Here is a 115,343-nt window from a genome sequence, read left to right as displayed (position 1 = left end):
AGAAGTGGAGTTTAGTAATAATGGTGAAAAGGTCATCTTATCAAATGTACCTTTCATTCAGCAATTACCAGAGCTAGATAGAGGCTGTGAAGTAACGAGTTTAGCAATGCTATTACAATACGCAGGTGTTAAAGTGGATAAAATGAAATTAGCAAATGAAATAAAGAAAGTTGATTTTATGAACGATGGTGTACGTGGGAATCCGAATGAAGGATTTGTAGGGAATATTTATACCTTTTCTGAATCTGGATATGGTGTATATCATGGACCACTTTTTCAATTAGCGAAAAAGTATTTGCCTAATAAAGCTGTGGATTTAACAGGGAAGAGTATAGAAGAACTTTATAAGAGTGTAAAGGCTGGACAACCGGTAGTTATGATTACAAATGCAACATTTGCACCATTAGATGAAGATGAATTTACTACATGGGAAACAAATAGTGGAGATGTTTCTATTACGTATAATGAACATTGTGTAGTACTTGTTGGATATGATAAAGAATTTGCATATATTCGAGATCCTCTAAGTGATAATTTAGATGTAAAAGTACCGAGAGAAAGTTTTGAACAGGCATGGGTACAAATGGGGAGTCAGGCAATTAGTTATGTGAAAAGCTCTAAATGAATTGGTAAGGAAATAGATGTAAGGAATTGTAAGATTTCTGTTAAAAAATAAGAGAACTTCAGCTTATTATATAGGCTGAAGTTCTCTTATTTTTTATGATCGAATCTTTAGAAGTAGTGAATATGTAAAAATGCATAATTGACAAAAAAATTACATGTTATCATTATATATTGTTTTATATATGTTACTTGTATAAAATTACACAAGTATTCACATTACATAAAGGAGGCTTATTATGCAAAAAATATTTAACTGGGTTAAATGCATGAGTATCAAGAAAAAATTAATCATTTCATTTTTTCTTATTTTAACTATACCAGGACTTATTATCGGTGGTGTTGCATATCAAACTGCCAAAACAAATTTTGAACAACAAATTACAGGTAAAGCAAAGGAAAACATTTCGATTTTAAATACTGTTATTTCTCAAAATATAGAAGAGAAATTTGTTGATGCAGCGTACTTTTCAGACATCTTGACAGAAGATACATATCCAAACGGACAAGAAGAAATAGTAAGAGCGAAGTTAGCTCAATATATAAAACTTCATCCAGAAGTAGAAGGTATTTATATTGGAACACAGACGGGAAAGTTTATAAGAGAACCATTTATCCAAATGGCTGATGGATATAATCCAACAGATAGATCTTGGTATAAAGAGGCGCATGAAAATAAAGGAAAAGTAATTGTTACTGCACCATATCAATCAGCATCTACCAAAAATATGGTAGTGACAATTGCTAAAGAAGTAAAAGATGGTAAAGGTGTTATAGGAATTAACTTAAATTTAGATAACATCTTAAAAATTTCTAAAATGATTAATATTGGTGAAAAAGGTTATGCAGTTATTTTAGATCAAAATAAGCAAATTGTTAGTCATCCATCTAGAAAACCAGGTGCAAAAGTTACTGATCCTTGGATTAAACCAATTTATGAAGATAAACAAGGAAATGTGTCTTATACAGAACAAGGTGATAAAAAGAATTTAATCTTTGCAACAAATGAGAAAACAGGATGGAAAGTAGTTGGAGTTATGTTCGACGAAGAAATTACCCAAGCTGCGAATCCAGTATTCTATAAGACTTTTATTGTCATAGCTATCGCTATAGTATTTGGTAGTGTATTAATTTATTTCATTACAAATTCTATTACAAGACCATTAAGAAAAATAGCTGACTCGGCACATAAAATTAGTAAGGGAGATTTGACAGAGAAAATTACAATCCATTCCAAGGATGACATAGGGAAATTAGGAGATTCCTTCAATGAAATGTCTGCCTCTTTACAAGATGTGATTACTCAAATTAGTTTTTCTGCAGAACATGTCGCTGCATCGGCTGAAGAGTTAACAGCGAGCGTACAGCAAGCAAATGATGCGACAGATCAAATCACAATTGTAATGGAACAAGTATCAGGTGGGGCTGAATCACAAAGTCAAGGTGTTGAAGAAGGTGCGGCTACATTACAACAAGTAAATACAGCAATTCAAGATGTAAATGGAAGCGCTGAATCAATTTCTACCTCTTCATTACGTGCGAAAGAAAGAGCTGAAGAAGGAGAAGAATTGGTTGAACAAACAGCAAAACAAATGCAGTCTATTTCTAGATCGGTATCCGAGTCAGATGCTATTATTAAACTTCTTGATGAGAAATCAAAGCAGGTAGGAGCTATTTCTGAAGCAATTCAAAACATCGCTACTCAAACGAACTTATTAGCTTTAAATGCAGCTATTGAAGCAGCAAGAGCAGGTGAACAGGGCCGAGGGTTTGCTATTGTAGCAGATGAGGTTAGAAAATTAGCGGAGCAGTCAGGAGAATCATCTGGAGAGATTGCAAATTTAATTGCAGAAATTAAGGCTGATATTGAACATACAGTTAAGGCGATGGATAATGTGAATGGGGAAGTTCAACAAGGCCTTGATGTTGTAACAAAAACGAAAGTGAGTTTTACGGAAATTTTAAGTTCTACTACACATATTGTTTCTCAAGTGAATCAAATGGTAGAAACAACGAAGAGAATTGCTGGAGATGCAAATGAAGTGACAAATGCTATTGATGAAATCGCAGCAGCTGCGGAAGAAAATACAGCTAGTATGCAAAGTGTTGCTGCTTCAACAGAAGAACAAATGAATTCAATGGAAGAAATTAGTTCAGCTTCGCAAAATTTAGCTGAGATGGCCGAAGAACTACAAGCGATGACTAGTAAATTTAAAGTATAATAACAGCAGATAAGTAAGGTGAAAATAATATCACCTTACTTATTTTTCTATTCAGTAATTAGGGGAGTCATTAACGGGATGAAAAAAAGAAAAAGACTATGGAATTTATGGAAAACGATTACATTGTTAGTTTGTACAGTTGTAATTTTTTCTTTACTTGTGACAGATATATTAATTAGTCATAATGTAGAACGGACGACGGAGGATAGCCAAGCAGAGAAAGCAAAAACAATTGCACACATTGTGGCGAATGATTCGATTGTAATCGATGGTTTGACTGGGAAAGCAGATACTTCTGCAATCCAAACGTATACAAATAGAATACTAAAAAACACAGGTGTTCAATTTATTGTAGTTATGGACATGAATGGAATAAGAAAATCACATCCAAATCCTCAAAAAATAGGTCATCATTTTATTGGGGGAGATGAAGGGCCTGCATTGAAAGGAAAGGAACATGTATCGCTGGCAGAAGGAACTTTAGGTATTTCAATGCGAGTATTTGTACCTGTATTTTCTGAAACGGGTGAACAACTTGGAGCGGTGGCCGTTGGTATTTCAGCAGATAATGTAAAAGAGAGAGTTAAGGAAAGTAGACATATTATTTATATTGGAGTTGGAGTTGGAGTACTAGTCGGAATTATAGGAGCAATATTACTAGCTAGACATATAAAGAAAAGTTTATTTGGTCTTGAGCCGCACAGGATAGCGAAAATCCTTGAAGAAAGAAATACGATGCTACAATCTGTAAAGGAAGGTATTATTGCTGTAGATAAAGAGGCCAATGTGACTTTAATAAATAATGAGGCAAAACGATTGTTTAAGAAAAGTGGTCTTGAAGAAGATTTTATTGGTAAAGATGTTGAGTTGTATATGCCTAATTCACGTATAAAAGAAGTATTACAAACGGGAGAGGTACAATTAAACGAAGAACAAAATATTTATGGAATTACGATAGTGACGAATCGTGTTCCTTTATATGTAAAAGGAGAAATAGTTGGTGCGATTGCAACATTTCGTGATAAAACAGAGATTAGAAAGTTAGCAGAAGAATTAACTGGTATTAGACTATATGCGGAAGCATTACGGGCACAATCGCATGAGTTTATGAATAAAATGCATGTCGTATTAGGGCTTACACACATGAAGCAGTATGAAGAATTGCAGAAGTATATAAGCGGTATGGTGTCAGAGCATCAATATGAAATTGGTGGGGTTATGGAAAGAATAAAAAGTCCAGTATTTGCTGGTTTTTTACTTGGGAAACTTAGCTATGCTAGAGAGAAAAATATAAAATTAATCATAAGTGAAGACTCTTATATGCCGGAAATAAATGATGAAAGTATTATTCATGAACTAATTACGATTGTCGGAAATTTAATTGATAATGCATTAGAGGCAGTGACGAATTGTGAAAAGAAGCAAGTTGAACTTGAGATACAATATGGGGATACATTAATCATTACAGTACAAGATACGGGGAAAGGTATACCAGAAGAAGAAATAGGGGCATTATTTACGAAAGGTTATTCCACAAAGGGAGATAACCGTGGTTATGGTTTGTATCTTGTAAAAGAAAGTATACAGCGAATAAATGGGGAAATTCATATGCATTCATTAGTAGGAAAGGGAACAACGATAACAATTGAAATACCTAAAGGTAGGGATGAGAGGAAAATATGATTAAAGTTTTAATTGTAGAAGATGACCCGATGGTAGCAATGTTAAATACGCATTATTTAGAGCAAGTAGGAGGATTCGAACTTATTCAAGCAGTTAACTCCGTAAAATCGGCGATAGAAGTATTAGAGAGATCACGAGTAGACTTAGTATTACTTGATATTTTTATGCCTGAAGAGACTGGATTTGAGCTTTTAATGTATATTCGGAACCAAGAAAAAGAAATCGATATTATGATGATTTCAGCTGTACATGATATGGGGAGTATTAAAAAAGCATTACAATATGGCGTAGTAGATTATTTAATTAAACCATTTACATTTGAACGATTTAAAAAGGCGTTAACTATATATCGAGAAAAACTTACTTTCATGAAAGAACAACAAAAAATTAGTCAATCGGAATTAGATTCGTTAATTTTGCAAAAAGAAAAAAGAGAGCCTACTGTCACTAAAGAGCTTCCGAAAGGATTAACGAAGCAAACGATGCAATTAATTTGGCAGAAGATCGAGTCGCTGAATGGACGAGCATTTACAACAGAGGAAATGGCGCAATTAGTTGGTGTTTCAAGGGTTTCTATTCGAAAATATGTAATGTTTTTGACTGAAATTGGAGTATTAGAAAACGAAATGGTGTATCAACATGTAGGGAGACCAGTTAGTAAATTAAGATGTATTGACCAAAATAAAATAGAGTTTTACGTATAAGCGACTTATTATAAGTCGCTTATACTTTTTTTAATTACAAAATCAATTACAAAACTTACAAAAACTATTTTTACTATTGAAAGCGTTTTAATATTGTTATTAAGAAAACAAGGGGGTGCCATATGGGAATTCAAAAGAATGTGGAAGCGGTATCATTTTCTGGAGGAAATGACGTACAAAGAGAATCTTTCGCTTCTAAAATTATGAATGTGAAAATCGGTGTTATACCTTTACCGTTATATGTAGTATTGGCTGCTATTATTTATGGGGCATCTGTATATAATAAATTACCAGCAGATATGATTGGTGGATTTGCGGTGATTATGATCATGGGGATTTTCTTAGGCGACATTGGGATGAGAATTCCAATTTTAAAAAATATCGGTGGTCCAGCAATACTTTCGTTATTTATTCCATCATTACTTGTATTTTTTAACTGGATGAATCCAGCTTCAATGGAAGCTGCGACTATGTTAATGAAAAAATCAAACTTTTTATATTTATATATTTCTTGTTTAGTAGTCGGAAGTATTTTAGGAATGAATCGTAAAGTGTTAGTACAAGGTTTCGTTCGTATGTTTATACCTTTAGTAGTAGGGACGTTAGCTTCGGTAGCAGTAGGGTTATTGGTCGGTTCACTATTTGGATTTGAAATGAAGCAAACATTCTTTTTTATCATTGTACCAATTGTGAGTGGTGGTATAGGGGAAGGGATTTTACCATTGTCGCTAGCTTATAGTGATATTTTAAATGAATCATCAGCAACATTTGTATCACAGCTTATTCCAGCGGCTATTATTGGAAATATGTTCGCAATCGTGAGTGCAGGATATATGAAGCGTTTAGGTGAGAAGAAACCAGAGCTTAGTGGTAACGGTGTATTAGTGAAAACAGACAATCAAGCCGAGTTATTAAAAGAACAAAATACAGAAAAGCCAATTGACTTCTCATTAATGGGAGCAGGTTTATTAATTGCGTGTACGTTCTTCATCTTCGGAGGATTTGCTTCTAAGTTCATCGGTATTCCTGGGGCAATCATTATGATCTTCTCGGCAGCAATTGTAAAATATTTTAAATTAATGCCAGCAAAAATGGAGCAAGGTGCATTCCATTTATATAAATTCATTTCGAAGAATTTAACTTGGCCGTTAATGGTTGGACTGGGATTGTTATATATTCCGCTAAAAGACGTAGCAGCAGTTCTTTCAGTAGGATATGTTGTTGTGTGCGCATCAGTTGTTCTTACAATGGTAGCATCAGGTTTTCTTGTAGGGAAAGTGATGAAAATGTATCCAGTTGAATCAGCAATTGTAACGGGATGTCATAGTGGCTTAGGTGGAACTGGAGATGTTGCTATTTTATCAGCTTCAAATCGTATGGAATTAATGCCATTTGCACAAATTTCAACACGTTTAGGCGGGGCAGCAATGGTTGTAACAGCGACAATTTTATTAAAAATGTTTTCATGATCAAACAAGCTAGCTATATTCATATAGCTAGCTTGTCAAATTAAGGGGAGATTATAAGTATGTTAGAAAATCAAATTAATGAAAGATCATTGTTACTGCATAAAGAATTAGTAGGGAAAATTGAAATTACAAGTAAAGTAGAAGTAAATTCAGCGGATGATTTAAGCCTGACATATACACCAGGTGTAGCAGAGTCTTGCAAAGCAATTGCGGCGGATGAAGAAACAGTGTATGACTATACAGCACGCGGTAATATGGTGGCAGTTGTCTCAGATGGAACAGCGGTACTCGGTTTAGGGAATATTGGACCGAAAGCAGCTATGCCTGTTATGGAAGGGAAGAGTATTTTATTTAAAAAATTTGCGAATGTAGATGCTTTCCCGTTATGTTTAGGTACAACTGATGTGGATGAAATCGTTACCCTTGTAAAAAATTTAGAGCCTACATTTGCAGGGATCAATTTAGAAGATATTGCAGCACCACGTTGTTTTGAAATTGAAAAACGATTAAAAGAAGAAACGAATATTCCTGTATTTCATGATGATCAACATGGAACAGCTATTGTCGTTTTAGCAGCTGTTATTAATGCATTAAAGGTTGTTAGCAAACAAATGGATAATGTAAAAATCGTTATTAACGGTGCGGGTTCGGCAGGAATTGCAATTGGGAAACTATTATTAAAAGCTGGTGCAAAGCACATTACGTTAGTTAGCTTAGAAGGTATTGTTTGTGAAGGTGAAACATGGATGAACGAAGCGCAAATTGAAGTTTCAAAAAAGACAAATCGAGAACATGTGCGTGGAACGTTGAAAGAAGCAATTCACCAAGCTGATATTTTTATTGGCGTATCTGCTCCTAACGTATTAACGAAAGAACTTGTACGGACGATGAATGAGAAAGCAATTGTGTTTGCAATGGCGAATCCAATTCCAGAAATCTTCCCTGAGGATGCATTAGAGGCTGGGGCAGCTGTAGTAGGAACTGGGCGCTCGGATTATGCGAATCAAGTAAATAATGTATTGGCGTTTCCCGGAATATTCCGCGGTGCGTTAGATGTGCGCGCGACTGATATTACAGAAGAGATGAAATTAGCGGCAGCATATGGGATCGCTAACATCATTACGGACGAAGAACGTAATGCGAATTATGTAATCCCGAATCCGTTAGATAAAAGAGTTGTTCCAAGTGTTGCGGAAGCTGTAGCGAAAGCAGCCATTGAGTCAGGTGTGGCACAAATTACAGAAATGCCAAGTTATTAATAGCTAGAAGCAGTGCCTAAAAGGCACTGCTTTTTTGAGATAAGAAATCAAAATAATGAAGGAGTGTAAAATTATTTATTTTTGTTTCTTCACTATTTATTTAATTCCATTGCAACTTGTTTACCATTTACTAAAACCTCAGTTACTGCTACGATCACTTCTATCATTTTTTTCATCTCTCATCTCTCCTTGTGTCATTTCTTACTTTAAGTATAAGAGAAGAGAGGTACTTAAACTATCGAAGTATATGACTTAGAAATTACATTGTTGTAAGAAAGTGTTTTAGTTTTGTCACTTTAATCAGCAGTAATTACAAACTGATCATAATATTTTTCATTCACATATATATTTAATACCCATAATCCAGATGAAGGCAGTGACATAGTGAGAGGGAGTTCGTTTGTAGTGGAATCAATTGTATTTGAAGTAGTCCAAGTTGGTTTGGAAATTTCTTGTTGAAAGAGTACGGGTGTTGGAGTTACTGATCCTTGCTTTAGTGCAATAATAGATAGTTTTCCAGTTGGCATTTCAGGATCTAAAAAGTACCACATCATTTCGTTTTTTTCATTTGCGATAATAGGGCTATCAGCCATTGCAATTTTGTCTTCGATACCTCTTAAAGGTATTTTTTCTTGTATGAAGGAGGGTGTTTCTTCCCAATTTACATCTTTTAAAACGCTAAGGTGAAAGAAGGAAGGTGCATTAACTTGAGTGGATGACGTTGCGATAGTTTCTTTTTTAGGTTTTTCTAAATCAAGTTGCGCTTGTGTGCATCCAGCGATGAGAAAGGAGAAAAGTAGCATAGTTCCGATTTTTTTCATGGTGTCACACTCCTAATTTTTATTGTTAGTGTAATTGTATTTGCCAGAAAGCGGGACAATTCCTTTAAAACGTCAAAAGAGGTCGTAAGTTTTGTACGACCTCTTTTGACATTTTCTATATTTGTTCAGTTGAAAAGGAAGGTTCATTCTCTTTTTGCGGCATCGTTAAGAAAATAACAGAAAGAACGATACATACACCGCCTAATAATTGATAGGCTCCAAAGGATTCATTTAGCCAAGCGATTGAAACGATGGCAGCTACAAGTGGTTCAATACTAGATAAAATGCTCGTTTCTGTTGCTGCTAAATATTTCAGACTACCGATATAAAGGAGGAAAGAAAGAGTGCCACTTATGATGATAAGAATAAGCATAGAAAAAGTTTTTGGTGTAAAAGTTTGTGCAAGCTGATTCCATCCAAACGAGCGATTACAAATAAGCAGAGCGATGCCACCGATTAACATCCCCCAGCCAATTACTACAGTTGTTCCGCATTCTTTAATAAGAGAGGCTGGATGAAGGGTATAAAATGCAAATCCGATTGCTGTTAATAGGCCAAAAATAATGGCTTCTTTCGATAAAACAATATTTTCAATGGACCCATTTGTAATAATAAAGTATGTTCCCGTTAGTGCAGTTATAATTGCGAGTAGTTGCATAGAAGCAGGAAATTTTCTTTGTCCAAATGCGACATAAATGGTAATAAGAACAGGGCCAAGAAATTGAAATAATGTCGCTGTGACTGCGTTACTAATATGAACCGTTTCAATAAAGGCGTATTGCGCACCGAGCATGCCGAGAATAGAGAAAATAATAAGTTGTATAGAATATCTAGGGTGTTTCCAAATTTGAAATATGTTTTGTTTCTTTATAAGTAAGAAAGACAAAATAAATATTCCTGCAAGCAACAATCGAATTGTTAAAAAATCAATTGAGGATACATTAGTATGCTGAAATAGCCACTGAATCATTGGACCAGATAATCCCCATAATGTAGCCCCTGTAATAATCATAATGAGTCCGATACGTCTACCATTGTTCATTATCATGTTTCTCCTCTCCGGTATTTGATTTTTTATGTGTGACATGATAAAAGGAATTATATATAACTTCTGGTACTGTAAAAAGTATCAGATTTCAGTTTTATTAAGGGGTCAGATATGATGTTAGAATTAACACCTAATTTAAATGTGAATAGTAAAAGAGCATTGTACGTGCAATTGTATGAGTATATAAAAAAAGAGATTAAAGATGGAACGATTCCGGCTTTTACAAAATTACCTGCAAAAAGAAAGCTGGCGAGCTATTTACAAGTGAGTAAGAATACAGTAGAAGCGGCTTATGAGCAATTACTTGCAGAAGGTTATATTGAGTCGGCATCGAGAAAAGGTTATTTTGTATGTAAAGTTGAACAAATGATTTATGTAGAAGGAAGTGAAGCGAAAGTAGAAGAGGTTCTGTTTAGGGAGGAAAACTATACATTTGATTTCACCCAAACAGGAGTTGATACGCATACTTTTCCGTTCACTATGTACCGCAAGCTTATAAATGATGTATGGCACCCACATAATAATGAATTGCTTTTTCTTGGACATCCTCAAGGGGAATTGAGCTTGAGGGAGGAAATTGCCAACTATTTGTATGAATCTAGAGGTGTGCGTTGTTCAGCCAGTCAAATTGTATTAGGGGCGGGAACACAAATATTAGTAAAGTTACTTTTTCAATTGTTGAAGGGAAGTAATTATGCAGTTGAAAACCCAGGTTATCATAGGAAAATGGTCGTTTTTGAACAAGGAGAAAAAAAGGTTCAAATGTTGTCTTTAGATAGAGACGGAATTTGTATGGCAGATTTAGAAAATAGCACTGCAAATGTTGTATTTGTTACACCTTCTCATCAGTTTCCATATGGAATGATTATGCCTATTACGAGAAGGACGCAGCTTTTACAATGGGCAAAGAAAGCAGAAGATAGATATATTATTGAAGATGATTACGATAGTGAATTTCGCTATTCAGGAAAGCCAATTCCGGCACTACAAGGATTAGATACAGATGGGAAAGTTATTTATATGGGGACGCTATCAAAAGCTTTGTTACCCTCATTACGGATGAGCTATATAGTATTACCGAAGAATTTAATTGAAAGATATCAAAAGGAATATTTGTTTTATACGCAAAGTGTTTCGAGAATGGACCAAGAAGTGATTAGAAAGTTTTTAAATGAAGGCTATTGGGAAAAACATATTCATAAAATGCGTGTCGTCTACCGAAAAAAGAGGGATCGACTTGTCTTTGAAATAGAAAAGTATTTCTCTAATCGTGTTGAAGTGATAGGAGAAGATTCGGGATTGCACATTTTATTACAAGTGCATAATGGAATGCGAGAAGAGGAACTCATTCAAGAAGCTGCAAAATATAGTATTAAAGTATATCCTGTTTCTACGTACTATAAAGACGGTACTGCACCTGAAAATGTCGTTTTACTTGGATTTGCGATCTTATCAGAAGAAGAAATTGCGAAAGCGATTCAACTATTAAATACAGCGTGGTTTAGAAAAAAGTAAAAAAACATCCTCATACATGAGAGGATGTTTTTTATTATTTATTTTCGTCTAAGAATAAGACCATATGCTCTTCGTCCCAATATTGTCCGTTATATTTTAATGAACGTTCTTGTACACCGAATGTTTTAAATCCTAATGATTCATAAAGTTTTTTTGCTCCATCGTTGCCGACAACAACATCAAGCATAACTTGTTCTACCTCTAAAGATTTAGCAAGTTCAAGACATTCTTTAATAAGTGCTTTTCCTGCTCCAAGTCCGCGTGCTTTTGGAGACACATATACAGAACCAATTTTAGCTTTATGTTCTTGTTTTACATATGGTTTCGTTTCCAGTGTTGCAACCCCGATTAATTGTCCATCTTTAAATGCACCTAGCGTATAGTTTTCATCTTGTGCTAATTTTTGTGCTTTATATTCAATTGCACACTCTTTATTAATAATATCTTCATAAGAAGAGCTGAAAGCTTCAGGGTTTTGCTTTAAACCTTCTACACGAAGTTCTAAGTAAATTTCCGCTTCATCTTTTGTTAATACATGGATATCCAATTATATCACCCTCCAAATCTTTGACAAATGTACCTTTATTTTATATTGAAATAAGAATAATTTCAAAAGCTTAGCTTAAATGAGTAGATTTTATGAACAAAATAACACCAGTAGTGTTCACTACTACTGGTGTTTTCACACGCATCTTATTCAAAAGGTAGTTCAATTATAAAGTTTGTTCCTACTCCTAATTTGCTTGTTACTATAATGGAACCGTTATGCAATTCTACAATTTCTTTTGCGACAGCTAGTCCGATACCTTTTCCTCCAGTAGCTCTCGTTCTGGATTTATCAACACGATAAAAACGATCGAAAATATGTGAGATATCTTCTTCAGGAATACCTTCTCCCTCATCGTCTACACTTATTGTAAAAGAATCTGTTTCCGTGAGTACACGTATCGTAATAGATGTGTTTTCTGGCGAATGTTGATAAGCATTGTGTAATAAATTTAACATAACTTGCTCCATACGTCTTTCGTCTATGCAAACTTCTAAATCGTCTTTGCAATATACATGGAGTTGCATTTGTTTGTTAGTTAATGTTGTTTTTGTTTTTTCAACCATTCGTTCTAAAAATGGTTGAAGGGCCACTTTTTGTTTTTTGATAACAAATTGGTGTTGTTCTAATTGTACAAGCATAAATAAATCTTGAACGAGATCAGTTACACTATCTGTTTCATCCTCAATGATTTGTAAGTATTCTTCTCGCTCTTCTTTCGTTAAAGTGTCTCTCTTTGCTACTTTCGCATAACCTTTCATATAGGTCAATGGAGTTAATAGTTCATGGGCGACACTAGCAAGAAATTCATTGCGTTCTTTTTTCATATAAGTTAGCTCACTGGACAAATCTTCAATCGTTTTTGCTAAGCTTCCAAGTTCATCATTCCGTTTAATACCTAATTGAATTGGCTTATTTAATTTTGACATTTTTTCTGTTGCCCTCTTCATTTTTATAAGCGGTTCTGTAATAACACGAGAAAAAACAAAGACAGAAATAGTTGTTAAAATAATTGTTAAAACACTAATGATAAGGAATTGGTTCATGAGTTTAAGTAACATATTTTCTAAGAAAGATGTTTTTAATAACATATATAACTTTCCTTGAAACTTTGTTGTGTTAAGTGGGCTTACTGTTGTGATGAATTTTGATTTTTTCCAGTTTCTTTCAACGATTAATCCGCTTTCTGGGACAGATTCTGTTTTACAAGTAAGTTGTTTTTGCATTTCTTTTGTTACGGGTTCTGAGGTGGAAATAATTTTGCCGTTATGGTCAGTAATAATGATAGCTATATCGGAGTTAGAAATTGATTCCGATTCAACTAAGTGTGCAGCCGCATTTGCAATCTCGAACTCAGGGTACACGGGGCGTTTAGGATTTTTATTGTGTTCAGCGTGTTGCATTTCTTTATAATATTCATCCCGTCTCTCGCGAATTTTAATTTTTTTACTATAGCGATTACCTTTTTCTAAAAGAGCAAGTGTTTCTTCTTCAATCCGCATTGTTGAAATGCTTTTGTAAAAAGAAACGAAAGCAATTGTTTCGATGCATAAAGCTAATATTAAAAAGTATGTCCCGATTTTAAGGGAAAGTTTGCTCATGTTCTCACCATACCTTATTCATAATAAACGGTCAGTGGTACGATATTTTCCACTGACCGAAGTAATTATTCACTTTTCCATTTATATCCGACTTTATAGACAGTTTCTAAGTAATTTTCAACTGGAAATCCTTTTTTGCGTAGTTTATCACGGATATTGCGAATATGTGAATCGATTGTTCTATATTCAATGTCTGTTTCATAACCCCAAATTTTTTCGATTAAATCATCTCGGCTATAAGCACGATTTGTATTTTGTAAAAATAGTCCAAGTAACGAAAACTCGATAGGAGTTAGTGAAATTTTTTCGTCATATACTGTGACAGTATGTTTCGTTTTATCCCACTCAATACCATTGAAGCTAACGAAGCCATCTTTCTTTGTACGGCGTAATATAGCCTCAATTCTTGCGACTAATACATGCTCATCAAATGGTTTTGTAATATAGTCGTCCGCGCCCATAGTGAGGCCTTTCACCATATCGTAATTTTGGTTACGAGCTGTTAGCATAATAATTGGAACGTTGGAAATTTGACGGATTTGATAGCAAGTATCCCAGCCATCCATATTCGGCATCATAACATCTAACAAAATAATATCGAAGTCTTTTTGTTCTATTAACTTTAGCGCTTCAAGGCCAGAGGTAGCTTTCATACAAAAATAGCCACGAGGACTTAAGAACAGATCTAATAATCGTAACATACGTTCTTCATCGTCTACTAATAAAATTTTCACCATAATCTTGTGCACCCCAAACTGTTCATTCTACTTGTATAGTTTACATGAAAATGATAAAAAACTCTTTTTATGTGATTGAGTGGGAGAGTGATTTTTCGCTCAGAGTAATTGACATAAAAAATGCACTAGTTTTGCACAACTATTTTTTATAATAGAAAACGTAGCGACACAAAATACCCTATGTTGCGACATAACGTCATGTCATTTTATTTATAAAATGACAATTCCATTCTATTGTGTATGTGAGATAGAGAGGGTTTTCGTATTCACCTCGCATCGGATAAGAAAAATTTCCTATCTCACACTTTTTTTAAAGGAGATCATACACATGAATCCAAAAGAAGAAATTTCAAAAAAAGAAAAGCAAGATCGTAATACGGTTGTCATGTGCATTGCCGTATCTATGGTTATTATTATAAGTTGTGTAAATAAATTTTTGGGGATTTTATAATATAAAAAAGCTTATTGCTTCTTAAGAAGCAATAAGCTTTTTTCATTATGAGAGGAATTGTTCTATATGATAAACCAAGGTAAAATTGCTAACCCAGAAGTCACAATCGCTGTAGTACATATTAAAAGCATAGCTCGTTTGTTTTGTTTCATGTCACATTCTCCTTTATGTATCAATTGAATGCTATACGTTCATTTCATGATTGGTGCTTTACTTTACACTTTTAGTATAATGAATGGAAAGGTTTGGTACGATCGATAAAGGTGACATGAAGATTACATTGTTGTAATGAAAAAAGCAACTTCCTTAATCAGAAGATGCTTTTAAAGACTATATTGAAGTATTAATCATTTAAGAACAGAACCATATGTTCCTCGTCCCAATATTGGCCATTATGTTTTAATGAACGCTCTTGTACGCCGTAAGTTTGGAAGCCTAATGACTCATATAATTTTTTTGCGGCATCGTTACCAACTACAACATCGAGCATAAGTTGTTCTACATGTAATTTATCGGCATTTTCGATAATTGCTTTAATGAGAGCTCTTCCTGCTCCAAGGCCACGCGCTTTTGGGGAAACAAAAACGGAACCGATTTTTGCTTTATGTTCTTGTTTAATGAAAGGCTTTGTTTCTAAAGTAGCAATGCCGATTAAATCGTTATCTTTGAAGACCCCTAGAGTATACTTATCCGGATTGCTTAATCGTTTTGCCATAGCAGCTACAGGATTCTCATGTTTCAGAACATCTTCATAAGAAGAGCTAAAAGCTTCCGGGTTCTTCGTTAAACCTTCCATACAAACTTTTAAATATATTTCTGCGTCCTCTGTCGTTAATAAGCGAATTTCCATAGTTGTAACCTCCTTGGTCGATTTCAAATAAAATAGATCCATTACTTTTATAAAATTGTGTATGCGTTTTGTTAGCAGTCTCTTTTAATTTGTAAAAGAATGAAAAGATATATGCTACAATGTTTTGTTTTTTAATATGTAATGAAATTATATATTAACTTTATTAACTATTCAAGTGTTTAATATATTACATTTTCATAACTAAAATAACTCCCCGATTGAGGAGTTATTTTAGTTATTCGATTGATAACCATCAATTCGATGTGGATGTGTGTAAATATTACAAGATCCATTTCTAATAAATCCTACAACTGTAATGCCTAAATCGTGAGCGAGTTGCAATGCTAGTTTTGTTGGAGCAGATTTAGATAGAACAATTTCGCATCCGATTTTTGAAACTTTGAGTAAAATTTCGGATGAAATGCGCCCGCTAAATGCAATGATTTTTCCTTTAACGGATATATCATTGCGCAAACAGTGGCCATATATTTTATCTAATGCGTTATGTCTTCCAATATCCATTCTTGATAGGAGGATATTGTTTCGATCGCATAGTGCGGTATTGTGAACACCGCCAGTTTGGCGAAATGTAGTGGAAGATTGTTGTAAAGTATTCATTAAGTGAAAGCATTCTTCAGGAGTAATTTTCACGTGTATATCATGTAAATCTTTTGCCTTTGCTGCGTCGTTAACGAAAATAAAACCTTGTCTACCTTTTCCGCAGCAAGAAGTAATGTATCGTTTATTATATAAATTTTGATAGAGCGGATTTATTTTTGATGATGTTACATGGACAATTCCGTTATCTTTTTGAACCCATAGTTCTTCAACATCTTTATAGGAAGAAATAATTCCCTCAGAAATTAAAAAACCAATTACCATATCTTCAATATAATTTGGTGTGCATACGACTGTTACATATTCTTCACCATTCAATTTAATCGTAATAGGAGATTCTGTAACAATCTCATCAAGCTGTTTTGAAAATGTACCAGATTGATAGCGTACAATTGTATAAGTCTCTTGCGTAGGCCCCATATTAAATTCCCCTTTTATATGTATTTCTCTCCCATATTTATCATAAAACAATGGGGAAATAAAAACACCTATTAGCAAGAAGATCACAGATTATTTTGGTTATTATTGTATATGTACGATATAATAGAACAGTAGAATAGTGATATTTTCAAGCTTTTGTAGTTATACCTTATAACATCTAGAATCGACTTCATAAGAAAAGTATTTGCGCAGAGCGTTTCAAAAATATGTATAGTAATGCAATTTTGAAAACGGATTCATAATTGTGTTTTGTACAGTTGGTTGTAAGGAGAGGGGAAACTATGGCAGAACAGACAGTCCGTGTAACCGTGGATGGTAAAGAATTTTCCGCATCGGGTGAAAAGACGATACTACAATTATTTAACGAGAGTAATTTGGAACATCCTCAAATTTGTCATGTACCAGAAGTAGATCCAATTCAAACTTGTGATACGTGTATTGTAGAAGTGAATGGGAAGTTAATGCGTGCTTGTTCAACGAAATTAGAGAATGGTATGCATATCGAAAGACAGTCCCAGCGTGCAAAAGAGGCACAGACAGAGGCAATGGATCGAATATTAGAGAATCATTTATTGTATTGTACTGTTTGTGATAACAATAATGGTAACTGTAAAGTCCATAACACGGTACATATGATGGGAATTGAAGAACAGAAATATCCGTATGAGCCGAAAGTAAGTGCTTGTGAAGTGGATATGTCACATCCTTTTTATCGGTATGATCCAAATCAATGTATTGCTTGTGGACAGTGTGTAGAAGTATGTCAAAACTTACAGGTTAACGAAACTATATCAATAGATTGGAGCTTAGATCGGCCACGTGTTATATGGGATCATGGTGTAAGCATCAATGACTCGTCTTGTGTAAGTTGCGGGCAGTGTGTAACAGTATGTCCATGTAATGCGTTAATGGAAAAATCAATGTTAGGTGAAGCTGGATTCATGACTGGATTAAAACCAGATGTGTTAGATCCGATGATTGATTTTGTAAAGGATGTAGAGCCTGGATATAGTAGTATTTTAGCGGTTTCGGAAGTAGAGGCTGCGATGCGTAAGACGAAAGTGAATAAAACAAAAACAGTATGTACATTTTGTGGTGTCGGTTGTTCATTCGAAGTATGGACGAAAGATCGCCATATACTAAAAGTTCAACCTGTTTCAGATGCACCTGTTAATGGTATTTCCACATGTGTAAAAGGAAAATTTGGATGGGACTTTGTAAATAGTGAAGATCGCATTACGAAGCCATTAATTCGCCAAGGAGATATGTTTGTTGAAGCTACTTGGGAAGAGGCTCTTGAAGTTGTTGCTTCTAACATGCAGCATATTAAATCTGAATATGGTAGCGATGCATTTGGATTTATTTCTTCATCGAAAGTAACGAATGAAGAAAACTACCTGATGCAAAAACTAGCTCGGCAAATATATGGAACGAATAATGTGGACAATTGTTCTCGTTATTGTCAATCTCCAGCAACAGATGGTTTATTTAAAACTGTCGGTATGGGCGGGGACGCTGGAACAGTGAAAGATATAGCTGAAGCAGGCCTTGTCATTATTGTTGGTGCGAATCCAACAGAAGGACACCCTGTACTTGCGACGCGTGTAAAACGTGCTCATAAATTACACGAGCAAAAACTGATTGTAGCAGACCTTCGCAAACATGAAATGGCAGAGCGTGCGGATTTATTTATTCATCCGCGCCAGGGTACGGATTACGTATGGCTTGCTGGTATTACGAAATATATTATTGATCAAGATTGGCACGATAAAAAGTTTTTAGCTGAAAATGTGAAGAACTTTGATGAATATAGCAAAATGTTAGAAAAGTATACGCTTGATTATACAGAAGAAATCACGGGGATTTCGAAAGAAAATCTAAAAGAAATGGCTCGTATGGTATATGAAGCAGATGGTACTTGTGTGCTTTGGGGAATGGGTGTAACGCAAAATACAGGAGGAAGTACAACTTCTGCAGCCATTTCAAATTTACTGCTTGTTACAGGCAACTATCGTCGTCCTGGTGCAGGCGCATATCCATTACGAGGTCATAATAACGTACAAGGTGCCTGTGATATGGCAACATTACCAAACTGGCTTCCAGGTTATCAAGCAGTATCAGATGATACGCTTCGTGCTAAGTTTGAAAAAGCATATGGCACAACGATTCCGAAAGCACCAGGATTAAATAATATTGCAATGTTACTCGCGGCAGAAGAAGGAAAATTACGTGGTATGTATGTCATGGGGGAAGAAATGGCTTTAGTCGATTCTAATGCGAACCATGTACAACATATTTTAGCGAATTTAGACTTCCTCGTTGTTCAAGATATGTTCTTATCAAAAACAGCCCGTTTTGCTGATGTTATTTTGCCAGCGGCACCAAGCTTAGAAAAAGAAGGTACGTTTACGAATACAGAGCGCCGTATTCAAAGATTATATGAAGTATTGAAACCGCTTGGTGATTCAAAACCAGACTGGTGGATTTTACAAAAAGTTGCTCGTGCACTCGGCGGTGATTGGAATTACGAAAGTCCAAGTGAAATTATGGACGAAATCGCATCACTTGCACCGTTATACTCTCAAGCAACGTACGACCGTCTAGAAGGATGGAATAGTTTATGTTGGGGTAGTCATGATGGTAGCGATACACCGCTATTATATGTAGACGGATTTAACTTCCCAGATAAACTCGCTCGTTTATCATTAGATGAATGGATACCACCGGTTGTAGCGCCAGATGAGTATGATTTACTTTTAAATAATGGACGTATGCTAGAACATTTCCATGAAGGGAATATGACGAATAAGTCGGCGGGTATTTTATCTAAAGTATCTGAAGTATTTGTTGAAATTTCACCTGAACTCGCTATAGAGCGCAATGTGAAAGATGGTGGTCTTGTAGAATTAGCATCACCATTTGGAAAGATTAAAGTACAAGCGCTTATTACTGATCGTGTAACTGGGAAAGAGCTATATTTACCGATGCATGCAACGATAAATGAAGAAGCGATTAATATTTTAACTGGGACGGCAACAGACCTGTATACGTGTACACCGGCGTATAAGCAAACGATGGTGAAAATGCGTGTATTACGTGAAAAAGGAAACCGTCCGTTACCATCTTCAAACCCGAGAGATAAACAGCGTAATCCGCAAAATGGTGTTGAAATTGAGCAAAAATGGCAAAGAAAACAATACGTATCACTTGTGGACTAGGGGGCGGAGATAGTGGCGAAAGAAATTACGTTAATTAAAAAGAAAGTTATAACAGAGGAAGAACAGAAACAGCAAGTAGCAGAGGAACTTCTAAATGAGCTATCTAATAATCGTGAAGCAGTTGAAGAAACAATGCAGCTTCTCGCACAGTTGCAGAAGGCTGGTATATTAGATGCGGCAATTAGTTTGCTTGCTGCGAAGGAAGATGTTTCAAAAATCGCGGTGGAGCAATTAAATCGTGAACCAGTTAAAAATGCACTCAACAACATGATGGGGGCGGGGGAAGCACTGTCCTCAGTTGACCCAGAAGTAACAAAGCAAATCACATCGAGTTTAGTCACTGGATTGCAATTTGCAACAGATGAATTAAAGAGTGGTAAAAAAACAAAAGTGATGGACTTCTTTAAAGTGTTAAAAGATCCAGATATCAATAGAGCCATCACATTCGGATTTAGCTTCTTGAAAGCATTTGGACAAGGATTAGAGAAAAAATAGAGTCAATGAAAAAGTGATGGGAAGTAGCCATCACTTTTTTCATTGTATGTATAAGAGTGTTCATGTTAAGCGGAATATATTATTATTAAAGGGATGGGTTAGAAATGGAAATGTGGAATCCATCTCAAATATCGTTTTAGAATGTGGAGGAATATATGCAACACCGTAAAAGACTATCTATACCAGGAGTAATGAGACATTCCTTTCAAACTGTTAGATTTGCCTTTTGGAATGTGTTAACATTCCAACTTGCTTATAAATTGTTAGCAGCGATTGTGTTTATCCCACTTTTCGGTATTATTTTCAATAAGTTGTTGTACTTTGGTGGGTATGCAAACGCAACAAATGATGAGTTATTAGCATTTTTGAAAACACCATACGGGATTTTGGCGATTGTAATTTTATCTATATTGGCATTGTTCCTGATCTTTACAGAGTTTGCAGTACTTATTATCATTTCGTACTTCGCTCATAAAAGGCAAAAGGTGAGATTACGTCCAATTTTATATAAAACAGTAACGTATTTACCTTCTCTGTTTACATATTGCTTACCTGGATTTGTTTTGTATGCAGTTGTACTATTACCACTATTAAGTATGGGATATAAATCTGCATTGATTCCTGAAATTCAAATTCCTAATTTTATTACAGGTGAACTATTTAAGACAACAATGGGGCAAGTGGGATATTATACTTTCTTTGCTGTAGTTGCCTATTTGAATCTTCGTTGGATTTTTGTTTTACCTATTATTGTTTTAGAGGATAAGCCGTTCCGTACGGCAGCACGAAAAAGCGCAAACTTAGTAAAAGAAAGCTTCTTTAAAGTGTTGTTCTTTTTAGTAGGTTTTTTCATATCTGTAGGAATTGTTTTTCTTTTATGTATAGGAATTTATTTACTTTGTCTGTGGGGAGTATATGAATTTACAAACCCAGAAGGGACATTTGCACTACTAGCAGAGTCAACTATTTCTGTTTTCCTAACAAGTACATTGTATCTATTTAGCTTTATTATGACGCCGTTCTATATTATGGCGTTAACAAGACTGTATTTACAAAAGGTTCCAATCGAAGATGTTTTATTAGAAGAAGGATTAGATTATTCAAAGACGAAAGCAGATAAATGTTTCTTCCAAAAACATCGTTGGAAATTTATTGGCGTATATATTGTAGGAATTATTACTGCGGGAATGGTTGTTGCCTTCATTGTGACCTTTATTACAAACACATATAAAGAACCGATTATTATGGCTCATCGCGGTTATATTTCAAAAGGTGTAGAGAATACGAAAGAAGCTGTGCAGGGAGCTATTGATGCGAAAGCAGACTACGCTGAAATTGATGTACTACAAACGAAAGACGGTGAACTAGCAGTTATACATGATTTGAAGTTGAAACGTCTTGCCAATGCTAATCTTCATGTTTCAGATTTAACGATGGACGAGTTAAGACAGCTTACTCTTAGTCAAGATGGGTTTTCAGGACAAATCAGTACACTTGATGAAATCATTAAGCTGGCTAAGGGTAAAATCAAACTTAATATTGAAGTGAAGCTTCATGGTGGCGAAAAAGATTTTGTAAATAAAGTATTAAAAACGATTAAAGATAATGAATTTGAGAAGCAATGTGTCATTCAAACGTTACATTACCCGCTTATTAAAGAGTTTAAGCGTGCAAATGCAGATATAAAAGTCGGATATATACTATATGCAAGTAGAGCTAACTTAAAGAATGTGAAAGCTGATTTTTATGTAGCGGAAGAATATATGTTAAATAAGAAGTTAGTAAGAGAAGCAAGGAAGTTAAACAAGCCAATTTACGTATGGACAGTAAATGATATGGAAAGTTTAAAGGGATATTATAAGTTAAACGTAGATGGTATCATTACCGATTACCCTGAAGATGCACGTGAAACAATTAAGATGTTAAAAGAGCAAGAAGCGGAAGAAAGTGATCTGTTTGATAAAATTACGGAAACAACAGATGATTTATTTTCCAAGTTATTTATAAGTTACCCAGCTGCTGGCTAAATGCCTGCAGCTGTTTTTTTTTTACAAAAAGAATATATCTCTAAAGTATTGTGTAAATTAATAACTGAATATGTATACGGCATCATTGAGGTTTCTTACATCGTTACATTATTGTCAAATAATAAATGATTACTACTTATTTTGAAGGAGTATAATAAAAATAGAGTGATAAATAATGAGATGGAACAAAGAGGCTAATAGAATCAATGTTCCATATATTTACACTATTCTAAATATATAAACTTTAAAAATATAGTATGTTAGCGTTTTCATAACTTTTAAGTTATGCTAGAATAAGGACATAAGTTATTAATTATTACAAAAAGAAAAAAGACTTTCTTTTTTCTGTTAATTATAAGGGGGCATTTCATTATGCGTATTGGGGTACCAGCAGAAATTAAAAACAACGAAAACCGTGTGGCAATGACACCAGCAGGTGTTGTACATTTAATTCGTAACAATCACGAAGTATTCATTCAAAAGGGTGCAGGTTTAGGATCTGGTTTCACAGATGCTCAGTATGTTGAAGCAGGAGCAAAAATTGTTGATACAGCTGAAGAAGCTTGGAACATGGAAATGGTTATGAAAGTTAAGGAACCAATTGAAAGCGAATACAAACACTTCAGCGAAGGTTTAATCTTATTCACATACTTACACTTAGCTCCAGAACCAGAATTAACAAAAGCATTAATCGAAAAGAAAGTTGTTTCTATTGCATATGAAACAGTACAATTAGAAAACCGTTCTCTACCATTACTTGCACCTATGAGTGAAGTAGCTGGTCGTATGGCTGCACAAATTGGTGCACAATTCCTTGAGAAGAACAAAGGCGGTAAAGGTATCTTACTTGCAGGTGTTCCAGGGGTTAAACGTGGTAAAGTAACAATCATCGGTGGTGGACAAGCTGGTACAAATGCTGCTAAAATTGCAGTTGGACTAGGTGCGGATGTAACAATCATCGACTTAAGTGCAGAACGTCTTCGTCAATTAGATGACATTTTCGGAAACCAAGTAAAAACTTTAATGTCTAATCCTTACAATATTGCAGAAGCTGTAAAAGAGTCTGATCTTGTAATCGGTGCAGTATTAATCCCAGGTGCAAAAGCGCCAAAACTTGTAACAGAAGAAATGATTAAATCAATGGAACCAGGTTCTGTTGTTGTAGATATCGCGATTGACCAAGGTGGTATTTTCGAAACAACTGACCGTATTACAACTCATGATAACCCAACTTACGAAAAACACGGCGTTGTTCATTATGCAGTTGCAAACATGCCAGGTGCGGTTCCACGTACATCAACTCTTGCATTAACAAACGTAACAGTACCATACGCAGTACAAATTGCTAACAAAGGCTACAAAGAAGCTTGCCTAGGCAACTCTGCGTTACTAAAAGGTATTAACACATTAGACGGCTATGTAACATTTGAAGCAGTTGCAGAAGCTCACGGTGTAGAGTACAAAGGTGCTAAAGAATTATTAGAAGCAGAAACAGTATCTTGCTAATAGAAGCATTATACAAAACAAAATCGAACAATATATAAACCAACATGATAAGAGCTAAGAGTGAATATCTCTTAGCTCTTCTTGGCAAAAGGGGGCATACATCGTGGCCAACCTATTTAAAAAGAAATCCGTTACGCAATTGTTAGGGGAAAGTAAAAGTAAAACTTTAACGAAAACGCTAGGGGCATTTGACCTAACAATGCTAGGGATTGGTGCGATAATTGGTACAGGAGTTCTAGTATTAACAGGATTAGTAGCAGCAAGAGATGCTGGTCCAGCAGTTATTTTTTCATTCATGATTGCAGCGATTGTTTGTGGATTTGCAGCATTATGTTATGCAGAAGTTGCATCTACACTGCCGGTTTCAGGTAGTGTGTACACATATTCATATGCGACAATTGGTGAGTTTATTGCCCACCTAATGGGATGGACATTACTATCTGTATATGTTGTAACAACTGCCGCAGTAGCTGGTGGATGGACAGGTTATTTCAATAACTTAGTGAGTGGGTTTGGATTAGAAATTCCAACAGAGCTGTTAAAGATTCCATCACAAGGTGGAATTGTGAATTTACCAGCAGTAGTTATTACTTTAGTTTTAACTTGGTTATTATCAAGAGGTACGAAAGAAAGTAAACGTGTGAATAACATAATGGTATTAATCAAAATTGGTATTGTTATTTTATTCATTGCAGTTGGTGCGTTTTACGTACAACCAGAAAACTGGACACCATTTGCACCATACGGTATGAGCGGAATCTTTGCCGGAGGAGCAGCAGTATTCTTCGCTTTCTTAGGATTTGATGCATTAGCAACTTCTGCTGAAGAAGTAAAAAATCCACAACGTGATTTACCGATTGGTATTATTGCTTCGTTAATTATTTGTACAATCATTTATGTTGTAGTTTGTCTCGTTATGACAGGTATGGTTTCTTATAAAGAGTTAGATGTACCAGAGGCTATGGCATATGTGTTAGAGGTTGTAGGACAAGATAAAGTAGCAGGTGTAATCGCAGTTGGAGCTGTAATTGGTATTATGGCTGTAATCTTTGCTTACATTTATGCAACAACACGTGTATTCTTCGCGATGAGCCGTGATGGTTTATTACCGAAATCCTTTGCGAAAATTAATAAGAAAACAGAAGCGCCAGTATTCTCAACTTGGTTAACAGGTATTGGTAGTGCTTTAATTGCCGGATTTATCGATTTAAAAGAATTGTCGAATTTAGCGAATATTGGAGCATTGTTAACATTTGCGATGGTAGGTGTGTCAGTTATTATTCTTCGTAAAACACATCCGAACTTAAAACGAGGCTTTGTGGTACCACTTGTACCAACGCTACCGATTATTTCAATCGCATGTTGTCTATTCTTAATGTTTAACCTACCGTTAACAACATGGATTTACTTCGGTATTTGGTTAGCAATTGGAGTAGTTGTATACTTTGTTTATTCGAAAAAACATAGTCATTTAAAAGACGATGGAAGTTCGCAGGATAATTTAGAACAAGCTAATTAAAAGCTGAATTAAAAGGGATATAAGTATAGTAAGCCTTGTGCGTCTAGGGAGCGCGCAAGGCTTTTTTTCTTTGGGGCAAAATGTACATCCTTTTTGTATGAGAATGTAATGGATGCGGAAAATATGTGTAGATCTTTTTTTAAATGTGAACGAAATGTTCAAAAAAATGTATGAGATTTCATTGACACATATGAATGGGCGCTCATATAATAAGAGTATAAGATATATGAATGATTGTTCATATGTTCAAATAAAGAGGTGAGCTATAATGGCTGGAAATAAAGTAGAAACACCACAAGAGACATGTTCTCAAACGATAATTCATGAAGAAGTTGTTGATCAAGTAAAACAAACAATTCCAACTGATGAAAGTTTAAGTAAAGTAGCAGAACTATTTAAAGTATTAGGCGATCGTACACGTACAAGAATATTACATGCGTTATTTGAAGCAGAAATGTGCGTTTGTGATTTAGCGTATTTATTAGGAATGACACAATCATCTATTTCACACCAGCTTCGTGTGTTAAAGCAAGCGAAACTTGTAAAGAATCGTAAAGAAGGAAAGGTCGTTTATTATTCGTTAGCTGACCAGCACGTAATTCATATCTTCGAGCAAGCGTTTGAACACGTAAACGAGGAAGAATAAAAAAGAACGCGAGGAGGGAGAACGATGGCTGAAGCATTAGTGAAAAAGAAACTGATGTTAGAAGGTTTAGATTGTGCGAACTGTGCAATGAAAATCGAAAAAGGTGTTGGAAATATAGAAGGAGTAAATTCTTGCTCTGTAAATTTCGCAACAAAAACAATGGTGTTAGAAACAGCACAAAATAAAGAAAGCGAAGTTGTTACAGAAGCGAAACAACTCGTTACAAAATTAGAACCGCACATTAAAGTGCAAGAAGAAAAAAGTACAAAAGTAGCAAAAGAAGTATTTATATTAGAAGGTTTAGATTGCGCAAACTGTGCGATGAAGATTGAAAATAAAGTAAAAGAAATGCCGACTGTTTCAGCAGCAACTGTTGATTTCGTCTCAAAGAAATTAAGAGTTGAAGTAGCGAATAAAAGAGAATTAGAAGCGACTGTAGCAAATATAACAAATGTTGTTCAAAAGTTAGAACCAGATGTGAAAGTTGTTCGTGAAGAAAAAGGTGGTCATGATCACGGGCATAGTCACGACCATGGTGAAGCAAATGTGAAAAAGATGGTAGGACGATTAGTGGTCGGCGGAATTTTGACAGCAATTGCTGCATTAGCTGGCTTACCACAGGTGATCACAATTCCGTTATTCGTCCTTGCGTATTTATTAATAGGTGGAGATATCGTTTGGAGAGCGGTAAGAAACATAACTCGTGGTCAAGTGTTCGATGAGAACTTCTTAATGGCAATTGCAACACTAGGAGCTTTCGCGATCCAGCAATACCCAGAAGCGGTTGCAGTAATGTTATTCTATCAAGTAGGGGAACTATTCCAAAGTATTGCTGTAAACCGTTCTCGAAAATCAATTACTTCGTTAATGGATATTCGTCCTGATTATGCGAATGTAAAGGTTGGAAATGAAACGAAACAAGTATCGCCAGAAGATGTACAAATCGGTGATTATATTATCGTGAAACCTGGTGAGAAAGTACCGTTAGACGGAAAAGTAATTGAAGGAACATCCATGGTAGATACTTCAGCATTGACTGGTGAATCTGTACCACGTGAAGTGGAAGTTGGAAATGATGTACTAAGTGGTTTTGTGAACCAAAATGGTGTATTAACAATTGAAGTTACAAAAGAGTTTGGCGAATCAACTGTATCAAAAATTTTAGATTTAGTTCAAAATGCAAGCAGTAAAAAAGCGCCGACAGAAAACTTTATTACGAAGTTTGCACGTTACTACACTCCAGTTGTAGTTATTACAGCAGCGATCATGGCGTTTATTCCACCACTTATTTTAGAAGGAGCGACATTTGCAGATTGGATTTATAGAGCGTTAGTGTTCTTAGTAATCTCTTGTCCATGTGCGTTAGTTGTATCTATTCCTCTTGGATTCTTTGGAGGTATCGGCGGCGCATCTAAAAGTGGTGTGTTAGTAAAAGGAAGTAACTACTTAGAAGCTTTAAATGATGTGAAATATATTGTCTTTGATAAAACAGGAACATTAACAAAAGGCGTCTTCAAAGTTACAAAAATGGAACCAAGCGAAGGCATTACAAATGAAGAATTATTAGAGTATGCAGCATTTGCTGAAGTGTATTCTAACCATCCAATTGCACAATCGATTCGAAATGCATATGGAAAATCAATTGATGAAAAAATAATCGATGATTATAACGAAATTTCTGGTCACGGTACAGTCGTAAAAGTACAAGGAAAAGAAATTTTTGCAGGTAATGCTAAATTAATGAGAAAAGAAAACATTACATTTAAGCAACCAGAAACAGTAGGTACATTAGTTCACGTTGCTGTAGATGGGAAATACGCAGGTTATATTGTTATCTCTGATGAGGTAAAAGAAGATTCAAAACAAGCAATTCAAAAGTTAAAAGAATTAGGTATTAAGAAGACAGTCATGTTAACTGGGGATGCAAAAACAGTTGGTGAAGCTGTTGGTAAAGAATTAGGTTTAGATGAAGTTCACGCAGAACTATTACCGCAACAAAAAGTAGAAGAAATTGAAAAAATTGATGCAGCGAAGCACGGAAAAGAAAAAGTTGCTTTCGTTGGTGATGGCATTAATGACACACCAGTATTAGCAAGAGCAGATGTTGGTATTGCGATGGGTGGTTTAGGATCAGATGCAGCAATTGAAGCGGCAGATATCGTTATTATGACTGATGAGCCTTCAAAAATTGCGACAGCTGTAAACATTGCAAAACGTACAAGACGCATTGTATGGCAAAATATCATCTTTGCATTAGGAGTAAAAGGATTAGTTTTATTACTTGGTGCTTTCGGTATTGCAACAATGTGGGAAGCTGTCTTCTCAGATGTCGGTGTGACACTACTTGCAGTGTTAAATGCAATGCGTGTACTACGAGTGAAAGATTTATAAAAAAGAGGACGCAACTTGCGTCCTCTTTTTTTAGTGATGTTGTTGAAATTGGCTCAATAAAATAATAGCAAATATTACTTTAGTAATAAATAACTTAATATTAAAATTTACAAATAAAAAATATTTGTCTTATTATGTTAATATATTTTTCATAAAGATACATATAGCATGAAAAAACAGAGAAGGGAAAGCTTCTCTGTTTTATCCCGCTTTAATGGGCAGTAAGACCCCCACCTCAAAATTTAGCGAAAGCAAAGAATTTAGGTAGGGGATCAACTGCCCATTAAAGTCCGATTGGTTCAACTAATAATCAGTGGGGATGAAGAAAACCCCCACTGATTAAAGTTTCACTTTATTTTTGTATATTTTTTTCAACTTGTTCTCGAACAGTTTGAATGTAATTCATTTTATGATCCCAGCATTCTTGACTTAAATCGACAGGGTACTCTTCAGGATTTAAAGTTCGCATATACTCTTCCCAAAATAGCGCGAGACTCTGTTCATTGTATTTTTGAATATCCAATATGTCAGGTAGTTCATATGTTCTTTCACCGTTAACGAAAATGTCTTTATGCAGTTCGCGAGCTTCAAAGTTTGTTACAAATTTACTTATATACGTGTGAACAGGATGGAACATTTTTAATCGTTCTTCTTTTCCTGGTTCTTCAGAATCTAATGCAATATAATCGCCTTCTGCATGATCATTAACTCGGTTGATAATACGATAAATTCGCTTCAGTCCTGGAGTAGTAATTTTTTCTGGGTTAGATGAAATTTTAATTGTATCATTTAACTTTCCATCAGTATCTTCAATCGCAACTAGTTTATAAACAGCCCCTAACGCTGGTTGCTCAAAGGACGTAATCAATTTTGTTCCAACGCCCCATACGTCAATTTTTGCTCCTTGAGATTTCAAGTGCATAATTGTGTATTCATCTAAATCGCTAGAAGCAATAATTTTTGTATGTGTAAACCCAGCTTCATCTAGTAGTTTTCTTGCTTTTTTAGATAAATAAGCCATATCACCACTATCAAGGCGAATGCCATAAAAATCGATACGATCCCCAAACTCTTTCGCGACGCGAATTGCATTTGGAACACCGGATTTTAATGTGTCATATGTATCAACGAGAAAGACGCATTTTTTATGTGTCTCAGCATATTTCTTAAACGCGACATATTCATCACGATATGCTTGAACGAAAGAGTGAGCGTGTGTGCCGGCTACAGGTATTCCGAAGCGCTTCCCAGCCCGTACGTTACTCGTAGATGAGAAGCCACCAATAAAGGCAGCGCGTGTGCCCCAAAGAGCAGCATCAAACTCGTGGGCACGTCTTGTGCCGAATTCTAAAAGTTCATCGTTATTTGCAGCGTGCTTCATACGAGCAGCTTTCGTTGCAATTAATGTTTGGTAATTCACAATGTTTAACAGGGCAGTTTCAATAATTTGTGCTTCGCCAAGCGGTGCATCAACACGTAATAAAGGCTCGTTATTAAATACAACTTCACCTTCTTGCATACTTCGAATCGTCCCAGTGAATTTCATATTTTGTAAATAGTGAAGGAATTCTTCTTCAAATTGTAATTCTGCTAAATAAGCGATATCGCTTTCGGTAAAGCTGAAGTTTTCTATGTACTCTACAATCTTTTCAAGACCAGCAAAAACAGCATAACCGTTCTCAAATGGAAGTTTTCGAAAGTATAAATCAAACACCGAGCGGCGATTGTGGATACCATCTTTCCAATATGTATAAGCCATATTAATTTGATATAAATCTGTATGTAAGGCATAGCTATCGTCTTTATAATAAGTCATCGCGAAAACACCTCCATAATTTGGTTATAGTATACCAATTTTTCACCATTCGTAGCAAAGAAGAGATATTAGTATGAAGTCAAGAGAGAAAAAAATGAAATAATGCATATTTTTTAGAAAATTAACATTTATCAATTTATATTTCTCTAGATTTTATGTATTATTAGAGTAATGGGGGTAAATGAGAATGGAGGAGGACAATGCAACAAACATTAGAAAAAATAGGCAAACAAGTCTTTTACAAGCGGCTACAGCAAAAAATGACACAAGAAGAATTATGTCAGGGCATTTGTTCTGTCTCATACTTAAGTAAAATCGAAAATGGAAAGATCGAAGCATCAGAAGAAATTCTACAATTGCTCTGCACAAGGTTAGAAATTGCCGTGACGGATTTGAGAGATGTAGAAGAAGATGTGAAGGGGAAGCTGGATGATTGGTTAAACGCACTAATCCGTTTGGAGAAGGTGCAAGTTGAACGTATCTATAATGAATTGCAAGAGGATATGCAACACGTTTTAGATTTTGAAATTATAAATTATTATAAACTACTTAATATACGTTATTTACTGATGAAAAGGGACTTGCCGGTAATTGCAGAAGAATTAGAGCAGCTGAAGAAGGCATATAAGAAATTCTCGCCTTTTCAGAAGTTGTTGTATACGTATAGTAAAGGATTATTATGCTGTTTACAATATAAGTGGAAACAGGGATTAAGTTATTTATTAGAGACAGAAGTTATGGCAAAAGAGTTAGGGTATCATGAGACAGGAATTTATTATAATATTGCTCTTACTTATAGTCATTTGGAAATCCAACATCTTACGTTACACTTTGCAAATATTGCACTAGAGGCATTTAGAAATGAGTATAAATTTCGGAACGTGATAAACTGTCAAATTCTTATTGCATTAAGTTATGCTGAACAAGGGCAATATGAAGAAGCTCTAGAAATGTATGAGAGCATACTGCGGGAATCAGAGGCTTTTGCGGATAAAGATGTTCTAAAAGCTATTACTTTAAGTAATATTGGGAATATATACTATAAAAAGAAAAAATATAATCAAGCAAAAGATTATTATTTAGAGAGTTTACAACTTCAAAAACAAATAGATTTAAATTATATAGACACATTATATGAAATGGCATTAGCTTGTATTAAATTAGATCAGTTTGAAGAAGCAAGAGAATGGATTGATAAAGGTATTGTTGCTGCCAAACGTGAAGAGAGATTTAATACAAAATTATATTTACTGCTCATGCTTCGAAATAAGTATTTTGAAGAGGCGCGAGAGTATAAGCAATTTTTGGAATTAGAAGCTATTCCGTTTTATAAATCAGCAGGTAATAAGATAGAACTAAAGAAAGTATATATGGAGCTTGCGGAATACTTTTCTAAATCACTGAACTTTGAGCAAAGTAATCACTACTATAAGCTAGTTATTGAAATGTTAGAAAGCCATAAGGAGGATGAAAAATGAAAAAAGCATTAGCTGGAATTTTAGCAGTTGCAGTAGTACTTACAATTGTTGGTGGAGTACAGTATACGAGTAAACCAGATACTTATGGATTAGATTCTAGTGTGTCACAAACTGTAAATGTATAATATTGAAAAACCCCTTTCCAATCGGAAAGGGGTTTTTCAATATTTGTTCCCCAAAATTCTACAATACTTGAGAAAATAATTATTTGAATTTTTAGTATATTAATAGTGGAAACATAATGCTAATATGAAACTACTCTTTTTCAAAAAATAATTTATTAGGGGGAAGGTTCATGAAAAAGAAAAGTTTAGCATTAGTGTTAGCAACAGGAATGGCAGTTACAACGTTTGGAGGGACAGGCTCTGCATTTGCGGATTCTAAAAATGTTCTCTCTACCAAGAAGTACAATGAGACGGTGCAGTCACCGGAGTTTATTTCTGGTGATTTAACTGAGGCAACTGGTAAGAAAGCAGAATCTGTTGTGTTTGATTACTTAAATGCAGCAAAAGGTGATTATAAGTTAGGGGAAAAGAGTGCGCAAGATTCTTTCAAAGTGAAACAAGTGAAGAAAGATGCTGTAACTGATTCAACAGTATTACGTTTGCAACAAGTATATGAAGGAGTACCTGTATGGGGGTCTACGCAAGTAGCTCACGTAAGTAAAGATGGTTCTTTAAAAGTACTGTCTGGAACAGTTGCGCCTGATTTAGACAAAAAGGACAAGTTGAAAAATAAAAATAAGATTGAAGGCGCAAAAGCTATTGAAATTGCGCAAAAAGATTTAGGGGTTACACCTAAATATGAGGTAGAACCAAAAGCGGACTTATATGTATATCAAAACGGTGAAGAAACAACATATGCATACGTTGTAAATCTAAACTTCTTAGATCCAAGTCCAGGAAATTACTACTATTTCATTGAGGCGGAAAGCGGTAAAGTGTTAAATAAGTTTAATACAATCGATCATGTGACGAATGATGATAAGTCTCCAGTTAAACAAGAGGCTCCTAAGCAGGATGCAAAAGCAGTTGTAAAGCCTGTAACAGGAACAAATAAAGTAGGAACTGGTAAAGGGGTATTAGGAGATACGAAATCGCTTAATACAACGTTATCTGGCTCATCTTACTACTTACAAGATAATACGCGCGGAGCAACAATTTTCACGTATGATGCGAAAAATCGCTCAACATTACCAGGAACATTATGGGCAGATGCAGATAATGTGTTCAATGCAGCGTATGATGCAGCGGCAGTAGATGCTCATTACTATGCAGGTAAAACATATGATTACTATAAAGCTACATTTAATAGAAACTCTATTAATGATGCAGGAGCGCCATTAAAATCAACAGTTCATTACGGAAGTAATTATAATAATGCATTCTGGAACGGATCACAAATGGTATACGGAGATGGTGATGGTGTAACATTCACTTCATTATCTGGTGGTATTGATGTTATTGGTCACGAATTAACGCATGCAGTGACGGAAAATAGTTCTAATTTAATTTATCAAAATGAATCAGGAGCTTTAAATGAAGCGATTTCTGATATCTTTGGTACTTTAGTAGAATTCTATGATAACCGTAACCCAGATTGGGAGATTGGTGAAGATATTTACACACCTGGTAAAGCAGGAGATGCACTTCGTTCTATGAGTGACCCTACGAAGTATGGTGATCCAGATCATTATTCTAAGCGTTACACGGGTTCAAGTGATAACGGTGGGGTTCATACAAACAGTGGTATTATTAATAAACAAGCTTATTTATTAGCAAATGGCGGTACACATTACGGTGTAACTGTAACTGGTATCGGTAAAGATAAGCTAGGTGCAATTTACTACCGTGCAAACACACAATATTACACGCAATCTACTACATTTAGCCAAGCTCGTGCTGGTGCAGTACAAGCTGCAGCTGACTTATATGGTGCGAATTCTGCGGAAGTAGCAGCAGTTAAGCAATCATTTAGTGCAGTTGGTATAAACTAAGGTTTTAAGGGAAATTATCAATAAAATACTTCAAAAATAAAGAAGGAGCCTATGCTCCTTCTTTATTTTTTTCTCCATTTTTTCCACAAATAAAACAATCCAACACACCCCGCGATTGTGACAATCCACTTCGCTTCATTCGTTCCATTCATGACATGGTATGCAGAATATACCTCGATTAACAAAGCCGGTATTTTACCTATTGTACTGGCAATACTGAAGGAGAGTAATGACATTTTGCCTAGAGCGGCAAATAAAGTCACGATACTTGATGGGATGAAAGGTATTAATCGAAACGATAGAACGAGTAGAAAGGCCTCTCTACCTTCTACATAAAGTAGGCGTTCTACCTTTGGGTACTTATTTACTTTATCGTGAGTGAACTTTTGAAGGCCTATACGATAAATATAAAACGAGATAATAGCCCCTAATGCCTCACCGGCGATCGAAATAATCGTTCCGTTTACTACGCCAAAGAGCTGTATATTAATAGCGGTTAAAAAAATACTAGGGATAACACCTAAAAGACTAATAACGATGTTAATTAAGATACTAAGTGGAATTGCGATTGAATAATAGTCTGTTAAGAAGTTTTGAATTGTTTCAGCCATTGTTTAAAATCCTTTATCTTTTTTTGCATTACACCATATTTCCATTGCATAGGCAAGTGCAAATTTACATAATGTAGAAAACGTCGATAAAACACCCTTTATATACTACATAGGGGTACTATGTATATGAAATATGGGGTATATTTTAATTTTTAAAAAATCACTAAAAAACCTTTAAATAAAGGATTTATTCGGTGCTTTCGGGGTTGGTTTAACTCGGGAAATAATTAGGAAAATATAGGGGTATATTTCTAAAGGGAGGGAAAATAGCGATTTTATGAAAATCAGGTGATAATATGGCAAAATAGGTGAAGAATTTAAAAAATGTGTATGTTTTTTCGGTGTGAAATTGACTTTTAGTGGAGTTACGATAATAATCATGGAAGAGGTGATATGATGAAACGAATAAGTAGTCTTTTCTTTGGTAGTTTATTGGCACTCATGCTGATCTTAAGTGGATGTGCAGGAAAAGAACAAAAAACAGAGAAACAAACAGGGAATCAATCGACATCAGTAGAAAAAATTAGTGATAATATTTTAGATGAAATGGAAGGGCCACCTAAAAATGGTCATACGATTGAAAGACATGTAGGCAAATCAGAAGAAGATTTGAAGAATCGCTTGAAGACAGATAAAGTATCAGCAGCAAGTACATACTATGATAAGGAAACGGCAACGAAAGCTGTAAAAGATAGTTTGAAGCAGCATGATAAGGAAATTCAAGATTGGTTAAAAAATTCTAAAGAGGCTCGTCTCGTATTAAATACGACACATTCATTCCCGGTTGGAAAAACGGTAATAAAGAAAAATATGAATGTAAAAGATAAGTTAGTCAAAACTGTTACTGTTTTAGCGAGAGATAAGTCAGGAGATTTAGGATATAAGATCATTACTTCTTATCCATCTGATAAATAAGAAGGGGGAGTAAATATGTATACGACATTACAATATTTTTTCAAATCGTATTGTACGCTAAGTATCCACGAGGATGAAATAGTAGGCGTGATGGAAGAATTTATAGAGCAAGAAGATGAAGAAATTGTTTTGAAATTACGTGATGAATTATTATATATGAAGAAAAAGGATGGTTGGGAAGAGGCGTGCGTATTAGCTGCAAAGCAAGGAAATCGTATGTGGTCGTTAGAAGAAACAAAAGACCATCTTGCAACCTTTTTATTATTATTGCAAAAGAAAAAGGCGTGAGTAGATCACGCCTTTTTTATTTGTTGAAATTTGTTCGTTTAATAGCGTCTTATTGTTTTGGAGCGCTTTTATATACGCTTTTTGAAATTTGCCCATTAGATATTACTTCACCGTTTTGTGTAACTTTTTTATACGTAACGGCTGTTATTTTATCATTAGTCTTACTAATTACTTGAGAAGAAACTTCAACATTTTTACCAGTATTTGTACCGAAAATACGTGTAGTAATGCTACCTCCATTTGAAAATGCTTGAATATAAATATGATTGCCTGTATTGTTTTTAAATTTTAAATCTGGACCATAATCTGCTACTGCTGCATCTTGCCCAAGTGGTAAATAATTTACGGGCATAGAATGATTGCTTCGAGAAACAATTCCTAAATCTGCTCTTAAAGCTGCGCTATATAAAGTACTACTAACTTGGCAAACCCCTCCGCCTGCACTTTGTATAACTTTACCTTGTGAATATACGGCTGCAGATTTGTAACCATGTGCAGCATCAGTTACGCCAACGCGGCCGTTAAAACTAAATGTTTCATCAGGTGCGACAATAACTCCACTTAAAGTGTTAGCTGACTTATTTACGTTAAAGGATTGATTCCCATTACGACCAGCCATCGGAGTTGAGTATTCAGCAATTACTTCTTTAATCCCCATTTTCTGTATATCCTCTGTAGAACGTTCAGGTTTTAATAGTGTAACTGGTAATGTAACGTCAGGCGTGCCAGAAGTAATGGCCTGTTTCGTTAAATCAGTTAACTTTTTTTTATCGATTTTTTCTCCATTTTGACTTTGGCTAATATTTACTGTAGTGCCTTCAATACTTAATTCAGCATTAACAGGATTTTTTAATGTTTCATTATATTTATCCTTCATAAAGCTTTCATAAGCAGTTGTATTTAATTGAGGTGTTAATTTGTAGTCACGTTTTAATTCCCCATTTTCAGCTTGCTTCCGGATTTTGTAACGAGTTATTGCGTTGCCTTCTTGTTCTTTAAAGATTTTGTCGATAATATCTTTTTCTTTATAATGTATCCCTAAATCTTTCCATGTGTAAGTCTGTTTATCATTTTGGAATATGTAGGTAAGAGATTTTTGATCTAATTCAGTTATTTTTTGATTAATAATAGCTTGAATATCTTTTTTATTTTTTCCATCGAGAGAAATACCTTCAAATGTAGTATTTGGTAATGCAGTAGTATCTAATTGATTATTTAGTTTAGATACATATTGATATCCGCCAACACCGCCTACACAAAGTAATATGCCTCCAGCAATTACAGAACCGATCAGTATTTTACTTAGCTTCATTTATTTCCCCCCAGAAATTTTTGTATAAATATATGTATTACATTTTTTGTATAAAAATGATGAAAATAACATTATGTACGTACTAGTATACTATTATTTTCACTATGCGTGTAATGTTTTTATAAAAAATGTTACACTGTTGTAATAATTGTCTCTTTTTGTCACAATGTGTACAAAAAGATGTTGAAAATTATAATAAAAAGGCTGTCTAGAAAGATCTAGCAGCCTTTTTATTATAATTTTTTATGTTCATTTTTATTCGTAACACCGAGATGTTCTTGTAGTGTTGTCGATATATTCTTGACGCTTTTTTCGTTTGGAACGTAATAATAAATACCACCTATATATTTATCAGTACCTTCTACTTGCATTTTGTCCATTTTTAAATTGGAATCCATTGAATTTTTTGCAATTGTCATCATATCATCAAAAGTTAAATTTGTTTTTAAGTCGTTATCAACAGCGTCTAATAGACCACCGATCTTATTAATGGAATTAAGAGATAGTGCTTTTTGAGCGATAGCTTCTAAAACAAGCTGTTGTCGTTGACCGCGCATATAATCACTATCGATATGACGAGTTCTAGCTAGCGCCAATGCCTCTTCACCATTTAAATGTTGACGACCTTTTTTCAGGTGAATAGCATCTGCTTCGTCTTTACTATTTTGTTCTGTAAACTCAACTGGAACATCGACAGTAATACCACCAAGGGAATCAACAATTTTAATAAATGATTTAAAGTTGAATTTTACATAGTAATCAACTGGAACATCTAAAAAGTTCTCTACCGTATCAATCGTGCTGTCCACACCACCGAATACATGTGCATGTGTAATTTTATCGTATTTCTCACGTGATTTAATGTAGACACGTGAGTCACGTGGAATACTGACAAGCTTAACAGATTTATCGTTTTTATTAATTGTGGCAAGTAATAGCGCATCTGTACGAGTTGCTTTCCCATAATTTTTGTCCCTAATTTCACTTTCATCAACACCCATAATGAGTACAGAAATGTTATCAGTCATAGGTTTAACGGCCTTTTCACGTTTGCTGGATTTATCTCCGCGGCTCAGTTCGGAATAGGCATTACTTAACACAGACTTTGCTTTACTGTATATATGGAAGGAATAGCCCCCTGCTCCAAGTGCTACAACCAGTAATGGAATAAGCAGGAACCAAAGTAGGCGTTTTTTCTTTGAGCGTCCTTTTTTGGCTCGAGTATCTTTGTTCATATCGGATTTCATCATTTTTTCTCCTTTAAAACTATCAAAGTATATACATCTAGAAGAGCATTCAAACACATAAAAAATATTGTACGCTAAATAAAAGCGATTGTACATGTATAAAAAATAGATGTCTTGATTATTTATAAAGACATCTATTCGTTATTGTATACAAAAGATAGGGAGAAGAAAATGATAAAATTTTACCTAATTACAACATAATGCTTACGATAATTGCAGATAAAATGCTAACGAGAGTAGCTCCATATAGTAATTTAAGGCCAAATCTGGCAACGACGTTTCCTTGTTCTTCGTTTAATCCTTTTACCGCACCTGAAATAATGCCGATAGAAGAAAAGTTGGCAAAAGAAACGAGGAAAACAGAAATAATACCAACTGTACGAGGAGAAAGGCTGTTCGAAATTTTACTAAGGTCCATCATGGCTACAAATTCATTCGTTACAAGCTTCGTTGCCATAATGCTACCAGCTGTGACAATTTCAGAACTTGGTACACCAATAAGGAATGCAATGGGCGCAAATACGTAGCCGATTAATTGCTGGAAAGTAATGCCGAATATAATGAGGAATAGGTCATTAATGCAGCTCATTAATGCGACAAATCCGATGAGCATAGCGCCGACAACGATGGCTACGCGAAAGCCATCTAGAATGTATTCTCCAAGCATTTCAAAAAAGCTTTGTTTTTCGCCTTTAATTTCTAAAATATCTTCTTCATCTTTCACGTCGTAAGGGTTAATGATGAGTACGATAATAAAGCCACTAAATAAATTGAGAACGAGTGCAGTTACTACATATTTAGGTTCGATCATTGTCATATAGGCACCTACGATAGACATAGATACGGTTGACATCGCAGAAGCGCAAAGTGTATAAAGACGGTGTTTTGGAATTTGAGCTAATTGTTTTTTTACCGTAATAAAAACTTCTGATTGGCCGACAATGGCAGATGCGATAGCGTTGTAAGACTCTAATTTCCCAAGACCATTTATTTTGCTAAGGAAGTAACCAATCCAACGAATAAAGAAGGGGAGTATTTTAAAATGTTGTAATATACCAATTAAGACGGAAATGAAGACGATTGGTAATAGTACAGTAAGGAAGAATGGCATTTCACCTTTATTGGCAAGCCCCCCAAATACGAAGTTTATACCATCAGCGGCATACTCGAGTAGCTTTGTAAACAGACTGGAAATGACCCGAATAAGTATGAGGCCGATTTCTGTATTTAATAATAAATAGGTTAAAATTAACTGTATAATAAGCATGATGAAAATTGGTTTAAATTTAATGTGTTTCTTATTGTTGCTAGCAATATAAGCAAGGAAGAAAACAACGATAAGTCCCACGAAAAAAGTAATGAATTTCATAGTAAACCCCCTAAAAGAGATATTCTGCTATATATGTTTTTCATTTCAAGGGAGAATATGCATCTTTGGTAAAGAAAGGAATACAGAACATGAATATATGCGGAGTGCACCACGTTGCAATTATTAGTTCAAATTATGAACTATCAAAGGATTTTTATACTCGGATATTAGGTTTTAAAGTGATAAATGAAGTATATAGAAAGGAACGAGATTCTTATAAGTTAGATTTATGTGTAGGGGAAGAGTATCAAATTGAATTATTTTCATTTCCAAGTCCTCCTGAGCGTCCAAGTTTTCCAGAAGCGGCTGGACTTAGACATTTAGCATTTGCTGTTCCAAATATAGAAGCGGCTGTGAAACATTTAAATCAATATGGTGTTGAAACTGAGGCGATACGTATGGATGAAATAACCGGGAGAAAATTCGTCTTTTTCCAAGACCCTGATGGCTTGCCTTTAGAATTGTATGAGGTTTGAAATTGGTGAATTTTATATAGGGTTGCTTTTCTGTAAATGAAGAAACTAAAGTGAAACTTCTTTTTTAAAGGAGGTGTAACTTTAGCTAAGAAAGCTAAAGGGCATATGTGGATATTATAAAATTATTGATGGTCGCTATCCTTATTGCATTAACAGGTTTTTTTGTAGCTGTTGAGTTTGCAATTATTAAGGTACGTAGCAGTCGTATTGATCAACTCGTTAGTGAAAAGCGACGAGGAGCATTGGCAGCCAAAAAAGTAACTTCGAATTTAGATGAGTATTTATCAGCATGTCAGTTAGGTATTACAATTACTGCTTTAGGACTTGGGTGGTTAGGCGAACCGACTATAAAACATTTACTCGAGCCGTTGTTTTTAAAACTACAATTTTCACCTGCAATTGCAAGTACCGTTTCTTTTATTATTGCCTTTGCAGTGATTACGTTTTTACATGTTGTCATTGGTGAACTTGCTCCGAAGACGCTTGCTATACAAAAGGCGGAGCAAGTTAGCTTACTATTATCGAAGCCAATTATTTACTTTTACCGAGTAATGTATCCGTTTATTTGGGCTTTAAATGGTTCCGCAAGGCTTGTGGCAGGGTTATTTGGATTACATCCGGCTTCTGAACATGAAGTTGCTCATTCGGAGGAAGAATTACGATTAATTTTATCTGAGAGTTATGAGAGCGGAGAGATTAATCAAAGGGAATTTAAATATGTAAATAATATTTTTGAATTTGATAATAGAGTTGCAAAGGAAATCATGGTACCTCGTACGGAAGTTGTAGGATTATATGAGGACGAACCATTTGAAACACATATTAAAATAATCGCACAAGAAAAATATACGAGATATCCCGTATTTGGTGAAGATAAAGATGAAATTATTGGGATGGTTAATGTAAAGGATTTATTTATTCGTTATATGGATGGTAATCGAGACGAGGAGTGCTCGATTACGCCATATACAAGGCCAGTTATTGAAGTGTTAGAAAATATCCCTATTCATGATTTGCTATTACAAATGCAAAGAAAACGAATTCCATTAGCTGTATTATATGATGAATATGGCGGAACTGCTGGGATCGTTACACTAGAAGATATTTTAGAAGAAATTGTTGGAGAAATCCGAGATGAATACGATGAAGATGAACACCCGCCTATAGAGCATATAAGTGAAGGCTGTAAGATTGTAGATGGAAAAGTGCTTATTAGTGAAATAAATGATTTATTTGGCATACACTTAATCGCTGATGATGTAGATACAATTGGTGGCTGGATTATGGTACAAAAGCAAATCGTTGCTGAAGGAGATATTATTGAAAAATCCGGCTTTTCTTTTAAAGTTCTTGAAAAGGATATGCATCAAATTAAACGAGTGGAAGTAAAGAAAGTAGAAGAATGATTTTCTGTAAATATTTATCCCACTTTAATGGGCAGTAAGACCCCCACCTCAAAATTCAGTGAAAGCAAAGAATTTAGGTAGGGGTCGGGCTGCCCATTAAAGTCCGATTGGTGAGGGCTGATTAAAGTTTCACTTTATAAAAAGTATATATAGAAAAATAAATGTTTGCGCTTTCAAAATAGGTGCTATATAGTGAAGGTGGATACTGAAAAATTCTTCTGCATGATACTCGTATTTTTAGAGGGCGAATTTTTGGGATAAGGATTTAGAATGAAAAGTATAGGTGATGAAAATGATAGCAACGAAGGATATACGTATAGAAAAAGACTTTTTAGGTGAAAAGGAAGTACCAAATGTAGCTTATTATGGTGTACAAACATTACGTGCTGTAGAAAACTTTCCGATTACAGGATATCGCATTCATCCGTCACTCATTACGGCAATGGCAATTGTGAAAAAAGCGGCGGCACTTGCAAATATTGATACTGGTTACTTAGCGAAAGACATTGGACATGAAATTGCAGAGGCAGCGCAAGAAATTGTTGATGGAAAATTCCATGATCAATTTATCGTAGATCCAATTCAAGGCGGTGCTGGAACTTCTATTAATATGAATACAAATGAAGTAATCGCTAATCGAGCGTTAGAACGTATGGGATATGAAAAAGGCGAGTATGCAAAGATTAGCCCAAACACGCATGTGAATATGGCTCAATCAACGAATGATGCGTTTCCAACGGGAATTCATATTGCAACTCTTATGATGTTAGAAGAACTTCTTATGACAATGGAAGAACTTCATGCTGCGTTCCGTGCAAAAGCAAAAGAGTTCGATCACGTTATTAAAATGGGACGTACACATTTACAAGATGCTGTTCCGATTCGTCTTGGACAAGAATTTGAAGCGTATAGCCGAGTGCTTGAGCGTGATATAAAAAGAATTAAACAGTCTCGTCAACATTTATATGAAGTAAACATGGGGGCGACAGCTGTTGGTACAGGATTAAATGCAAACCCTACGTACATTGAACAAGTGGTTAAACATTTACGCACATTTAGTGGATTCCCACTTATTGGTGCAGAGCATTTAGTTGATGCAACGCAAAACACAGATGCATATACAGAAGTATCTGCGGCATTAAAAGTATGTATGATGAACATGTCTAAAATTGCGAATGACCTTCGTATTATGGCATCTGGTCCACGTGTTGGATTGGCGGAAATTCAATTGCCAGCCCGTCAACCAGGTTCATCTATTATGCCAGGGAAAGTAAATCCTGTTATGGCAGAAGTAATTAATCAAGTTGCTTTCCAGGTAATTGGTAATGATCATACAATTTGCTTAGCATCAGAAGCAGGACAATTAGAGTTAAACGTAATGGAGCCTGTACTCGTGTTTAATCTAATTCAATCTATTAGTATTATGAATAACGGATTCCGTGTATTCCGTGAATATTGTATTAAAGGAATTACAGCAAATGAAGAATTGCTGAAGCAATATGTTGAGAAAAGTGTTGGAATTATTACAGCAGTTAACCCTCATATTGGTTATGAAGCAGCATCGCGTATTGCACGTGAAGCAATTGAAACAGGAAAATCTGTTAGGGAGTTATGTTTAGAACATGGTGTACTGACAGAAGAAGAATTGGATATTATTTTAGATCCATTCGAAATGACGCATCCTGAAATTGCTGGTGCTTCTTTATTAAAGAATAAGAAGATGTAATGTGAAAAAACACCGATCCATTTGGATCGGTGTTTTATTTTTAAAAGATATTAAATACAGCGTTTAATTGAAGTAAGCTAATGATAGCTAAGAAGATTAAACTGTATTTCATTGCTGTTTTAAATAGGGCAGATTCTTTACCAACTAGTCCAACTGCTGCACAAGCAACTGCTACAGATTGTGGTGAAACCATTTTTGCCATTGTACCACCTACTACGTTTAATGCAACAAGTGTAGAAGGAACGATGTTTAGTTGATCTGCAGTTACTGCTTGAAGCGGTGCGAATAATGAACCACTTGATACTACTGAACCTGTAATGAATACGCCAATCCATCCTAAGATTGGAGAAAGGATTGGGAATGCATTACCAGTAGAAGAGAATGCAAGGCCAAGTGTAGATGACATACCAGAGTAGTTCTCTACGTAAGCTAAAGCAATAACGCTACAAATTGTATATACTGGAGCTTTTAGTTCTTTCATTGTTTCAACCATTAATTCTTTTACCATATTACCTTTTACGCGGTATACGATAAGTGAAACGATAATTGCTAATACGATTGCAGTAGTTGTAGATGAGAATACATCAAATTTGAAAACAGCTGCGAAAGGTGTATCAGCTTTTGTAATTGGTGTAGTTTTCATAACAGCATTGTGAAGACCAGGGAACTGAATGTTAAATACTAGGTTTGCTAGTGCACCATCCGGAGCAAATAACGCTTTAATTGGTTTTAAATTAAAGATTGTTACGAATGCAGTTAAGAATACGAATGGAGACCAAGCATATAAAATTTGATTGAATGTATGAGATTCTTTTTCTTCTTGTTTTTCTTCTTTATTAGAAGATTTTGGCTGCCAAACACGTAAGAATAATGCAAGAGAGATCATACTTACAACGGCTGCGAAAATATTAGTAAGTTCTGCACCTAAGAAGTAAGTTACAACGAATTGAGTAATTGCGAAAGAAACACCACTTACAAGAATACCTTGCCAAGTTTCTTTTATACCTTTAATTCCATCAACCATTGATACAAGTAAGAAAGGTAAAACAATACTAATAAATGGTAAAATAAGAACAGTTTGACGACCGATAGTTAATGCATCTAGCTCAGTTAATTGTGCTGGTACTGTAACTGGGATACCCATAGCGCCCATAGCACCACCAGCAATGTTTGCTACTAAACAAATACCTGCTGCTTTTAATGGATTAAAGCCCATACCTACAAGTAGTGCAGCTGTAATAGCAACTGGAACCCCTAGTCCAGCTGCGCCTTCTAAGAAAGCACCGAAAGAATAAGCGATTAATAATACTTGTAAACGTTGGTCATTTGTAATGCTTGAAATACTATCACGAATGACATTGAATTGCTCTGTTTTAACAGTTAATTTATAAAGGAAAATTGCTGCGATAACGATTGTACAGATTGGATAAAATCCAGATAAAATACCGAATCCGGCAGATGCTACAGCTACTGTTGCTGGCATTTTATAAACGAATATAGCAAGAATAATAGCGACGATCACACTGTAAAGACCAGCGATATAACTTTTCATTTTCAGTCCCATTAAACAAATGATGAAGCAGAAAATTGGAAGTGCTGCGATTAGTGCAGATAACCAAATATTGTTTAATGGGTCATAAATTTGTGTCCAAGTACTCATAATAATGACAACTCCTATCTATTTTATGTGAAGAAATTCACATTATTTGTGAAACTATTCACAATCAACTTACAAGCTTAGTATATTCTCCTTCAACACTATTGTCAACGTAAAAAAGTATAATTATTCCATAATAGTGTTAAAAGAAATGCTTTGTTCATAAAGTAGACAAAAAAGCCCGTTCAAAAAGATTTGAGCGGGCTAGATAAATTATTTGCATATTCTTTTAGTTGTTTATACATTATTGATCCTAAAGTTCTATATGAGAGACCGTCATTATATTAAATGGTATAGCTTGTCCTATTTGATCAAGTCAGAAAGGGGACAGTGAATACATCTAATAGGAAGTGTTCCGTCACATTTTAAGTTACTAAATACGAATTAAAAAGCAATGAGTTAATTTTTAATGTTACGGCATCCTTTTTTACTGAAAATTCCTTTTAGTGTAACAAAGAGGTTAAATATACGCCAACTACTTTACGAAAGGTTATCAATTATAGATGGTATTTTACGATATCATTACTGCACATTGCAATGAGGTGAAAATATAACAAAAAGCCTGATAAAACAACGTTTACAAGCAATGTATTTGCAGCCCGCTGTTTTGCTTTTTCGTTATATCATATAGTATAATATTCAAAATCAGCAAGGAATTTTTCCTGAGTTCTTTGTTGATTAAAATGGAAAAAATTTTCGGCTTTATAAGTTGATAAAGTTATGTCGTAACAGGAAATATAAGAACAGATATATAAATAAATAAAAAGAAAATAAAAACGAAAATGAGGGGAACTTTATGAGCCAAAATCAATTCGAATGTCGTATTTCAGAAGAAGATGTACAAATGTTAAGAGCGTTAGCGCATCCGTTGCGTCTACGTCTAGTAATGGAACTAATGCAACGTGGGACATGTAATGTAACACAATTACAGGAAGTGTTAGAAATTCCGCAATCAACTGTTTCGCAACATTTAACGAAATTAAAACAAAATAAAGTAGTACGCTTTGAACGACGAGGGTTAGAAGTGTATTATCAAATTCATAATGATAAAGTAAGTGAAGTAGTAAAAACATTATTTTCTTAAAATTTGAATATTATGGAAAAAGACGTGTGGGATATACGTCTTTTTTTATTTGTCAGAAAGGTGATATGGGAGTAAATGTTAGCATGTAAGGAAGAAAAAGCTATCAATTTACATGTTGCTATATGGAATAGATTCTAAAGGGAAAAGAAAAGATAGAAAGGAGTGTAGTAAGTAAAAGGAGGAATAGTAGAATGGATGTAAAACGTGTGAAACAAATTTTATCTTCTTCAAGTAGAATTGATGTTACATATGAGGGCGTACCAGTATGGATTGAGAGCTGTGACGAGCAGAGTGGAGTTGCTCAAGTGTATGATGTATCTAATCCTGGAGAAAGCGTTCACGTGAACGTGACGGCTTTAGAGGAGAAGTAATAGAAAAGACGCTTCTAAAATCAGAAGCGTCTGTTTTTGTATTATTCCATCATACTCGCAACTTTTTTAGAGCAGAGAAGGAGTACAAGTCCTAAGACGATAACGATAATGCCAATACTTGCAAATACTTCAAGGTATCCTAATGATTGTGTAAAGGAAGCAAGCTTACCAGCTAACCAGTTAGCCATACCTGAACCAGCTAACCATACACCCATTAGTAATGATGCTAATTTAACAGGTGCAATTGCACTTACCATTGATAGACCGATTGGTGATAAGAATAGTTCTCCAATTGTATGGAACATATAAGTGATAACGATGAATAATAAGTTTGCTTTAACAGTTATATCAGCTTCACTACTTCCAGTTTTTAGAACCGCTAATGTTAAAACCAGGTAACCTATACCTAGTAAAATCATACCAAATGCCATTTTTGTTGGTATTTTTAAATCGCCACGCTTTGATTTAGAAAGTTTTAACCATAGCATAGATACGAATGGTGCAAGGAGTACGATGAACGCTGGATTAACGGATTGGAACCAAGATGTTGGAACTTCCCATCCAAAAATTGTACGATCAACAAATTTATCTGTATAAAGTGTTAAAGAACTACCAGCTTGTTCAAAGCCTGCCCAGAAGAATACTACGAAACAAGTTAAAATTACAATTGCCCAAGTGCGATTTTTTTCTTGTTTTGTTAAAGGTTTCTTTTCGATTGCAGGTTGATTTTTTGATTTTTTACCAACAACTGTTGTTCCTGCTGTACCCAGGTAGCGAGGAGCTAATAAGTTGAAAACAATTTGTCCAATAATCATACCGATACAAGCTGCTAAGAATCCGTATTTATATCCCATAACCATAACGCCATCAACGCTTGTTTTAAAGAAATCTTCTGCTAAAAATCCACAAATAAGTGGAGCGAAGAAAGCACCTACGTTAATACCCATATAGAAGATAGTAAATGCACTGTCACGACGTGAATCATTTTCATCATACAATTCACCTAACAGTGTAGAAATATTTGGTTTGAAGAACCCATTACCAATAACTAATAGTATTAATCCTAGAAATAGTCCTGTTTTTGTATTCATTGAGAATAGTACAAAGTTGCCGATTGCCATAATAATTCCGCCGAGAGTAATGGCATGACGTCTTGTAATATAATGATCCGTTAGCCATCCACCTATAATTGGCATGAAATATACTGCTGCTGTAAAAGTACCATATAATTGCACTGCAAACGCCTTATCAAATCCTAACCCGCCACTAACCGCAGCAGTCGTTAAATAAAGAACTAAAAGGCCGCGCATTCCATAATAACTAAATCTTTCCCACATTTCTGTTAAGAACAACAAGTACAATCCTGGTGGATGTTTTTTTGGTGATTGTTGCTCTCCAGCTTTGTCTAATTTTAAAGCTGCATCCATTTTTGTTTCCCCCTAATCCTGTATAACGGATATTTATGTAATCATTTTAATTTACAAAATATTTAGAAGTCAATAGAATTATATGGAAATAGAAAGAAAATTCCTAAAAAAGTTCTATTTCACTTCGACCGTTATTGTATTTTGCCCTTAAAACGAGATGATAAGCGTTTTCAAATGTAATAATTGAATTCTAAAAGAAAATAAAATAGTGATTAATCAGAAAATTTAGATTAAAATATTTATTCTGATATAAAGAAAATATATTCTATTTACTTTTATAATATAACATATTGGGAATAAAAATACAAAACGAAATAATGTGACATTTAAGTGAATTGAAAAATAACCAGCTCCATAGAAGGGGAGCTGGTTAGAAAAATATTATTTAACAAAGCGTTTTTCGATATCATCTAATAGTAGGTTAGCAGCCATTACACCACCAGCTGTATTCCAAATAACGTCATCAACTTTGTATGCTTTACCGTTTTTCACTGCATTTAAATTTTTAAATAGCGGATCGTTGATATATTCTTTTTCTAATTCAGAGCCTTTTTTCTCGTTTCCTTTATCGAATGTGAAGTAGAATAATACATCGCCATCCATTGCAGAAATACGTTCTTTAGATACGTTACGCTCTGCAAAGTCGTCTTTATTTTGATCGCCAGGGCGCTTAAATCCAAGCTCTTTTAAAATAACACCAGAGAATGTATCACCATGATAAATACGAACATCACCAGGCATGAAGCGAACCATAGAGATTTCTTGATTTACTTTATCGCCTAGTTTGGCTTTTAAATCTTTCATGCTTTTATCGTAATCAGCTAAAACCTTTTGACCTTCTTTTTCTTTATTTAATGCTTTTGCATAAAATTTGAAGTTATCTTTCCATTCACCGCGTAGCGTTTCAGAGAACACAGTAGGTGCAATTGCTTTTAGTTGCTCGTACACTTTTTCGTGACGCATTTTGTTACCGATAATTAAGTCTGGTTTTAAAGAAGCGATTGTTTCTACGTTCACTTGTCCTTCATCACCAACAACTTTTACATCTTTCATTTTATCTTTAATATGTGGATACCATGGATCACCAGTCCAAGATTTTACAGCCCCAACTGGTTTCACACCTAGCTCAAGTAAAGCTTCAGTTCCTTCGTTTGTTAAAATAACTACACGTTTTGGATTCGCAGGAACTTCTGTTTTACCCATTGCATGTTCAACCGTAATCATTTCTTTTTTCGTATCTTCTTTTGTTTCTTCTTTCGTATTTGATTTTCCACAAGCACTTAAAAGTAGTGAAAAGGCTAGTAAAAATACAAATACTGTAAACGATTTCTTTCGCATGAATTTCATTATGTACCCCCTACATATTGAGAAGTTTTTTCAATAGCAAGCATGATATTAAGCCTTTATCTTTTGATTGTCAATACATACGGTTGAAAATAATTCTCATTTCCGTTGACAATGCGAATTAAGTTGAAATACACTTACAACGTATCATTATACATTGAAGGGGAAACGCTGCATGTTATTAAAAACAAATCAAGCAAAATGGATCGGATTATTTGTTGGAATCATTGCAGTCATTATTTGTATTTGGGGAAGTATTATTTTCGGATATACAAATACGAGTGGGAAATTAGCGTTAGATGCTTTTTTTCATTTTAATGGTTCCAATGAACATATTATTATTCAAAATGTGCGTCTACCAAGGGCGTTAATTGCAGCTAGTGTTGGTGCTAGTTTAGCCATTGCTGGTTGTCTTATGCAAACGTTAACGAAGAATCCACTTGCTTCTCCAGATTTTATTGGATTAAATTCAGGTGCTGCGTTCTTCATAGTTGTAGCAATTGTTATTTTTTCCGTGACATCATTATCAGCTTTCACGTGGATTGCCTTTTTAGGAGCAGCAATTGCAGCTGTACTTGTATTCGCTTCTAGTTCTTTAGGAAAAGAAGGGACAACGCCACTTAAGCTGACATTAGCAGGGGTCGCAATTAGTGCGTTATTTTCATCATTAACACAAGGATTACTTGTGTTAAATGAAAAAGCACTTGAAGAGGTATTATTTTGGCTTGCCGGATCAGTGCAAGGAAGAAAGTTAGAAATTTTACAATCTGTATTCCCTTATTTATTAGTAGGCTGGGTTGCATCAATTATGATGGCAGGGAAAGTAAATACATTAATGATGGGGGAAGATGTTGCAAAAGGGCTTGGACAACGAACGATTTTAATGAAATCATTTGTACTACTTATTATTGTCTTGCTATCTGGTGGTTCAGTTGCGGTCGCAGGTCCAATTGGATTTATTGGTATTGTTACTCCGCATTTTGCCAGATTTCTTGTTGGAGTAGATCATAGGTGGAGGGTACCGTATAGCGGCCTGTTAGGTGCAATACTATTAATCTTAGCTGATATAGCAGCAAGATATGTCATCATGCCACAAGAAGTACCAGTAGGAGTTATGACAGCATTTATCGGAGCTCCATTCTTTATTTATATTGCACGTAAGAGAGGGCTTAGCAAATGAAGAAGTATATTCCGTTTCGTATAGGAAAAGGCGGGCTCTCGTTTTTAATGTATAAACGAGCTTGTCTCGTCTTGTTCAGTTTATTAGTTGTTTTAATAGGATTATTTTTTGCAAGTGCAGGTATGGGAGACATGAAAATTGCTCCTTATGATGTATGGCAAGCGATCACTGGAAATGGCGATGCGATGTCAAATATGGTTGTAAATAAGTTTCGTATGCCGCGTATTTTAATTGCCATCCTTGTAGGAATTGCACTTGCTGTAGCAGGATGTATTTTACAAGGTCTCGTTCGAAATCCACTTGCTTCTCCTGATATTATCGGGATTACAGGTGGTGCAAGTGTTGCAGTTGTCTTATTTTTAGCTATATTTAGCGATAAAAATAATGCGCTAACCGTAAGCATTCATTATATGCCGTTAGCAGCCTTTGTTGGGGCAACAATTGTAGCGCTTTTTGTATATTTATTCGCATGGAGAAATGATGGATTATCACCAATTAGTCTTGTTTTAATTGGTGTTGGGTTTTGGGCGTTAACGAAAGCGGCAACGACTTTGTTTATGTTGTTAGCACCAATTTATCAAGCGAGTCAAGCGAATGTATGGATTACAGGTACTGTGTACGGGTCTTCATGGCAAAATGTTATGGTACTTGCGCCGTGGGTTCTCATCTTAACGGTAATATCATTTATAGCTGCTAGACATTTAAATGCGCAAGAGCTAGGGGATGATATTGCGGTAGGACTTGGTGTTCCTTTAACGAAGTCACGCGTATTCATGTTATTACTTAGTACAGCTTTAATTGGTGGAGCAGTTGCCTTTGCCGGAGGTATTGGATTTGTCGGTTTAATGGCACCTCATATTTCACGAAGACTAGTTGGTTCTTTATACGGTGCATTACTCCCAGTTGCGGCAATCGTTGGTGCAATTTTAGTACTTGCTGCAGATTTAATTGGGCGTACAGTTTTCACGCCACTTGAAATTCCGGCAGGAGTATTTACATCAGCAATTGGTGCACCTTATTTTATTTATTTACTTTATAAAAGTCGGAATTCATAAAGGAAGATGAATATGCAAAAAGCATTGGAGACGAAACGTTTGACGTTGTCTTATGATGAAACAATTATTATTGATGAAATGAATTTAGAAATTCCAAAAGGCGAAATTACAATCTTTATCGGTTCTAACGGTTGCGGGAAATCAACTTTATTACGTTCACTAGCTAGATTATTAAAACCAACAACTGGTGACATTTTGTTAGATGATCAAGCCATTCAAAGTATGCAAACGAAGCAAATCGCTCGCCAAATGGCAATTTTACCGCAAGGACCGCAAGCACCAGAAGGGCTTACAGTATTGCAACTTGTAAAGCAAGGACGTTATCCATATCAAACATGGCTGAAGCAATGGTCAGAAAAAGATGAGGAAATGGTACAAAAAGCCCTTGCAGCAACAGGTATGACAGAATTTGCTGAGCGTGATGTGCATGCTCTTTCAGGTGGACAACGTCAACGTGCTTGGATTGCAATGACGCTTGCACAAGATACAGATATCATTTTACTGGATGAGCCTACTACATATTTAGATATGACTCACCAAATTGAAGTGCTAGATTTATTATTTGAATTAAATGAAACAGAACAAAGAACAATTGTTATGGTATTACACGATTTAAATTTAGCATGCCGTTATGCAGACAATATTGTAGCCATTCAAGATAAACAAATATATGCACAAGGTAAGCCAGAAGAAGTAGTGGATGAGAAGTTAGTACGTGATGTATTCCGAATGGAGTGTCAAATCAGTACGGATCCGTTATTTGGGACACCACTTTGTATCCCGCACGGAAAAGGAAGACGTGTACGTAAAGAGGTTGCTCAGGCAATGAGATAATGAAAAAAGACGATGAGGGTTCATCGTCTTTTTTATTTTTCGCAAGAGAATAACAGAAAGAGGGGAATACGTAACCGTCGTTCATATTCTTCTTCGCTTTGAAAATAAGTTTGACTTGGTGTAGCTTCTTTTATATTTGTAATCGTAAATCCAGCTTGTTGTAATAATGTGAAATATTCTTCCGTTGTACGATGATATTTAATAACTTCTTGATCAATCCAAGGTTCAACGCGTTTTCCCATTTTAAAATAATCATCCACGAGCCAGCTCGTTCTCTTGCCGCTCGTTTGCAAGCTTTCAAATGAAGAGGTAATAACAGGGTGTTGAACGCTAAAAATAAAGGTTCCATTTGTTTTTAAAGTTTCGTACACATTTTGAAAAATGATAGGAAGATGTTCAATATAATGTAAGGCGAGTCTAGATGTTACTAAATCAAAAGTAGCAGGAGGGTATGTGTAGTCTTTGAGGTTTAAAAAATGGACGATTCCATTTTTATTTTCTAGTTGTTTTTTCGCTTTTTCATACATAAGTTCGGAGCCTTCAATACCAGTGTAAGAGTGGCAGTCTTTTTCTAATAATTCCTTGCCAAATTTAGCGTCCCCACAGCCTAAATCGAGAATTTTCTTTCCTTTCACATCACCAATGAGTTGAAAGAAGGCTGGTTTTTCAAGTGATTCATTTGGGCTATTTTCTCGGTATCTTCGTTTCATATATTGTTCAAAAAACGCTTCGTTATTATATACATCAGATTCAGTAAATGCCATGATTGAAGCCCCCTTAAATATTTTTTTTATTCTACCAAATATGAAAAGTAAATGATAGATTTCTTGTAATGAATCATATATAATCTAGAATTGTAAGCGGTTACTTTAAACTATTTTTCTATAATAAATTCTGAAAACGTGTTAAGCTAGTAGAGGGATTATTAGAACTATTAAGACAATAATTCGCTTACATGAACGATGGGAGGCTTCACGATGTCTAGTAAAACACTTGCAAAATTTTTAGAAGAAAATTTAGAGGATTTAAAATCAAAGGGGCTTTATAACGTAATTGATCCGCTTGAGAGTTCAAATGGACCGATCATTACAATTGGCGGAAAAGAATATATTAACTTATCTTCAAACAACTATCTTGGGTTAGCAACAGATAGCCGTTTGCAAGAAGTAGCAATTGGTGCAATTCATAAGTACGGTGTTGGGGCAGGAGCTGTTCGTACAATTAACGGTACTTTAGATTTGCATATTAAATTAGAAGAGACAATTGCAAAGTTTAAACATACGGAAGCTGCAATTGCTTACCAATCAGGATTTAACTGTAATATGGCAGCGATTTCAGCCGTTATGGATAAAAATGATGCAATTCTTTCAGACGAATTAAACCATGCTTCTATTATTGATGGTAGTCGTCTATCAAAAGCAAAAATTATTGTTTATAAACATTCGGATATGGAAGATTTACGCCAAAAAGCAATCGCGGCGAAAGAATCAGGTCTTTACAATAAATTAATGGTAATTACAGACGGTGTCTTCTCAATGGATGGAGATGTTGCAAAACTACCAGAAATTGTTGAGATTGCAGAAGAATTAGATTTAATGACATATGTAGACGATGCACACGGTTCAGGTGTACTTGGAAAAGGTGCAGGAACTGTAAAGCACTTCGGTCTATCTGATAAAGTTGATTTCCAAATTGGTACATTATCAAAAGCAATTGGGGTAATTGGTGGATATGTAGCAGGGAAACAAAACTTAATTGACTGGTTAAAAGTTCGTTCACGTCCATTCTTATTCTCTACAGCATTAACACCAGCTGATGCAGCAGCTTGCATGAGATCAATTGAAATTTTAATGGAAAGCACAGAGTTACATGATCGTTTATGGGAAAATGGTCGTTATTTAAAACAAGGATTAAAAGAACTTGGTTTTAACATTGGAGAAAGTGAAACGCCAATTACACCTTGTATTATAGGTGACGAAGTGTTAACACAAGAATTTAGTAAACGTCTAAATGAGGAAGGCGTATACGCAAAATCTATCGTGTTCCCAACTGTAGCTAAAGGAACAGGACGCGTTCGTAATATGCCTACAGCAGCTCATACGAAAGAAATGTTAGATGAAGCAATTCGTAAGTATGAAAAAGTAGGAAAAGAAATGGGCATCATTTAAGTAAGGGCATCTTTTGAATAGCTTGCAAATGAGGAGTGGGGAAAATGAAAAAAATTCTAGTAACCGGTTCTTTAGGGCAAATTGGTTCTGAATTAGTAATGAAGCTTCGTGATGTATACGGTGCATCAAATATTATTGCAACAGATATTCGTGAAACAGATAGTGAAGTAGTAACATCTGGTCCATTTGAAACGTTAGATGTAACAGATGGACAAAAACTACATGATATCGCAAAGCGTAATGAAGTAGATACAATTATTCATTTAGCAGCTTTACTTTCAGCAACAGCAGAAAAAAATCCGTTATTTGCTTGGAATTTAAATATGGGCGGACTTGTAAATGCATTAGAAGCAGCTCGTGAATTAAACTGTAAATTCTTCACGCCAAGTTCTATCGGTGCATTCGGTCCATCTACGCCGAAAGATAATACACCACAAGATACAATTCAGCGTCCTACTACGATGTATGGGGTAAACAAAGTAGCAGGAGAATTACTATGTGATTATTATCATCAAAAATTTGGCGTTGATACGCGCGGTGTACGTTTCCCAGGTTTAATTTCTTACGTAGCTCCTCCAGGAGGGGGAACAACTGATTATGCAGTTGAAATTTATTATGAGGCGATTAAAAAAGGCACATACACCTCATACATTGCAGAAGGAACATACATGGATATGATGTACATGCCAGATGCTTTACAAGCGATTATTTCATTAATGGAAGCTGATCCAAGTAAACTTGTGCATAGAAACGCGTTCAATATTACAGCAATGAGCTTTGAGCCGGAGCAAATCGCAGCATCTATTCGTAAACACATTCCGACGTTTACGATGGATTACGCTGTAGATCCTGCTCGTCAAACAATTGCTGATAGCTGGCCAAACTCTATTGATGCAACAGCAGCAATGAACGAGTGGGGCTTTAAAGCAGAATATGATTTAGACAAAATGACAACGGACATGTTGGCTAAGTTAAAAAAAAAGCTCACAGCTGAGTTAGTGACGAATTAATAGGAAGGGTCGATTCTTAGGAATCGACCCTTTTATTTGTATTTTAGTAATATACAAATAATTACAAATGTGATAGAATGAGTTAATTTGTGCATAAAGGGGAGAGATACAATGGAGAAATGGGAGTTAGCAAAGGAAATTTACAATACGTCACGTTTAACGGGAACATTTAAACTTCGATCAGGACAAGTATCAACTCAATACTTTGATAAGTACTTATTTGAATCTAATCCAGTACTGTTATTAGAAATTGCTAAACAGTTGAAAGAGCTCATTCCTTCTGATACAGAAGTACTCGCAGGTTTAGAAATGGGAGGAATTCCAGTAGCAACAGCATTATCTTTACAAACAGGTATACCAGTTGTATTTGTAAGAAAAGAAGCGAAGAAGTACGGTACATGTAAGTTAGCAGAAGGTGTTAATATTGCTGGGAAAAATGTTTGTGTTGTTGAGGATGTTATTACGACAGGCGGTCAAATATTATTAAGCACGAAAGATTTAAGAGAACTAGGTGCGAAAGTATATCATGTTTTAGGCGTGATTGAACGAACGAAAGAGGGAAAAGAAAACTTACTAGAAGATGGCTTACAGCTACATTCCTTATTTACAATGGATGAGTTAATTGAAGGAGAAAAGGAACATGCAAAGGGTTGACGTTGTATATGCGCTTATATATGAAGAGGAAACAGATAAGATATTAATGGTACATAATGTAGAACAAAACGTTTGGTCATTACCAGGAGGGGCTGTTGAAAAGGGTGAAACGTTAGAGAAAGCTCTAGTAAGGGAAGTAAAAGAAGAGACAGGTTTAACGGCTGTGGCAAGTGGACTTGTTGCGATCAATGAAAAATTCTTTGAAGAGTCAGGGAATCATGCGCTACTTTTTACATTCCGAGCAAATGTAGTAACAGGTGAACTTATTGCAGAAGATGAAGGAGAAATTTCTGCAATAGAGTGGGTGGACCGAGCAATTGCGAATGAACAATTCCCATTCTACGATGGTGGATTCGAGGCATTATTAGAAGTAGCCATTCCATACAAGTTTCAACCAGAAACAAAGTGATTGAAAGAAAAAAACAGGAGCGACAACGCTCCTGTTTTTCTATTCAATCGTCTTCAGTAATAACTTTTTCAATAGCGGTTTAATTTTCAGACGTAAATCTTCAGCATGATTTGCAACTAAGAAGTGATGGTTATAAATGTTCTTCATTAATTGATAAGTTGCTTCTTTCGCTTCGCCTTCTTCGATGAAGATTCCGATTACTTCCATACCACTTTTACGAGCAAGTTTGACAGCTTCATGCGTATCTAAAATACCGTCTTGTTGATAGTCTAGCGCAGAAGGCTCACCATCTGTAAAAATAAGTAAGAATTTATGCTTTTCTGGTCTTTTCGCAAGCTTTTCAGAAACGATACGAATAATATATCCGTCGCGGTTATCTTCTTCTTCGCGAAGCTGCATAATTTCAGGCCCAACGTTTGGTAACGTTGAGTTTTTATACGTTACAACTTCATGGATAACGTTCGGCTTATCTTCAGGTTTAGCACTAGAGGCATCTTCCCAAAATCCGCTAATAGCGTGCGGGATTTTTAAAGATTTTAACGCTTCATGGAATAGGACTACACTCTTTTTCGTTTCTTCCATTTTGTTATACATAGACCCAGAGCAGTCCACTAGTAGTTGGAATGCAACATCGAGTTCTTGTGATTCTTGTCCTTTTTTATAAAACATGCGAGGCTGCTTTTCAGTATAAATACGAAGGAATTTTTTACGAAGTCTTCCGTAATATTTATCACTATTTGCATTCGTTTTATTTTCAATCGTTTTTTCGATAATTTTCTTTAATTCTTTTACATCTTTATTAACGACTGATTTGATAACTTGGTAATCTTTTTTCTCATCGCTATTTGCTTTGCGAGCTTCTTTAAATGTATGAGAGGCACCAACGTTATACTTACCGTATGCACCGTCGTTTTGGCTAGAAGCGTGTGAAGCTCTTGCTTCTTCTGTATCAGCACCATCAAAGTTGGATTGTGTGCTCTTTTGAGAAGTACCTTGTACAGAACCAAGTGCTTGGTCGCCATCTTCTGATTCGCGAGCAGTATCGCCCATCATATTTGTTTTTGTTCCGCTTTCTAATTCAAAGCGTAAAAAGTTCTCGTTTTCGTTATTTTTATTTTCACGATGCCATGTAGAGAAACTTTCATCCATTTTGTTTTTATTTTCATCGTCATCTATGAGTTGTGTATCATCATTTGCTAAATCTTCAACGCGACAGTTCTTTTCGTCTGCGATGACAGATAAATAAAGCGGAGCATGTCCGAAATAATTATTAAGCATATCACTTTCAAGAAGGCCTTCTAAACGATAGCGAATTTTCTCAACGATATACATAATATCTTCCGTATTACGAGCTTGGAATGTTTCATGCAAAATTGCTTCAATTTGCTCGAAGTATTCATTATTAAACATTTCATATTTATCGCTCGTTAATGACAGATAGCAGAGACAAAATAGACCATCACCGTGATAGTTACGAACACGATTGATTTCATTTTGTGAGCCGAAGTAATTGCGATACATTTCTTTTCTTCTTTTAAAAATATGCTTTGTGCCAGGGCGTAAGTTTTTTACAATTTCCTCAACACGTAAATCTTCTAATAGAACAAATAATTGTGTTAAAAACTTTTTTAAGGGTGATTCTTGTAATTCAATCGCATAAGAACGAATTAAAGTCATGTCCGAGTAATGTTTATTACCAAGTGCTTTTAAAAACACTTCGCTTTTTAATCCGATTACTGTATCCTCTTCTTTTCGATCATCCCAAAAGTGACTAATGACAACCTTTTTTTCAATTTCGTCGTAGTATGCTTTATAGCCATACTCAAGGTAGGCATCGTCTTCTTTTAGAAGAGCATACATTAAGTTTTCCATTTGTAGAAACAGCGACGCATCAATTTTTTTGTCACTAAAAATTTGTCTCATGAATTATCCCTCAAAGAAATAACTTTCTGCTAATTCACGGACAGTCATTTGTTCTGTTTCATCGTTTAATTTTGCGATAATACTACGTTCAATTGCACGCATAACAGGAATATATACACCTAAATCACATGCGTCGATAATGCCACGAATACTTGCTGCTTCTTCACTTACACGTCCATCACGAGCTAAAGGCATAAGGTCGCTTGCAAATGCAACGAACTTTTCAATTGTTGCAACATCATTTAATTTTGATTCTGCTAATAATAGTTCTTTTAATGTATCACCTTGAATATAAGGAACTTCAATAATAACGAAACGGTTTTTTAATGCTTCGTTTAGTTCACTTGTACCAACGTAACCTTCATTAATTGCTGCGATTACACGATATTCTTCATCACCGTATACAACTTCTTGTGTAAATGGGTTAGTAATCATTTTACGGTAATCTAATGCACCGTGAAGAAGTGGTAACGTTTCAGGTTTTGCCATATTGATTTCATCAATATATAAGAAATGACCACTCTTCATTGCCTTCATAAGAGGACCGTTAACGAATGTAACTTCAGATGCGCCATCTTTTGTTTGTAGTGTGTTGTATCCTAAAATACCTTCTACATCTAGATCAACAGAACAGTTAATGCTATGCATTGGTTTTTGGAATAAAGAAGAAAGAGTTTCAGCTAGTACTGTTTTACCACTACCAGTCGGCCCTTTTAATAGAATGTTTTTGCCAAGAAGAAGTGCTGTAATGGCATCTTCGATAATGCTGTTATCAGATGCTTTATATATTTTGGTACCGATTAAATGTGCATTTTCACCAGCTTCTTGTTTATTCTTTTCGTGAATGTTTGAGAGCTGTTGTTTTAAATCAGCATGTATATGAAATTGTTCTAACATGTATTTCCCACCTAACATTATTTTCATAAAGTAATACATCTTATGATAACTTGTTTTAATATGGTATGCAAAGAAAAGGAAAAGAGAGAAATACAAAAGAAAAAGCAATCAATATTACATTGACTGCTTACAGTAAAGGAGAAATGAGCCTCATAAAAGACTCCAATATTCGTTTTTTGATACTTCTTTTTTGGAAAGCGTTCCATTTAATTTCAGTGGAATGCTTAAAGTCTTCTTCAAAATCACGTTTTATATCATGAACAGTTTCTGATTCATAAAGTACGCTAATAAGTTCGTAATTTAATTCAAAGCTACGTACGTCCATATTTGCTGTTCCAATTGTCGCGATTTTATCATCAACAAGTACAATTTTCGCATGCATAAAACCATCTTTATAACTATAAATGGAAGCACCAGCTTTTAAAAGTGGAGTGAAGTAGGACTGAGATGCTTGATCACTAATAATACTATCACTTTTACCAGGGTATAAAATACGTACATCTATGCCAGATATTGCACTTAAGCGTAATAACGTTAAAGTTTCTTGATCTGGAATAAAGTATGGTGTAGCGATCCAAATCGATTTTTTTGCAGATCCCATAACAGCTAATAATGTATTACGAATGCTTTTATCATCTGAGCTTGGTCCGCTCGCTACAATTTGCACAGCACCTTCTGCACTTGAAATTTCTTTACCTGGGAAGTATTGTCTATTCATAAATTGATCCCAGGAATAAGTATTCAACCCACTAGATGCATAGAGCCAGTCCTCTAGAAAGATTGCTTGTAATTTATATAGTGCTTTTCCTTCTATTTTTAAATGACTATCCCGCCAAACGGGGAATTTTTTTGAACGGCCAAGGTATTCATCACCGACGTTGAGCCCCCCAGTAAAACCGATTTCTCCATCTACGATGACAATTTTACGATGGTTCCGATAATTGACAGTTTCAAGTAACCAAGCTGAAAAAATAGGGTCAAATTCAACAATTTCAATCCCAGCTTCTTTCATAGGTTTTAAAAAGCGTCTTCTTAATGTATTACTTCCTAATCCATCATAAAGGAAGCGCACAATAACACCAGATTTTGCTTTTTTTATTAACGCATCCCGAACTTTTGTACCAATTTCATCAGATTTATAAATATAGTATTGAATATGTATGTGATGTTTTGCTTGCTCGATAGCTCGCAAAATTTCTGAGAATGTTTGATCTCCGTTTGTTAAAAGTTTTGTAGTTGTTCTATCTGCGGCAGGTCCGCCTCCGAATTTTTGTATAACTTTTGTTAAATGTGTAGAACGCTCATGTAAGGGGACTGTGAGTGATAATTCTACTCGTCTTCCTTCTAATATTTCGCGGAATAATTTTCTTTGCTCTTCTGAACGATGTAGATGTTTTTTTCTTCTCCAACGGCTACGACCGAAAATAGAATATAAAAGCACACCTACAACGGGAAGAAGTGCTAATACTAAAAACCATGCTAAAGTACTTTGAGGAGACCTATTTTCGATAAAAATAACGAATGAAATTCCTATGATTGTAATAGACCATAAGGCACCGACAAATGTATATAAAGAAATAAACGATGTATTTAATAGGAAAAGAACGATAGATATAATGACAAATATTAATAATAATTGAACGATAGGCTTCTTCATTGCTATAAAATTCCTCTAATCTTTCTTAAATATAAACTTCTTATAAAAAGGTACAATCCGACATTCTTATTATAAAGTGTTTTGTTTTTTTTACAAAATATAGACATTTTCCTCATGCTTTCCGCATTTGTCCTACATACAGTATATTGTTACGCTATTAGCCCGCTATTTGCTGGTTAATAAACAGTGTAGGAGGGACAAAATCCTTGCCCTTTATATAGGAAAGGGGATAACCATATTACATGGATTCTTCCTATTATATAGGTTACCAACAAGGTCCGTACTATTCATACAATATCTATTAAGATGAGAAAATGGAAAAGGAGCGGGGAAACATGAATTATATAGAAAATAACGGATTGTATTATCGTAATCATCATCATGGAGGGCATAATCATAATGGCGGACATCACCATCATGGAGGACACAATCACCATGATCATCACCACCATCACGGAGGTGGATGGGGCTGGGGTGGTGGTTCATGGGGCGGTGGATTTTTCCCTGGAAGTTTTGCTGGAGGTGTTTTAGGGGGACTTACAGCTGGCGCGTTAACGGGTGCAGCAGGTGGAGGCTACTATCCAGCACCGTACCCAGTAACTTATCCAGCGCCATACCCAACGCCATATCCGGGTTATCAGCCAATAACATATCCATATTAAACGAAAAAAAGGGGCTTTCCTCTTTTTTTCGTTTAATAAAGTATTTATAAAATATTTCCAAAAAAATGGTGAAAATATGTTAATATTTTGTTATTGTAATTTTAAAACATATATACTGATTTTAATTTTTATATTCTTATTCAGGAATAGTTGTATAGTGTGCTCAAATGTCTATTTCGCTAGTAAAGTAAAAAGGTTAGATGTAAGTAGAATGAGTAGGAAACTAGGGTTGTATAGAGCTAGTTATAAAGGTATGTAAGAGAATGAAGAAGCTATAATAAGGTAAGCTAAGTATATCGATAAGAAACAACTATTTATAATTGAAACGGTATTATATTGCTTTTTATTACAAATAATATTATGTTATTTTAATCGGCATATTTCAAAATATGATTTATGTAAAGGACGATTATTAGGAAATGAAATGTCTCTATTTCTATGAAAAGAAACAAGTTGTGTTTTAGTCAGATAGGAAGCAAGGAGAGATGCGCATGCTAGAACAAAGAGGTCATGCATTATATGACTCTTCATTGCGAGATTTAAAGTTAGCATTAGATGAGTCTTCAATTGTTGCGATTACAGACCGAAATGGTCTTATTACATATGTAAATGATAAATTTTGTGAAATATCCAAATATCCACGAGAAGAGTTAATAGGGAAAGATCATCGTATTTTAAATTCAGGACATCACCCGAAAACATTTTTTCAAGTTCTTTGGAAGCGTATTTTGAACGGAAAAGTATGGAGAGGTGAAATTCGAAATCGAGCAAAAGATGGAACATATTATTGGGTTAAAACAACAATTGTTCCATTTTTAAATGAAAAAGGAGAGCCATATCAATTTATTGCGATCCGAAATGATATTAGTAGTAGGAAAGAAGCAGAACAGAGGTTGCGTTTAAGCGAAAGCCGTTATAGGGAGCTTGCGTATCATGATGCTTTGACGAGTTTACCGAACCGACTACAGTTAATAACGACTGTAAACGAGATGATTGCAGGCAAAAAAGAATTTGGTATGATTTATTTTGATTTGGATCGTTTTAAATTTGTAAATGACACGTTAGGTCATATGATAGGGGATTTACTTTTAAGCGAAGTTGCTTCACGGTTGCATTATGTGCTAGGAGAGAAAGATGTTCTGGCTAGGCTGGGTGGCGACGAATTTGTGCTGTTAACAAAAAATCATACGCAAGATGAAATGAGGCAGCTAGCGACATCGGTGTTGTCGTGTTTTCAGGCACCATTCATGCTTGAAGGGCATGAAGTATACATTTCAGCTAGTCTAGGACTTTGCTCATATCCGCAAGACGGACAAGATGTGGAAACGCTATTGAAAAATTCGGATTTAGCTATGTACAGTGCGAAAGAACAAGGTAGAAATGCCGCGTGTTTCTTTACAGATGAGTTACGTGCGAAAATAAATCGTAGAATGAAAATTGAATTTGCTTTGCAAAAGGCAATTCGTGATGAAGAGTTAGATGTGGCGCTGCAGCCTATCATTGATTTGAAGACGAAGAAATATACTGGTATTGAGGCTTTAGCACGTTGTTCGACAGAAGAGGGGCCGATTTCGCCAGGCGAATTTATTCCAGTAGCTGAAGAATCTGGACTTATTATAAAATTAGGGGACTGGGTATTAGAAAAGTCATGTCGCTTGTTTAAAACATTGCCAGAGTATCAAGACGGACTAAAGTTATCTGTGAATTTATCCATACAACAATTAATGCAAAAGCGTTTTATTTTATCTGTACGTAGCATTTTGAAGAGAACTGGTTTCCCTCCAAATCGTTTGATTTTAGAAATAACGGAAAGCATTGCTGTTCGACATTTTGATTATATTATTGCTACATTACAAGAATTAAGGAATATGGGTATATTAATTGCTTTAGATGACTTCGGAACGGGCTATTCTTCTTTATATTATTTAAAACAATTACCACTGGACATAGTAAAAATTGATCGTAATTTTATTCGTGAATTTCATTATGATCATGCACAGCCAGAGCGAACGATTGTAAAATCTGTTATTGAAATTGCCCATAGCTTACATTTAGCAGTAGTTGCTGAAGGGGTAGAGACAGTAGAGCAGGAAAGTTTATTACAATCTATGGGTTGTGATTATGTACAAGGATTTTATTATGCGAAACCTTTATCTGTAGGAGAGTTAAAAGAAAAGTTAATGACAGATTTCGAATGAAAAAGAGAAGCTGGTAGCTTCTCTTTTTTAATTTATTTTTTTGAGTTTTTCATTAGTACTGGATAAAGAATAAGGCCTAATACGAACAATCCGATTCCTAAGAAGAACGTTTTTAAATCAGCAGTGCCTGTTTTGATAACCCAAATAGAATATATAAATGCTAACGTAGTAATGATGCCGTCCTTTATTCGAGAGCCAGGCATTATATCATATGTTTCTCCTGTAATAACCAGTTTGAATTGGTACAGCGTAGAAACAAGGTATGGAATTAAATAAGCTAATGTTGCTACAACGATAGCGAAATTATAAGCTTCTGACACGGTACCAGAAATCGTTGAGAACAAGAAAATTTGCGTCATTACATTTGTAATCAATAATGATTTTGAAGGACTACCTTTTTTATTCGTTTTCGCGAAAAGCTTAGGGAAAAGTCCGTTCTTTGCAGCCTGGTAAGGTACTTCTGAACTAACAACAATCCAGCCCACTGTAGATCCAAATAAAGATACAAGTGCAAGTAGAGCCATGATATAGGCACCTTTATTGCCAATGGCTAAATTTAATGCATCTACTAATGGTTTTTGAGACTCCTTTAAAGCATCTTGCGGGAGAGCGCCCATTGTAAGTAGAGTAATTGACATGTAAATAAGAAGAGCGATAATTAATCCGAAAATGGTAGCTTTTTTTACATCGCGCTGAGATTTTGCACGGTTAGAAAGCATGACAGCCGATTCAATACCGATAAACGCCCAAAGTGTTGCAATAGCAGCTGAATTGATTTGTCCACCTAAAGAAATGGATTGTCCTGCTTCATTCATAAATGTTTGACCGTCTCCGAAATTAGAGGCATTGAAAATAAATAATGTGATTACAATAAACATTGTAAATCCGATAATCTTTGCAATGGTAGCAAGAAGATTCATATTTCCAGCTCGGTCAATATTTTGAGAAAGAATATATTGAATTCCCCATAACATAAGGCTACATACGAGGAAAGTTAATCCTTTTCCGAGTTCTAGTGAAAATCCGTTCGTTGAAAAGAGAATTTGCTTACTTTGTAAAACTGGAAAGAATGTTGATAAATATCCAGCGAAGGAAATAATAACAGATGCTGTTGCAGCCCAGTTCGCAGCCCAATATCCCCATGCCATACTATATCCTGCAACTTTTCCCGCTTTTTTTGAAGGAAACATTGCTTGAGCGTAACTTTGTGGTCCTGCTTTTAATTCTGGTTTTCGAATTGCTAAATTTCCAAACACGAGTGCAATCATAAATACGCCAAGTCCTGTAATACTCCATGCAAGTGTAGAACCCATTGGACCTGATACTTGTGCTAAATTTGCTGGGAGCATAAATACGCCACCACCAACCATATTTCCGATAACAAAAGCTGTTAAAATCCATAATCCCCATTTTTTCGTTTCCATTTTTGTTAACTCCTTTGTAGTAAGTTTTGCTTAAACATCATTTTTTACTAGCTTTTTGGCAATAAAAAAAGAGCCATGTAGATAAAAAATACCTACATGGCTCTTCGCCTAACGTAGGTACAACGGGAATAACCCTTGTACCTACGCGTAATTTTTCCGCTAGGTTTCAAGGGTTACGTATGATGATGATGTTTTTGTGCAAATGTAACTACAATTGTTGTATAAGTAAGCATAGTTCTTTGCTCCCTTTCTCCTCTGATTTTGAAGTTAGTATACTACATGTTTTTTTGAATGAAAAGAAAAATATAAAAATTTTTATAAAAATACGTTTTAAAGATTAAATATTTACCTTTATTTTTCCTATACTGGAAAATAAGTGAGAGATTGGCAGAAGAGTGTAGCATGGTATAATACATATAGAATTAGAAGGTGACAAGGGGCTATTGTAGATGATGAGCAAGTATGAACAAATTTATACAGAAATCAGTAAGTCTATTGATAATAAACAATTAAAAGAGGGATGCAAAATCCCATCAGAAACTGAATTAATGAAGCAATATGAAGCGAGCCGAGGTACAGTAAGAAAAGCTGTAGATTTATTACAAGAGCGTGGGTATGTTCAAAAAATACATGGAAAAGGTGTCTTTGTTTTAAAGCGAAAAAATATTGAATTCAACTTTGGTGGCATTGTAAGCTTCCAAGAAGAAAATGAACGTTTAGGACGCCATTGTATTACAGAAGTCGTGGAAATGGAGAAAGTAAAAGCGACAAAAGAGGTTGCAAAGCTATTAAATGTGAAAGAGAAAACAGAAATAGATCATATTAAACGCGTACGAAATATTGATGGAGAAAAAGTAATTTTGGATATTAATCATTTTGTATCGGAATATATTCCTGGATTAACGAGTGAAATTGCAGCGCAGTCCATTTATAAATACATTGAGAAAGAACTAGGTCTTCATATTAGTTATTCGCAGAGAGTAATTGAAGTACAGCCATGTACAGAGGACGATAGAAAGTATTTAGATTTAAATGGAACAGACTATGTTGTTGTCGTGAAAAACTTTACGCATTTTTATGATGGAAGTCAGTTTGAATATACAGAATCCCGCCACCGCTTAGATATTTTTCATTTTTCAGATGTGGCGCGGAGAAAATAAGGAGATGGAACGTAATAACGTTTCATCTCTTTTTTTATAAAAAAATGACAAACTCGTATATACGAGTGTTGACTAACTTATATATACGAGTTAATATGTAATTGTAAACGGTATCAAAAAAAGAAAAGAGGGACGGGAATATGGGGAAAGACTATCGTAAAACAGCAGAGGAAGTGTTGCAGTATATTGGTGGGAAAGACAATATTGAACAAGCTGCACACTGTGTAACGAGACTCCGTATCGCTTTAAAAGATGAAAGTAAAATAGATAACGATAAATTACAATCTGTTTCATTAGTGAAGGGAGCGTTCCATAACGCTGGAGTATTTCAAATTGTAATCGGTCCAGGAGATGTTGATCGAGTATATGCTGAATTGATAACGCTTGCAGGTATGAAGGAAGCGACAGTAGCTGACGTAAAAGATTCTGGAAATCAAAAGTTAAATCCAGCTCAAAAGTTTGTAAAAGTATTTTCAGATGTATTTATGCCGATATTACCAGCAATCGTAACAGCTGGTTTACTAATGGGAATTAACAACCTATTAGGGGCGAAGGACTTATTTTTTGAAGGTAAAAATTTATTAGATGTGTATCCAAACTTAAGTGGGCTTTGGGATTTAATTAATATGATGGCGAATACAGCTTTCGTATTCTTACCAGCACTTGTCGGTTGGTCAGCAACAAAACGTTTTGGTGGTAGTCCGATATTAGGGATTGTTATGGGATTAATGCTTGTGCATCCAGCATTATTAAACGCGTGGGATTACGGAAAAGCAGCGACTGGTTTAGACGGACAAAAGATTGAGTACTTCGATATTTTAGGATTATTTCAAATTGAAAAGGTAGGGTATCAAGGTCAAATCTTGCCGGTTTTAGTAGCTGCATTTGTATTAAGTAAAGTGGAAATTTTCTTGAAGAAACATGTACCAAATGCAATTCAACTATTAGTTGTACCAATTACAACGATTGTCGTAACAGGTGTATTAGCATTAGGAATTATTGGTCCAGTTACACGTCATATTGGAGATTTATTAACAGCTGGATTAGTAGGTGTATATGAAACAGTACCAGTAGTTGGTGCAGTATTGTTTGGAGCATTATATGCACCGCTCGTAATTACAGGTATGCATCATATGTTTATTGCTATCGACTTACAATTAATTGCACAGCACGGTGGTACATTCATTTGGCCAATGATTGCCCTTTCTAACATTGCGCAAGGTAGTGCGGCACTTGCGATGTTCTGGATTTCTAAAAATCAAAATGATAAAAGCATGGCATCTACATCAGCAATCTCAGCATATTTCGGTATTACAGAACCAGCTATGTTTGGTGTAAACTTACGAAATAAATTTCCGTTCTATGCAGCGATTATAGGATCAGCTATTGCAGCTATATTTATTACGTTAAATGGTGTATTAGCACCTGCTATCGGAATTGGCGGATTACCAGCATTTATTTCTATCATTCCGAAATCGATTCCGATGTTTATTGTCGGAATGATTATTGCAGTTGTAATCCCATTTACGTTAACGTGGTTATTTGCAAAACGAGTAAAACAGAAGTAGGAGGAAGTTGAACATGAAGGATTGGCATAAAAGTGTAGTTTATCAAATTTATCCGAAGAGCTTTAATAGCTATTACAATAAAGAAACCGGTGATATAAAAGGGGTTACAGAGAAACTAGATTATTTAAAAGAACTCGGAGTAGATTATATTTGGTTAACACCGATATACCAATCACCACAAAATGATAATGGATACGATGTAAGTGATTACTACAGCATTGATCCATCTTACGGGACGATGGAAGAGTTTGAAGAGCTTTTAGAAGAAGCAAAGGCACGTAACATTGAAATTATGCTGGATATCGTTGTAAATCATAGTTCGACGGAGCATAAGTGGTTTAAGGAAGCGAAGGAAGATAAAAATAGTCCATATCGTAATTATTACATTTGGCGTGATGAAAAAAATAATTGGCAATCTAAGTTTGGCGGGTCTGCTTGGAAATATGATGAGAAGACAGAGCAATATTTTTTACATCTATTTGATGAGACACAAGCTGATTTAAATTGGGAAAATGAAAAACTTCGTGAAGAAGTATATGATATGATGCGTTTTTGGCTAGATAAAGGGGTAACTGGATTCCGATTAGATGTTATTAATTTAATTTCGAAAGATCAACAGTTCTTAAATGATGATGGAAGTACGGCGACAAGCGATGGCCGTAAATATTATACAGATGGTCCGCGTGTTCATGAATATTTACAAGAGATGAACCGAAATGTTTTTGAAGGGAAAGATGTAATTACAGTTGGAGAAATGTCATCTACGACAATTGATAATTGTATAAAATATTCAAACCCAGAGCGCAATGAATTAAGTATGACGTTTAGTTTTCATCATTTAAAAGTAGATTATCCGAATGGAGACAAGTGGACGAAAGCAGATTTTGATTTCATTAAATTAAAAGAGATTATGTCTAATTGGCAAATTGAAATGCAAAAGGGCGGAGGATGGAATGCATTATTCTGGTGTAATCATGACCAGCCTCGTATTGTATCACGCTTCGGTGATGATCGAAAGTACCGAAATGAATCTGCAAAAATGTTAGCGACAGCTATGCATATGTTGCAAGGTACACCTTACATTTATCAAGGCGAAGAAATCGGTATGACGAATCCTAAATTCGAATCCATCGAGCAATATCGCGATGTAGAATCGTTAAATATATACGATATAAAGCGAGAAGAAGGATTATCAAAAGAAGAGATAATCGGGATTTTAAAACAAAAATCTCGTGACAACTCCCGTACGCCGATGCAGTGGAATGAAGAAATGAACAGTGGTTTTACAACAAGTACACCTTGGATTTCAGTGGCTGAAAACTTTAAAGAAATAAATGTGGAGAAGGCACTAGAAGATAAAGAGTCTGTATTTTACCATTATAAAAAGTTAATAGAACTTAGAAAAACGTATGATGTAATTACAGAAGGAGAATATGCTATTTTAGATGAAAATCATCCTAAAATTTGGGCATATACTCGTACTACAGAGAGTGAAGTGTTGCTTGTTATTAATAACTTCTACGGAGAAGAAATAACGTATTCAGTACCAGCCCATGTTCAATTAGATGGAATGAAACAAGAAGTAATACTGTCGAATTATCAAGATTCCAGCAAGGATATTACAAAACTTAACTTAAGACCATATGAATCAATTGTCTATCGATATGCGAAATAAAAAGGTTGTATGCCCGCCGTGGCATACAACCTTTTATTTTAAGACACCACTATATAAAATGCTTACTTCTACCTCAGGTTTGAATTTTACTTTTGCATAATCTTTATTCCAATTTTTTTTCTTCCATAAGTCAGGATGATAAGCGATAAGATGTCTTCCAATACCGAAAGCATCACAATTTGCTTTTTGTAGTTTGCGTGTTATTTTTTTCGCTTCTTTCGTGAGTTGTTTAGAAAGTTCCTTATTTAGCTTTTCTCTGTCGTCCATTGTATACAGATTATCTCTTGGAGATTCAAGTGCTATAACTTTTAATTGGAGTTTAATGTGAGCATAAACATTTCCTTTTTTATCTGTTGTTATTTTTAAATCTCGTTTTAACTTTCGATCGCTAATTTCCACTGTTAAATAATCAGATTTCTTCTCTGATTCATCGCTAGTAAGTTTCTGGGTTATACGGGCATTTCTTCCCATTTTTCCAGTTAATAATACGAATAAAACAGATTGTTTCAAGGGTAAATGCCCAGTTAATTTATCATTGTTAAATAAAGCTAACCCGTTTGTAACTACTTCTTTTCCTTTTATTTTTATAGAAGGGAGGGTAAAGTCTTTACCGGGATCTAACATTTTTGTAGCAGCTGTTTCTAAGGTTTCTTTTGGAAATACACTCATATCTTCTAAGCTTTTCACTTTTTTGTTTAGAAAATCTCCAATTAGTAAATTTCCTATTTTCTTTTTTTTGAGTATCTCCGATGATTCACCATCTACTGCAATAAGTTTTACTAAAGCAGTTGGGTTTGTTGGGTCTCGAAAGCTGACATCTAAATAGGGGAGTATACCCTTTTTTAGAATTTTGGTTCCGAGTAATTGAACACCATATTTGAAATAGCGAATATTCCCAGTCACATTTTTTTTTAGGGCATCGCTTGTATCCATTATGTTATGCCCGGTTGCTGAATATATTTCATTCTCAAATGAAGATTGCTCTCCGCTTGAACTTTTTACGAGCTCGATTGTTTGCTGAAGTTTATTCTCTTCCGTAATATCAGCTCCAATGCTATAAGCTAAACTTGCCTCCCTTAATGGTTCTTGATCCCAACAGCCAGAAAGGAGGGAACTAGTACATAATATTAAAAGTAATTTAACTCTTTTTTTGAACATACTGTTTTCCTTTCTTCTTTCTTATTACAGAATAAAGTAGAAATAAAAGAGGGAGGGCAACGATGAAAATATAGGTGAACTTATCAGTGAAAGTTGAAATTACTTTTAATTCTTCAGGTGTATCTATAAATAAGGCTACACTAAAAGCAATAATACCAACGATTGGAACAGCCTTTTTATGATTAGCAAGATTGAATATATGTCCAATTCCTATAGAGGCGGCACAGTAATAACTAGCAATAGAAGCTACGACAGTTATCATCCAAATTGGTATGAATAGTAAATCGGTTCGGTCTATAATTCCAATATGAAGAGAGCGTAATAAGTAAGCAACTGGTTCTGGAATAAGCTCAACTTGCTTTGGACTAAATACGATAAAGCAAATCCAAACAGTAAAAGCATAAAAGAGAGTTACAAATCCATTAGCAATAGAAATTGCCTTTAGTTTTGCTACAGCAGTCCCATTTACTTTTGGGAAAGCGATAAGAATAATTTCAAAACCATACATAGCTGTAATTGTTTCTTTGGATGCTTGAATAATATTCCACCATCCAGCTTCTGTAATCGGAAAAATATAAGAAAAATCAGCTCGGGAAAGTCCTAGGGCAATTAAAAGAGCCATTGGAATAATAAGAATAGAGGCCATGACATAAAATCGTACGATGACTTTAAACGTGTTATAAGCTACATAACAACAAGCTATTGTACATAATGTGAGAATTGCAGACCACGGAGTTGAGTGTAAAACCCATACTTTAATGACGTTACAAGCATTCAACATGACCGTCATACCAATAAGGGTAAAATAAAAAACATAAGAAAAACCTAATAGTTTTCCAAATTTATTCCCAAATAACATACAAACACTTTCATACATATCTGCATCAGGAAATCGTTTTAAGAAAAGCCACATAAGTAAAATAATAAGTTGAATCGCAAGCCCAGCGATGAGTGCAGAAATCCACCCACCGCCTTTGGCAATCGGATGAAGGCGGTTTGGTAGAGAAAGTATGCCCACTCCAATTTGGCATTGAATAACGAAAAAGGTAAATTGAACTAGCGAAATTTTACTTTGCGTGTTTGTCACCGTCCTCATCCTCTCTCGTTACATGTTGTCGTTGCATTTTTTTCGGTTTTGGATCATGTGGTCGTTCCCAAAATGACCAAATTGGTAGTCTTACGAAAGAATCTTTCATATCTTTAATCCGCATTGGTGCGACAGGAGAAAGATATGGTGTATGAAAAGAATGAAGCTGACATAAGTGAACGAAAGTTATAATTAGGCCGAATGATATCCCAACATATCCGAATATGGCAGCAAGGAGCATTAATGGAAAACGCAGAATTCGAACAGCTGAACTCATATCATTCGATGGAACGAGAAAAGATGAGATTGCAGTTAAAGCTACTACGATGATCATCGTATAAGAAACGAGCCCAGCTTTTACAATCGCATCACCAATTACTAAACCGCCGACGATACCGATTGTTTGTCCAACGCGGCTCGGCAAGCGAATACCAGCTTCCCGTAATAACTCGAAAATTAACTCCATTAAGAGAGCCTCAAAAATAGGAGGAAGCGGTACTTTCTCTAATGAAGATTTAATGGTATACACGAGTTCGAGCGGCAACACATCAGGATGAAAAGCGACAGTTGCAATATATAAAGCTGGTAAGAGAAAGGCAATTAAAAAACTTACTAAGCGAATCATTCGGACGAAAGAACCGACAATCCAGCGGTTATTATAATCATCTGGTGATTGATAAAAAGCGAATAACGTAACTGGTACGATGAGTGCTGTTGGATCTCCGTCAGATAAAATAGCAACACGCCCTTCCATTAAATTAGCAACAGTTCTATCTGGACGCTCTGTATTTAATTGCTGCGGAAATGGCGAGAAAGATGTATCCTCTATAAATTCTTGTATGTATCCTGGTGGCATAAGTGCATCCGTTTTAATCGTTCCTAATCTTCTTTTCACTTCTGTAACTAAATCGTCATTCGCTATATTTTGCATATAAGCAATTGCCACTTTCGTGTGCATTTCTTCACCGAGTGTAAAATACTTAACAACTAAATTTGGACTCTTAATGAGTTTACGAATAGAGGTTAAATTAGTTGCTAGATCCTCTACCAAACCAGTATGTGGACCACGCACAACTCCTTCATTATCAGGCTCTGCTATATCTCTCTTTAAAGATAAAGCTGTTTCGAAAATACAAAAACTGTCGACGTGTTCATGAAAATATAAGGATTTACCTTGTAATAAAAGTTGTATCCCATAATTTAAATTCGTTTCTTTTTTCATATTTAACGTAGAAAAAGCTTTATCTAAAGATAAATCCGAACGCGTTAATAATGGCTCAAGAGCTAATTGATGAATTAGATTTGGATCTGCTAAAGATTCAATATATATGATTATTCCTTTTCCATTTTGAAAAGGGACATCTAATTTTTTTATATCATCTGAGTGACAGAGCTTATTTTCAATGTAATTCATATTTTCCAGAAGTGATGGAAACATATGTTTTTTGCTATTATTTTGTTGTGAATTTTTCTGTTCAGTCATAATTTCCACCTCTATTAGAATAAAGTCGCTCCTGTTAATTTTTGCTTTTTGTGAGAAATTTATGCTTGGGTTATTTAGAAAAAGTAGGGGGATGGAAAGAAAGAGTATATTTGCGATATTAATATATATCTTTTGTACTATAAGGTGGTAAAACTAGCGGTATGCATAATTACATCATTCGATGAATAGGAAATTTATGAAAAGCGATTTATAATACTAGTATTGTGTCTTGCCTTTTTAGGTACAGTACACAGCCGGTGATTGGCTAGTGGAGGTTCTTCCATTTTGCCAGTGCCGGTTTTTTATTGGATAATAGAGAAAATGAAATTTTATAAAGGAAGAAGGGGTTGTTTTGAAGGATGTAAATTCTATCTTTATGAGAGAAAAGATTGCGAGTTCTTATCTTTATTTTATTTCTTTTCTTGGTTTGATTACTATAACTATATCTTTACTTGAAATTAAAATTCCTTCTTATCCAACGATATTAATATTGTTATTAATATTTATGGGGATTGCAGAGTATTTTCCTGTACGATTTTGGAGAGGAACTAGCTCGCTTACCTTTCCGATAATTTACGCTATGAGTTGGCAGTTTGGAATCCATATAACTATTATTGCTATTGTACTCGTAACACTAATTATTCACCTGCATCGTCGGTCGCCGCTACAAAGAATGTTATTTAATAGTACTCAGCATGCGCTTAGTTTGATCTTGGCCCAATGGTTTTTAAATAAATGTATGTCTTTATTAATTAACAAGATAGATATGTCAGTTCTATATGAAAATTTAATATCTTTGTTATTATTTTGCGTGTTTTTTTGTTTTTTCAACAACCGCTTTTACGATTTGTTAATGATACTCCTTCCGCAACCATATTCAATCTATCAGTGGTATAAAAAAACTGTAACTGTATTTCTTTGCGAAACTTTTGGTTTCTCTTATGCAGCACTGATGCATGTATTAATTAGTACATATAGTGTGGAAGTAAACGAGGTTACAGTACTGTTTTTCTTTTTCCCACTTGTAGCAGCTTCAATTATTAGTTCTTTTTCTGTACGGATAAGGATGGAGAAGGAACGATTATATGAATTATTTCTTATTACGACCGAAATTAGTCGAGGACTAACCGGAGGAAACTTGAAGCATATTAAACAAGCACTTAAAGGTTTTTTCGGCATACAAGCATATGTAATATGGACAAAAGATGATGGGAACTGGAATATTCTATTAAAAGATGGAAAAGTCCGCCCTCATATTTCTGACGATTCAGAAAAAACAAAGGCGTTTGAGGAACTTTCTAAAAATCTAGTATTTAATGATTGGAAAATTGGTACGGCTCCTAAAGATGAAATATTTGATAGTGTCATACGCTCACTTGTATATTTTCCTCTTATTGTAAATGGTGAACTAGTCGGAATGTTTGTTGCAGGAAAAAGTAGAACTGCAGGTTTTTTTCCGGAAGATGTACAGTCGTTAGCTACGTTTTCTAACCAATTAGCTAACGTAGTTAAAACAAGGATATTGATTTCTGAGCAGGAAAAAAGAATGATTTTAGAAGAAAGAAATAGAATCGCAAGAGAAATTCACGATGGTATTGCGCAAACATTAGCCGGGGTGATATTTCAACTAGAATCCGCGCAGAAAAAATACCGTGATAAACCAATAGATATGCAGCAAGTAGTAGAGAAAAGTATAAAAGATTTAAGAAGAAGCTTAGGAGAAGTCCGCTATTCTATTTATGCTCTAAAACCATATCCCACACAACAATTAGGACTTAAGCAGGCGATAGCGAGTAAAATAAAATCTTTAAAACAAGAATACGAACTAGATATTACATATCATGAAAGAGGTCATGCACGTGCGCTTAGTTTTCCAAAAGAAAGGGTTATTTTTGATACATTACAAGAGAGTTTGCAAAATATTGTAAAACATGCAAAAGCAGAAAAGACTGATGTTTTACTTAGCTATCAAAGTGAGCACGTGCTTTTAAGGGTTAAGGATAATGGAGTTGGTTTTTCATTATTTGAGTCTATGATTAAAACGAAGAATGAGCCACATTATGGTATATTACATATGAATGAACAAGCTGAACAATTAGGGGCTACTTTACAGATTGATAGTTCTGTAGGGAGAGGGACAGAAATTACACTGTTAATTCCAGATTCACAAACAAGGGGTGCGTAAAATGATTAAAATATTAGTAGTAGATGATCATGCTTTTTTACGGGACGCAATTCGGAGCATACTAGAGGATGAATCTGATATGAAAGTGGTTGGAGAAGCTAGCTCTGGGGATGGAGTATTGGGAAAAGTAGAAGAATGTGGACCAGATTGTATTTTGATGGATATTAATCTTCCAGGGAAAAATGGAATTGAAGCTACAGAGTTAGTGAAAAAAAAATATCCGAATTGCCGAGTACTTGTGTTTACAATGTATGAGCATGATGAGTATTTAATGGACGCACTTCAGGCTGGTGCTGATGGTTATTTATTGAAGGATTCATCATCGGAGCAGGTAGTAGCAGCGATTCGAATGTTATATCGAGGCGATTCTGTTATTCATCCGCGTATGACTAAAAAATTGATTACATATCATCAGCAAAAAATGAAAGTAGAATCAAATGAAAATGAACTGACGGAACGTGAAAAGGAAATTCTTTTTGAATTAGTAAAAGGACTTAGTAATAAAGAAATTGCTGAAGTTCTATATATTAGTGATAAAACAGTTAAAATTCACATCAATAAAATTTTTAAAAAACTAAATGTGAAAAGTCGATCGCAGGCAGTGATTTATGCAGTTCGAAATCAATTGGTTCCGCTAGATTAAATAAGAAATCTTTCAAAGAACTATCGTGTTGCTTTATTCTGTATCACAAAGAATAAAGGACAAGATAGTTCTTTTGTACTATGTAGGCATAGAATCCTTAGAGAAAAGATACTCCTTTTGTTTAATTTTCAGAATAATCTAAATGTGGAATAATAAAAATAGAATTACATTTTAACCTTGTTAATAATTCATTTTGTAAAAATATTTTGTTGGAAATAAATGATGGGGGGCCCTTATAGAAAGAGTAGAGTGAGTTTAGCTATATGAGGTATGGGGATGGTAGTAGTATTGGAAATCTTTCATGATACAAAAGATTAAGATTACTAGAGTTTCCAATGCTAAATGGGGATTTAAGAATCAATTTGTTTCAAAAAATAATATTAAAAATGGGGAGATGCAATATGAAACGAGGGAAATTTGGAAAGATTCTTATTGGAACGTTAACAGCTGGAATGTTATTGTCTCAAGGGATTCCATATAACGTATTAGCGGAAGAGGTAAATACATCTACTTTAACTGGGATTGATGATGCAAATGCTGTATTGAAAGGTCTTACAAAGGAACAACGTAATGCTTTGAAAACGTTAGATACAAAACCGGGTTTTGTTATTTCACCAGGTATAAATACAGCAAGCCCTAATAATGTGAATGTAATTATAGAATTTAAGCAAGCACCTAGCAAAATTGAGGTATTAAAACAAGCCGCTAAAGGAAAAAAGTTAGCTCTTTCAAATGCGGAGCAAAAGGTAGAGGCATCACATAAAGGGTTTAAAGCAGAGCTTGAACAGCTTCAAAAAAATAAAGATAAAGGTACAAATTTAAAATCTACAAAAATAACAAGAGAATATAAGAATGCTTTTAATGGTGTAGCAATGTCGTTACCAGCAAATATGATTGAAGACTTGGTTCGTACTGGTATTGTTAAGCGTGTATGGGAAGATCGTGAGGTCAAAATTGATTTGCCGAAAGAAACATCTAAGGCAGGTATCGAGCCAAAAATGGCAGATAGTGTACCGCAAATTGGTGTGGACAAGCTACATGATGAAAAAATAACAGGTAAAGGAATTAAGGTAGGTGTACTGGACACAGGTATTGATTACAACCACCCAGATTTAAAAGATGCATATAAAGGATATCGTGCAAAACAAGGTGAGGATCCAAGCAAAATAGATCCGAACTCCATAAAAGGATGGGACTTTGTTAATAATGATGCTGATCCAATGGAAACAACGTATAAGGATTGGCAAAATTCTGGAGGATATCCTGAGATTTATGAGGGAAGTGCATATTATACATCCCATGGTACTCATGTAGCTGGGACAATTTCTGCAGACAAAAAGAATAATGTAGATTATGCGGTTAAGGGCGTTGCTCCAGATGTAGATTTATATTCATATCGTGTATTGGGGCCGTATGGAAGTGGTCAAACAAGTGGTATCCTGGCTGCAATTGATAAAGCAGTGAAAGACGATATGGATGTTATCAATTTATCACTAGGAGCGTCTATTAATGATCCTTTATATCCTACTTCTGTCGCAGTGAACAATGCGATGTTAGCTGGTGTTGTTACAGTAGTAGCAGCTGGTAATAGTGGTCCGGAAGAAGGTACCATTGGATCACCTAGTGCAGCAGCACTTCCCATTACAGTGGGAGCCAGTGATGCTGCAATGACTATTCCAACGTTTTCCGCTGATGCAGGTGATGTACATGTAGATAAGATGATGCTACTTGGAAAAAGCTTTACTGATAAGATTGAAGATTTGAAAGGACAATCCTTATCGGTTGTATATGCAGGGCTTGGGAAATCAGGTGATTTTACAGGGAAAGATATAAAAGGGAAGTTAGCTCTTATCCAACGCGGTGATATTACATTTGATGAAAAAATTAAAAATGCTAAGGAAGCAGGCGCAAAAGCAGTAATTGTATATAACAATGTAGATGGGGAAATTACAAGTTATCTTGGAGAAAGTACATCATCTATTCCATCGTTCCGCTTAACAAAAGTAGATGGTGAGAAATTACAAGCAAAAGCTGTACAAGGAGATATGTCGTTAGCGTTCGGAGAACTTAGTAATATAAAAACAGAGGGAGATCACTTAGCTGATTTCAGCTCCCGTGGTCCTGCAACGAAAACAGATGATATTAAACCGGATATTGTAGCACCAGGTGTGTCTATCTTCTCAACTGTTCCTGAATATATTAATGATCCAAAGGATGGAGAAAATTATCCAGTAGCGTATGGACGTATGTCAGGCACATCTATGGCAACTCCTCATACTGCAGGGGTTGCGGCACTCATTTTACAAGAACATCCAAACTATAGTCCATTTGAAGTAAAAGAAGCGCTTATGAATACCGCGGTTGACTTGAAAGAAGAGCGTTCTGTATTTGAAGTAGGATCAGGTCGAATTGATGCGTATCGTGCGGTTCATGCAGATACAGCTATCGAGGTTATTGATAAAACATCAAACGTTGTAAATGATGAAGAAGTAGAAATTGAAGAAAAAACAGGTTCTATTGCATTCGGGTATAAAAATCAACTTGGAAATGGCCCTATTAAAGATAGTCGAAAAGTGTTAATTAAGAACAGCAGTAAAACAGATGGGAAAGAGTTTAAATTAGAAGTAGAGTTTTCACCTACAAGTGTAGGTGTGCAAGATGCAGCGAAGAATGGTGTGAAGCTGAACGTACAAGATTCTATTAAAGTAGCTCCTGGTACATCAGGTGAAATTAGCCCTGAAATTATCATCCCAGAAAATGCTGAATTCGGTAGATATGAGGGATATATTCATATTTCAAATAAAAACAATGAAAAAGAAGTATATCAAGTGCCATTTGCAGTGAAGTTCACAGAAAAAGGGATTGAATCTGTAGATTTGCTGAGAGACGCAATGGCAACAGATGCATCTAAATTCCATCCATTTATGGAAAGACCTAGTTCGCCTTTGACATTTAAATTAAATAGTCCTCTTGAAACCATTGATGCAGTTGTGAAGGACCGAAAGACAGGGAAGGCATTAGGAGTCGTTGGTACACTTAATGCAAGTAGTCTAACACCAAATGTTGAGTATATGATGTTTTCTGGTATGGGAGGGTATGTACTTCCGTTCACAGGAGATCCAGCTCATCCAATTGGGGATAAACCTGTTATGTTGCCTGATGGAGATTACGAATTGAACTTCGTTGGATATGATAAAGAAGGGAAATCGTATACAAAAGGCGATAGCATAATCATTGATAATGTAATACCTGAAATGAAATTTAAGGATGTACAACCTGGTATACACGAAGTCAATGATTCCATGTTTAAAGAAGAAGACGGCCAACGTGCATTATGGGTGCATGGTAATATTTATGATTCTACAGTAGATGCATTAAAGGCAAAAGGCTTGCAGTATGATCAAAAAGCGAATCAAATTGTATATTATCAAAACTCAGCCTTCCCATCAGGTTGGTTGAATACAATTCAAGCAAATGGTGATTTTAAATTTGGAGTACTTCCAGAGGAAATAAATGAGCCGTTAAATTTAAAATTATTTGGATATGACCTTGCCACTGCAGGCAATATGGCAACTGGATATAAAGATTATGTCTTTGTAAAAGAAGGGACAGAATACGCTGTTCCAAGTTATGACAAAGATAAAATCAAATTAGGTGAAAAAATTACGTTAACTTTGAATCTTAATAATGTAAAACAGCTTATGTCAGGTACATTTGAAATTCCTTATTACAAGCAGCTCTTTAAATTTACAGATGTGAAACCAAACCCAGCACTTACGGAATATGTAAAGCAACATGGACTGAACCTTAAATTAGAGGATCCGAAGATAAGTGAAGAAGGAACTTGGGAAAACAAGGTGAAAGTTGGCGCTTCATTGGAAGGAAAAGAATTTAAAGGATTAGATGGAGATACACCATTTTTAGATGTTACATTCGAGATGACGAGCGATGAATACTTTAATGATTTAACTGCATTTGGAGTAGATAAGTTCTCTTATACAAAAGTTGGTGCAACAGAAGGCAATGAGATTCCTGTGTTTAAAGATAAACCTTTTGCTATTGTGTCAAAACATTCAACGGTTACAGGATATATTGGTCCGGAAGCTTTCTTGAATGAAGAGGGGTATTTAGGTAAGAAAGACTATACAAAACTAGGAGCAAAAGTGTACGCAGTTGGCAAGGATGGAAAGAAATATACAGGAACGATTAATGAAAATGGGCAATTTGAGATTCATAGTGTTCCAGTAAGCGATAAAGAATATGACATTTTCGTAGAAATGCCAGGTCATTTAAATAGTAAATTAACAACAAAAATAGGGAAGATGCAAGACGGTGAATTAGTGGGACAAAACTTTAGAGCTGACATGGATGATAACCTTGCAGGTGATGTAAACGGCGATAAAATGGTAGATATTCAAGATGCTAGAATAGCAGCTTTATCGTATGGAAAAGGAAAAGTATCTGTAAAAGATGGAGATATAAATCAAGATGGTGTTGTAGATGAAACAGATATTCGTTTTATCGAGAAAAACTTCTTGAAAAAGGGGCCAGAGGCTAAAGAAAATCAGAAACCAAAAGAAAATGTAGGGCCAGTGACATTAGATAAAATCTTACGCTCTATTGGCTTAGAACCCAAAAAATAAGTGGCAAACTTCTAGAGTAAATAATGCAATCAGATAATGAATAGTAAATGAAATGAGATTGGCTAACAAATAACCGGTAATGATTTACGGTAACATTACCGGTTATTTTAAAAGTAATAGTCGTTTGGGTACATGAAGTAATTAGTTTAAACTAAGTTCGCTTTCGTTATGGGACAAGGTAGTTGTTTAATTATTATTGTTTGTGGGATGGAAATAAGGTTTGTAGTTTGAACTTTAAAAATAGGGGGACTTGTCAAATGGGCATGAAGAAAAAACTTGGTATGGGTGTCATAACTGCAGCGCTGGGCTTATCTTTAATTGGCGGAGGAACATATGCGTATTTTAGTGATAAGGAAGTATCACAAAACACGTTTGCAGCGGGTACTTTAGATTTGAGTGTGAATCCTGAAGTTGTTATTAATGTCGACAATCTGAAACCAGGTGATGAAATGGAGCGCGGTTTTCAATTAATTAACAAAGGAACCTTGGCAATAGGAGATGTGAAACTCCTGACAGATTACAGTGTAATCGATGATAAAGGAGATAATGGAAATGCTGATTTTGGTGATCATATCCGTGTTGATTTCTTGTGGAATTTGGATAAAAATGAAGTTCCAGTATGGTCTACTACATTATCTGAATTAAAGGTAGCTACGCAAAACGGAAGTATTCCTGATCTTGTACAAAAAGGTGTAGTAGACAGAGAAGGAAATGGACTTGCTCCTGGTGATGATGATACTTTCTACGTAATGTTCACATTTGTAGATAACGATGAAGAGCAAAATATATTTCAAGGAGATTCATTAAAATTAAATTGGACTTTCAATTCAATGCAGACAAAAGGTGAAGAAAAATAAAAATAAATGTTATATACGAGAATCAATTGATGAAGAATTGATAAATAAAAATTTTAATAGTGTAAAGGTTGATTTTGTGAATCAACCTTTTTTGTTTTTAGATTTTTTATAGTATTCATAGCAGTACTTCTAATATGTATGGTGAATTGAATAGAGGATATATAGAAGTGATGGAAACATATGCTTTTGGTTTTTACTCTTTTGTTGTCCTTTTTACTCTGTCATAATTTCCACCTCTTTTAGAATAAAGTTACCTCTGTTAAATTTTTCTTTTTGTGAGAGATTTATGCTTGGATTATTTTTGAAAAAGTAGCTTGAAAGTTACGTTACGTCATCTTTTATACTATAGAAAATAAGATATAGGGGATGATATAGATGACTTTGAGGCATATGTGGGGATGGAAAGAAATTTTATATTTATCCCGCTTTAATGGGCAGTAAGACCCCCCACCTCAAAATTCAGCGAAAGCACAGAAGTTAGTTGGGGGATCAACTGCCCATAAAAGTCCGATTGGTTCAACTAATAATCAGTGGGGGATGAAGAAAACCCCCACTGATTAAAGTTTCACTTTATTAGTTTTCGTATTTCTTATTGTCCCAGTAACAGTTGAAGCTTTTTTTATGAATATGCTTTAAAAATAATAGGGAACTCATTATATGCTGGAGTATTAATGGGATTTATAATGGCAGTGATATTTACTACTGTAGTTTATCTTTTTTGTATAAAAAGATATGAACTATCTTGGAAAGATATTGGAATTCGAAAGCTTTCATGGAAAGATTTTTTATGGACAGTTATAGTATTGATTGCCTTAATTGTAGTTAGTATTGCTGTATTAATGATAATGGAGAAGATGGGGATTTCTTTTGAAAATAGTAAAACGGAGACGGTCCAAAATGATAAATCAATATATTCGTTCTGTATCGCGGTAATTGGAGCAGTAGTTATATCGCCAATCTACGAAGAAATTTTATATCGCGGTGTTTTTTATACATTTTTTCGTGATAGATATGGTATATGGGGTGGAGTGCTTATAAGTTCTATAATATTTACTGTTGTTCATATTCCAACATACAACACATTACCAGTAAATTTTTTAAGTAGAGTAGTATTTGCGTGGTTATATGAGAAAACAAATTCTATTTTATCGGCTATGATTGCCCATGCATTATTTAATTTCATAGCAGTACTTCTCACATTTGTGTCGAATTAAGAAGATATATAGGAGGGATACATATGGAAATAGCTGTAGAACGTGTTTTTACAAAAGAAGTTTTAAAAAGAGCAGCGAGCTTGTTTCATGTAACAGTGGAAGAAAAGCCACTTGGAGATTTTGAAAATTATATTTTTAAGGCGAAGGGCGATCGTGACGAAGATTACGTATTACGTTTAACCCACTCTTCTCATCGTTCAAAAAAAGAAGTCGAAGCTGAACTAGATTTTTTACGATATGTTGCAGAGCATGGGGCAAAGGTAGCGGGGCCTCTTTATTCAACGTCTCAAAATCTTGTAGAAGAAATTGGAGCAGAGGATGAAACTTTCTTTTTCGCTTCCTTATTTACATATGCACAAGGTGAGCAAGTAAAAGGAGAAGGATCGCCTTATTGGGGCCAGCCTCTCTTTGAGGCATGGGGAAAAGCGATTGGGCAACTACATCGCCTAACAATGAACTATCCTAAAACAGACTATCGTGATACGTGGGAAGAAGACGAGAGTGGAATTGTTAATGAATTAGAAGATGATCAAGTGAAAAAGATTGCAGCGGTATTAATGGATGAGATAAAGGCCCTTCCAATTGAAAGAGAAACGTTTGGTCTTATGCATGGTGATATTCATCCAGGTAATTTTCATTATGATGGTAAAGAGCTAACAATCTTTGATTTTGATGATGCGGCTTATAATTACTTTATACATGATTTAGCGATGGTTCTCTATTACTCTGTTCTATTTACACCGTGGACAGCGGAAGAGAAGACAGATTTTGCTCGTAAACAGCTACAAGTGTTACGAAAAGGGTATGAGTATGAGCACAGGCTGGCGGATAGTTGGTATGAATCGTTACCGCTATTTTTACGTTTACGTGATATAGGTTTATATGGCACGCTTCAAAAGAAGTTTAAAGGGAAAGATATGCCAGTTCACTTCCGGAATTTATCAGAAGAGCTATACGAAAGAATTATAAAAAGAGAAGCAATTGTGAATATATAATACATTTTGTTCAAAACAAAGTATATAAAATAAATATATACTTTGTTTTTTTATACAAAAATATGTTTACTTTATTAAAATAATATTGTCCTAGATTCGGTATACACTTATAATTTTATATATATTCTGAATATTCTTTATAAAGAAGGAGGGGGAATGTTGGAAGCTTTCGTAAATTGGTTAAATAATATTGTTTGGAGTCCAGCACTTGTTTATTTATGTTTAGGAGTAGGTTTATATTTTTCTATTCGAACGAAGTTTTTACAAGTAAGACATGTAGGAGAAATGGTGAAACTGACATTTCAAGGAGAAAAATCAGAGGCTGGTGTTTCTTCGTTCCAAGCGTTAGCACTTTCATTATCAGGGCGTGTTGGGACAGGGAATATAGCTGGGGTAGCAACAGCGGTTGCCTTCGGTGGACCAGGAGCTGTATTTTGGATGTGGGCAGTAGCCTTTTTAGGAGCAGGATCAGCTTATGTAGAATCTACACTCGCACAAATATATAAGACGAAACATCAAGGACAGTTTCGCGGTGGACCTGCTTATTACATTGAAAAAGGTCTAGGTGTGAAATGGTATGCATTAGTATTTGTTGCAGCGACAATTCTTGCAACGGGGCTTTTACTACCAGGTGTGCAAGCAAATAGTATTGCTGTAAGTTTAGAAACGGCTTTTGGAATTAACACTACATTATCAGGCGCTTTATTAGTTGTTGTATTAGCTCTTATCATCTTCGGTGGAGTAAAGCGAATTGTTAACGTTGCACAAGTTGTCGTACCGTTTATGGCAGTTGGTTATATTTTAGTAGCTTGCGTTATTGTTGCTATGAATATTGAAAAATTGCCAGAAGCATTTATGTTAATTATAAGAAGTGCTTTTGCATTAGAAGCGGCTTTCGGTGGTATTATCGGTTTAGCAATTTCTTGGGGAGTAAAACGAGGCATTTATTCCAATGAAGCAGGGCAAGGAACTGGACCACATGCAGCAGCAGCTGCTGAAGTATCGCATCCAGCTAAGCAAGGTTTAGTGCAAGCATTTTCCGTTTACATTGATACATTATTTGTTTGTTCAGCAACAGCATTTATGATGATTATTACAGGCATGTATAACGTATTTGATGCAAGCGGAAAAAACTTTATCGTAAATAAATTAAATGGTGCTCAACCAGGACCGGGATATACACAGGCAGCAGTAGAATCTGTTTTCCCTGGATTTGGAAACGGTTTCGTTGCAATCTCGTTACTATTCTTTGCCTTTACAACAATTATGGCATATTACTACATTGCAGAAACGAATATCGCGTACTTAAATCGTGATAAAGACCGTCCTTGGATGTCCATGGTACTAAAGTTTGTATTCTTAGGAGCTGTATTCTACGGTTGTATAAAAACAGCAGCAACAGCTTGGGCTTTAGGTGATATCGGTGTAGGAATTATGGCGTGGGTAAATATCATTGCGATTTTACTATTACAAAAACCTGCATTAGTCGCATTAAAGGATTATGAAAAGCAGAAAAAAGAAGGAAAAGATCCAGTATTCGATCCAGGGCCATTAGGCATTAAAAATGCTGATTTCTGGGAGCATGAATACAGAAAAGATAAGAAAGAAGAAGTATCTTAATCGAATAGAAATGAAAAAGCAAAGGGAAAATCCCTTTGCTTTTTTTATGAGCAAAATGAAGCGGGCAGTTATTTTTTTGCCTATTTTTGAATATAAAAAGAATGTACATGCTTTGTTAGTGGAAGGGGGGAGTATGTTGATAGAGTTTCGTAATGTAAATAAATATTATGGCAATTTTCAAGTATTAAAAGATATTAATGTGCAAGTGAAGAAAGGTGAAGTGGTAGTAGTTGTTGGGCCTTCAGGATCAGGAAAAAGCACGTTGCTTCGGTGTATAAATCAGCTAGAGACAATTACAGATGGAGAGTTAATTGTACAAAATACGGAGGTACACAATGCCAAAACAGATATGAATGAATTACGCCGAAATATCGGAATGGTCTTTCAACATTTTTATTTATATCCACATAAAACGGTTCTTCAAAATATTACACTAGCACCTATTAAAGTAAATAAAGTTTCAAAAGAGGAAGCTGAGAAAACGGCAATGTTTTATTTAGAGAAAGTAGGAATCCCGGAGAAGGCTAGTGTATACCCGCATCAATTATCTGGAGGACAACAGCAAAGGGTAGCAATTGCTAGAGGGCTCGCAATGCAGCCGGAAATTATGTTATTCGATGAGCCTACGTCTGCTCTTGATCCAGAGATGATTGGGGAAGTACTTGATGTTATGAAAACGCTAGCTAAAGAAGGGATGACGATGGTTGTTGTCACGCATGAGATGGGATTCGCGCGGGAGGTAGCTGATCGGATTTTATTTATGGATGATGGCAAAATCATTGAGGATACAACACCGGCGCAATTTTTTGCAAGTCCTGAACAAGAAAGAGCGCGTCTATTTTTAAGCCGAGTGTTAAACCATTAAAGGAGGAGTTTTATGCTTAAAATGAAAAAGTTGTTTACGTTAATCGTATTTTCCTGTTTATTCGTACTTGTCGTTGCCGGGTGCGGAAGTAAAAAAGATGAGGCAAAAGAAACGAATACGAAGCAAGGCGGGGCCATTGAGCAAATTAAGAAGCGCGGGAAATTAGTAGTTGGAGTGAAGAATGATACGAACTTATTCGGATTGAAAAACCCTTCAACAGGGCAAGTAGAAGGGTTCGATGTTGATGTTGCAAAGGCGCTTGCGAAAAAAATTCTTGGAGATGAAAAGAAGTTAGAGTTAAAAGAAGTAACGTCTAAAACGCGTATTCCACTATTGAAAAACGGTGATATTGATGCAATTATCGCAACAATGACAATTACAGAAGAACGTAAAAAAGAAGTGGATTTTTCAGATGTATATTTTAAAGCAGGACAATCGTTACTTGTGAAAAAAGGGAGCGATATTAAAAGTATTGATGATGTGAAAAAGGGCGTGAAAGTGTTAGCTGTCAAAGGTTCAACATCTACAAATAATATTCGTCAAAAGTCACCGGAAGCGACTGTATTAGAATTTGAAAATTACAGTGAGGCATTTACGGCGTTAAAAGCAGGAAAAGGTGATGTTTTAACGACAGATAATGCAATTCTTTACGGCATGGCAAAACAAGATTCGAATTATGAAGTTGTAGGGAAAATTTTCACGGATGAGCCGTACGGAATTGCAGTGCAAAAAGGTGCAGATGATTTAACGAAAGAGATTAATAGCTTAATTAAAGACATGAAAGCAAGCGGAGAGTATGACAAATTATATGAGAAATGGATTGGGCAAAAACCAGAGAAGTAAAGTGATAAATAGTAAAAGTGAGAGGATGAGAGTACTCATCCTCTTCTTCTAAAGAAAGAGGGGAGAATATGTGCCTGATTTTTCTATATTAACGAATAACATTGATATGTATTTAGAAGGATTTAAATATACAGTGATGTCTAGTGTAATCGCATTAATAGGCAGCTTTATTTTAGGCATAATATTAGCGGTAATGCGCATTGCACCGATTCGCATTTTAAATTGGTTGGGAGCAACTTTTGTAGAATTTGTAAGAAATATTCCACTCGTATTAATTGCATTTATATTTTATTTCGCTTTACCTGTAATAGGAATTACTTTAAATGGTTTTGTAGCAGGGACAGTTACGCTTACGGTATATACTGCAGCGTTTATTGCAGAGGTTATTCGCGCTGGTATTTTATCAGTCGCGAAAGGTCAGATGGAAGCAGCGCGTTCTTCAGGATTGACGTATATGCAAGCAATGTACCATGTTGTTTTACCTCAAGCGATGAAAATCGTAATCCCTCCTCTAGGAAATCAATTTTTAAATTTAGTAAAAAACTCTTCCATACTTGGAATTATCGCTGGAGCTGATTTAATGTATCAAGGAGACTTAATTTCAACGAAGACATTTGTTACGTTCGATGTGTATATATTTGTCGGAATGTTTTATTTAATATTAACAATTCCGCTCAGTATGCTAGTGCGTTATTTAGAAAAACGCTTAGCAAAGGAGGCGGTGTAAATGGATTTTAAGGGAGCAATAACAGGTGATCATATTCTGTTTCTATTAAAAGGATTACTTATAACACTAGAGGTAGCGCTCATAGCAATTGTACTTAGCTTTATTATTGGTAGTGTAGTAGGGATATTGCGCTACATGAAAATACCTGTCGTCTCACAAGTATTAGGAATTATCGTTGAAGTAATTCGAAACTTACCACTACTATTAATTATATTTTTCACGTATTTTGCACTTCCAGAAGCAGGCTTGAAATTAGAAATTATAACAGCTGTAATTGTTGCTTTAACAATATTTGAAGCAGCAATGATATCTGAAATTGTTCGAAGTGGTCTATTATCGATTGAAAAAGGACAGATTGAGGCCGCAAGATCTTCGGGATTAACGTATGTTCAAGCGCTTTGGCATATCATTTTACCACAGGCGTTAAGAAGAATGGTTCCACCGCTTGTTAGTCAGTTTATTTCATTGCTGAAAGATACAGCATTAGCAGTTGTTATATCACTGCCAGAGCTTATGCATAATGCTCAAATTATTAGCGGGCAAAATGTAAATTATATGATTCCAACGTTTATGGTAGTAGCTTGTATGTACTTTATCGTAAATTATAGTTTATCAATTTTATCGAGAAGATTAGAACTCCGTTAACCTTTACAATATCTGTAAAGGTTTTTCCTTGTTTCTCCTTATTTTCCTTTAATTATAATCTTAATCTCGCGATAATTCGATTTTTTATATTATTTTATCAGAAAAGTTTTAATTTTATATAGAAAATGTAATCGCTTTCGTGTATATTTTTATTATCAGAAAATTTTAACAAGATATAGGGGTATTTGTAGGGGGAGGATTTAGATGCAGCAACCAACGAATGAGAAATTACATCGTACGATGAAGAGTAGACATTTATTTATGATTGCACTAGGTGGTGTAATCGGGACTGGTTTTTTCTTAGGTTCAGGTTACACCATTAATCAGGCTGGACCAGGGGGAGCCATCCTTTCCTATTTAGTGGGCGGATTTATTATGTATTTAACAATGCTTTGTCTTGGAGAGTTAACGGTAGCGATGCCAGTTTCAGGTTCTTTCCAAAAGTATGCGACGAAGTTTATTGGGCCAGGAACGGGCTTTATGATTGGCTGGCTATATTGGCTTGGCTGGGCAGTAACAGTAGGACTAGAATTAACGTCAATCGGTTTAATGATGAAAAGATGGTTTCCGAATGTTGATGTTTGGGTATGGTGTCTCGTATTCGGCATTATTTTATATGCGTCAAACGCAATTTCGGCGAAAAGTTATGCTGAATTAGAATTTTGGTTCTCTAGTATTAAAGTAGTTACCATTCTTGCCTTTGTTGTTCTTGGTGGTAGTGCATTATTAGGGTTTATATCATATGACGGAAAAGAAGCAGCACCTCTTTTTTCTAACTTTGTAAGCGATGGTGGATTATTCCCGAATGGACTAGCTGCCGTATTACTTACGATGATTACAGTTAACTTCTCGTTCCAAGGAACAGAGTTAATCGGGATTGCAGCGGGAGAAAGTGAAAATCCAGAAAAAACAATTCCACGCGCGATCCGTAATACAGTATGGCGCATTATGTTATTCTTCATTTTAACAATGACGATTTTAGTAGGGTTAATTTCTTGGAAAGAAGCTGGCGTAATTGAAAGTCCATTCGTAGTCGTATTTGATAAAATCGGTATTCCGTATGCAGCTGATATTATGAACTTCGTTATTATTACAGCGTTACTATCTGTAGCGAATTCAGGATTATATGCGGCAACTCGTATACTATGGTCACTTGCAAATGAAGGAATGGCACCAAAGTCTTTCCAGAAAGTAAATAAACGTGGTATTCCAATTACAGCGTTAGTTGTAACAATTGCTGTAGCTGCGTTATCTTTATTAACAAGCTTCCTTGCAGAAGATACAGTATACATGTACTTATTATCTATAGCTGGTTTATCGGCTGTTTCAAGTTGGATTATTATTGCTTTATCGCAACTTCGCTTTAGAAGTCAGTATATAAAAGGCGGAGGAAAGTTAGAGGACTTAAAGTATAGAACACCACTATACCCAATCGTTCCAATTTTGGCTTTAATTACAAATAGTATCGTTGTTATTAGTTTAGCGTTTATTCCAGAACAAAGAATGGCATTATATTGTGGTATTCCATTTATCATTTTCTGCTACATATATTATTATATAAATAAGAAACGGCAGAAACCGATGAAGGTGGAGACAACTAATGAAACTAACAATCAAACACGATGATATTGAGGCAGATTTATCGTATGGTCAATTAGCGATTGGAAAAGAAAACGGGTATTCACCGTTACAATTACTCGTTTCTTCTATCGCAGGATGTAGTGCAATTGTCTTTCGAACAATTTTAGAAAAGAAACGTATTACATACGATACGTTTACAATTGAAACGGAAATTGGTAGAAGTGAAGCTTTATCAAAACCAGTTGAAAGTGTTCATTTGCACTATAAAATTAAAGCACAAAACATTACAGAAGAGCAGTTGGACAAGGCACTGCAACTTGCAGTGAAAAATTGTACGGTTGTTCAATCGGTGAAAGATAGTATACAAGTTACGGAAACAATTGAACTAATAAAGTAAAACAGAAAAACGTGAGAGTACGGCTCTCACGTTTTTCTGTTTTAGAGAGAGGGGAAAGTATGATGGAATGTTTAGGGTGTAAATTAGCAAACGAAGAGGAAAAAATATATAAAGTATATGAAGATGACTATGTAACATGTTTTTTAGATCATGAACCTTTCTATCCAGGTCATACTTTAATTGTGCCAAAGCAGCATGTTGTAGAAGTAGATGAATTAAATGATGTTGTAGCAAAATCCGTTATGGATGCTTCTAAGCTTATTGCAAAAGCGATTAGGATAGTATATAAACCTGACGGAGTTACAGTTTGTCAAAATGGTGGAGTATTTAACGAGTTAACACATTATCATATGCATGTCGTACCAAGATATAAAGAACGCTCATTTGCTGAGTTTTATATGGTACAACCGGGAGAAAAGGAGAGTCATAACTTGGAGGAGACACAGAATTTGTTAAAAGAAGCGATAGAGCAAATGCAGTTTGCGGAAAAGGTGTAAGAGGGATGTTATTAAAGCGGCAGTTAGGAAAATTTTAATATTAAAAAGCCCAATTTCTTAGTTAAAATAGAGAAATTGGGCTTTTGTTTATTCTATTATTAAATTTTAACTATAAAAAGATGCTGTAGTGTCACAAAGTATATCGCTCATTCGTTATATAGAGTGAGAGGAGGAATTATATGAAAGTTACAAACAACGATTATGAAAAGATGGAAGAGCTATACGAATTATACGAGCAAAAAATTTATTACGTAGCTTATTCTATTTTAAATAATATTCAGCAAGCAGAAGATGCAGTTCAAGAGACGTTTATTACTCTTTATAAGAACTTGGAAAAGCTCCATAACTTGGCTACTCAAGAGCTTAAACGTTACATTTTGAGGGTCGCGAAAAACAAGGCAATTGATAGTTACCGGAAAAATAAACGACATGAAACATTTTTAGAAGAATATGAAAGAGAATCAGTAGAGGCAGTAGATGAAAATATTGAAGAGTGGGAAAAACGTAAAATGTCTGAGCTTCAAATTGATGCATTGCTAAAAGGGTTAAACGAATCTAACAGACAGGTGTTTAAGTATAAAGTCTTCTATAACTTAACGTATCAAGAAATTTCAAGTGTCATGGGGATAACGGAGGTCAATGTCCGCAAGCAGTTTGAACGTGCTCGAAAACGAGTCCAAAATATGATAGGAGGTATACAACATGACGAATTCAAAGAACTCCAAAGAAATATATGAACTTGCTGAAAAAATTGCTTTAGATGATTTTGATAAACTTGAAGAACAACATGAATTTTCACATACATATACGCGCAAAAAGAAATTGTTTATGGAGGAAATGAAGCTGCAAGATGGACAACCGCAGAAAAAGCGTAAAAAACATCGTATGTTAATCGCTGCTGCTTGCTTATTGATTGGTATGCCGACCACTGTTTTTGGTGCAGTGAAAGTCTATAATATGATTGTTCAAAAACAAAATTATGAAGTAAATGTGTCGGTAACAAACAAGGACTCGAAAAGGGCTGACAAGTGGTATAAATTGAAAATCGATAAATTACCAGAAAATATGGAAGCAATTGATGATAGTGCTATGAAATATTCATTTAAAGATAACTACGCAAAGGGTGGATTTTCATTCGCTCTTCGGAGAGTAGGGGAGAATACAGATTTTCAAACTCTGTATTCGAAAAGTTACGAAGAAAAAGAGATAAATGGTAGGAAAGCAGTAATTGTCCATAAAGAAACAGGAAACAACAATATAATGTTTGACAGAAAGGTCTTTCTCTTTTTTGAGAAAGAAGGGATTATGTTAGAAAGTTATATTGGATCCGATGTAAACGAAGAACAAATGATGGAAGTGTTAGGGAGCATTTCACTTGAGCCTACGTCAAAAGAAAAAGCATCACATATAGTAGATTATGATGAAAATCGTTTTAGCAAAGCAGATGAACGGAAAAAAACTAAGGTTATTCCTTTGAAAAAAGATAGCAAACGACTATTTCATATAGGGCAAAAGGTTCCGGTAACTATAATCATGGATAATAGCCAAATTGAATATGTGATAGAAAAAGTTGAAGTTTTTGATTCAATCAAAGATTTTAAACAAGAAAACTTTTATGAACTTGGCTTAGAAATACTAAGCAGGAATCAGGCTTTGGATCAAGAGGGACAATTGCTACCATACAGACGAGATGAATATAAACTCGGAAATGGTAAAGATTCAATTGATACATTAATAGAATCAAAATTAGTTAGTCCTAAATTTGTTTACTTAACAACAACAGTGAAAAATATAGGTAAACAGAAGACAGAAGAAATTTATATGCATCCATCCATAAAGTTGCTTAAATCTGAAGGGAATGCATGGAACTACGCTGAAAGAGATGGAATTGAGGAAAAAAATATTATGACAGGCGAAGTTGATTATTTAGAACCTCACGGAGATGGAAAAAGCTTTTATAATATTGGCAGTATCCGACCAGGACAAACGGTAAATGTTAAGTTAGGTTATTTTGTAGATGAGGATAAATTAGGTTCACTTTTCCTTGAAGCTTTCCGTTATAGTGGTTCTAGTGGAACTGAGAATATGAATGAGAAAAATCGTTGGTGGTTCGATATTCGTCAACAATCAAAATAATAGAAACAAACCGACGAAAAAACTGCTTATATTTAGCAGCCTTTTTCGTCTCCATACATATGTAAAATTTCTTTTGCACGTATACGTAAACCATCTATCAATTCTGTCGGTTCTAAAACTTTTGCATCTTTTCCGAGTCTATAAAATAAAGGGGTAATAAAATTGATTTCTCCTTTATCAATGGTTGAATTTATATATCCTGTCCCATCCTCGTTTACTATAACGAATTCCTCAAGATAAGGAACGCTTTTACACTGGCGTAAACCTTCTGTTGTTAGTAAAACATGTAACTGAGTAGGACTATGTATTACGTTAGAGTTAGAGGCAAACCACTCTTCTAAATTCATGAATGTATCTTCATTTTCTTCCGTTGATAATATAGAAAGAATACGATCAATGCGATACAGTAATACTTTTTTTCTACTGAAGTCATAGGATGGTAAGTACCATAGCCCATCATGAGCATATACACCGATAGAGTGGACATGTTTTGTTTTTATCCCTGATTTAGATTCGTATTGAAAGTGTAAATTTTTATTTTCAATAGCCGCAGTTAATACTTCGTTTAAAAGAGGTGTATCAATCGTTCTCTTCGGATTCCAAAAAGCGATATAAGAACGTATTTTATCAACTTTCGTTTTTGCATCATGTTGTAGAGAGCTATACAGTTTATGCGTAACGGAATTGATTTCTGTGTTAAAAGGTAAGTTTCTGTAGTAGCTTAAAGATTGAAATGCAAAAAAGATGGAGACTGCTTCTTCTTCCGTAAATAAAATAGGGGGAATGACTCTATTTGTTAATACTTTATATCCTCCATTGCGACCCTGTTCTGCATAAATAGGTAAACCCATATCACTTAAATCTACAATGTATCTATGGACAGTGCGCACGGAAATATTAAATTCATCAGCTATTTCTTGAGCTGTAAATGTTTTTTTGGCAGAAGCAAATATAAGAATATCTAATAAGCGTTTAGCTTTTGACAAATGTATCACCTTTTTCTTTTTAACATGACATAAAGTGTCATGTTTTATTGTTAGTATATTGTTTACATCATAATGTTATCAAGATGAAACACAAGGAGGAAAAGAGATGTCACGTGAAATTGTTTTATTTATTGCGGCGAGTTTAGATGGATATATTGCGAAAGAAAATGATGATTTAGAGTGGTTAATGGAAACGGAAGGAGAGGGAGATAACGGTTATACAGAAATGTATGAAACAATTGATACAATAATCATGGGAAAAAGAACGTACGATTATGTAGTAGAGCATATAGAACCATTCCCGTATGTAGATAAAAAATGTTATGTTTTTTCTAACTCAGAAAAAGGTTCAAACGAACACGTAGAGTTTGTAAATGAAGATGTAGTGGAGTTTACAAAAAGGTTAAAAGCACAAGAAGGATCTAAAATATGGATGGTCGGTGGAGGAAGTCTACTAAGAGAATTCTTTAAGAATAATTTAATTGATGAATATGTTGTTACAATTACACCGCATATATTAGGTTCTGGAGTTCCGTTATTCCAAGATAAGAACCCGGAAATTAATTTAACTTTAACAGATACGAAACGTTTTGGGCAATTTGTAAATTTATATTATAAAGTAAAATGATACAAAAACACGACTACCATCAATAGTCGTGTTTTTGTATAGATGGCAATGAAATAATAAAGCAAGATCCGTGATTGAATTCGCTTGTTACAGTAATATTCCCGCCGTGTAGCTCTACAATTTCTTTCACGATAGATAGCCCTAAACCAGTTCCACCGGTAGCTCGTGATCTTGCTTTATCAACTCGATAAAAGCGATCGAAAATGTGAGGGAGATCTTCAGACGGAATACCTTCGCCTTCATCTTCAATTGTAATAGAAATACTTTTATGTTCTTCTATAACAGAAATGTTTATATGAGAATGTTCTTTTGAATGTCTATAAGCGTTATTTAAAATGTTCATCACAACTTGTTCGAATCGTTGTTCATCTAAGTTTACTAGCAGAGTAGGAGGGCAAGAGAAAGAAACTGTAATGTACCTTTCTTTATACATAGCATTTACTTTTTCGACTATGCGAGTCAGGAAGGTGTGTAAATGTACTTCCTTTACTTGAATAGAAAAGTTATGTTGTTCCATTTGTGCAAGTGAAAATAAATCTTGAACTAAGTTTGTAATGTAATCAGACTCATCTTTTATGATAGATAAATATCGCAACCGTTGCTCAGGAGATGTGCTTTCTTTTAAAGCAATGTCAGCGTAGCCTCTTACGTACGTTAATGGTGTTCGTAATTCGTGAGCAACGCTTGCTAGAAATTCACTTCGCTCTGTTTTCATATAATGTAAATCATTAGCAAGCGTTTGAATAGACGATGCTAGTTCACCAATTTCATCATTTCGAGTAGTCGTTAATGAAACTGATAAATCACCTTTACTCAGTTTTTCAGTGGCATGTTTCATGTGTAACAATGGTTTTGTTAACAACCGTGATAAGAGAAAGATAGTAATGGCTGTTAATAGAAACGTAATGACTCCGGCAATAATGAATTGTATTGTTAGCCCATTCACCATTTTTTCAATAGATTTTGTCCCAAGAAACATGTACACATAGCCTTCATGTTTTCCATCTACTACAATGGGACTAACTGTACATATATAATTAGATGTTTTCCAATGATTCTCTATAATTGCGCCTTCATGATCTGTCCGTGTTTGCATCTTTTCAATATGCTTTTTTATAGTAGTATTTATTTCGTTGGATTTGGCTAGTACATCCTTATTTGCATTTGTAATAACAACAGTCGTTTCGGCTTCGGATTCCATTAGCGCAACATGTGAGATTGTTTGCTTATCAAAATACTTTTCAAGGACATCTCTGTGACTATTTCCGCGCTTTAATAAAGCTGTCATTTCTTCATTTACTCTATTGTTGACAAGGCTATAATAAAGCAAGACAAATAGAACACTTTCGATTAAAAGTGTAACAATTAAAAAATAAAATCCGAGCTGAATAGAAATTCGTTTCATCGTTTTGCTCCTTAATCTAAAGTATCAATCCATCGATACCCGACTCCGTAAACCGTTTTTAAATGGTGATCAATAGGGAAATTTACTTTTCGTAGTTTATCACGTAAATTGCGAATATGTGAATCGACTGTTCGATCTTCTGTATTTGTATTTAATCCCCAAATTCGTTCAATGAGCTGATCACGACTTAATACGTAGTTCACATGACGTAAAAATAATCCGAGTAAAGAGAATTCGATTGGAGTGAGAAGAAGTTCTTCATTATCGACAGAGACGAAATGCTTTGCCTCATCCCATAAAATTCCATGATATTGGATTTGCGCGTGTTGATTCGTTCGCCTTAAAACAGCTTCAATTCTTGCGAAAAGCTCCTCTTCATGGAAAGGTTTCGTTACGTAATCATCCGCTCCGAGTTTTAACCCTTGGATGACATCTACTGTTTGATCACGAGCAGTTACCATAATGATAGGAACGTTACTAAATGATCGAATTCTTTTGCACGTTTCCCACCCATCCATCTTTGGCATCATAATATCAAGTAAAACAAATTTGAAGTTTCGATTTTCTATATGTGAAATAGCTTCTTCCCCGGACACTGCACATACGCAGTTGTATCCGATTGGAGTAAGATAAAGTGTTAATAATTCAAGCATTCTTGGTTCATCATCTACGAGTAGTATATCGACCATAGAGTACCTCCGCATTTGTAGTTATTACTTAAATTGTAAGTCAAAATCATGAAGAAATGGTGCAGATTATCATGCATCTGCATAATTTCTTCAGAATTGCTTGTTATTGTAAAGTTGAAATTCCATTTTAGGTAATGATATTGGCTCGAAAACGATTTATACGGAGGCGGTATAGTGAAAAAGATGACCCGAATCTTTGGGATAACAATAATTACAGCAGTTGGTCTTGCTGCATGTGGACAAACGAACACGGATCATAAAAATCATGAATCGAAAGAAGAGAAAAAAACAGAGCAAAAGGAGATGAAAATGAATCAGGAGGTAACTGCGCCGAAAGAAATGAACGAAGGTGCATCGAATGATTTATTAACGACAAGCTTAAAAAATGTAACGAGATTAAACACAAACGATCCTTTGCAAATGGCAGTATTAACTTCGCAAACGATATGGCCAGCAACGCATAAAGAGAATCAGCCAGGCGCTGTTATTTTAGTACCAATAAACGAGTGGCAATTAGGTATTGCAAGTGCAGACCTGATTCATCATCCAAATAACGGACCGATTCTATTTATAGAAAAAGAAAAGGTACCCGAAATGACGTTAAAAGAAATAAAACGATTAAATCCGCTCGGAACGAAAGATGGAACACAAATTATGGTGATGGGGGATGTCGGCGCATCTACCCTTGAGCAATTAAAAGATTATAAAGTAAAGCAAATAAAAGAAACGGATCCAGCTACATTTGCTAAAGATGTGGATAAAGAATATGCCGATATAACAGGAAGCTACCCGAATAGTGTTATTATCGGTTCGTCTGAAGAAGAAGGACGTTTATATACAACACCAGCTGTAAATTGGATCTCTCATATGCCAGAACCACTTTTATATACAGAGAAAGATAAGGTGCCAGAAGCAACGATAGAGGCATTAAAGGTGAGAAAAGAGAGAGTGAATATATATGTATTAGGACCAGAAAAAATCATTTCAAAAGCAGTGGAAAAAGAGTTAAGTAAATACGGGAAAGTAACGCGTATTAGTGGTGAGACCCCAACAGAAAATTCTGTTGCCTTTGCGAAGTTTAAAGATGAAAAAACAAAATTTGGATGGGGGTTCACAAAACCAGGTCATGGTTTATCATTCGTTTCAAGCAAAACACCAGACTTAGCAGTCGCAGGAGCACCATTTTCACATATGGGTAAACACGCACCTGTCGTATTGTTAGAAGAAGGTAAAGCTTCACAACCAGTGTATGACTTCCTTGCTACTATTCAGCCGAAATTTAAAGATGACCCAACGCTTGGACCGTATAATCACGGTTTCTTATTAGGAAGTACGAGTGATATTTCATTTGAAACACAAGGTATATTGGATGAGAGGTTAGAGATTGTACAAGAAAGTGGTCAAGGGCACGGTGGACATTAATGAAATGAGAGAAGACGCTATGAAGGTAGCGTCTTTTTTTAGGAAACTTTTACATAGCGCAAAATCCTCTACTCGTTATATAATAGCCTTCGTGCAGTCGGCTTAGATTTTCTTATGGAGAAAATCAAATGAGAAAAGAGTAGAGGAGTGGTATTTTGTTTCAAACGATAAAAAATGATTGGTTCTCCAACGTGAAAGGAGATGTGCTATCAGGAATTGTCGTTGCTTTAGCGTTAATTCCTGAAGCGATCGCTTTCTCAGTTATTGCAGGTGTGGATCCGACCGTTGGATTATACGCAGCCTTTTGTATTGCAGTTACCATTTCATTTGTTGGCGGAAGAACTGGGATGATTTCAGCTGCAACAGGTGCAATGGCATTGTTAATGGTGACGCTCGTGAAAGATCATGGTTTGCAATATTTATTTGCTACAACGATATTAACGGGGATTGTCCAAATTATTTTTGGTGTGTTCAAACTGAGCTCATTTATGAAGTTTGTTCCGAAATCTGTTATGAGTGGTTTTTTAAATTCACTTGGAATTTTAGTTTTTACAGCGCAATTGCCACATTTTAAAAATGCCGCTTGGCAAATGTATGCACTTGTCGCATTAGGACTTGTAATTATATATGTATTCCCACGTATTACGACGGCTGTACCGTCTACACTTATTTCTATTATTATTGTGACAAGTATTGCAATTATGAGCGGATTACAGTTAAAAACAGTAGGGGATATGGGAAGCTTGCCGAAAGAATTACCGTTCTTTAGCATGCCTGATGTGCCTTTTACACTTGAGACATTAGGGATTATTTTACCGTATGCAGTTATGCTTGCAATTATCGGTTTACTAGAGTCTTTATTAACAGCGTCAGTTTTAGATGATATGACGCATACGGAAAGTAATAAACATAAAGAAGCACGTGGGCAAGGTATTGCAAACATTGTTGCTGGTTTCTTCGGAGGAATGGCAGGATGTGCAATGATTGGACAATCTGTTATTAATATTAAATCAGGTGGACGCGGTCGTTTATCAACATTTGTAGCAGGCGGATTTTTAATCGTATTACTATTCGTTTTAGGTGACTATGTCGTGCATATTCCGATGGCAGCATTAGTTGCAGTTATGATTATGGTTTCAATCGGAACATTTGATTGGAACTCTGTAACAACGATTCATAAAGTACCAAAAGGGAATGCATTTGTTATGATCGTAACAGTTGTGATTGTCTTAATTACACATAATTTAGCATTAGGTGTAATTATCGGAACAGTAATTAGTGCGGTTTTATTTGCATTCAATATGGCAAAGATTCACGTGAAACATTTATATATTGAAAATAAGAAAATATACGAAATTCATGGTCAACTTTTCTTTGCATCTACAGCGGACCTTATAAATCACTTTTCATTTGAGAAAGATGTAAAAGAAATTGAGTTGAATTTTACTCACGCACACGTATGGGATGATTCAGCGGTAGCAGCAATTGATAAAGTTATTATGAAGTATGAACAAAGTGGCGTGAAAGTAAGTATAACGGGATTAAATGAACGAAGCTCGAAGATTATTTCAAATTTAGCTACTTATAATAAAAGAATTGCTAGTTAGAAGCCTCCTTTTTAGGGGGCTTTATTATATAATACGAGTAGGATAACGAAAAGGGGATTCAGCATATGTACAAACAAATTATATTAGCATGTGACGGCTCTGAACATGCGCTTCGAGCAGCGGAACATGCAACATATATTGCGAAATGTAGTGAAGAAACAAATGTTGAAGTTGTGTACGTAGTAGATAATAGAACAGCAAAATCAGATATTATACAAGGCCAAACAGATTTAGAAACAATATCGGCTAGCCGAAAAGATAAATTAAAAGAGATTGAAGGTTTATTAAAGAAAGAGAACATCCCTTATACAATTACAATATTACATGGTGATCCTGGAGATACAATCGTTCAATATGTAAATACAGGGGATATAGACCTTGTTATAGCTGGAAGTAGAGGTTTAAATACACTGCAAGAGATGGTGCTTGGTAGTGTAAGTCATAAAATAGCAAAACGAGTGAAATGCCCGGTGATGATTATAAAGTGAAATAGAATGTAACTAAGACCTTAGGATAGCTAGGGTCTTTTTTTATGTATAAATGCCCCTTAATTGTGGGAATACTAGATATATAAGCTAAAAAGATGTTAACTTACAAATTTGTAAGTTTGTTGTTAGTGAAATCGATGTTATGAAAATTATTCCATTGGTAAAATAAACATATCGAAGGGGAGAGAGGGAGGATGAAAAAGATGAAAGTATTTCAAAATTTATCATATAGCCAAGGTGTCGGTCTTATTTGTTTAGGGGGATTTGCTGCATCCGTTACGTTAGCTGTTGTAATAAAGATGATTCATCAAATCTTTTAATAGTAGAGTCGGGAAGGAATTGGTTGTTATACTTAGTAAGAGAAGGATTGTAAATAAAAAATAGCTCTTAGCAGTAGTAAGTAAATGCTAAGAGCTATTTTTATGATTATTTTTCTACTTCTGGCTTCTCACTTGTTACAGTAACGTCTTTCCAATGTGAAGTAATTTGGTTCACTTCAGTGTTGACATTGAAACCTTTCACGCGCTTATTAACACCTGTTAAATCGAATGTGTAATGAATTGGAATCATCGGTGCCTCGTCATGAATTAATTTTTGCCATTTATCGTATACTTCTTTACGATATTTTTCATCAGTAGCTTTTTCTGATAAGCCAGCGTCTAATAATTTAGTATTTTCATCATTTACCCAGCGTTGATAGTTGAATCCAGCATTTTTACCCCATAGACCAGAAAGGTCCGGATCAGAACCAGTGTTCCAAGCACCAGAGAAAATATCAACCTTTGGATCATCTTTTTTAATCATGTCACGCATAGCATTAAATTCATGTAATCGTCCGTCAACAAGTTCTACTTTTAAGCCGATATCTTTCCAAGATTGAATATAGAATTTAGCCAGTGGTTCACTTGTTTCGCTACCGTTACTAGCTAGGAAGTTAATTTTAAATTCATTACCTTTTGGATCCTCACGGAATCCGTCACCATTTTTATCTTTATAGCCAGCTTCATCTAATAGTTTTTTCGCTTTATCTACATCTAAGTTATATGCCCCAACATCGTTATTATGATACTTTGGCATAGATGGTGGAATTGGAGAGTTAGCTGGAACGCGAAGTCCGTGATATACTTTCTCTGCTAATTTTTCTCTATCAATTGCATGTGCCATCGCTTGACGTAAACGAACGTCTTTGAATTTATCTTTATCCATTACAGCTTCGTTCTTTGCTTTGTCCATATGTCCGAACTTAAATCCGATATAAGTGTAAGCAAGGTCAGTTTTACCAATTAGTTGTGTGTTTTTTAATTTATTTACGTTCGGATATTGATCAGCGGTAATTGCTGCAATATCAATATCACCTTTTTTCAGAGATGCACTAACAATAGATGGATTTACAACTTTTAATGTTACATTTTTTAACTTTGGTTTACCAGCCCAATAGTCATCGAAGCGCTCATACTCAACTGATTCACCAGGAACGATTTTCTTCACTTTAAATGGTCCGAATCCAATTGGATTTTGACGAATCTTATCAGATTCAGCTAGTTTTTCAATTGGTACGTCGCCTAAATATTTTTTAGGTGTAGGATATGTCCAAATACCAGTTTTCAGTGAAGGGTTTACTTCTTTATAAGTAATAGAAATTGTTTTTGGATCGACTACTTTAATACCAGAAATTTTGTCAGCTTTTCCAGTATGATATTCTTCCATCCCTTCAATCATTTGCATTTGTGTATCGTAACGGATACCTGTATATTTACTATTACCAATAATTAAGTAAGAGTATTCCAAATCCTCAGCTGTTACAGGATTACCGTCGTGCCATTTTACATTATCTTTAACTTTAATAGTAATTGTTTTTTTATCTTCAGAAATTGTATACGTTGCAGCACCGTCATTTGTAATTTCCCAGTTTTTATCTGTAGCTAATAATTGTTCATCAAAGAAATCCATAATTTCTGAATCTGGAGCAACTTCATATAGTACTCTACTTAAAACACCAGCAAAAGGTGAATTTGAAACGAGTCCATATGTTAATGATCCGTCTTTAATCTCTTTGCCATCATTTTTTACAGCAGCACTAAATTTATTTGTTTCTACTTTTTTCGTATTTGCTTTTTTGCTACCGCTATCAGCACCCCCACATGCAGATAGTAATAATGTTGAAGCAGCAAGTGTACTTAATACTTTGTACAGTTTTGGTTTGTTCATAACTTCTCCACCCCTTATCCTTTTCTTTGTCTCGCATCAGCCGCACGTTTTAACGCTTGACCAATAAAATTTATACACAGCATCAACACTAAAATCATGATTGATGCGGGTAACCAAATCCACCATTTTTCTTGCAATACATCTGGGTTTGTTGCGTAACTTACAAGTGTACCAAGACTCGGTGTACTTTCTGGTAGACCAAATCCTAAGTAAGTCAAACTAGATTCAATCCCGATGTTACCAGCAAGATTTAATGTAATATTTACGATAATAATAGAACTTAAATTAGGTAATATTTGCTGAAAGATAATCTTCCAATTTGGTGTTCCTAACGTTTTGGATGCAGATACGTAATCAAGTTCTTTCTCAGTTAATACTTTAGAGCGTATAAGCCTTGCTTTTCCGACCCATAAGAAAGCGGTCATTATGAGAATAAATGTAGTAATATTGAAAGTTGGAACGAGTGAGATAAATACGATAACAATCATTAAGAATGGCAAAATCATCATAAAATCGATAAAACGCATGATGATGTTATCGACAACTCCTCCAAAATAGCCAGCAATTAGTCCCATCGTAAGACCGATAAGAGTTGATAAAAGAGTGATGGCTAAACCAACTGTAAAGGAATTACGTGTACCAATAATTAATTGTCCGAAAATATCACGGCCACCATAATCAGTTCCTAGCCAATGTTCAGCTGAAGGAGGATCATAAATGGCGAACAAATCGACTCGAACGATATCTTCTTGTTTCATAATAAATGAAGTTGTATAAACGGCTATTAATATTAAAGCTAAAAAGAATAGGGAAAACATTGCTAGTTTATCTTTACGAAATTCTCGCCACATAATGGAGAAACCAGAAGGGCTCTTTTCGTAATGAATGACTTCAGTTTGTTTTTCAGGATTTGCTAACATAACGTTTCTTCACCTCCATTAATCAATACGAATACGTGGATCAACGATGCTTAGAATAATATCGGAAAGAAGAGTCCCGAGTAGCGTTGCGAATCCAGTAAATAATACAAGAGCAGTTACGACACTGAAATCACGTTGAGTGATAGATTGGAAAAATAGTTGTCCAATTCCTGGGTAGCCGAAAATATTTTCTAGAATAATAGAGCCACCAACTAAACCTGTAATTTCATATCCTAAAAATGCTGCAATTGGTAAAAATGAATTTCGTAAAATATGTCTGGAATATACTTTAGATTCTGGTACACCTTTTGCTTTTACTGTGCGTACAAAATCTTTATGTTTCGTATCAATAATTTCACTTCGTAAATATTGTACAGTTCCTACTGTGCCAATTAATGCTCCAGATAAAGCTGGTAAAATCATATGATTTAATTTACTTAAATAGTAATCAAATGATCCAGCTGCCACTTGTGGATCAACGCTACCACTTGTAGGGAAGATTGGGTATAAAAAGCCGAATAAGAATAACATTACTAATCCAAAAATAAATAGGGGTGTACCAAATCCTAAAAAGTTATAGAGTGTAATGAATCGATCAGCCCACGTATCATTCCAACGTCCACTTATAACGCCAAGTGGAATGGCGATTAAATAAGTAAGAATAAGAATTAAAAGAGCTAACAACACTGTATTACCAAGGCGTTCCCCAATAATATCTGTTACTTGTATTTTATGTGCGTAAGAAATACCGAAATCCCCTTGTATGGCATTTGAAATCCACCTTACATATTGTGTGGGAATAGGATCATTTAATCCAAGTTTCTCACGTTGTTCTTCAATTACTTTTGGATCGGCTTTTGGGTTTGCTAGTTCAGCGCCACTTAATGCATCACCTGGCATTGCTTTAGCAAGTGTAAAGACGAGTACGCTTAATATGAATAATTGTGGTATCATAACTAAAATCCGGCGTAATATAAATTTCCACATGTTTTATCACTCCCTTATGGTAATGCCACCCGGTGAGTTGGCGAGATTGGTTTTAAATCGTAAGCACGTCCATTTTCATTGAAATAATTTTCATATGATTTTTCGTACTCAGCGCTTACTTCACGACGCAATTTACGTTGTTGTTCACGGTGTTCTGGACGAATATCAGGAATAGCTGATATTAGGCGCTTCGTATAGATGTGCTGTGGATTGTTATAAATTTCAGCACTAGTTGCTTCTTCCACAATGCGTCCGCGATACATAACACCAATACGGTCACACATATGGCGAATTACACCTAAATCATGACTGATAAATAAGTACGTTAGTCCGAGTTCAGATTGTAAATCTTGTAAGAAGTTTAAAACTTGGGCTTGTACAGAAACATCCAGTGCTGATACAGGTTCATCAGCGATAATAAGTTTTGGCTTTAATGTAAGAGCGCGTGCGATACCAATCCGCTGTCTTTGCCCACCGGAAAATTCATGTGGATATTTATAAATAGACTCCGGATTTAAGCCGACTTTATCAAGATAATCTTGAACAGCTCTACGTTCTTCGTCGGGTGAGAGTTTCTCAAAATTCCGAAGTGGTTCCGCGATAATATCCATAACACGTTTCTTTGGGTTTAAGGATGAATAAGGATCTTGGAAAATCATTTGAATATCTTTTCGTTGTTCTCTTAGTTCTGAGCGACTTAACTTTGTTAAATCTCTATTATTAAAATGAATACTACCGCCCGTCGCTTTCGTTAAGTGCATAATTGCTTTTCCAGTTGTTGATTTGCCGCTTCCAGATTCTCCAACGATGCCATATGTTTCGCCAGCTTGTAATTCGAAGCTTACGCCATCAACAGCACGAACGTAGTCTAATGTACGACCGAAAATACCGCCTTTAATTGGAAAATGTACTTTTAAATCTTCTACTTTAAGCAGTGCCATGAGTTACATCATCTCCTTTCTTATCTTGGAAGTTGAAATGCTTGTAGCAAGTACAACGCACCCAATGGTTTGGTTTTACTTCATGTAAAACTGGATTTTCCTCGTGTTGATCAGGTCTAATCCATGGAATTCGTGCTTGGAAACGGCAACCTGTGCGTGGAAGTTTAGCTAATGTTGGTACAACCCCTTGAATTACATGCAATTTTTCTTTTTCAGCATATGCAGATGGGATTGAGTTTAATAGGGAACGAGTATATGGATGAAGAGGATTATTAAATATCTCTTCAACAGTTCCTGTTTCCACAATTTGTCCTGCATACATAACGATGATGCGATCAGCTGTTTCAGCAACAACACTTAAATCATGAGTAATTAAGATGATGCCCATTTTCGTTTGTTCTTGAATGGAACGTAATAAATCTAAAATTTGCGCTTGAATTGTTACATCTAGAGCGGTTGTCGGCTCATCTGCAATGATGAGTCCAGGCTTGCAAGCAATTGCAATTGCGATAACAATTCTTTGTCTCATTCCGCCAGATAATTCGTGTGGGTATTGTTTATATGTAAGTTCTGGTTTTGGAATACCAACTTGATGAAGTAGTTCTAAGGTGCGTTCTTTCTTTTCTAATTTCGAAAGATTTGTGTGGTAGTCTAAGTTTTCTTCTATTTGTTTTCCAACTGTCATAAGAGGATCTAAAGCTGTAAGAGGCTCTTGGAAAATCATTCCGATATTTGAACCGCGTACTTTGTTTATTTCAGCGGTTGACATGCTGAGCAAGTCCTTATCTCTATAGTAAAGCTGCCCTTGTAATTTTGTATTTGCTTCATTATGCAGTCGCATAATGGAAAGGGCAAGTGCACTTTTTCCGCAACCTGATTCACCGACTATCGCGACAATTTCATTTTCATGGACAGTTAACGAAACATCATCAACTGCGGCATGATATTGATCTTGTATACGAAAGGAAGTCTGTAAGTTTTCAATGCGAAGAAGTGGATTCTTCATGGCTATCCCTCCATCTTTTCTGAAAAGACTAAATATTTTGTATGTTGTTGTTATTTTAATATAAATTGACAATGTTTGACAAGAGAAAGTTGAGAAAATATTCAAAAATCTTTTTATATAAAAATTGAATACAGTTGTAGTAGTAGTTGAAGTGTTTTGGAAGCGCTAACATATATGTGAGAGGGAAATAAATCTTTTGTAAGAAAAGAGTATTATATGTAGAAAAAAGAGAGGTGTTCTGGAAAGAACAGTCTCTCTTTTTTTGATAAGAATAATATTAGTATTTAAGCTTGTTTTTGTTTTGTAGATCCTGTCTTTAAAGTAAGAGCAAGGAAGAACATTGCAAGTACACAAGATGCAAGTAATAAGATGAATCCGCCATCCCATCCGAATGCATCTACGATAAAGCCCATAGCGGCACTAGCGAAAGCAGCTCCGCCTAAGTAACCGAAGAAGCCAGTTAATCCAGCTGCAGTTCCAGCAGCTTTCTTTGGCGCTAGGTCAAGGGCGTGTAGACCAATTAACATAACAGGTCCGTAAATTAAAAATCCAATCGCGACAAGTGCGATACTATCAACCATTGGATTCCCAGGAGGGTTTAGCCAATAAACAAGAACGGCGATAAATACACCAACCATAAATAAAATACCGGCAGGTGCGCGGCGTCCTTTAAATAGTTTATCACTCATCCAGCCACAAAGAAGTGTACCTGGAATACCAGCCCATTCATATAGAGCGTAAGCTGTACGTGAGCTACTATGAGTAAAGCTTTTTTCTTCTACTAAATAAGTAGGAGCCCAGTCTACAACACCGTAACGTACGAAATAAACAAAAACGTTCGCAATAGCGATGTACCATAAAAATTTATTGTTTAATACGTATTTAAATAAAATTTCTTTTACCGAAAGTTCGCGTTCGCGATCTTGCACTTTCTCATCTGGTGGATATTCTCCAGTATGTTCTTCAATAGAAGGTAATCCGCAAGATTGAGGTGTATCTCTCATTGTAATTAATACATAAATACCAACTAAAATTGAAAGAATACCTGGGAAGTAAAAAATACTCTTCCAGTCATTTGCAAAGAAATATAGGCCTAATGTTACAAGAGAAGGCATAAGTGCGCCGCCGACATTATGAGCGACGTTCCAAATAGACATTTTTGTACCACGTTCACTAATTGAGAACCAGTGAACCATTGTACGCCCACAAGGAGGCCATCCCATACCTTGTACCCATCCGTTTAAAAACTGAAGTACAAACATAAGTATAATGCTCGTTGTAATGAAAGAAAATGAGCCGAAAATAATATTAATGATACCTGATAAAAATAGCCCAGCTGCTAAAAAGTAGCGAGGATTACAACGATCGGATACGATACCCATAAGAAATTTACTTAATCCGTAAGCGATAGAAACTGCTGAAAGGATAACCCCAAGTTCCCCTTTACTAAATCCTTGTTCGATCAAGTATGGCATTGCAAGTGAAAAGTTTTTTCGAACAAAGTAATAACCCGCATAACCGATGAAGATACCTAAGAATACTTGTAAACGTAATTTACGGTATTCGCTATCAACGCGATCAGCTGGTAAGCGTTCCGCGTGGGGCGCAGGTTTAAAGAATTGTGTAAAAAACATAAAATGAAAATCCTCCCCTAATTAATTCGAAGTGTTGTAAGGCAAAGAGAATATAAAAAGGCCATGAAATATAAAAAAGTTTCCTTTTTTATGATTCATAGCCGTATACTCCGATTCTCCGTGACTGTCAATATTAACTTCGTCGAAAATTATACAACTTTGTGACAAATTTGTAAACGTTTTTATAAATAAAAAGTGTTGACGGATTTTGTTCGTGGGATTAATATTTAAATACATTAAATATTTTATTGTTTAAATAAGAGGTGGATAACATGCCAAATAATATGACGCATATCGATAAAATTCAAGCTCTTGCCTTTTCGATTGGAAAGAAAATGCAGACGGAGTTATTAGAACAAATGCAAGCAACAGGACTTACACCACCACAGTTTTATATTTTAAAGATTTTAGATCATTATGGAGCTTCAAGAGCGACAAAATTAGCAAAAAAGATGTATGTAAAGCCTAGTGCAATTACAGTGATGATTGATCGCCTAATTGACCAAGAGCTTGTCGAGCGCTATCACGACAAAGATGACCGTCGTGTTGTCGTCATTGAGTTGACAAAAAAGGGTAAAGCTAGGGTAGAAGAGGCAATGACTGCCCGTAATGAGCACATTGCAAAATATTTCTCACATCTAGAGTTACAAGAAAGAGAAGATTTGTTACGCCTCTTTGAGAAACTAGAAACAATTATTTGCGGGACACAAGAGAAAAAAGAGAATAACTAAGAGGAATTGAGGAGATTACATGGAGCAACAAGAAAATATAAATAGAAAGTTGTTGTTAATCGGTTTAATAATTGCGATGCTATTTGCTGCATTAGATGGAACAATCGTTGGTACAGCAATGCCGCGTATCGTTGGTGAATTAGGCGGATTAAGCTTAATGACGTGGTTAACAACAGCTTATATGTTAACATCAACAACAGTTGTACCAATTGCAGGTAAATTAGCAGATTTACTTGGCCGTCGTAACGTATATATAACAGGGCTAGTTATCTTTATGGTTGGCTCGGCGTTATGTGGTATGGCAAATGGTATGACAGAATTAATTATTTTCCGTGGTATTCAAGGTCTTGGTGGCGGTATTATGATGCCAATGGCTATGATTATTATCGGAGATATGTTCACGGGAAAAGAACGTGCAAAATGGCAAGGTATTTTTGGTGCGTTATACGGTCTTGCTTCTGTAATTGGACCACAAGTTGGTGGTTGGATTGTAGATGCAGTGAACTGGAGATGGGTATTCTACATTAACTTACCAGTTGGTATTTTAGCAACAATCTTTATTGCAATGGGATTAAAATCACATAAACAAACAGGACCAATTAAAATTGATATCGCTGGAATTTTCACGATGATTCTCGGTGTTGTAAGTTTATTACTTGCCTTAACATTTGGCGGAAAAGATTATCCATGGGATTCATGGCAAATTATCGGGTTATTTGCATTAGCTTTAATTGGTATCGTTAGTTTTGTTATCGTTGAAACGAAAGCAGAAGAACCGATTTTACCGATGCACTTCTTTAAAAATCGTACATTTACATTATTAAATGCAATTGGATTCTTTATGAGTATCGGAATGTTCGGTGCGATTATGTTCGTACCATTCTTTATGCAAGGAATTGTAGGAGTAAGTGCTGCTGAATCAGGAACAATTATGACGCCGATGATGATTACAATGATTGTGATGAGTATTATCGGTGGGCAACTTGTATTAAAAGTTGGTGTAAAACCACAAATTATTACAGGAATGCTTATAATGGCTGGAGGCTTCTGGTTATTAACAACGATGGATATGCATACAACTAAATTAACTGCAACGTCTTATATGATGGTTATCGGTTTAGGCATGGGTCTTGTAATGCCAACATTAACATTAGCGTTACAAGAAAGCTTCCCGAAAAAAGACCTTGGTGTCGTAACATCATCAAGTCAGTTCTTCCGTCAAATTGGTGGAACATTTGGTATTACAATTTTAGGATCAATTATGAATAACACTTCAGGTACAACATTAACAAAGAATTTAGTACCTGTATTAGATACGTTCCCGAAAGAAGCGGGACAAATGGTAACGAAATTTAAAGATATGATTCATACAGATCCACAAGGTTTATATTCGATGCTATTTAGTCCAGAGGCATTAAAACAAATGCCAGAAGCGTTTGCTAACAGCATTGTACCAATTTTGAAAAACTCTTTAGTAGACTCACTTCATACTGTATTCTTAACAGGATTAGTATTTATCGTAGTAGGCGCTATCTTTACGATTTTCTTACAGAAGATTAAACTGTCAGATCGTAAAAAAGACGCTGAAGAGCCAGCTACAGAGGAAAAAGAACAAACTGTATCGTATTCATAATGAAAAAGCATCGCCTTATGGCGGTGCTTTTTTGAGTATAACCTTAAAAGCTTTTTCGTGAGAAATGATTGACGTATTTCTAGAAATACGTTATATTATTTTCTGTAAACGGTTACATGAAATGGAGAGGGAAGAGAATGAGTACGATTAAAGACGTTGCGAAATTAGCGGGAGTATCTGTTGCGACCGTTTCCAGAGTTTTAAATAAAAATGGATATGTTCATGAAGATACATTAAAGAAAGTAGAACGAGCGATTGAGATGCTAGATTATAAACCTAGTACAGTAGCACGTTCGCTATATAATAAGAAATCTCGTTTAATTGGCTTAGTTGTTCCCAATATCGTGAATCCATTCTTTCCGGAAGTTGCACGTGCCGTAGAAGATGTAGCGCATAAGCAAGGATATACAGTTGTACTTTGTAACTCTGATGAAAACTTAGAGAAAGAAAAGCAATATATTGATGTACTTAGGCAAAATAATGTAGACGGATTTATTGTAGCAACAAATCCACAAAATAGTGTTAATTACATGAATTTGTCAGTACCAGTCGTTGCAATTGACCGTATGTTTAATGAGCGTATACCTGCTGTGTATGCAGATAACTATGCGGGAAGTCAGGCAGCGACAAAATTATTAATAGATAAAGGCTGTAAACATATTGCGCATATCCGCGGACCGCGTGACGTAAGCACCGCTAATGAACGTTTTGAAGGCTTTGTAGACGTTATTACGCAAAATAATCTTTCTTATATGATTGCAGAGAGTACATTTGATCCAGCTAATAGTGAGCGTGTAGCGGTGGAATTATTAGAAGAGTATCCACATATAGATGGAATTGTTGCTGGAAATGATTTAATTGCAATAGGTATTGTAAAGGCTGCACTTCAAAAGGGGATTTCTATTCCGGATGATTTACAAATTATTGGATTCGATGGAATTTCTTTAACAGAGATGATGTATCCATCTATTACAACTGTTGCACAGCCAATTTATGAGATGGGGAAAATTGCAACAGAACTGCTGTTAGAGCAGATGGAAGGAAACATATTAGAAGAGAAACACTATCGTTTACCGATTGAAATTATAGAACGAAATACAACGAAGTAAGGAGATGAAACAGATGCCAAATATTGCAGTAGTAGGTAGTATTTCAATGGACTTAGTGGCCGTTTCAAAAAAACGTCCGAAAGCAGGAGAAACAGTAATTGGTGAAGCATTTCATACAATTCCAGGAGGAAAAGGAGCTAACCAAGCGGTTGCTGCAGCGAGATTAGGTGCAAATGTAGCAATGGTGGGAGCGGTAGGAAACGATAATTATGGAACTGTAGTGAGAAAAAATTTAGAGAACGAACGCGTTTTTATCGACTATGTGGTACCGGTTACAGATGCGGCGACAGGAATTGCTCATATCGTTTTAGCAGAAGAGGATAACAGTATTGTTGTCGTGCAAGGTGCGAATGCACTTGTAAACGAGCCAGTTGTAGATCAATCAAAAGATCTTCTTATAAAAGCAGATATGGTTGTACTTCAACTAGAGATTCCACTTGAAACAGTAAAATATGTATTGGCTATTTGTGAGGAGCACAATATTCCAGTTATGTTAAATCCAGCGCCAGCACAAGTGTTATCACAAGATATTTTAGAAAAGGCAACTTATATTACACCAAATGAACATGAGTGCCGCATCGTATTAGATGATTTCACATCACCAATTGAAGAGTTACTGGCTAGATATCCAAACAAACTATTGATGACAGAAGGTTCTAACGGTGTACGTTTCCATAATGGTACGGAGATTGTACATGTTCCTAGCATCGCTGTTGATGTAGTAGATACGACTGGAGCTGGTGATACATTTAATGGTGCATTAGCAGTTGCTCTTTCTGAAGGAGAAACACTTCAAAAAGCAATTCGTTTTGCAAATATTGCTGGTGGTCTTTCTGTAACGAAGCTTGGGGCGCAAGGCGGTATGCCAACGAGAGATAAAGTACGTGAAGTGCAGGTGATTGTTGGATGAAAAAGCACGGTGTATTAAACAGTGAGATTGCATCAGTCCTTGCTTCACTTGGGCATACAGATACGATTGTAATTGCTGATTGTGGGTTACCGATTCCTGACGGAGTAAAACGAATTGATTTAGCTGTTGAGATTGGAAAACCTAGCTTTTTAGACGTATTGCAAGTGGTAGCTGATGATATGGCAATTGAAAAAGTGACGTTAGCAGAAGAGGTCATTAATAATAATGCGGAAGTAAATAAAGAGATTGAGCTGAAATTAATAGAGCCAGCGTTTGAATATGTATCTCATGAACAATTTAAAGAGCATACGAAGAAAGCGAAGGCGATTATTCGTACAGGAGAGGCTACTCCTTATGCCAATGTAATTTTACATGCAGGCGTAATTTTTTAATAAAAGGGAAGTGATGGGAATGCGTATTGAAATGAAAAATATTTCAAAGGCGTTCAATGGCAATCCTGTTTTGAAGAATGCACAGTTTATGATTGAAACAGGAGAAGTTCATGCATTGATGGGGGAAAATGGAGCGGGTAAATCAACGCTCATGAAAATTTTAACAGGTGTATATAAAAGAGATGGTGGAACAATCAAGATTGATGGACAAGAACGAACTTTTAAAAATGCGAAAGAAGCTGAAGAGTACGGTATTGCATTTATACATCAAGAATTGAACATATTATCGAATTTAACAGTGGCTGAAAATATGTTTCTCGGTAAAGAGTTAATGTATGGGAAGACGGGTATTTTGCGTACGCGTCAAATGAACGCGATTGCGCAGCAGCAATTAGCGGAGTTAGGCTTACATGTAAAAGGCGCTATGCTGGCAGGAGAGTTATCGGTTGGACAACAGCAAATTATCGAAATTGCGAAAGCGTTAATGACAAACGCGAGCGTTATTATTATGGATGAACCTACAGCTGCATTAACAGATCGTGAAATTGAAACGTTGTTTACTGTTATTAATAAATTACGTAAAGAAGGCGTTTCGTTCGTTTATATCTCACATCGAATGGAAGAGATTTTTTCAATATGTGATACCATTACGATTTTACGTGATGGGGAATACGTTGGAAAGAGATCCATTCCGGAAACATCGTTTGATGAAGTAGTGAGTATGATGGTGGGGCGCAGCATTGGTGAACGTTATCCAGAACGAAATAGTCAAATTGGCGATGTTATTTTTGAGATGCGTAATGGAACGAAAAAAGGGAAGTTTGAAAATGTATCGTTTCAAGTGAGAAAGGGTGAAATCCTTGGTGTTGCTGGCTTGATGGGAGCTGGACGTACAGATATTATGAAAGCGATATTTGGATACGAACCTTTAGATTCTGGCCAAATTTTTATAAATGGACAAGAAGTAAAGATTGATAGTCCGATAGATGCGATTAGACAAAGAATAGCTTTTATTACAGAGGATAGAAAATCTGAAGGATTAGTTTTAGATTTCTCAATTCGAGAAAATTTAGCTTTACCGAATTTAGAAAGTCTATCAAAGGGAAGTGTCGTTAGTAACGAACTAGAACAACAGTTTACAGCGGATATGATGAAGCTACTTAATGTGAAAGCATCTAGTGGAGAGCAAGCAGTGAAATCTCTTTCTGGTGGGAATCAGCAAAAGGTTGTTATTGCAAAATGGTTAGGTATCCACCCGCAGTTACTCATTTTAGATGAGCCAACAAGGGGTGTAGATGTTGGAGCGAAGAAAGAAATTTACTCTATTATGAATAAGCTTACCGAGCAAGGAGATGCCGTTATTATGGTATCATCTGAGCTTCCAGAAGTTTTAGGAATGAGTGATCGCGTTCTTGTCATTCATGAAGGAAAAGTCGGCGGCATTTTAGAGAAAGATGCGGCATCACAAGAATCTATTATGGCACTAGCTACAGGGGGAGAGTAAGGATGGCTAAGAAGGGGAATGTATTACAACAACTCGGTTCTTTAATCGGTTTAGCACTAATTATCGTCGTAATTACAGCTTTAAATCCAGCATTTATTGAAATTCCAAATTTATTTAATATACTGCGCCAAGTATCGATTAATGCGCTTATTGCATTCGGAATGACCTTTGTAATTTTAACAGGGGGTATTGACTTATCGGTAGGTTCTATTTTAGCATTATCAAGTGCACTTGTTGCTGGAATGATGGCAAGTGGCATGGACCCGTTCCTTGCGATGGCAGTTGGATTATTAGCTGGTCTTGTAATGGGAATTGTAAACGGTATCATCATAGCGAAGGGAAAAGTAGCTCCATTTATTGCGACGTTAGCAACAATGACTATTTTTCGTGGGTTGACGCTTGTTTATATGGACGGACGTCCGATCACTGGTCTTGGTGATCATTTAATGTTTCAAATGTTTGGCCGCGGTTATTTTCTCGGTATTCCGGTACCAGCTGTTACAATGATGATCGCTTTCGCAGTACTGTACTTTATTTTGAAGAAAACGACATTTGGCCGCCGTACATTTGCAATTGGTGGAAATGAAGAAGCAGCAGCACTATCAGGTATTAATGTTACGAGAATTAAAGTAATGATTTACGGTCTTTCCGGAATTTTGGCAGCGCTTGCAGGTATTGTCTTAACATCACGACTAGATTCTGCACAGCCAACTGCAGGTACTTCTTACGAATTAGATGCAATTGCAGCAGTTGTATTAGGGGGAACAAGTCTTTCTGGGGGAAGAGGCTGGATCGTTGGTACATTCATCGGTGTACTTATTATCGGTGTACTAAATAACGGTTTAAATTTATTAGGTGTATCTTCTTTCTTCCAACAAGTTGTAAAAGGACTTGTAATCTTACTAGCTGTATTAATTGATCGTCGAAAAGAAGCGTAATGGAGGGATAGTTCATGAAGAAATGGTTACTTATACTCGTTGCATGTATTATGGTCATTACTGCTGGTTGTTCAATGGAACCACCGGAATGGGCAAAGGATTCTAGCGATAAAGGTCGAAATAAAACTATTAAAGTTGGATTCTCTGTTTCAACTTTAAACAATCCATTTTTTGTGACTTTGAAAAAAGGGGCAGAAAAGAAAGCGAAAGAGAGCGGCATTGAATTGATTGCTGTTGATGCTC

At 35.4% G+C, this 115,343-nt stretch carries 97 protein-coding genes and 2 pseudogenes (2 of these 99 cut by a window edge); 67 read left to right on the top strand and 32 right to left on the bottom strand.

What is annotated here, in order from left to right:
* The 7 genes and pseudogenes from ACZ76X_RS21055 to ACZ76X_RS21025 all read left to right on the top strand — a co-directional run.
* Positions 1 to 625: the 3' portion of a C39 family peptidase gene (locus tag ACZ76X_RS21055; protein WP_479851596.1), read on the top strand. Its footprint begins 125 nt before the window's first position; only the last 625 of its 750 coding nucleotides appear in the window; its start codon lies off the left edge, out of view; the stop codon is at positions 623 to 625.
* A gap of 235 nt (positions 626 to 860) precedes the next feature.
* Positions 861 to 1,904: pseudogene (locus ACZ76X_RS21050) on the top strand (HAMP domain-containing protein); the annotation flags it as partial.
* On the top strand, positions 1,896 to 2,843 hold the full coding sequence (locus ACZ76X_RS21045) for a methyl-accepting chemotaxis protein (RefSeq protein ID WP_479851627.1): 948 nt from the start codon (positions 1,896 to 1,898) through the stop codon (positions 2,841 to 2,843). The pseudogene ACZ76X_RS21050 and the gene ACZ76X_RS21045, both read left to right, overlap by 9 nt.
* 78 nt (positions 2,844 to 2,921) lie before the next feature.
* Positions 2,922 to 4,526, top strand: a complete 1,605-nt coding sequence (locus ACZ76X_RS21040; RefSeq protein ID WP_479851595.1) for a sensor histidine kinase — start codon at positions 2,922 to 2,924, stop codon at positions 4,524 to 4,526.
* On the top strand, positions 4,523 to 5,230 hold the full coding sequence (locus tag ACZ76X_RS21035; protein ID WP_479851594.1) for a response regulator: 708 nt from the start codon (positions 4,523 to 4,525) through the stop codon (positions 5,228 to 5,230). Before ACZ76X_RS21040 ends, ACZ76X_RS21035 begins: the two co-directional genes overlap by 4 nt.
* Positions 5,231 to 5,352: 122 nt before the next feature.
* A complete protein-coding gene (locus ACZ76X_RS21030) occupies positions 5,353 to 6,699 on the top strand; it encodes a 2-hydroxycarboxylate transporter family protein (RefSeq protein WP_479851593.1) in 1,347 nt (448 codons plus the stop codon).
* A gap of 59 nt (positions 6,700 to 6,758) precedes the next feature.
* Positions 6,759 to 7,958 carry an NAD(P)-dependent malic enzyme gene (locus tag ACZ76X_RS21025; RefSeq protein ID WP_479851592.1) on the top strand — a complete coding sequence of 400 codons (1,200 nt, stop codon included), beginning with the start codon at positions 6,759 to 6,761 and terminating at the stop codon, positions 7,956 to 7,958.
* Between the two features lie 296 nt (positions 7,959 to 8,254).
* On the opposite strand, the gene ACZ76X_RS21020 is transcribed toward ACZ76X_RS21025, so the two are convergent.
* Positions 8,255 to 8,779, bottom strand: a complete 525-nt coding sequence (locus ACZ76X_RS21020) for a DUF4871 domain-containing protein (RefSeq protein WP_479851591.1) — start codon at positions 8,777 to 8,779, stop codon at positions 8,255 to 8,257.
* 115 nt (positions 8,780 to 8,894) lie between these two features.
* Complete coding sequence (locus ACZ76X_RS21015) at positions 8,895 to 9,821, bottom strand: DMT family transporter (RefSeq protein ID WP_479851590.1); 927 nt, start codon at positions 9,819 to 9,821, stop codon at positions 8,895 to 8,897.
* A 120-nt stretch (positions 9,822 to 9,941) separates the two neighbouring features.
* On the opposite strand from ACZ76X_RS21015, the gene pdxR reads away from it, so the two are divergent.
* Positions 9,942 to 11,342 carry a MocR-like pyridoxine biosynthesis transcription factor PdxR gene (pdxR, locus tag ACZ76X_RS21010; protein WP_479851589.1) on the top strand — a complete coding sequence of 467 codons (1,401 nt, stop codon included), beginning with the start codon at positions 9,942 to 9,944 and terminating at the stop codon, positions 11,340 to 11,342.
* A gap of 34 nt (positions 11,343 to 11,376) precedes the next feature.
* On the opposite strand, the gene ACZ76X_RS21005 is transcribed toward pdxR, so the two are convergent.
* From ACZ76X_RS21005 to ACZ76X_RS20995, 3 genes are all read right to left on the bottom strand, one after another.
* On the bottom strand, positions 11,377 to 11,889 hold the full coding sequence (locus ACZ76X_RS21005; RefSeq protein WP_000351216.1) for a GNAT family N-acetyltransferase: 513 nt from the start codon (positions 11,887 to 11,889) through the stop codon (positions 11,377 to 11,379).
* A gap of 146 nt (positions 11,890 to 12,035) precedes the next feature.
* Entirely contained in the window at positions 12,036 to 13,490 is a 1,455-nt protein-coding gene (locus ACZ76X_RS21000) for a sensor histidine kinase (RefSeq protein ID WP_479851588.1), read from the bottom strand.
* Positions 13,491 to 13,555: 65 nt separating this feature from the next.
* A complete protein-coding gene (locus ACZ76X_RS20995) occupies positions 13,556 to 14,227 on the bottom strand; it encodes a response regulator transcription factor (RefSeq protein WP_000238949.1) in 672 nt (223 codons plus the stop codon).
* Between the two features lie 328 nt (positions 14,228 to 14,555).
* Between ACZ76X_RS20995 and ACZ76X_RS20990 the strand changes: the two genes are divergently transcribed.
* On the top strand, positions 14,556 to 14,678 hold the full coding sequence (locus ACZ76X_RS20990) for a hypothetical protein (RefSeq protein WP_479851587.1): 123 nt from the start codon (positions 14,556 to 14,558) through the stop codon (positions 14,676 to 14,678).
* A gap of 343 nt (positions 14,679 to 15,021) precedes the next feature.
* On the opposite strand, the gene ACZ76X_RS20985 is transcribed toward ACZ76X_RS20990, so the two are convergent.
* Both ACZ76X_RS20985 and fdhD read right to left on the bottom strand, forming a co-directional pair.
* A complete protein-coding gene (locus ACZ76X_RS20985; RefSeq protein WP_000405883.1) occupies positions 15,022 to 15,528 on the bottom strand; it encodes a GNAT family N-acetyltransferase in 507 nt (168 codons plus the stop codon).
* Positions 15,529 to 15,759: 231 nt separating this feature from the next.
* Positions 15,760 to 16,566, bottom strand: a complete 807-nt coding sequence (fdhD, locus tag ACZ76X_RS20980) for a formate dehydrogenase accessory sulfurtransferase FdhD (RefSeq protein WP_071758886.1) — start codon at positions 16,564 to 16,566, stop codon at positions 15,760 to 15,762.
* A 302-nt stretch (positions 16,567 to 16,868) separates the two neighbouring features.
* On the opposite strand from fdhD, the gene fdhF reads away from it, so the two are divergent.
* From fdhF to ACZ76X_RS20945, 7 genes are all read left to right on the top strand, one after another.
* On the top strand, positions 16,869 to 19,805 hold the full coding sequence (fdhF, locus tag ACZ76X_RS20975; RefSeq protein ID WP_342717813.1) for a formate dehydrogenase subunit alpha: 2,937 nt from the start codon (positions 16,869 to 16,871) through the stop codon (positions 19,803 to 19,805).
* A gap of 12 nt (positions 19,806 to 19,817) precedes the next feature.
* Positions 19,818 to 20,300, top strand: a complete 483-nt coding sequence (locus ACZ76X_RS20970) for a helical membrane plugin domain-containing protein (RefSeq protein ID WP_098668698.1) — start codon at positions 19,818 to 19,820, stop codon at positions 20,298 to 20,300.
* Between the two features lie 155 nt (positions 20,301 to 20,455).
* Positions 20,456 to 22,327 (top strand): glycerophosphoryl diester phosphodiesterase membrane domain-containing protein, encoded by a 1,872-nt coding sequence (locus tag ACZ76X_RS20965; RefSeq protein WP_479851586.1) that lies wholly within the window; start codon positions 20,456 to 20,458, stop codon positions 22,325 to 22,327.
* 372 nt (positions 22,328 to 22,699) lie between these two features.
* Positions 22,700 to 23,833 (top strand): alanine dehydrogenase, encoded by a 1,134-nt coding sequence (gene ald / locus ACZ76X_RS20960; RefSeq protein ID WP_001219742.1) that lies wholly within the window; start codon positions 22,700 to 22,702, stop codon positions 23,831 to 23,833.
* A gap of 103 nt (positions 23,834 to 23,936) precedes the next feature.
* Entirely contained in the window at positions 23,937 to 25,352 is a 1,416-nt protein-coding gene (locus ACZ76X_RS20955) for an amino acid permease (protein WP_042515738.1), read from the top strand.
* 268 nt (positions 25,353 to 25,620) lie between these two features.
* Positions 25,621 to 25,998 (top strand): ArsR/SmtB family transcription factor, encoded by a 378-nt coding sequence (locus ACZ76X_RS20950; protein WP_000918377.1) that lies wholly within the window; start codon positions 25,621 to 25,623, stop codon positions 25,996 to 25,998.
* 24 nt (positions 25,999 to 26,022) lie between these two features.
* Positions 26,023 to 28,389 (top strand): heavy metal translocating P-type ATPase, encoded by a 2,367-nt coding sequence (locus ACZ76X_RS20945; protein ID WP_479851585.1) that lies wholly within the window; start codon positions 26,023 to 26,025, stop codon positions 28,387 to 28,389.
* A 352-nt stretch (positions 28,390 to 28,741) separates the two neighbouring features.
* Here the strand turns inward: ACZ76X_RS20945 and ACZ76X_RS20940 are convergent, their stop codons facing one another.
* Complete coding sequence (locus ACZ76X_RS20940) at positions 28,742 to 30,205, bottom strand: nicotinate phosphoribosyltransferase (protein WP_098667995.1); 1,464 nt, start codon at positions 30,203 to 30,205, stop codon at positions 28,742 to 28,744.
* A gap of 200 nt (positions 30,206 to 30,405) precedes the next feature.
* Here ACZ76X_RS20940 and ACZ76X_RS20935 point away from each other — a divergent pair, with 200 nt between their 5' ends.
* The 3 genes from ACZ76X_RS20935 to ACZ76X_RS20925 all read left to right on the top strand — a co-directional run bounded on the left by ACZ76X_RS20935 (position 30,406) and on the right by ACZ76X_RS20925 (position 33,679).
* Positions 30,406 to 31,683, top strand: a complete 1,278-nt coding sequence (locus ACZ76X_RS20935; RefSeq protein WP_479851584.1) for a tetratricopeptide repeat protein — start codon at positions 30,406 to 30,408, stop codon at positions 31,681 to 31,683.
* Positions 31,680 to 31,808 carry an NprX family peptide pheromone gene (locus tag ACZ76X_RS20930; RefSeq protein ID WP_000709401.1) on the top strand — a complete coding sequence of 43 codons (129 nt, stop codon included), beginning with the start codon at positions 31,680 to 31,682 and terminating at the stop codon, positions 31,806 to 31,808. Before ACZ76X_RS20935 ends, ACZ76X_RS20930 begins: the two co-directional genes overlap by 4 nt.
* Before the next feature lie 170 nt (positions 31,809 to 31,978).
* Positions 31,979 to 33,679, top strand: coding sequence for a M4 family metallopeptidase (locus tag ACZ76X_RS20925; RefSeq protein WP_098667993.1), 1,701 nt, complete (start codon positions 31,979 to 31,981; stop codon positions 33,677 to 33,679).
* Positions 33,680 to 33,741: 62 nt separating this feature from the next.
* On the opposite strand, the gene ACZ76X_RS20920 is transcribed toward ACZ76X_RS20925, so the two are convergent.
* A complete protein-coding gene (locus ACZ76X_RS20920) occupies positions 33,742 to 34,290 on the bottom strand; it encodes a TVP38/TMEM64 family protein (protein WP_479851583.1) in 549 nt (182 codons plus the stop codon).
* Positions 34,291 to 34,686: 396 nt separating this feature from the next.
* Between ACZ76X_RS20920 and ACZ76X_RS20915 the strand changes: the two genes are divergently transcribed.
* Together ACZ76X_RS20915 and ACZ76X_RS20910 are read left to right on the top strand one after the other, a co-directional pair.
* Positions 34,687 to 35,205: an RNase A-like domain-containing lipoprotein gene (locus ACZ76X_RS20915; RefSeq protein ID WP_479851582.1), complete on the top strand. Its 519-nt coding sequence runs from the start codon at positions 34,687 to 34,689 to the stop codon at positions 35,203 to 35,205.
* A 15-nt stretch (positions 35,206 to 35,220) separates the two neighbouring features.
* Positions 35,221 to 35,493 carry a hypothetical protein gene (locus tag ACZ76X_RS20910; protein WP_479851581.1) on the top strand — a complete coding sequence of 91 codons (273 nt, stop codon included), beginning with the start codon at positions 35,221 to 35,223 and terminating at the stop codon, positions 35,491 to 35,493.
* Between the two features lie 49 nt (positions 35,494 to 35,542).
* Here the strand turns inward: ACZ76X_RS20910 and ACZ76X_RS20905 are convergent, their stop codons facing one another.
* The 3 genes from ACZ76X_RS20905 to ACZ76X_RS20895 form a co-directional block, all read right to left on the bottom strand.
* Positions 35,543 to 36,805, bottom strand: coding sequence for a VanW family protein (locus ACZ76X_RS20905; protein WP_479851580.1), 1,263 nt, complete (start codon positions 36,803 to 36,805; stop codon positions 35,543 to 35,545).
* 233 nt (positions 36,806 to 37,038) lie between these two features.
* Positions 37,039 to 38,055, bottom strand: coding sequence for an LCP family protein (locus ACZ76X_RS20900; protein WP_479851579.1), 1,017 nt, complete (start codon positions 38,053 to 38,055; stop codon positions 37,039 to 37,041).
* Between the two features lie 187 nt (positions 38,056 to 38,242).
* Complete coding sequence (locus ACZ76X_RS20895) at positions 38,243 to 39,421, bottom strand: NupC/NupG family nucleoside CNT transporter (protein WP_479851578.1); 1,179 nt, start codon at positions 39,419 to 39,421, stop codon at positions 38,243 to 38,245.
* An 89-nt stretch (positions 39,422 to 39,510) separates the two neighbouring features.
* Between ACZ76X_RS20895 and gloA2 the strand changes: the two genes are divergently transcribed.
* From gloA2 to aspA, 3 genes are all read left to right on the top strand, one after another.
* On the top strand, positions 39,511 to 39,897 hold the full coding sequence (gene gloA2 / locus ACZ76X_RS20890; protein WP_479851577.1) for an SMU1112c/YaeR family gloxylase I-like metalloprotein: 387 nt from the start codon (positions 39,511 to 39,513) through the stop codon (positions 39,895 to 39,897).
* Between the two features lie 107 nt (positions 39,898 to 40,004).
* Entirely contained in the window at positions 40,005 to 41,303 is a 1,299-nt protein-coding gene (locus tag ACZ76X_RS20885) for a hemolysin family protein (RefSeq protein ID WP_479851576.1), read from the top strand.
* 292 nt (positions 41,304 to 41,595) lie between these two features.
* The gene (gene aspA, locus ACZ76X_RS20880; protein ID WP_479851575.1) at positions 41,596 to 43,029 is read left to right on the top strand and encodes an aspartate ammonia-lyase; all 1,434 of its coding nucleotides are present in this window, start codon (positions 41,596 to 41,598) and stop codon (positions 43,027 to 43,029) included.
* Positions 43,030 to 43,069: 40 nt separating this feature from the next.
* On the opposite strand, the gene ACZ76X_RS20875 is transcribed toward aspA, so the two are convergent.
* Complete coding sequence (locus ACZ76X_RS20875) at positions 43,070 to 44,689, bottom strand: L-lactate permease (protein ID WP_479851574.1); 1,620 nt, start codon at positions 44,687 to 44,689, stop codon at positions 43,070 to 43,072.
* A gap of 793 nt (positions 44,690 to 45,482) precedes the next feature.
* Between ACZ76X_RS20875 and ACZ76X_RS20870 the strand changes: the two genes are divergently transcribed.
* A complete protein-coding gene (locus ACZ76X_RS20870) occupies positions 45,483 to 45,770 on the top strand; it encodes an ArsR/SmtB family transcription factor (protein WP_000081429.1) in 288 nt (95 codons plus the stop codon).
* A 191-nt stretch (positions 45,771 to 45,961) separates the two neighbouring features.
* Positions 45,962 to 46,141, top strand: coding sequence for an acid-soluble spore protein H (locus ACZ76X_RS20865; RefSeq protein ID WP_000382683.1), 180 nt, complete (start codon positions 45,962 to 45,964; stop codon positions 46,139 to 46,141).
* 41 nt (positions 46,142 to 46,182) lie between these two features.
* Here ACZ76X_RS20865 and ACZ76X_RS20860 read toward each other — a convergent pair whose 3' ends face one another.
* Positions 46,183 to 47,568: a peptide MFS transporter gene (locus ACZ76X_RS20860; protein ID WP_479851573.1), complete on the bottom strand. Its 1,386-nt coding sequence runs from the start codon at positions 47,566 to 47,568 to the stop codon at positions 46,183 to 46,185.
* Between the two features lie 381 nt (positions 47,569 to 47,949).
* On the bottom strand, positions 47,950 to 48,915 hold the full coding sequence (locus ACZ76X_RS20855) for an ABC transporter substrate-binding protein (RefSeq protein ID WP_479851572.1): 966 nt from the start codon (positions 48,913 to 48,915) through the stop codon (positions 47,950 to 47,952).
* 172 nt (positions 48,916 to 49,087) lie between these two features.
* On the opposite strand from ACZ76X_RS20855, the gene ACZ76X_RS20850 reads away from it, so the two are divergent.
* Genes ACZ76X_RS20850 through ACZ76X_RS20840 form a run of 3 tightly spaced genes read left to right on the top strand, consistent with a single transcriptional unit; the run spans position 49,088 to position 51,981 of the window.
* A complete protein-coding gene (locus ACZ76X_RS20850; protein ID WP_479851571.1) occupies positions 49,088 to 50,092 on the top strand; it encodes a FecCD family ABC transporter permease in 1,005 nt (334 codons plus the stop codon).
* Complete coding sequence (locus tag ACZ76X_RS20845) at positions 50,089 to 51,147, top strand: FecCD family ABC transporter permease (protein ID WP_088095119.1); 1,059 nt, start codon at positions 50,089 to 50,091, stop codon at positions 51,145 to 51,147. The genes ACZ76X_RS20850 and ACZ76X_RS20845 overlap by 4 nt, the downstream gene beginning before the upstream one ends.
* A 12-nt stretch (positions 51,148 to 51,159) precedes the next feature.
* Entirely contained in the window at positions 51,160 to 51,981 is an 822-nt protein-coding gene (locus tag ACZ76X_RS20840) for an ABC transporter ATP-binding protein (RefSeq protein ID WP_479851570.1), read from the top strand.
* Positions 51,982 to 52,013: 32 nt separating this feature from the next.
* On the opposite strand, the gene ACZ76X_RS20835 is transcribed toward ACZ76X_RS20840, so the two are convergent.
* Positions 52,014 to 52,745, bottom strand: a complete 732-nt coding sequence (locus ACZ76X_RS20835) for a class I SAM-dependent methyltransferase (protein WP_479851569.1) — start codon at positions 52,743 to 52,745, stop codon at positions 52,014 to 52,016.
* Positions 52,746 to 52,958: 213 nt separating this feature from the next.
* Here ACZ76X_RS20835 and ACZ76X_RS20830 point away from each other — a divergent pair, with 213 nt between their 5' ends.
* The 4 genes from ACZ76X_RS20830 to ACZ76X_RS20815 all read left to right on the top strand — a co-directional run bounded on the left by ACZ76X_RS20830 (position 52,959) and on the right by ACZ76X_RS20815 (position 56,222).
* The gene (locus ACZ76X_RS20830; protein ID WP_479851568.1) at positions 52,959 to 54,149 is read left to right on the top strand and encodes a glycine C-acetyltransferase; all 1,191 of its coding nucleotides are present in this window, start codon (positions 52,959 to 52,961) and stop codon (positions 54,147 to 54,149) included.
* A gap of 44 nt (positions 54,150 to 54,193) precedes the next feature.
* Positions 54,194 to 55,159, top strand: coding sequence for an L-threonine 3-dehydrogenase (locus tag ACZ76X_RS20825; RefSeq protein WP_327802474.1), 966 nt, complete (start codon positions 54,194 to 54,196; stop codon positions 55,157 to 55,159).
* 111 nt (positions 55,160 to 55,270) lie between these two features.
* Positions 55,271 to 55,813, top strand: a complete 543-nt coding sequence (gene pyrE, locus ACZ76X_RS20820) for an orotate phosphoribosyltransferase (RefSeq protein WP_479851567.1) — start codon at positions 55,271 to 55,273, stop codon at positions 55,811 to 55,813.
* Complete coding sequence (locus ACZ76X_RS20815) at positions 55,800 to 56,222, top strand: NUDIX hydrolase (protein WP_479851566.1); 423 nt, start codon at positions 55,800 to 55,802, stop codon at positions 56,220 to 56,222. The genes pyrE and ACZ76X_RS20815 overlap by 14 nt, the downstream gene beginning before the upstream one ends.
* A 39-nt stretch (positions 56,223 to 56,261) precedes the next feature.
* On the opposite strand, the gene ACZ76X_RS20810 is transcribed toward ACZ76X_RS20815, so the two are convergent.
* From ACZ76X_RS20810 to ACZ76X_RS20800, 3 genes are all read right to left on the bottom strand, one after another.
* Positions 56,262 to 58,145, bottom strand: coding sequence for a vWA domain-containing protein (locus ACZ76X_RS20810; RefSeq protein ID WP_479851565.1), 1,884 nt, complete (start codon positions 58,143 to 58,145; stop codon positions 56,262 to 56,264).
* A 3-nt stretch (positions 58,146 to 58,148) separates the two neighbouring features.
* A complete protein-coding gene (locus ACZ76X_RS20805) occupies positions 58,149 to 59,042 on the bottom strand; it encodes an ATP-binding protein (protein ID WP_098668493.1) in 894 nt (297 codons plus the stop codon).
* A gap of 127 nt (positions 59,043 to 59,169) precedes the next feature.
* Positions 59,170 to 60,699 carry a cardiolipin synthase gene (locus tag ACZ76X_RS20800; protein ID WP_479851564.1) on the bottom strand — a complete coding sequence of 510 codons (1,530 nt, stop codon included), beginning with the start codon at positions 60,697 to 60,699 and terminating at the stop codon, positions 59,170 to 59,172.
* A gap of 335 nt (positions 60,700 to 61,034) precedes the next feature.
* On the opposite strand from ACZ76X_RS20800, the gene ACZ76X_RS20795 reads away from it, so the two are divergent.
* Positions 61,035 to 61,361, top strand: coding sequence for a cobalt transporter (locus tag ACZ76X_RS20795; RefSeq protein ID WP_479851563.1), 327 nt, complete (start codon positions 61,035 to 61,037; stop codon positions 61,359 to 61,361).
* A 491-nt stretch (positions 61,362 to 61,852) separates the two neighbouring features.
* A complete protein-coding gene (locus tag ACZ76X_RS20790; RefSeq protein WP_479851562.1) occupies positions 61,853 to 63,559 on the top strand; it encodes a putative bifunctional diguanylate cyclase/phosphodiesterase in 1,707 nt (568 codons plus the stop codon).
* A 32-nt stretch (positions 63,560 to 63,591) separates the two neighbouring features.
* Here ACZ76X_RS20790 and ACZ76X_RS20785 read toward each other — a convergent pair whose 3' ends face one another.
* Positions 63,592 to 64,983, bottom strand: coding sequence for an amino acid permease (locus tag ACZ76X_RS20785; RefSeq protein WP_479851561.1), 1,392 nt, complete (start codon positions 64,981 to 64,983; stop codon positions 63,592 to 63,594).
* Positions 64,984 to 65,432: 449 nt separating this feature from the next.
* On the opposite strand from ACZ76X_RS20785, the gene treR reads away from it, so the two are divergent.
* From treR to treC, 3 genes are all read left to right on the top strand, one after another.
* A complete protein-coding gene (gene treR / locus ACZ76X_RS20780) occupies positions 65,433 to 66,143 on the top strand; it encodes a trehalose operon repressor (protein ID WP_001976171.1) in 711 nt (236 codons plus the stop codon).
* A 140-nt stretch (positions 66,144 to 66,283) separates the two neighbouring features.
* Positions 66,284 to 67,711, top strand: coding sequence for a PTS system trehalose-specific EIIBC component (gene treP / locus ACZ76X_RS20775; RefSeq protein WP_098345929.1), 1,428 nt, complete (start codon positions 66,284 to 66,286; stop codon positions 67,709 to 67,711).
* Positions 67,712 to 67,724: 13 nt separating this feature from the next.
* On the top strand, positions 67,725 to 69,386 hold the full coding sequence (treC, locus tag ACZ76X_RS20770; RefSeq protein WP_479851560.1) for an alpha,alpha-phosphotrehalase: 1,662 nt from the start codon (positions 67,725 to 67,727) through the stop codon (positions 69,384 to 69,386).
* Positions 69,387 to 69,419: 33 nt separating this feature from the next.
* Here treC and ACZ76X_RS20765 read toward each other — a convergent pair whose 3' ends face one another.
* From ACZ76X_RS20765 to gerKA, 3 genes are read right to left on the bottom strand one after another with little or no spacing between them, the layout of a single operon-like run.
* Positions 69,420 to 70,544 (bottom strand): Ger(x)C family spore germination protein, encoded by a 1,125-nt coding sequence (locus ACZ76X_RS20765; protein ID WP_479851559.1) that lies wholly within the window; start codon positions 70,542 to 70,544, stop codon positions 69,420 to 69,422.
* Entirely contained in the window at positions 70,525 to 71,631 is a 1,107-nt protein-coding gene (locus tag ACZ76X_RS20760) for a GerAB/ArcD/ProY family transporter (protein ID WP_479851558.1), read from the bottom strand. Before ACZ76X_RS20760 ends, ACZ76X_RS20765 begins: the two co-directional genes overlap by 20 nt.
* Positions 71,612 to 73,114 (bottom strand): spore germination protein GerKA, encoded by a 1,503-nt coding sequence (gene gerKA, locus ACZ76X_RS20755; RefSeq protein ID WP_479851557.1) that lies wholly within the window; start codon positions 73,112 to 73,114, stop codon positions 71,612 to 71,614. The genes ACZ76X_RS20760 and gerKA overlap by 20 nt, the downstream gene beginning before the upstream one ends.
* 352 nt (positions 73,115 to 73,466) lie before the next feature.
* Between gerKA and ACZ76X_RS20750 the strand changes: the two genes are divergently transcribed.
* The 16 genes and pseudogenes from ACZ76X_RS20750 to ACZ76X_RS20675 all read left to right on the top strand — a co-directional run bounded on the left by ACZ76X_RS20750 (position 73,467) and on the right by ACZ76X_RS20675 (position 92,962).
* Positions 73,467 to 75,299, top strand: a complete 1,833-nt coding sequence (locus ACZ76X_RS20750) for a GAF domain-containing sensor histidine kinase (protein ID WP_479851556.1) — start codon at positions 73,467 to 73,469, stop codon at positions 75,297 to 75,299.
* 1 nt (position 75,300) lies between these two features.
* On the top strand, positions 75,301 to 75,942 hold the full coding sequence (locus tag ACZ76X_RS20745) for a response regulator (protein ID WP_000590673.1): 642 nt from the start codon (positions 75,301 to 75,303) through the stop codon (positions 75,940 to 75,942).
* 401 nt (positions 75,943 to 76,343) lie between these two features.
* On the top strand, positions 76,344 to 80,585 hold the full coding sequence (locus tag ACZ76X_RS20740) for a S8 family serine peptidase (RefSeq protein WP_479851555.1): 4,242 nt from the start codon (positions 76,344 to 76,346) through the stop codon (positions 80,583 to 80,585).
* A gap of 257 nt (positions 80,586 to 80,842) precedes the next feature.
* Entirely contained in the window at positions 80,843 to 81,442 is a 600-nt protein-coding gene (locus tag ACZ76X_RS20735) for a TasA family protein (RefSeq protein ID WP_479851554.1), read from the top strand.
* A 591-nt stretch (positions 81,443 to 82,033) separates the two neighbouring features.
* Positions 82,034 to 82,656, top strand: a pseudogene (locus ACZ76X_RS20730) (CPBP family intramembrane glutamic endopeptidase).
* 23 nt (positions 82,657 to 82,679) lie between these two features.
* Positions 82,680 to 83,651 (top strand): phosphotransferase enzyme family protein, encoded by a 972-nt coding sequence (locus ACZ76X_RS20725; RefSeq protein WP_479851553.1) that lies wholly within the window; start codon positions 82,680 to 82,682, stop codon positions 83,649 to 83,651.
* A gap of 159 nt (positions 83,652 to 83,810) precedes the next feature.
* Entirely contained in the window at positions 83,811 to 85,271 is a 1,461-nt protein-coding gene (locus ACZ76X_RS20720; protein ID WP_080495758.1) for an alanine/glycine:cation symporter family protein, read from the top strand.
* 136 nt (positions 85,272 to 85,407) lie between these two features.
* Positions 85,408 to 86,136, top strand: coding sequence for an amino acid ABC transporter ATP-binding protein (locus ACZ76X_RS20715; protein WP_164970758.1), 729 nt, complete (start codon positions 85,408 to 85,410; stop codon positions 86,134 to 86,136).
* 12 nt (positions 86,137 to 86,148) lie between these two features.
* The gene (glnH, locus tag ACZ76X_RS20710; RefSeq protein ID WP_098521273.1) at positions 86,149 to 86,979 is read left to right on the top strand and encodes a glutamine ABC transporter substrate-binding protein GlnH; all 831 of its coding nucleotides are present in this window, start codon (positions 86,149 to 86,151) and stop codon (positions 86,977 to 86,979) included.
* 70 nt (positions 86,980 to 87,049) lie between these two features.
* The gene (locus ACZ76X_RS20705) at positions 87,050 to 87,706 is read left to right on the top strand and encodes an amino acid ABC transporter permease (RefSeq protein ID WP_479851552.1); all 657 of its coding nucleotides are present in this window, start codon (positions 87,050 to 87,052) and stop codon (positions 87,704 to 87,706) included.
* Positions 87,707 to 88,351 (top strand): amino acid ABC transporter permease, encoded by a 645-nt coding sequence (locus tag ACZ76X_RS20700; protein ID WP_479851551.1) that lies wholly within the window; start codon positions 87,707 to 87,709, stop codon positions 88,349 to 88,351.
* A 204-nt stretch (positions 88,352 to 88,555) separates the two neighbouring features.
* The gene (locus tag ACZ76X_RS20695) at positions 88,556 to 89,977 is read left to right on the top strand and encodes an amino acid permease (protein ID WP_074607392.1); all 1,422 of its coding nucleotides are present in this window, start codon (positions 88,556 to 88,558) and stop codon (positions 89,975 to 89,977) included.
* Entirely contained in the window at positions 89,952 to 90,329 is a 378-nt protein-coding gene (locus ACZ76X_RS20690; RefSeq protein ID WP_479851550.1) for an OsmC family protein, read from the top strand. The genes ACZ76X_RS20695 and ACZ76X_RS20690 overlap by 26 nt, the downstream gene beginning before the upstream one ends.
* Positions 90,330 to 90,391: 62 nt before the next feature.
* On the top strand, positions 90,392 to 90,826 hold the full coding sequence (locus ACZ76X_RS20685) for an HIT family protein (protein ID WP_479851626.1): 435 nt from the start codon (positions 90,392 to 90,394) through the stop codon (positions 90,824 to 90,826).
* A 179-nt stretch (positions 90,827 to 91,005) separates the two neighbouring features.
* Positions 91,006 to 91,563, top strand: a complete 558-nt coding sequence (locus ACZ76X_RS20680; RefSeq protein ID WP_479851549.1) for an RNA polymerase sigma factor — start codon at positions 91,006 to 91,008, stop codon at positions 91,561 to 91,563.
* On the top strand, positions 91,529 to 92,962 hold the full coding sequence (locus ACZ76X_RS20675; protein ID WP_479851548.1) for an anti-sigma factor: 1,434 nt from the start codon (positions 91,529 to 91,531) through the stop codon (positions 92,960 to 92,962). Before ACZ76X_RS20680 ends, ACZ76X_RS20675 begins: the two co-directional genes overlap by 35 nt.
* A gap of 32 nt (positions 92,963 to 92,994) precedes the next feature.
* Here the strand turns inward: ACZ76X_RS20675 and ACZ76X_RS20670 are convergent, their stop codons facing one another.
* Positions 92,995 to 93,948 carry a helix-turn-helix transcriptional regulator gene (locus tag ACZ76X_RS20670; protein WP_479851547.1) on the bottom strand — a complete coding sequence of 318 codons (954 nt, stop codon included), beginning with the start codon at positions 93,946 to 93,948 and terminating at the stop codon, positions 92,995 to 92,997.
* A gap of 106 nt (positions 93,949 to 94,054) precedes the next feature.
* On the opposite strand from ACZ76X_RS20670, the gene ACZ76X_RS20665 reads away from it, so the two are divergent.
* Entirely contained in the window at positions 94,055 to 94,576 is a 522-nt protein-coding gene (locus tag ACZ76X_RS20665) for a dihydrofolate reductase family protein (RefSeq protein ID WP_479851546.1), read from the top strand.
* A 19-nt stretch (positions 94,577 to 94,595) separates the two neighbouring features.
* Here ACZ76X_RS20665 and ACZ76X_RS20660 read toward each other — a convergent pair whose 3' ends face one another.
* Positions 94,596 to 95,981 (bottom strand): sensor histidine kinase, encoded by a 1,386-nt coding sequence (locus ACZ76X_RS20660; protein ID WP_479851545.1) that lies wholly within the window; start codon positions 95,979 to 95,981, stop codon positions 94,596 to 94,598.
* An 11-nt stretch (positions 95,982 to 95,992) separates the two neighbouring features.
* Complete coding sequence (locus ACZ76X_RS20655) at positions 95,993 to 96,670, bottom strand: response regulator transcription factor (RefSeq protein WP_479851544.1); 678 nt, start codon at positions 96,668 to 96,670, stop codon at positions 95,993 to 95,995.
* Between the two features lie 174 nt (positions 96,671 to 96,844).
* Between ACZ76X_RS20655 and ACZ76X_RS20650 the strand changes: the two genes are divergently transcribed.
* The 4 genes from ACZ76X_RS20650 (at position 96,845) to ACZ76X_RS20635 (ending at position 100,507) form a co-directional block, all read left to right on the top strand.
* On the top strand, positions 96,845 to 98,092 hold the full coding sequence (locus ACZ76X_RS20650; RefSeq protein ID WP_479851543.1) for a cell wall-binding repeat-containing protein: 1,248 nt from the start codon (positions 96,845 to 96,847) through the stop codon (positions 98,090 to 98,092).
* Positions 98,093 to 98,247: 155 nt separating this feature from the next.
* A complete protein-coding gene (locus ACZ76X_RS20645) occupies positions 98,248 to 99,699 on the top strand; it encodes a SulP family inorganic anion transporter (protein WP_479851542.1) in 1,452 nt (483 codons plus the stop codon).
* A 65-nt stretch (positions 99,700 to 99,764) separates the two neighbouring features.
* A complete protein-coding gene (locus ACZ76X_RS20640; RefSeq protein WP_000277995.1) occupies positions 99,765 to 100,187 on the top strand; it encodes a universal stress protein in 423 nt (140 codons plus the stop codon).
* A 194-nt stretch (positions 100,188 to 100,381) separates the two neighbouring features.
* The gene (locus ACZ76X_RS20635) at positions 100,382 to 100,507 is read left to right on the top strand and encodes a DUF4027 family protein (RefSeq protein ID WP_458466761.1); all 126 of its coding nucleotides are present in this window, start codon (positions 100,382 to 100,384) and stop codon (positions 100,505 to 100,507) included.
* Between the two features lie 106 nt (positions 100,508 to 100,613).
* Here ACZ76X_RS20635 and opp4A read toward each other — a convergent pair whose 3' ends face one another.
* The 6 genes from opp4A to glpT form a co-directional block, all read right to left on the bottom strand.
* Positions 100,614 to 102,395 (bottom strand): oligopeptide ABC transporter substrate-binding protein, encoded by a 1,782-nt coding sequence (gene opp4A / locus ACZ76X_RS20630; RefSeq protein WP_479851541.1) that lies wholly within the window; start codon positions 102,393 to 102,395, stop codon positions 100,614 to 100,616.
* Positions 102,396 to 102,409: 14 nt separating this feature from the next.
* The gene (locus tag ACZ76X_RS20625; protein WP_000880733.1) at positions 102,410 to 103,315 is read right to left on the bottom strand and encodes an ABC transporter permease; all 906 of its coding nucleotides are present in this window, start codon (positions 103,313 to 103,315) and stop codon (positions 102,410 to 102,412) included.
* Positions 103,316 to 103,333: 18 nt separating this feature from the next.
* Positions 103,334 to 104,302 (bottom strand): oligopeptide ABC transporter permease, encoded by a 969-nt coding sequence (gene opp4B, locus ACZ76X_RS20620; RefSeq protein WP_098669132.1) that lies wholly within the window; start codon positions 104,300 to 104,302, stop codon positions 103,334 to 103,336.
* A gap of 14 nt (positions 104,303 to 104,316) precedes the next feature.
* On the bottom strand, positions 104,317 to 105,243 hold the full coding sequence (locus tag ACZ76X_RS20615; protein ID WP_098669133.1) for an ABC transporter ATP-binding protein: 927 nt from the start codon (positions 105,241 to 105,243) through the stop codon (positions 104,317 to 104,319).
* A complete protein-coding gene (locus tag ACZ76X_RS20610) occupies positions 105,230 to 106,249 on the bottom strand; it encodes an ABC transporter ATP-binding protein (RefSeq protein WP_098669134.1) in 1,020 nt (339 codons plus the stop codon). The genes ACZ76X_RS20615 and ACZ76X_RS20610 overlap by 14 nt, the downstream gene beginning before the upstream one ends.
* A gap of 284 nt (positions 106,250 to 106,533) precedes the next feature.
* A complete protein-coding gene (gene glpT, locus ACZ76X_RS20605) occupies positions 106,534 to 107,883 on the bottom strand; it encodes a glycerol-3-phosphate transporter (protein ID WP_479851540.1) in 1,350 nt (449 codons plus the stop codon).
* A 272-nt stretch (positions 107,884 to 108,155) separates the two neighbouring features.
* Here glpT and ACZ76X_RS20600 point away from each other — a divergent pair, with 272 nt between their 5' ends.
* The 8 genes from ACZ76X_RS20600 to rbsB form a co-directional block, all read left to right on the top strand.
* Positions 108,156 to 108,614: a MarR family winged helix-turn-helix transcriptional regulator gene (locus tag ACZ76X_RS20600; protein WP_479851539.1), complete on the top strand. Its 459-nt coding sequence runs from the start codon at positions 108,156 to 108,158 to the stop codon at positions 108,612 to 108,614.
* Positions 108,615 to 108,633: 19 nt separating this feature from the next.
* The gene (locus ACZ76X_RS20595) at positions 108,634 to 110,247 is read left to right on the top strand and encodes an MDR family MFS transporter (protein ID WP_098669135.1); all 1,614 of its coding nucleotides are present in this window, start codon (positions 108,634 to 108,636) and stop codon (positions 110,245 to 110,247) included.
* Positions 110,248 to 110,384: 137 nt separating this feature from the next.
* Positions 110,385 to 111,356, top strand: coding sequence for a ribose operon transcriptional repressor RbsR (rbsR, locus tag ACZ76X_RS20590; protein WP_479851538.1), 972 nt, complete (start codon positions 110,385 to 110,387; stop codon positions 111,354 to 111,356).
* Positions 111,357 to 111,369: 13 nt separating this feature from the next.
* Complete coding sequence (gene rbsK / locus ACZ76X_RS20585) at positions 111,370 to 112,266, top strand: ribokinase (RefSeq protein WP_479851537.1); 897 nt, start codon at positions 111,370 to 111,372, stop codon at positions 112,264 to 112,266.
* A complete protein-coding gene (rbsD, locus tag ACZ76X_RS20580) occupies positions 112,263 to 112,658 on the top strand; it encodes a D-ribose pyranase (RefSeq protein WP_000716160.1) in 396 nt (131 codons plus the stop codon). Before rbsK ends, rbsD begins: the two co-directional genes overlap by 4 nt.
* A 19-nt stretch (positions 112,659 to 112,677) precedes the next feature.
* The gene (gene rbsA / locus ACZ76X_RS20575; protein WP_479851536.1) at positions 112,678 to 114,162 is read left to right on the top strand and encodes a ribose ABC transporter ATP-binding protein RbsA; all 1,485 of its coding nucleotides are present in this window, start codon (positions 112,678 to 112,680) and stop codon (positions 114,160 to 114,162) included.
* Between the two features lie 2 nt (positions 114,163 to 114,164).
* Positions 114,165 to 115,100, top strand: coding sequence for an ABC transporter permease subunit (locus tag ACZ76X_RS20570; protein ID WP_001074633.1), 936 nt, complete (start codon positions 114,165 to 114,167; stop codon positions 115,098 to 115,100).
* 14 nt (positions 115,101 to 115,114) lie between these two features.
* A protein-coding gene (gene rbsB, locus ACZ76X_RS20565) for a ribose ABC transporter substrate-binding protein RbsB (protein ID WP_060629555.1) crosses the window boundary here: on the top strand, positions 115,115 to 115,343 show its 5' portion. It continues 698 nt past the right edge of the window; the window shows 229 of its 927 coding nt (coding positions 1-229); it begins with the start codon at positions 115,115 to 115,117; the stop codon falls past the right edge of the window.

The organism is Bacillus sp. BC05(2025) (assembly GCF_056725905.1).
The sequence above is the reverse complement of the archived record's forward strand: the minus strand, read 5'-3'. Positions and strand labels throughout refer to the sequence as shown.

Excerpts from the sequence above, each read along its gene's own strand:
- ACZ76X_RS21040 (WP_479851595.1), top strand. The coding sequence starts at position 2,922 with ATGAAAAAAAGAAAAAGACTATGGAATTTATGGAAAACGATTACATTG.
- ACZ76X_RS20940 (WP_098667995.1), bottom strand. The coding sequence starts at position 30,205 with ATGACTTATTATAAAGACGATAGCTATGCCTTACATACAGATTTATAT.
- ACZ76X_RS20680 (WP_479851549.1), top strand. The coding sequence starts at position 91,006 with ATGAAAGTTACAAACAACGATTATGAAAAGATGGAAGAGCTATACGAA.
- ACZ76X_RS20790 (WP_479851562.1), top strand. The coding sequence starts at position 61,853 with ATGCTAGAACAAAGAGGTCATGCATTATATGACTCTTCATTGCGAGAT.
- ACZ76X_RS20665 (WP_479851546.1), top strand. The coding sequence starts at position 94,055 with ATGTCACGTGAAATTGTTTTATTTATTGCGGCGAGTTTAGATGGATAT.
- ald (WP_001219742.1), top strand. The coding sequence starts at position 22,700 with ATGCGTATTGGGGTACCAGCAGAAATTAAAAACAACGAAAACCGTGTG.
- ACZ76X_RS20965 (WP_479851586.1), top strand. The coding sequence starts at position 20,456 with ATGCAACACCGTAAAAGACTATCTATACCAGGAGTAATGAGACATTCC.
- ACZ76X_RS20910 (WP_479851581.1), top strand. The coding sequence starts at position 35,221 with ATGTATACGACATTACAATATTTTTTCAAATCGTATTGTACGCTAAGT.
- rbsA (WP_479851536.1), top strand. The coding sequence starts at position 112,678 with ATGCGTATTGAAATGAAAAATATTTCAAAGGCGTTCAATGGCAATCCT.
- fdhD (WP_071758886.1), bottom strand. The coding sequence starts at position 16,566 with ATGGGGCCTACGCAAGAGACTTATACAATTGTACGCTATCAATCTGGT.
- ACZ76X_RS20865 (WP_000382683.1), top strand. The coding sequence starts at position 45,962 with ATGGATGTAAAACGTGTGAAACAAATTTTATCTTCTTCAAGTAGAATT.
- ACZ76X_RS20640 (WP_000277995.1), top strand. The coding sequence starts at position 99,765 with ATGTACAAACAAATTATATTAGCATGTGACGGCTCTGAACATGCGCTT.
- ACZ76X_RS20990 (WP_479851587.1), top strand. The coding sequence starts at position 14,556 with ATGAATCCAAAAGAAGAAATTTCAAAAAAAGAAAAGCAAGATCGTAAT.
- ACZ76X_RS20785 (WP_479851561.1), bottom strand. The coding sequence starts at position 64,983 with ATGGAAACGAAAAAATGGGGATTATGGATTTTAACAGCTTTTGTTATC.
- ACZ76X_RS20610 (WP_098669134.1), bottom strand. The coding sequence starts at position 106,249 with ATGAAGAATCCACTTCTTCGCATTGAAAACTTACAGACTTCCTTTCGT.
- ACZ76X_RS21030 (WP_479851593.1), top strand. The coding sequence starts at position 5,353 with ATGGGAATTCAAAAGAATGTGGAAGCGGTATCATTTTCTGGAGGAAAT.
- treP (WP_098345929.1), top strand. The coding sequence starts at position 66,284 with ATGGGGAAAGACTATCGTAAAACAGCAGAGGAAGTGTTGCAGTATATT.
- ACZ76X_RS20895 (WP_479851578.1), bottom strand. The coding sequence starts at position 39,421 with ATGAAATTCATTACTTTTTTCGTGGGACTTATCGTTGTTTTCTTCCTT.
- ACZ76X_RS20800 (WP_479851564.1), bottom strand. The coding sequence starts at position 60,699 with ATGAAGAAGCCTATCGTTCAATTATTATTAATATTTGTCATTATATCT.
- ACZ76X_RS20695 (WP_074607392.1), top strand. The coding sequence starts at position 88,556 with ATGCAGCAACCAACGAATGAGAAATTACATCGTACGATGAAGAGTAGA.
- ACZ76X_RS20860 (WP_479851573.1), bottom strand. The coding sequence starts at position 47,568 with ATGGATGCAGCTTTAAAATTAGACAAAGCTGGAGAGCAACAATCACCA.
- rbsR (WP_479851538.1), top strand. The coding sequence starts at position 110,385 with ATGAGTACGATTAAAGACGTTGCGAAATTAGCGGGAGTATCTGTTGCG.
- ACZ76X_RS21025 (WP_479851592.1), top strand. The coding sequence starts at position 6,759 with ATGTTAGAAAATCAAATTAATGAAAGATCATTGTTACTGCATAAAGAA.
- glnH (WP_098521273.1), top strand. The coding sequence starts at position 86,149 with ATGCTTAAAATGAAAAAGTTGTTTACGTTAATCGTATTTTCCTGTTTA.
- ACZ76X_RS20795 (WP_479851563.1), top strand. The coding sequence starts at position 61,035 with ATGAATTATATAGAAAATAACGGATTGTATTATCGTAATCATCATCAT.
- ACZ76X_RS20725 (WP_479851553.1), top strand. The coding sequence starts at position 82,680 with ATGGAAATAGCTGTAGAACGTGTTTTTACAAAAGAAGTTTTAAAAAGA.
- ACZ76X_RS20930 (WP_000709401.1), top strand. The coding sequence starts at position 31,680 with ATGAAAAAAGCATTAGCTGGAATTTTAGCAGTTGCAGTAGTACTTACA.
- rbsD (WP_000716160.1), top strand. The coding sequence starts at position 112,263 with ATGAAAAAGCACGGTGTATTAAACAGTGAGATTGCATCAGTCCTTGCT.
- ACZ76X_RS20830 (WP_479851568.1), top strand. The coding sequence starts at position 52,959 with ATGTCTAGTAAAACACTTGCAAAATTTTTAGAAGAAAATTTAGAGGAT.
- ACZ76X_RS20765 (WP_479851559.1), bottom strand. The coding sequence starts at position 70,544 with ATGTTCAAAAAAAGAGTTAAATTACTTTTAATATTATGTACTAGTTCC.
- ACZ76X_RS20690 (WP_479851550.1), top strand. The coding sequence starts at position 89,952 with ATGAAACTAACAATCAAACACGATGATATTGAGGCAGATTTATCGTAT.
- ACZ76X_RS21000 (WP_479851588.1), bottom strand. The coding sequence starts at position 13,490 with ATGAGCAAACTTTCCCTTAAAATCGGGACATACTTTTTAATATTAGCT.
- ACZ76X_RS20905 (WP_479851580.1), bottom strand. The coding sequence starts at position 36,805 with ATGAAGCTAAGTAAAATACTGATCGGTTCTGTAATTGCTGGAGGCATA.
- ACZ76X_RS21045 (WP_479851627.1), top strand. The coding sequence starts at position 1,896 with ATGTCTGCCTCTTTACAAGATGTGATTACTCAAATTAGTTTTTCTGCA.
- ACZ76X_RS20850 (WP_479851571.1), top strand. The coding sequence starts at position 49,088 with ATGTTATTAAAAACAAATCAAGCAAAATGGATCGGATTATTTGTTGGA.
- ACZ76X_RS20835 (WP_479851569.1), bottom strand. The coding sequence starts at position 52,745 with ATGGCATTTACTGAATCTGATGTATATAATAACGAAGCGTTTTTTGAA.
- ACZ76X_RS20935 (WP_479851584.1), top strand. The coding sequence starts at position 30,406 with ATGCAACAAACATTAGAAAAAATAGGCAAACAAGTCTTTTACAAGCGG.
- ACZ76X_RS20700 (WP_479851551.1), top strand. The coding sequence starts at position 87,707 with ATGGATTTTAAGGGAGCAATAACAGGTGATCATATTCTGTTTCTATTA.
- ACZ76X_RS20570 (WP_001074633.1), top strand. The coding sequence starts at position 114,165 with ATGGCTAAGAAGGGGAATGTATTACAACAACTCGGTTCTTTAATCGGT.
- ACZ76X_RS20655 (WP_479851544.1), bottom strand. The coding sequence starts at position 96,670 with ATGGTCGATATACTACTCGTAGATGATGAACCAAGAATGCTTGAATTA.
- pyrE (WP_479851567.1), top strand. The coding sequence starts at position 55,271 with ATGGAGAAATGGGAGTTAGCAAAGGAAATTTACAATACGTCACGTTTA.
- ACZ76X_RS20845 (WP_088095119.1), top strand. The coding sequence starts at position 50,089 with ATGAAGAAGTATATTCCGTTTCGTATAGGAAAAGGCGGGCTCTCGTTT.
- ACZ76X_RS20745 (WP_000590673.1), top strand. The coding sequence starts at position 75,301 with ATGATTAAAATATTAGTAGTAGATGATCATGCTTTTTTACGGGACGCA.
- ACZ76X_RS20685 (WP_479851626.1), top strand. The coding sequence starts at position 90,392 with ATGGAATGTTTAGGGTGTAAATTAGCAAACGAAGAGGAAAAAATATAT.
- ACZ76X_RS20870 (WP_000081429.1), top strand. The coding sequence starts at position 45,483 with ATGAGCCAAAATCAATTCGAATGTCGTATTTCAGAAGAAGATGTACAA.
- ACZ76X_RS20810 (WP_479851565.1), bottom strand. The coding sequence starts at position 58,145 with ATGAGACAAATTTTTAGTGACAAAAAAATTGATGCGTCGCTGTTTCTA.
- ACZ76X_RS20925 (WP_098667993.1), top strand. The coding sequence starts at position 31,979 with ATGAAAAAGAAAAGTTTAGCATTAGTGTTAGCAACAGGAATGGCAGTT.
- ACZ76X_RS21035 (WP_479851594.1), top strand. The coding sequence starts at position 4,523 with ATGATTAAAGTTTTAATTGTAGAAGATGACCCGATGGTAGCAATGTTA.
- ACZ76X_RS20875 (WP_479851574.1), bottom strand. The coding sequence starts at position 44,689 with ATGAGTACTTGGACACAAATTTATGACCCATTAAACAATATTTGGTTA.
- ACZ76X_RS20735 (WP_479851554.1), top strand. The coding sequence starts at position 80,843 with ATGGGCATGAAGAAAAAACTTGGTATGGGTGTCATAACTGCAGCGCTG.
- gerKA (WP_479851557.1), bottom strand. The coding sequence starts at position 73,114 with ATGACTGAACAGAAAAATTCACAACAAAATAATAGCAAAAAACATATG.
- ACZ76X_RS20815 (WP_479851566.1), top strand. The coding sequence starts at position 55,800 with ATGCAAAGGGTTGACGTTGTATATGCGCTTATATATGAAGAGGAAACA.
- ACZ76X_RS20675 (WP_479851548.1), top strand. The coding sequence starts at position 91,529 with ATGACGAATTCAAAGAACTCCAAAGAAATATATGAACTTGCTGAAAAA.
- pdxR (WP_479851589.1), top strand. The coding sequence starts at position 9,942 with ATGTTAGAATTAACACCTAATTTAAATGTGAATAGTAAAAGAGCATTG.
- ACZ76X_RS20920 (WP_479851583.1), bottom strand. The coding sequence starts at position 34,290 with ATGGCTGAAACAATTCAAAACTTCTTAACAGACTATTATTCAATCGCA.
- ACZ76X_RS21015 (WP_479851590.1), bottom strand. The coding sequence starts at position 9,821 with ATGAACAATGGTAGACGTATCGGACTCATTATGATTATTACAGGGGCT.
- gloA2 (WP_479851577.1), top strand. The coding sequence starts at position 39,511 with ATGAATATATGCGGAGTGCACCACGTTGCAATTATTAGTTCAAATTAT.
- glpT (WP_479851540.1), bottom strand. The coding sequence starts at position 107,883 with ATGTTTTTTACACAATTCTTTAAACCTGCGCCCCACGCGGAACGCTTA.
- ACZ76X_RS20950 (WP_000918377.1), top strand. The coding sequence starts at position 25,621 with ATGGCTGGAAATAAAGTAGAAACACCACAAGAGACATGTTCTCAAACG.
- ACZ76X_RS20625 (WP_000880733.1), bottom strand. The coding sequence starts at position 103,315 with ATGTTAGCAAATCCTGAAAAACAAACTGAAGTCATTCATTACGAAAAG.
- ACZ76X_RS20660 (WP_479851545.1), bottom strand. The coding sequence starts at position 95,981 with ATGAAACGAATTTCTATTCAGCTCGGATTTTATTTTTTAATTGTTACA.
- opp4B (WP_098669132.1), bottom strand. The coding sequence starts at position 104,302 with ATGTGGAAATTTATATTACGCCGGATTTTAGTTATGATACCACAATTA.
- aspA (WP_479851575.1), top strand. The coding sequence starts at position 41,596 with ATGATAGCAACGAAGGATATACGTATAGAAAAAGACTTTTTAGGTGAA.
- ACZ76X_RS20840 (WP_479851570.1), top strand. The coding sequence starts at position 51,160 with ATGCAAAAAGCATTGGAGACGAAACGTTTGACGTTGTCTTATGATGAA.
- treC (WP_479851560.1), top strand. The coding sequence starts at position 67,725 with ATGAAGGATTGGCATAAAAGTGTAGTTTATCAAATTTATCCGAAGAGC.
- treR (WP_001976171.1), top strand. The coding sequence starts at position 65,433 with ATGATGAGCAAGTATGAACAAATTTATACAGAAATCAGTAAGTCTATT.
- ACZ76X_RS20900 (WP_479851579.1), bottom strand. The coding sequence starts at position 38,055 with ATGATGAAATCCGATATGAACAAAGATACTCGAGCCAAAAAAGGACGC.
- ACZ76X_RS20855 (WP_479851572.1), bottom strand. The coding sequence starts at position 48,915 with ATGAAATTCATGCGAAAGAAATCGTTTACAGTATTTGTATTTTTACTA.
- ACZ76X_RS20985 (WP_000405883.1), bottom strand. The coding sequence starts at position 15,528 with ATGGAAATTCGCTTATTAACGACAGAGGACGCAGAAATATATTTAAAA.
- ACZ76X_RS20600 (WP_479851539.1), top strand. The coding sequence starts at position 108,156 with ATGCCAAATAATATGACGCATATCGATAAAATTCAAGCTCTTGCCTTT.
- ACZ76X_RS20945 (WP_479851585.1), top strand. The coding sequence starts at position 26,023 with ATGGCTGAAGCATTAGTGAAAAAGAAACTGATGTTAGAAGGTTTAGAT.
- ACZ76X_RS20615 (WP_098669133.1), bottom strand. The coding sequence starts at position 105,243 with ATGGCACTGCTTAAAGTAGAAGATTTAAAAGTACATTTTCCAATTAAA.
- rbsK (WP_479851537.1), top strand. The coding sequence starts at position 111,370 with ATGCCAAATATTGCAGTAGTAGGTAGTATTTCAATGGACTTAGTGGCC.
- ACZ76X_RS20595 (WP_098669135.1), top strand. The coding sequence starts at position 108,634 with ATGGAGCAACAAGAAAATATAAATAGAAAGTTGTTGTTAATCGGTTTA.
- opp4A (WP_479851541.1), bottom strand. The coding sequence starts at position 102,395 with ATGAACAAACCAAAACTGTACAAAGTATTAAGTACACTTGCTGCTTCA.
- ACZ76X_RS20805 (WP_098668493.1), bottom strand. The coding sequence starts at position 59,042 with ATGTTAGAACAATTTCATATACATGCTGATTTAAAACAACAGCTCTCA.
- ACZ76X_RS20995 (WP_000238949.1), bottom strand. The coding sequence starts at position 14,227 with ATGGTGAAAATTTTATTAGTAGACGATGAAGAACGTATGTTACGATTA.
- ACZ76X_RS20825 (WP_327802474.1), top strand. The coding sequence starts at position 54,194 with ATGAAAAAAATTCTAGTAACCGGTTCTTTAGGGCAAATTGGTTCTGAA.
- ACZ76X_RS21020 (WP_479851591.1), bottom strand. The coding sequence starts at position 8,779 with ATGAAAAAAATCGGAACTATGCTACTTTTCTCCTTTCTCATCGCTGGA.
- ACZ76X_RS20740 (WP_479851555.1), top strand. The coding sequence starts at position 76,344 with ATGAAACGAGGGAAATTTGGAAAGATTCTTATTGGAACGTTAACAGCT.
- ACZ76X_RS20635 (WP_458466761.1), top strand. The coding sequence starts at position 100,382 with ATGAAAAAGATGAAAGTATTTCAAAATTTATCATATAGCCAAGGTGTC.
- ACZ76X_RS20915 (WP_479851582.1), top strand. The coding sequence starts at position 34,687 with ATGAAACGAATAAGTAGTCTTTTCTTTGGTAGTTTATTGGCACTCATG.
- fdhF (WP_342717813.1), top strand. The coding sequence starts at position 16,869 with ATGGCAGAACAGACAGTCCGTGTAACCGTGGATGGTAAAGAATTTTCC.